Consider the following 110,272-nt stretch of genomic DNA (forward strand, 5'->3'; position numbering starts at 1 on the left):
TCACGGATCTTCTGGATGACTTCGAGGCGATGCAACTCTTTCTGCGACATGGTGATCATAAAGGACATGACGACTCCGACCGCTCATGGTCTCGACCAGGCTGAAGATCGTCATCCTTGCTCCCAACGTTGGCGTTGACCAGTGCGTCGAGAGGCGAGACTGTCGCATCTCTAACTGGCCCAACTGTCGCATTACTAAATAGCCCTTACAGCATTATGTCGCATAAGATAGATTATGGAACAATAGGATGCCCTTTTGATTACAATGGCATACCTTCGTCATCCATCTCATAGACCCACTCTTCTAAAATCGGCCTGCTCGAATTTGCATCTTGACGATCCAGCACATCGACGAGTTAACCTGCGGACATGCCCTCATAGAACAGCTGATCCCAGCCAACAGACTCTTTCGAAACCCGTGTCTCGGACGACGCGTGCTTGGCGACAACGTCAGGGTCAGACTGTTGAGCATTGACGGGGTTCGACGGAAAGCTCGCCGTTGCTACTCCTCAAGTGTCGGGATGACTTTCGATGGTCTTTGCAGCTCCGAGGCTGCAGCGGTTGCCGCTGCATCGGCGGGACCGCCGGAAACATGGACGGTCGGCGTTGCAAATTGGATGCCTTTTTCCGCGAATGTCTTCTTGAGCATGGCGAGCGCCTTTCGGCGGACGCCGAACTGCTCGCCGGGTTTCGTCATGAACTTCAGCCGAATCTGAACACCATAATCCGCCATCTGCTCGATCCCCTGCATTTTCAAGGGCTCGATGATGTTAGGCCCGAGTTCGGTATCCTCGAGAAGCTCAACGCCGATGCGTTTGATGGTCTTGCGGACCTCCTCAAGGTCGCTGTCATAATTCAGGGTGAGCGTGATGATGTCGATGACCCAGTCACGGCTGAGGTTTTGCACCGCTCCGAGTTCGCCGAAGGGAACGATGGTGACCGGACCGCGGTGATGGCGCAAGCGGATCGATCGCAGCGAGAAACCTTCGACCGTGCCTTTATATTTCGCCGCTTGGATGTATTCGCCGATGCGAAAGGCATCGTCGAACAGATAAAAGACGCCAGAGATGATGTCCTTGACGAGTGTTTGCGCACCGAAGCCGACGGCTATGCCGACGACGCCAGCGCCCGCCAGCAGTGGTCCGATCTGGATGCCAACGGCATCCAGGATCATCAGGAAGCCGACAGCGCCGATCGCCAGGAACAGCACGTTGCGAAGAATGGGAAGGAGAGTATTCAACCGCTGACGCCGGCGCGCATCGGCTCCGTCCTGATGTCCCCCCTGCTCGCTTCGCGACGCCACCGCCATCTGGCTGTCGATCAGCGTGCTTGCGAGCTTCCAGATAACGTCGGTCACCAGCAGCACGATAACAATGCGGATTCCTGCGCGGATCAAACGCGTGGTCACCGTTTCGGCTGCGGCAAGGTCGCTGAGATTGACATTCCACGCGCGGGCAATGAGCAGCGCGGCGACCACAATGAGGCCGTTCCGCAGCGTTTGCATGATGACAGCAGACCATCCGACGATAGCCGGATCTTCCACCGCCTGCTGGTCGCCGGATTGTATAATGCGACGAATGATATCATGAGCCACCGAAACGGTAAGCGGCAGAAGCGTGATGACAACCACTGTCCAGAATGCACCGCGGAGCCCGGATACCCATAACAGCCACGATAGCAGGATGCTCGCGCTGAAGCCGACACAGACCAGCCGGCTCACGGGCGGCCCGTCGGAACGAAAATGCCGCAGCCAGATCATGACGATCAATGCGATTGAAACGACACCAAGCCATGCTGCGGTAAAGAGATCGGCCATGATGGGTGAAGCCCGGATCGTCCCGATCACTTCGATGTTGGCCCAGCCAGCGGCCAGCACTGCGACGATTCCGAGGAGCCAGTAGTACCAGAACCAGGCAAGCGAGGTGACAAGCGTCAGAAGCCGCATATGCGGCAGGCGGGCGCCTGGCGCGATGACAATGCGGCCCACTAGCACGCCAAGGCGCACCATGAGCGCGGCTGACAGCAGAATGAGTGCGATATCGCGAAATACGGCAGGCCATGGAAAGAGGATAAACGCGCCGAGGCTTCCGATCAGGTAACCGACCAAGGCGAGAAGACCCATTGAAAGCCGGGCGGCGTGGAGCTTGATCCGCTGCCGGACAGTGTCGGCGGGTGCGTTCAGCACAAAATGGAGCAGCCCTCGCCCTGACCACCAGGCAAGGCGCTGGGCAACAAACCCGCCTGCGACGAAGAGTATGACCGCCAAGATCAGGCCGACAGGCTCGATACGATCATCCGTTTGGAAGACCCGGATCGCCGACTGGATCTGCCCTGGGAGGGTCGGAACGGCGTCGACAAGTGTGAGCAGCCTCTGGCGCAAATCCTGTAGTGACGTTGCAATCGATGTCGGTGCCGCCTCTTGCGAGACTACTACTGGCTGCGCCGGTTCCTGATTGCCAGGGACGATCCGATTCATCAGCGCTCGTCCGGAATCATCATTCGGCAATTCGATGATAACCCGGATTGGCGCCGAGGAATTGGTCGGCTCAGCCGCCGAGGCGGGGTTTGCACTCGCGAGCAGAAGCGTTGAAAGTACCAGCGTCAGGTATCCGCACACTCTGCGGAGGCGATGACGGTCATCGATGATGCGCATGTGGCCGTGGTCCCCGCGACGGTGTCGTCGCTTTTGCTGGGTTGGTCGAAACTTCGGACTTTGTGAAGCGTTGCACGACCAACGTCAATCGACGAACCGGTCTCGGGGACGCAGACTGCGAACCAAAGGCTAGAGCATGACGCCGAAAAGTGTGAGCGGTTTTCGGACGACATCATGCTCTGACTATATAATGTAGAACAGGATTCAGATTTTAGGCCGACCCGGCCTAAAATCATCCTGTTCTAGGCGGCGTCAAGACCGCAAGCTTCTGAAGGCCTCCCTGATCTCCTGACAGAAGAGTTCAGGCTCCTCCCAGGCAGCGAAGTGACCGCCCTATGCTCTAATCAAGCAGCTTCCGTATGGCCATGATCCCTTTTGCAGCATCCGACCAGGATTGACGCCAGATCAACACGCCGACGCTGAGGATGGTGGCAACAGCGAAAGGGATTGGCCCGAGAAACCAGAAAGCGGCCGCGAAGGTGAAGTAATAAGACCGGACGCCGACGCTGAACGATCGAAGTGCAGGGTTCAAAACCAGGGTCAGGGCGTTCGTCCAGCCGGCAATGTCCCTCTCCTCATCGCGGGATGGGCTCGCCCCGATCGCCGCCAGGCAGTAGTTGATCTGCCGGACCGCCCAGATGAAATCGGATAGTCCTCGCAGCAGGGTCGCCATGATCAGGAGGACCTTGCATTGGAAAAACCACGCCGGATCCTGGGCCGCAAACATCGTGATCAGGCCACCCGATCCATAGTTCGGCTCCATGAACAGCGCGCCGCTCAGCCCGACGATGACGATGAGATTGGCGGAGCCGAAGAAGGATGCCGAATTGATCGTGTGTCCGAGGATCGCGGCATCTCCGATGAAATTGTTGTCGCGCGTCAGAACCTCGCGCATCCAGGCCGCGCGAACGCGCACCATATCAACGGAAAGGCTATCGTTCCGTCGCGGCCACCCTGCTGCCATCAAAGGCTCGACCGCCACCCAGACGAGAAGGAAGAAAGCGATCGCCGCGACGTTGAGAAAATCCATGGTGCCCCCGAACTGAATCTGGATTTTCCTGAACAGTACTTCGAGCTGGTGGCAGCTCCAAGCGTCTATCGCCGCCCTGCCCTTCAGTTCATCAGCCTATATTCGGGTCTTCCAAGTCCCCTCGCGGACCGCCGCGAGGTAACGGGAGGTCGTCGAAACCCGAAGCCGAATTTGCTCGATCGCCTGCTGCGGCGTCACGGCCAGGAAACCGACATGGTCGCGTGGGCGCAGCTGGACGAAGGCGTCCAGATCCGAATCCACCACCGTGGCGATCTTGGGATATCCTCCGGTCGTCTGGTGGTCGGCCAGCAGAATGGTGGGAACACCGTCTCCGGCAACCTGCACCGAGCCCCGCACGATCGCTTCCGACGGCATGTCCAGCGCGACGCTTGGCGCAAGCGACGGACCTTGGAGGCGTACGCCCATGCGGTCATAAGCGTCGCTCAGGCGGAAAGGCGATGAAAGGAAATTCGACAAGGTTTCTTTCGAGAAGAATCGATCCTGCGGACCGACCACCACACGCAGCTCGGATCGCGGTCTTGCGATGACCGGACATATGATCGGACCATGTCGATCGTCTCGTACTTCCGGATCCGTTACGGTGATTGTCTGTCCGGCTGCAAGTCGCCCGCCGCCGAGGCCGGATAGACTGTGCGTCGACATGCTGCCCAGCCAGGTCTTCGCCTCGATATGACCGGCGAAGGCTAGATACGTCCAGCTTCCCCAGTATCCCGAACGGATCGCCAGCCGCTCCCCGGCCCTCAAGGTGGCGACCATCCATGCGCCGCGCTTGTCGCCGGCATGCTCTACGATGAAGCCTCCTCCGGCGACGGCGAATGTAACGTCCCCCGACAGGCAGTCGAGAACCATGCCGCCCATGGAGACTTCGATTGCCGGCTGACCTGCAGGATTGCCGACGGCGGCGTTGGCGGCGGCAAACGAGGTCCTGTCCATCGGACCGGAGGCCGGAACGCCATATCGCATCAATCCATGACGTCCTCCGTCCTGGACAGCGACGTGAGGACCCGCGAAGTTGATTGCAAGGACAGCTTCGCTCATGCGGGGCACCTCGCGTCGAATTCCGCCCTCGATATGCGGCGGAAACGCACCGCGTCGCCGACGTCGAAAAGGAACGGACGGTCGTTGGAAGCGGCGTCGAGGATCTTCGTCGGCGAGCGGCCGATGATCCACCAGCCGGTCGGCATGGTGAGCGTGCTCACCAGGCACTGCGGACCGGCGATCAGCACGCTTCCGGCGGCGATGCCGCGAACAGGCGCAGGCTTCCTCGGCTGCTGAATGGCTTTGGGCACGCCTGCAAGGTAAGCATATCCTGGAGCGAAGCCGTACATGAAGACGCTGTAGTCGCCGGAGAGATGGGCGGATATAAGTTCTTCCGGCGATAATCCGCATGCCTCGGCGACGGCGGCAAGATCGGGCGCAAGATCAGGATCGTAGCAGACTTCGACTTCACGCATCGCTCCGATCGTCTCTGGAACCTCAACCGCCAGAAGCTCGGCAATGGCCGCCTCCGTCGTCCGGTGATCGGCCACGAGCGGATCGAAGCATACGAGAATGCTGGCGTAGGCCGGAACGGCTTCGACGAATCCTGGAAAGGGTGCCGCCTTCAAGGCGGCATCCAGCTTGACGACCTGATCGTGGATCCGTTTATCGATGCTCGCGCCGAATTCGACGAGCACCGCGTGGCCGCCCACCGGATGGTAATTCGGAACGCTGCCGGACGCTGCGGATGGGTCCTGTGACAAATCAGTCGGCACCTTCGATCAGAATGAAATCCGCATCCGCGGCCCGCGCGCAGGTCCCGTAGGCGTCCGGATCGGTGACGGTAACCTCGGGGATAGGATGGCCTTTGGCCATCACCTGTTTTCCTTAGTCGGTTGGAGGAATGGTGCCACCTCGATGCCTGCCTTTTGCAATTCCTGGCGCACGTGGACGGCCATGGCGAGCGCTCCTGGGCTGTCCCCGTGAACGCAGATCGAGTGCGCATCGAGAGGGATCGGAACGCCGTCGACCGTCGGCATGAGGCCGCTGGACAGGTACTCGATCAATCTCGATGCTGCCTCCACGGGATCATCGATCATCGCTCCCGGCAAGTTGCGCGGAACGAGCCGGCCCGTGGAGAGGTAGCCACGGTCAGCAAAAATCTCGCTGAAGACGGTCATGCCGGCATCGCGGGCCGCATGCTCCAGCTCTGTCCCGGAAATCGCCAGTATGGCAAGTTCCGGCGAGACTGCTCGGGTGGCACGGATGATGGCGTCGGCGACCGGCCGTTCGTCGGCCGCCCAATTGGCGAGTGCGCCGTGCGCCTTGATGTAACGGACTCGGGCGCCCGCCAAAGCCGCAGCTCCCATCAGCGCACCTGTTTGCGTTGCGACAAGCTGCTCCACTTCCCGGATGCTTAAGGGGATCAGGCGTCGTCCGAAGCCCTCGCGATCTGCAAAGCCCGGATGGGCTCCGGCGACGACACCCCGCTCGCTTGCCAGGGCAAGCGTCTCCACCATGGTCGCCGGATCTCCGGCATGACCGCCACATGCAATGTTCGCACTGGTGACGACGTCAAGGATCGCCTTGTCGTCGCCCATGCGCCAGGGTCCAAACGCCTCCCCCAGATCAGAATTGAGATCGATTTTCGTCATGATTTCCGTCAACCCTTCGCGCCGGTCTTGTCAGCTTCGTCGCATTGTGGAACGTCGAAGCCGAGGTGGAGCACACCTTCGCCTTACTCGTCAAGAAACCGACGGCTGCTGGCTGCGCGCGGCGAGCTTATGTGGCGGTCTCGGGCCGTCTTTCGCGCGGGGCTTCGGTGGCAAACTTACCATTGATCCGGCACAGATCGAATCCATCAGGCGTGGGTTACTGCCAGGCGAAGAATCCTTAAATCGATTCCGATTTGAGGAATTATGCAGTAAGATCGGCGGCGAAATCGTCGAGCACGTCGTATTCTCTCAAGAGTCAGGTGACTTGATCGACCAGTAGCAGTGGCGCGCAGAATGTGGATGTGGAATGAACCTTGTCGACAGCATCGGCACGTCCGAATTTTCCGTTGCCGAAGAGCCTGGCATTTTCACCTGGGAATTGGCGACCGACAAGGTTTATGCGGATTCGGCGCTGGCAAACCTCTTTGGGCTTGATCCGGAACAGACCCTCACGGGGCTGCCGGTCATACGGTACCTCGACCGGATTCACCCGGACGACAAGCCATCTGTGGCCAAGGCGATTTCAGAATCGGTGATCACAGGAAATCCGTATCGCTGTGATTATCGTGTATTTGATCGAAGCGGGCAAATAGTAGCCGTGGCTGCCTTTGGCCGATGCTTCAGGGATGAAGCCGGAAACCCGTCGCAATATGCGGGCATCGTATTTCCGACGAATGATCACGCCCAGCAGGACGAATTATCTGCTCACTGCAGGGCGGCACTGAAAATTGCGCGGTCATCCGGCCTGCAGGCGACGGCCGATGCGCTTGAAGCGATTCTCAAGGAGCTTGCCAAGCCGATGCCATCGGACACCGTGCAGGTTCATTGATTCCTTCGGCGCACTGGTAGCTCTCAAAGCATGTCACGCTGAAGGGCGGCGTTGGCAATCAGGCTCTCACCTCCGTCACTGCCGTCTATCCTCCTGGATATGACCGGCAAATCCCGCAAGCAGGACGCCGAGCGGAAGACGCCGAACCAGCCTGGCTGCAATGAAGGTTGCGCCGATCGCCGCGGCAAGTTTCAGCCAGGGATAATCGCCAAGCTGGACATGAGCGCTTGCATCGACCGATACCGCCTTGGCTTTCAGCGCCGCTTCGGCATCCTCGCGCAGCACGCCTATGCGGGCATTCAGCAGCCTGACCTCATGCTGCAGGGCGTTCAGGCTCTCGTCGGCCTTCTCACGCGCCGTCTGCTCCGCTGTGTCGGCGAAGGGCGGATCACCTTCCGCGATCAGTTCGTCGGGGTCAGGCGCAAGGCCGTGGCGGTTGATGGATGATTGCATCGACATGTCCTCGAATAGTTGAGCGAGAAGAAATGAGGCCCGGCATTGCGGCCGGGCCTCGTGATATCAATGGTCGCGTCGGAAACCCTGGCTCTGATGAGATCCGCCTTGCGATTGGGTTTGGGACTGGCCTTGGGATTGGCGATTGGTTTCGTCCGATGACGGGGTGCCAGGGTCGGGCAAGGTATAGGCACGCACCTTGGCGCTTCCATGCGCGGTGTCCCGCATTGCCACCGGGCGCGCATCGTCGAATGCGCTCTCGGACACGGCGAGGTCTTCCGAGGCTTTGCCGCCATGCGCCGATCCGGCAAAACCGGTATTGGACGCGCCTTGCTGTCTGTCCTCCAACGACCAGAGATCCGCGCGCTCATCCATGTCGATGCTGCCCTCGTCGTCCAGAATATCGTGGACGGTCTCGTAGAGCGCGTCATCGACATCATTGACCTGAACGAGGAAACCGCCTCGCCGCAACCCTTCTGCATAGACCGCACGATCCTCGTCGGGGAAGAAGAAGTCTGCCAGCGCGTCGAAGAAGCCGCTGCGGTCTTCGCTCATCGCGCCGGTATTTTTTGCGCCCGCCTCATATCCGGGCATCAGCCTTATTCTCGCAACCGGCACGCCTGCGTCCTCAAGACGGGAGACGGCGGATTCGGCGTCCGATCGGTTGTCAAAAAATGCGGCAAGGCTGCTGCCGCCTGTCGGGCCTGAAAAGGCCGGGTTGGTATCATTGTAAATGCTGCCCATGGAACTGTCCTCTCGATGTCTGGATCCAGCCGCCAATCCGAAGTTTGGCCGAAGTCTGGTTTCCTGACTTGAAGAACCGGCGGCTGAGTTGAATGTTCCAGGGGAATGGCGATGCTCCGCCGTATCGCCTGCTGTTTCATCGCCGCCTGCCTTTTCGGCGCGCAGACTCGCAAATTACGCCGCTTGCGAAATCTCTCAGCGGTTGACGTCAAACCTTCGAGACGCTAGCACGGCTTTGACGCATTGGGGATAATTCATATGGACATGTTTACGGCAGCCGGTCTGACGGCTTTGCTGCAGGTCATTGCTATCGACCTCGTTCTCGCCGGCGACAACGCCGTGGTTATCGGTCTTGCCGCTGCCGGCCTCGAGGCGACGCAGCGCCGCAAGGCGATCATCGTCGGCATTGTGGCCGCGACCGTTCTGCGTATTCTCTTTGCCAGCGTCGCAGTCTATCTGCTGGCGATCGTCGGCCTGCTGCTGGCCGGCGGCCTGCTGCTGCTCTGGGTCTGCTGGAAGATGTGGCGTGAGCTTCGCGCCGGCCATGGCGAGAATCACGGAGCGGTGGGTGGCGAAGGCGCGCCGAAAAAGACCTTCTTCCAGGCGGCGACCCAGATCGTCATTGCCGACGTCTCGATGTCCCTCGACAACGTGCTGGCCGTTGCCGGTGCTGCGCGCGAACATCCGAGCGTGCTGGTCATCGGTCTTGCCCTGTCGATCGCGCTGATGGGTATTGCCGCAAACCTGATCGCCCGCCTGCTCTCCAACCATCGCTGGATCGCCTATGTCGGCCTGCTGATCATCCTCTATGTCTCGCTCGACATGATCCATCGCGGCGGCGTCGAACTGCTGCCCTACGTGCAAGCGAGCGGGTTCAAGCTTTAGAGCCTGACCTCGGTCTCAAAACTCATCTGGTCATACGCCGGCACCACATGGTCCGGCGTCTCAGCCATCACCACATCGTAGTCGAGCGGCGTGTGCATATGGGTGAGGATCGCCCGTTTGGGCTTCAGCCGGCCGATCCAGTCGAGCGACTGTTCCAGCGACAGATGGCTCGGATGGTAGGTATATTGCAGTGCGTCGATAATCAGCATGTCGAGATTTTGAAGCTTCTCGACGGTCTGCGGCGGGAAATCGCTGATATCGCTGCAATAAGCCACATCCCCGATGCGGAAGCCGAGCGAATGGATGTCGCCATGCTGCTGGATATGCGGATGGAAGGCGATCATTCCGCCGGGACCATGAATTTCGACGGGCGCGTCGAGGTTTTCGATGACGATCGGCAGCACGATCGGCGGGTAATTGCTGCCCGGCGGCGTTTCCAGGCAATAGCCGAAGGCTTCCCGCAATCTGTCCATGGTAAATTGGTCGGCAAAGATCGGCACCCGGCGGCGGGTATTATGAAAATAGCCGCGCAGATCGTCGATGCCATGAATATGATCCGCATGCGGATGGCTGTAGAGCACGGCATCGACATGGTCGGCCCCTGCCCTGATCATCTGCTCGCGAAAATCCGGCCCGGTGTCGATGACGACGGTGGTGACACCGCCATCGGGCGCGAATTGCTGCACCATGAAAGCAGCGCGCGTGCGCCGGTTCTTCGGATTGTCGGGATTGCAGGCGCCCCAGTCGCCGGTGATGCGCGGCACGCCCGGTGACGACGAACAGCCGAGAATGGTGAAACGCCGTCGGTAGAGCACGCCGCTAGATCCTCGGCATCTTCGAGAACAGCCGGAAAGCGTTCTCCGTCGTGATCCGCGCGACCTCTTCGGTGGCAAGGCCGATCGTATCGGCGAGCACCTCGGCCGTGTTGACGACATAGGACGGCTCGTTGCGCTTGCCGCGCCAGCGCTTCGGCGCGAGATAGGGCGCGTCCGTTTCCACAAGCAGCCGATCAAGCGGGATCGTCTTGGCGATCTCGCGCAGCTCGTCCGACTTCGGGAAGGTCAGGATGCCCGAGAAGGAGATATAGCCGCCGAGCGCGACGCCGGTCTTGGCAAGTTCCGGGCCTGCGGAGAAGCAGTGGAGAATGAAGGGGAAGGCCCCCTTCCCGCTTTCCTCGGTCAGTATCTCAGCCATGTCCTCGTCGGCGCTGCGGCTGTGGATGACGAGCGGCAGCTGGGTCTCGCGCGCCGCCGCGATATGGCGGCGAAAGCCGGTCTGCTGATCCTCAGGTTTCTGTGTGTCGTAGAAATAGTCGAGACCGGCCTCGCCGATCGCGACCACCTTCTCATGGGCATTGGCGAGCCGCACCAGCTCTTCCGTCTCAATATCCAGCTCTTCGTCGGCATTGTTCGGATGCGTGCCCACCGAGCAGAACACCGAAGGATATTTCTCTGTGATCGCAAGTAACCCGTCGAGCTTGCGCACCCGCGTCGAGATCGTCACCATCTGCGCCACACCGGCCTGATGGGCGCGCGCGACGATCTCGTCCCGCTCCGCCTCGAAGTCGGCGAAATCAAGATGGCAATGCGTATCGATCAGCACGGCCTCAAGCCTCCGGAGCCACGTAACGCGGGAAGACTGGCGTCGGCGCTTCGAGTGCCGTTCCGGCAACGAGACGGCCGGCTTGCCCAAGAGCGGCGAAGTCGCGCTTGTCGTCGGGGGCTGCGACCAGATCGAGCAGTTTGGCCGAAGATTCCGGCATGAAGGGCTGCAGCAGGATGGCGATCTGGCGCACGACTTCTGCAGTCACATAAAGCACCGTGCCCATGCGCTCGGGATCGGTCTTCTTCAGCGCCCACGGCGCCTGGCCGGCGAAATAACGGTCGGTCTCGGAAACGACCGAAATGATCGAGGCGAGCGCCCGGTGGATCTGCTGCTTGCCCATGTCCTCGCGGGTCGAAGCATGCAGCGCATCGACCTCAGCCAGCATAGCCTTGTCCTCGTCGCTGAGCGCCCCGTGTTCCGGGATCTTGCCGTCGCAATTCTTGACGATCATCGACAGCGAGCGGCTGGCGAGATTGCCGATACCGTTGGCGAGGTCCGAGTTGATGCGGGTGCCGATCGCTTCTTCGCTATAGCTGCCGTCCTGGCCGAAGGACACTTCGCGCAGGAAGAAGTAACGCACCTGGTCGAGGCCGAAATGGTTCACCAGGTTGACCGGATCGACGACGTTGCCAAGCGACTTCGACATTTTCTCGCCCTTGTTGAGCAGGAAGCCGTGGGCAAAAACCCGCTTCGGCAGCGGCAGCTTCGCCGACATCAGGAAGGCCGGCCAGTAGACGGCGTGAAAGCGAATGATGTCCTTGCCGATGATGTGCACGTCGGCCGGCCAGTATTTCGCCCGCGGGCCGTTCCTGTCCTCGATATAGCCTGTTGCGGTGATGTAGTTGGTCAGCGCATCGACCCAGACATACATGACATGGGCCGGATCGTTCGGCACCTTGATGCCCCAGTCGAAGGTCGTGCGCGAGACCGAGAGGTCCTTGAGGCCTGACTTGACGAAGGAGATCACTTCGTTGCGGCGCTCGGCTGGGCCGATGAAATCAGGGTTTTCTTCGTAATGGGCAAGCAGCTTCTCCTGATATTCGGAGAGCTTGAAGAAATAACTTGCCTCTTCCACCCACTCGACCGGCGTGCCCTGCGGCCCGTAGCGCACGCCGTCAGCGCGCAGTTCCGTCTCGTTTTCCTGGTAATAGGCCTCGTCGCGCACCGAATACCAGCCGGCATAGCTGTCCTTGTAGATGTCGCCATTGTCGGCCATCAGCTTCCAGATGTTCCGCGACGTCTCGTGATGACGCTCCTGCGTGGTGCGGATGAAGTCATCGTTCGAGGCGTTGAGCAGCGTCGCCATCGCCTGGAATTCGCCGGAGTTGCGGTCGGCAAGCGCTTGCGCAGTGATCCCCTCGGCGCGCGCCGTCTGCTGCATCTTCTGGCCATGTTCGTCGGTGCCCGTCAGGAAGAACACATCCTTGCCGTCCAGGCGCTGGTAGCGCGCCATCGCATCCGTCGCAATCAGCTCATAGGCATGGCCGATATGCGGCTTGCCGTTAGGGTAGGAAATCGCGGTGGTGATGTAGAAGGGTGTCTTGTCTGTCATGGCGGCCAATGTCCGGCTAACTCTATAAAAATGGTCAGCCGCTCTTAGCGCATGTCATCGTCAAGCGAAACCTCAACTTTCCAGTTGTCGATGATTTCCGGGACGATAGCGGCGTGAACTTGACTCAGCTTCTCGCCCAATCTACCGGTCATGAGAAAGAGGGCGGGACAAGAACGAAGTGCAAGTTTTCATCTACCGGAATGGTCGTGGCCGCGCGCCGGCGGGGGCGCCTGCTTGACATTCGAGCCGCTCTATTCGCTTTCCGGCCTGTTCGTCGGCGCCCTCGTCGGCATCACCGGCGTTGGCGGCGGTTCGCTGATGACGCCCCTTCTGGTGCTGCTCTTCGGCGTCCATCCCGCGACAGCCGTCGGCACCGATCTTCTTTATGCGGCGATCACCAAGACGGCAGGCACGGCCGTTCACGGCATGCATGGGCGCGTCAACTGGAAGATCGTCGGCAGCCTCGCAGCCGGCAGCCTGCCGGCCGCCCTGCTGATGCTCTGGCTGCTGGCCGGCGTCGATCGCAAAAGCATCGGCGTGACCAACACGATCACCACGGCACTCGGCTGGCTGCTCGTCATGACCGCGATCATGCTGGTCTTCCGTGGCCCGATCCTCGAATTGGCGCGGCGCGCCATCGGTGATCGCACGCCGCCGAAGCCGACGACCATCCTCGCCCTCACCGTCATTCTCGGATTCGTTCTCGGCGTCCTCGTCACCTTGACCTCGGTCGGCGCCGGCGCGCTGGGGGTGACGATCCTGCTGGTCCTCTATCCCCGGCTCGATGTGCGCGAGATCGTCGGTTCCGATATCGTTCATGCGGTACCGCTCACCTTGATCGGCGGCACGGGCTATTGGCTGATCGGCGAGATCGACTGGCCGATGCTGCTTGCCTTGTTGATCGGCTCTATCCCCGGCATCATCATCGGCAGCCTTCTGGCACCGAAGCTGCACGAACGCACCATCCGCATCGTCCTTGCCGCCACGCTTGCCGTCGTCGCACTGAAGCTGCTGACCGGCTGATCAAAGCGCTGTGCCGGAAAGTGTCAGCGGTGACGCGCTTTAAAGGCCCGGCTGCTTGATATCGGCAAGGATGCTGATGATCGTCTGCTTGCGGTCGAGATTGTAGCCATCGGAAATGGTGAGTCGTTCGGTGATCTCGGAATAGAGCCGCGCCAGCCTCTCCGCCGCGGCGATCTGCCCCTCGCCGGCCGCCGCGCGCGCCCGGTTCATGATGTCGTCGCCGACATGGCTGACGAAGAAATCGAAGATCGTGTCGCTTTCCCGGCCCGAAAGCGCGTCGGCCAGCCGATGCATCGCCTTGCGGGCCGTCGGCCCCTCGGCGGCAAGCATCTCGTCATAAGCGGCGATGATCTCGCCGCCGCCATAGTTCAGCAGTTTCAGCGCCTCGCCGACGCTGCCCTTGGCGGCCGAAAGCACTGCCCCGCCCTCGCCTGATATGCCGAGATGGGCAAGGGCGGCGACGAGCGCGTCATCGGCAAGTGGCGCCAGCTTCAGCGGCAAGCAACGCGAGCGGATCGTCGGCAGCAGCCGTCCTGGCGCATGCGACAGCACCAGGAACAGCGCCCGCTTCGGCGGTTCTTCCAGAATCTTCAGGATGGCGTTGGCCGCATTGCGGTTCATGTCGTCGGCAGGATCGATGATGACGATCCGCCAGTTGCCGGTGCCTGAGGTCTGCGAGAAGAACTTGCCGGCGCGGCGCACCTCGTCGACGGTGATCGCCGATTTCACCTTGCCGGTCTTTTCGTCCACCGGCCGGGCAAGGTGCAGCAGATTATGCGAGGCGCCCGACGCGATCTGCCGGCTGACGGGAGAGGCAGGATCCGGATCGCCGATCGTCTCCGGCGCTGTCTCGGGATCGGGATGCGAGAGCACGTGATTGGCAAAGCGGAAGGCGAGCGTCGCCTTGCCGATGCCTTCCGGCCCCTCGATCAGGATGGCGTGGTGGCCCTTGCCGGACCGATAGGACTGCGCAAGAAAGGCTTCCGCCTCCTTATGCCCGAACAGCCTGGTATTTTCCCCCGGCCAGATGGCACCGTCGAGCAGGCCGGGCCTGTCCTCACTCATGATGGGCCTCACTCATGATGGGCGGCTTCCGGCATTCGGGCATGGCCTGCCGGCGACAGCAGCTGCTTGATGATCGCCAGGATCTCGGCGGCGATCGCCTCCTCCGTCTGCATCGCGTTGACCACGTGGCAGCGCTCCGGCTCGCGGGCGGCGATATCGAGAAAGGCCTCGCGCCGTTTCTCGTGCGTTTCCAGCCGCTCCTTCTCGAAGCGATCGGGACCGTCGGCCGCGGCGCGCTTCTGCGCGCGCTCCAGCCCGACCTTGGCGGGGATGTCGAGGATCACGGTGCAATCCGGCATGACGCCGTTGATGGCGATGCGCTGCAGCGTCTCGATGAAATCGGGCTCGAGATTGCCGGTGATGCCCTGATAGACGCGGGAGGAATCCATGAAGCGGTCGCAGAGCACGACCTTGCCTGCGGCCAGGGCCGGCCGGATCACCTCTTCGACATGGTCGTTGCGCGCCGCCGCAAAGAGGATCGCCTCCATCCGCGTACCGAAGGCTTCGGCAGCCCCCGACAGCAGCACATGGCGCACGGCTTCGGCTCCCGGCGATCCGCCTGGTTCGCGCGTCATCAGCACGTCGTGACCTTCGCCCTTCAGCGCCTCGGCGAGGCGGCGGATCTGCGTGGATTTCCCAGCACCTTCCCCGCCTTCAAACGTAACGAACAATCCCGTACCGGATGACAATGACAACTTCCCGCATTCCAGGCGCCGCACGCGCCCCGCTCCTTCTATCTATCCGAAGATATCAGGGAGGAAAACCTTTCGCCGCGGCGACAGTTTCACCTTTCCCGGCAAATTGCATTGGAAACAGCTCGTCAGACGGGCGCGGGCTTGTCCCAGAGCCAGGAGAAGAACAGCGATTCGCCGAGTTCCAGCATGGCGTCGACCGCCCGGCTGCTGAGCGAGCCCTCGCCGACCGCCTGCACGGTATAAAGCGGCACTTCCCTGAGCAGCCGGCTGCCGGCGAAAATCCTCAGCGTGCCTGCCTGGGTATCCGGCGTGACCGGCGCCGTCAGCGGCCAGCGATAGATGATGCGCGCCGACAGACGATCGGGATTGCTGATCGGAATATAGACGCTGACCGGCGCCTTGGCGACGAGATCGACGGTGCGCGCCGTGCCACCATAGACGCTGGCGGCGCCGATCACTTCCTTCTCGCCGAAGATCTGCCGGTTCTCAAAGGCCGTCAGCCCCCATTCGAGTACGCGCTTGGCTTCCTCAGTTCGCTCCTTGTCGGAGGCGATGCCGGCAAGCGCCACAAACAGCCGCCTGCCGTCACGCTTAACCGAAGCGACGATCGAATAGCCCTCGCCCTCGGTAAAGCCCGTCGCCAGCCCATCGGCGCCGAGATCGAGCCCGAGCAACGGGTTGCGGTTGCGCTGGAAGATCTTGTTCCACTCAAAATCCGGCTGCGCGAAATAGGGATATAGGTTCGGATAGGTCTGCTGAAGGGCGGCGGCGAGCGTCACCATCTCGCGTGCCGTCACCTTGCTCTTGCCATCGGGAAGGCCGGTGGAATTGCCGAACTCCGCCTTCTCCATGCCGAGTTCGCGGGCGCGCCGCGTCATCGACACGGCAAATTGCTGCTCGCTTCCGGCCATGCCCTCGGCGAGGATGATGCAGCTGTCATTGGCGCCCTGGATGGCGACACCCTTGATCAGGTCCTCGACGCGCACGCGCGATTTCAGGCTGGCAAACATCGTTGCGGTCCGCGACGGTGCGCCGCCTGTCCGCCAGGCATATTCTGAAACGGGATATTCGGTATCGAACGTGATCTGGCCCTTCGTCACCGCCTCGAAGACCAGATCCATCGTCATCAGCTTGGCGAGCGAAGCCGGCGAAAAACTCTGGTCCTCGTTCTTGGCGAGAAGCACCGTGCCGGTGGCTGCCTCGATCATATAGGCCTGCGCCGCCTTGGTGGCGAAACCGGCGGCACCGCCATCGGCTGCAAAGGCTCCGGTGGCGAACGGCATCAGGCATGCAAGCAGGCGAAGCGCGGGCTTCAGCATCGCAATTTCCATTGATCGAGCGGCGTATTTCAGGAGGTTAGAACGCGGGGAAATCCGATGCAATTGCCAGTTCAGCGCGCGGCGAACTTTGCCTGCTGACGCTTGGCCGAGGCAAGGATGGACTCTTGGGTCAGCCCGTCATTGCGCACCATCACCGCGTCGAAGGCGAGATCGACGGTCACCGTCTTCACCTCTTCGTTCTGGTAGCCAAGCGCCAGCGAATTCTGGGGCCGCTCGTAGGGCATCGGACCGATCTCAGGCAGCACGACCATCTGGTCCATCGCCTGAGCGCCATTGTTGAAGGACGGCGCTGATGGCGCCACCAGAACATGGGCAGCCGGTGCCAGAGCGGGTGATGCGGCCGGTGCCGCATTGTAGCGCGCGCTCGGCGTCGAGCCGGCATAGGAGGTGGCCGACCTCGGCACCGGCACGTTGGCCGGCGTCTCGTAGCTTTCCGAACGCTGCAACTGGTCGCGGGTGATCTTGCGGCTGTTGGAGGCGACCATCACGCCGGTTGCGATCTGGCCTTCCGGGTTGACGCCGGGAATGCGGCTGCCCTTCGGCGCGTAGGAGGCCATCAGATAGGGCATGTCGTGCCCGTCCATGCGGGCGCGGCCGACATATTGCACGCGCACCTTGCCGGTGCCGCTGTGCTGCAGGTCCAGCATGTCGGCCGTCTTGTTGGAAAGATCGATTATGCGGCCTTCGTGATAGGGACCGCGATCGTTGACGCGCACGATGACCGAGGAACCACTTTCGAGATTGGTGACGCGCGCATAGCTCGGCAGCGGGAAGGTCGGATGCGCGGCGGAAAGATGCATCTGGTCATAAACTTCGCCGTTCGCCGTCAGGCGCCCGTGAAAGGCAGAACCATACCAGGAGGCGACGCCGACCTTGCTATAGGCGAAGTCTTCCTTCGGGTAATACCACTTGCCCTTCACCTCGTAGGGGTTGCCGACGATGTAGCGGCCGCCGCCCTTCGGGATATTGTTGCCGGTGGCGACCCGCGGGCTCGCCTTCACGCCATATTCGGATTCGGAGAAATATTCTTTGCCGTGGGCTTTTTTCTTCGGCACCGCCTGCGTCGTGCCGCAAGCCGCAACCGTCGCACACATCGCCGAGATCGCCAGCCACCGTGCTGCCGTTGCGAAAGACGCCGCCCCGTATTCCAGTTTCATGTGCCCCACGCCGCTCAAAGATCGTTATGGTTAAGGAACCTTGCCCCATCTTGGGCCAACAACGCCTTATTCCCGCCCGCCTAATGAGGCTTTAATCTTGCTAAGTTCGTGGCAATTTTACGAACAATTTCGCGGCGATAGCGACAATTCTAATAATTATGGTTTATAAATTACTAACGCGAACCCTCCCCGCCTGCCATTCCATCGCCGCAATAGGGCCAGAAATCAACGTGCCGATCCGGGGCATATGGTGAACATCTAGGCGCTTCCGAACGCTGCCAAAGCTCCATATTGAAACACGGCCTGCGCGTGCTTCACGAGCGGCACGGCATCCCGGTTGGTGCATAAGAATGGGTCAAATTTTCAAGTACTTGATCTTGCTGATGGTGATGACAGCCTCATCATCCGTCAACGCCGCGGCGGAGGGTCCCCGCCCATGGCGCAAGACGATGACCAATGATCCCTCCACGAATTTCTATCTCGCCAAGACCCTCAAAACCTTACTGAACGAGGCTGCCGAAACCTCAAAGTGCTGAGGCTGTCCGCCGATCGCCGGCAACCTGGGTAATGGCGTCGCCGATTGGATGTGATGCAACGCGGATCGCGTATTTGACGCTACGGCTGGGAACGAAATGGCCGCCGCGGGCTTTGAAGGTTAGACCTTTGGAGGATCACCATGAACGATGAAACCATTATGCAGCTCGACACGATCAGCCAGCAGTTGCACGCCAGATCTCGCGCGCTTACCCAGTTGGATAACGACAGCGACATCGCAATCCTGATGTCGGCGCTTGCCGCGACGATGGAGGCGGTCCGGTCTCTCTGTGAGGATATGAACCAGCTCAACGGTCCCAAGGGCCTTGGATCTGACGGACACTAAATCTCTTATGTCGCCGGCGCAATTCACAGAGAGCTTGCGCCGGGAACGATACGCGCGAAACGCTCATCTTCAACATCGATGGGAAGCGGTGGACCGCGCCTACGCTGCCGGTGGACGATATCGAATCGTCTTCGCCTTTTCCAAGGCTTCGATCGTATCCTCAACGCTGAGAAGGACGGTGGTCTCCATAGAGCTGAGCGCGCCTCCTGCGCCGATCGCAAGTGCGACGGCCGCCATCGATACGGTATCAGGCGCCTCCCACAAATTCCAACCATCATGCTCGCCGAAGGCATACCAGAACCCATGCAGCTTTCCGCCGACGGATTCAATGTAACTGCGCGCCGCCTCTCGGCGATCCTCGGGGTTTTCGATCATTCGCGCCCAGGTCTCGGGCGTGTAGCTGAAGCGTGTGAGATACATGGCCATGGTTTGCTTCCTCCGCCAGTACGGCACAGTAAACGCTAAAGCCGGGGAGAACGCGAGTCATTTCCAATATGCGGAACGGGCCTGCCCCGGCTCACGCTCGAATTTGTTCGCACGTCGCGCCAAGGATGCCGGCAAATGCTGCAGAGCAAGTTGACGCTGCTTTCAAAGCTGCTAGAAAGCCAGCCATTGAGTGATTGGGTAGCAAATCGGCAGCAACGGCCGGTTCACAGACATCAACAGAATGTTGGTGTCTCGACCTTTTCAATCAGATGGAAGAGTGTCCGAGTGGTTTAAGGAACCGGTCTTGAAAACCGGCGTGCGGGAAACCGTACCGTGGGTTCGAATCCCACCTCTTCCGCCACATCATATTGATTTTCTAGCATAAGTTCCGATTTCCGCCCGGAACTACACGCTTATCATAACGGCAGGTTCCATCTCAGTGGCATCGCCGCGATGTGGTAGGGCTTCCGTATTGCTGTCGCCCCGATGATCTACTGGACGGATCGGCATTGAAGCTGGAGCCCTCAGAGCGCGTGTCGTACACCTTGTCGTACCATAAGCGTTGTCTTGACGGGAGGTTCAGGCCAGTCATGCGCCACCAGCGGGAACTGAGGGCCCAGACTATATGGTAATGCGTCTCCTGAGTGTAATATGGCCGAACCTGCAGGAGGACGAGCATTGTCTCAGGCGTGGCGTGATCTGACCAATAGCGAACGTCAGCTCATTGAGCTGTTACTGGCAAAAGAGTTTCCTGGAGCGGAAGCTCTACGCAGCCAGTTGGAAACAGCGAGAGTGTCAGCTATCGACGCAGAAGGTAGCCTCCAGTTTAGGGTGTCCGGTCCACTCGCCAATGTACAACAGCGGGTTCCCACGGAGGGATATTACTTCGATACGGAAGGTGTGGATTATCGTCCTGCCGTGAATGTCCTTCTGCATGTCGTAGAGGGTAAGCTCCATGAGCTGGAAGTATATAAGGATGATGGGTCAGCAATTGAGACGTCGCTTGATGCAGTGGACATAAGCCGGTTCCATCTGCCGTGAGGGTTTTGATTCAAGGGACGAGAAGCGCCCGTATAGGCTTAGCTGAGCTTGGGCGCGGCCCTGTAATTCCACGGCAGAAGCTCGTCGATCCGGCTCTGCTTATGACCGTTGATGATAGCGGTGAGCGTGCTGGTCAGGTAGGCGAGCGGATCGACAGCATGCAGCTTGCAAGTTTCGATGAGCGAGGCGATGATCGCCCAGTTCTCCGCTCCAGCGTCATGTCAACGGAACCGACTATGATCTCGGGGCGACCGGTCTCTTTGGTCGGCGGCTCCGGAGCAGGCGGATCAACAATCACCGCTGCAAACTCCACCGCATCCTCAGGCCCTGCCGCACCATCGTGCGCCAAGTCGAAAGGCGGTTCGCCCGCAATCCATAGCGCTCGGCGACTTCATGCACCGCCGCGCCGGGTCGAAGGCTCTCCGAAACGATCCGCGCCTTCACCTCATTGGGCCTGTGCCGGTGAAACTCACGTCCAGACTTCCTGGTTGTGAGAACCTCCAACGTAGTCTCCATGGAGAAATTCCCTTCGCTCGTCCATGGAAAGGCGATCACAGATTAGGACGGACAGGACAATGTGGGCGCGGAGCACCGGTTATGTCGTACCGTGGTTACTGCGCCTCCATCATCTAGCCCTAAATCAGCACCCTCTAATCCTTGCGAAAATTCACGACGCGCATAAATTCAATCTATCAGATGGCTTTTGCTGGTGACCACGGATGTACTGGCACCGTGCTGACGCAATCAAAGAAGGGTCGGCGCGAGTATTCGCCCGGCCCTTTCTTTTTATCCAAGACCGTTCTGCGGCTACTGCCGATAATCCCCATCCCTGCCCTTAATCTCCTGGCAGCGCAGCTCGTGAGGCCGAAGGCGCACTGTGGCGCGCCAATGTTGGTGTCCGTGGCACTGCCGACTAAAAATCGAAATACACGGTCACACCTGACCGACGACGGTAGGGGTAATCGTCGCGATAGCCGTAATAGTCGCGGCTGCTGTAATAGTTGCGACTGCCGTAGTACCGCGGACGATAGCACGAGCCGTAATACCGGCAGTCGCGGTAAGCGTACCGCTGTTTCTTCCAGTGGCCATACGCATGCCCATTATCGTGGCGACGGTGTTTGATCTGCTCGACGTCGGGGGTGTGCATATGTGCTGCGTTCGGCACGACGATCGGCGCGGCGTTCAGCGGCAGGGCGAAAGAGGCAGACAAGATCATGGCTGCAAGTGAGGAAAAAAGCATGTTCATCGGCGCATCCTTTCAGGCTGCGATTTTGGGTTAATACGCATTAACCTGCGATGAACATCTGCGCGCTTCCAGAATAACACCAGCCGGCGCGCCGCTGGTATGGTCGCGGGTGGTGGTCATTCCTTCAGGACATTCTTGGCTCTATAGAGCGAAACGAAAGACTGCTGGATTATGCGCAGAGAGCAATCCACAAGCCCGACACCTTCGAATGCGTTCGCAAGTTCTGCTCCAAACACAAGAGGGGCTGGAAGGGACTGCAAAGCCCTAGTTCGTGAGGTGGCAGCCCCACTTGCGCATCTCGTAGCGCCTGAACCATATCTGCCAAGGTGAGCTTATTGCTGGCTGGCATGCGCTTCGAAAGCACTGCGGCTCATGGTCGTTGATCATGCCGACCGCGAGCATCCAGGCATGGACGGCCTTCCGATTGAGAGGGGATGAAGAGGCTCGATAAGCAGTCAGCCTTCGCAACGCGTCGCTCGAGAATCTCTGCATCCCCGCTTAGATCAGCCTGCGTTGCTCGGTACAGGCGTGTTGAGCAGCTGCTGCTCCCAGAGGTACGCGATGCCGCTACCAGCGGCATGCTGCTTGAGCACCTCCGTCAACTCTGCGGCGTGCTCGGTCCGGGCCCAGTCGCGCTGCCATTCGGAGGCCAGCGCCAGCCAGGTCATCATGTTCGCGCCAGCCGCGATCATGCGCTGGATGGCAACCTCGTGGGCTTCGACCGAAGTCCCGCCCGACGCGTCGGTGATGACAGTCACATCCCAGCCTTCGCCGAGCGCCTGGATCACCGGCATCGCGACGCAGATCTCGGTCCACAGGCCGGCGATGATCAGCTGCTTGCGGCCCGTCGCCTTGACCGCGTCCACGACCTTCCGATCCTCCCAGGTGTTGATGAACGTCCGGTCGATCACCTCCTGGCCCGGGAACACGTCGGTGATCTGCGGAAAGAGGAGCCCGCCCCGATCTGCGATCACGCTCGTCAGGATGGTGGGGACACCGAAGGCCTTGGCGACCTTCGCCAGGGCCGTCGAGTTGTTGACCACTGCCTGCGGATCGTGGCTGTTCAGGTTCGTGAGCTGGTATGGCTGGTGGTCGATCAGAACGAGTACCGAATCTTCGGGGCGAAGAAGCGAAGCAAGGCCATTACGAAAGGTCATTATTACTTCCTTTGCTGCCGCCCATGAGCGGCATTGGTTTTGCGGGAGACATGCGCCAGGGGCGACGTTGCCTGAAAGCAGTATTGCCGTTCCTACTCGAGATGCGGTAGCACCCTTTTATGGCAAGCTGTGTCGCGAAAAGGGGAACGCCAATGGACATCGAAGAACTGCAGACCTTCGTGGAAGTGGCTGATGCCGGGGGAGTTTCGCCGGCTGCGCTCCGGCTCGGCGTCTCCAAGTCAATCGTCAGTCGGCGGCTCTTCCGGCTTGAAGCGGAACTTGGTGTCCAGCTTCTTGCACGAACCACCCGGGGCGCCGCTCTCACGGAAGCAGGGGCCACGTTCCGAGATTATGCAGCGAGAGTCTGCGCCGAGATCGACGTGGCCAAGGAAACGATCTTACCCGCCGGTGACCTTCGCGGCCGCTTGCGAGTTGCCGTTCCACTTTCCTTCGGCGAGACTCACTTCGCTCCCATCCTCGCCGAAATGGCGCGCCGCCACCCCCAGCTCCAAATCCACACGTGCTACAGTGATCGCTTCGTCGATCTCATCACAGAGGGTTATGACTGTGCGATACGCGTTGGCTATCTTCAGGACTCCAACTTGATCGCAAGACGCGTCGGACCACTCTATGGGAAGCTCGTCGCGAGCCCGGACTATATCAAGGCGCATGGGTCGCCCGAGACGCCGGAGGAACTCGTCGCTCATGAGGCCCTCATGCAGGGCACCGAAGCCTGGCAACTCATGGATGGCGACAAGATTATCACGGTTCGTCCGCAGGGGCGCTTTAAAGCAGACAACGGCCCTGCACTAGTCGCCGCCGCGGCAGCAGGGCTCGGGATCGCTTACCTGCCCGATTGCCTTACCCATGAATTTATAATCTCCGGCGCGCTTGTGCCGGTCATGACGCATTATCCACCACCCCCGGCGGCTGCATATGTCATCCGCCCGCCAGGTCAGCATCCCGCACGGAAGATACGGGTCCTCACGGAATTGCTGATTGAGTATTGCGAGCCGGTTCCGCATCTTGCGCCTGCTCCTTTCCGTTGACGATGAGATGATATACAGGCTGCAGCAGGACGCGACCGCCATTAACTTAAGAATGGGGTCGGGCGGCAGATTGACGTCACGTCGCTGCCACGAGATCACGTGGCCGTCCTCTCGTCGGCGTCGCGAAGACGTCCAGAGATGACATCGCCGACAAGGGGAACGACTGTCACAGCAGCACCTCAACTCTTCGAGTTTCCAAATTTGAGATGCCCGGCGTCTTAAGCGGCCCAACAAGCGCGAGGCTCTTTTTATGATCGTTCAAGCTTGCATCAACGGCGCACGTCCGAGCGATTTCCATCCGCTCCTTCCCCTAACGATCGATGCCATGGTGCGCGATGCCGCGGCTTCGGTCGCTGCCGGCGCAGCGGAGCTCCACGTTCATGCGCGCGGAGCCGATGGCAAGGAGAGCCTTGCCGCCGTCGACGACACGGTCGCTGCGATTCGCCGCGTCTGTCCAGGAACGCTGATCGGCGTCTCCACCGGCGCCTGGATCGAAGGTGATCGGGAGAAAACGCGGGAAACCATCCGCCGCTGGTCCGTCCTGCCGGATTATGCGTCGGTGAACCTGTCGGAGGACGATGCGCCTGGCGTGATCCAGTTGCTCCGGCAGAAGGGTGTCGGCATTGAAGTCGGCCTGGCATCGGTCGCCGATGCGCAACGCTACATCAGCCGCGAAGATCATGACCGGGTCTTTCGCGTGCTCATCGAGCTCGATGACGAACAGGATCTGCAGCGCGCAAGCGATATCGCGGACGGCATCATCAAGGCGCTCAGGGATAGCCGGGTCAATCGACCCATTCTTCTGCACGGTTTCGATGACACCGTCTGGCCCTTCGTCAGGTTGGCGCGCGAGCGGCGCTACTCCACCCGTGTCGGACTGGAAGATGGCAAGCACCTCCCGGATGGGATGATTGCGAACGACAATGCTGCGCTGGTCACTGCGGCCGTTGCGATCTTCCGTGGCCACTCTATTTGATTCCGACCTGTCGGAGGCCAGGCGGCAGCCCGGATTCTCTTCGGCGCGCCATCGCTCCGGCATCGCCAAAGCGTAGAATGTTCCAAATACGGGTCAGCGATGCGGCCAAAGTGCACAAAAGTATGGAAGCGCGCCGAACGCGCGGTTCAATTATTCTCATTCCATGATACCAATGCGGCCTCGTGAAGCCGGATGCCCTGGTCGAAATCACGACCATCGCTCATATCGGCAGATAAGCGGGACGCGGCCGACCTCAGTCGATGATTCGCCGGGCAGCCCTCACGAGAAGTACGCGTATATCAGGACGCCAATAGAACCCCAGAAGATAAGCGGCGTCAGTATCATCCCCGCAACGATCATTTTAGTCATAGCAAAAACTCCGAACACCTCCGCACATGGCGCAGGAAGCTATCGCATTAACCGAGAGTCGCTATGGGCATGAAGTCCGGGATGGATCGGACCTTGGTCCGAGCTTCGCTCGCTCGGGCTAACCGAAAGCGTTCAGCCGGTCGATGAAGCCCCTTCTGAGCGTGGCGTTCACGGATCGAATGCAGGCGGCGGATGTGCCGCCATTTTGTTCGGCGATCGTCTTCAGGTCGGCGAGCTATCATAGCCGGAGGCGTTGCGGCGCTCGATCTCGGTCTCCATCTCGCGCCAGACAGCATCGCCCCGCTGGATGATCGCATTGAGCCGCGCGCGGCGGGCGCGGGCCTCTTCTGCCTCCTGCTTTTTTCGTTCTGTCGCCAGCCACTCGTTTTCCTTGCGCTCGCGGATATGGCGAATCTCGCCGGCATGGGTTTGCAGTTCCGCGACTGTGGGCGGGGCGGCGTCCGGTTTGCCTGCGGAGGCCGCGGCGGAGAAGCTGCGGGCGCTTTTCTGCAACTCGCTTGCCACATGCGGATCGCCCTCGATCAGACGGACGAGCATCATTGTCTTCTCGCTGTCGGGCAAGGCGGCGATCTTCTCGCTCGGCGATATGCTGATCCATCGTCGCTTGCCCGCCATATCCTCGGCCCATATTCATTGCTACCGAACTTTACCCTGCGAATTAGGCTGGATAATAAAATAGCAAGCCACTGAAAAAGCGAGCAGCGACGATGAAATTAGGCTGGCAACCACGGAAATGGCTCGAGAAAAAGAGCAAGCGCGGTAACCGCGGTTACCCCATGGGTACGATCGCCTTTTGTGGGCCCGACAACCGCCGCGCCAGCAAGGCCGCCGTCAGCATCATGCCGGCGCTGCATGCGGATCCGCTCGATCTGCGCCGATGGTTTGCCGAAACCGGCGATCTCAGGACGGACGAGACCGTTATCGCCGAAATCGCCGCATTCCTGCGCGAAAACGAAGTGAAATCGGTGGTGATGACGGAAGGAATCATCGGGTGCCCCCACGAGGAGGGAATCGACTATCCGGTCGGCGAGGCCTGCCCGGAGTGCTCATATTGGAAGGGGCGAAACCGCTGGACCGGCAAGCTCGAGTCCAGTTGATATCCGGGCATCTTGTGCTCGCACGTTCATACCAGGCGCCGATCATGCGCCTTCGGAATTGGTTCGGCGGCGGTAAGTCCCAGCCGCGATGGCGAGCGCGGCGATGATCAGCGCTGCTGCGAGGGCAAAGGTCATCCGCATGCCTGAGGTGACGGCCTCGGGATGCGCTGCTGTGATATCAGGTGTTCCCGAAGAGAACGCGAAGACGGCGCCCATCACGGATGCGCCGGTGATCAGCCCGAGATTTCGCGACAGATTGAGCATGCCGGAAATGACGCCCCGCTGGTCGGCGTGGACATCCGCCATCACGGCGGTGTTGTTGGCCGCCTGGAACAGTTGATAGCCGGGTGTCAGCATGGCAATTGCGGCGATGTAGCCTGATATCCCGGGGAGCACAGCCATGGCGATGGAGCCTGCTGCCATGGCGACGAGCCCTGCGACAACCACGAAGGACGCGTCCAGACGATCGACCAGGCGGCCGGCCGGGACACCGCTCAAGACGGAGATGACAGGGCCGATCGACATGACGATGCCGACGAGAGCCTGATTGAGCCCGAGCGCATGGGAGAGGTAGAATGGCGCCACCACCAGCGTCGCCATCATCACAGTCGAAACCAACATGTTCATCGCCAAGCTGGCAGTGAGAACGCGATTGCGGAACACTGTCACCTGGATCAGCGGCGATGCCGCTCTCGCCTCGGCGACGACGAACAAACCGGTGCCAAAGACGGCGGCCGAGAGCAGAGCGATATTCAGCAGTCCAAAGCGGCCGTGCCCGATTGTCATCGCCAGCGCATAGGCCGAAAGCGTCAGCGCAAGCAGCAGCGTGCCCGCCATGTCGAAGCCGGTTCGATCCGCCCTCACCCTGCCGGTATCGGCGGGTAGATGGCGATAGGCAAGAACGAAGGTCAGAATGCCGAGCGGCACGTTGACGAGGAAGATTGCCGGCCAGCCGAGCCCGGCGATCAGGAGGCCGCCGAGCGAAGGCCCAAGAGCGGTACCGATCGCCGACATCGTTCCGAGCAGCCCCATGGCGCTCCCTGTCTTCGCCTTCGGCACCGTTTCGCCGACAAAGGCCATGGTCAGAGCCATCATGATGGCCGCACCCAGGCCCTGCACAGCGCGCGCGGCAATCATCAGCCATAGTGTCGGCGCGACGCCGCAAAGGACCGAGGCCAGGGTGAAGAGCAGGATGCCGATGAGCAGCAGCCGGCGGCGGCCGGTGATGTCACCGAGCCGCCCGACGCTGACGATCAGAGTGGTGATGGCAAGGAGATAGGCGAGCACGATCCACTGGACGTCCCGAAAGGCGGCACTGAACGCCTGCGCCAGGCTCGGCAGGCCGACATTGGCGATGCTGGTGCCGAGCGACGGCAGCAACATCGATAGGGAAAGGCTGGCAAGCGCCCAGCGGGCAGAGGGTGGCTGTTCGGCGACTCTCTCGCCTTGCGCTGCAACGATCGATTTCACCGGTGAACTCCGTTTTCCCTTAGCTCCCCGAATGGAACTGATGAAAACCTAGTCCTCTGCTTGATATGGCGGAAGGCGCACGATTTGCACTTCATTCATGCGTTTGGCGCCACATCAGGATGAAACCGTGTTATACCTGATGGATGTCGACAGCCGATCTCAACCTGCTTGTTACCCTTGATGTGCTGCTTGCCGAAGGCAGCGTTGCGCGTGCGGCGCAAAGGCTGCGGCTCAGCCCGTCGGCGATGAGCCGGGCCTTAGCGCGATTGCGCGAAACGACCGGCGATCCGCTGCTGGTGCGCGCCGGCCGCAGCCTCGTCCCTACGCCCCGCGCGCTCGAACTGCGCGAGCGGGTCGCCCGGCTCGTCGAGGATGCGCAGGCGGTTTTGCGCCCTGCCGAGGCGCTTGATCTTCAACGCTTGGTCCGGACGTTCACGCTGCGCACCAGCGAAGGCTTTGCCGAGAGCTTCGGGCCTGATCTGATCGCTCGACTCGGCCGGCAAGCGCCCGGCGTGCGGCTGCGTTTCGTGCAGAAGCCGGACAAGGACAGCACCCCGCTTCGCGACGGGACCGTCGATCTGGAAACCGGCGTCGTCGGCGCGACGACCGGTCCGGAGGTGCGGGCGCAGGCCTTGTTTCGCGATCGTTTCATCGGTGTCGTGCGTCTGGGGCATCCACTTTGCGAGCGCGAAATAACGCCCTCCCGCTATGCGGCCAGCCAGCACATCTATGTCTCGCGTCGGGGGCTAGACAAAGGACCGATCGATGACGCCCTGAACGCGCTCGGGCTGGAACGGCAGATCGTCACCATCGTCAGCGGTTTTTCCACGGCGCTGGCGCTTGCCCGCACCTCCGATCTGATCGCCAGCGTGCCTGAACGGCATACCGGCGCCTTACGCCAGGGAATGCATAGTTTTCCCCTTCCCGTCCCGACGCCTGACATCACGGTCTCATTGCTCTGGCACCCCAGGATGGATGCCGATCCAGCGCATCGCTGGCTGCGCGGCTGCGTTCGGGACGCCTGCGCGGGGGGTGATTAAAGGCTCGCGCAGGATCTGAGGTCAGGTCGATTGATCCGTTCGCGTGGTTGACTATCCCGCGTCGCCATAATTTCCCGTCAGGATCACCAAGCGGGGACATCATGACCGACATCATTGTAAAGGACAGCAACGAAAGCCAGCTTCACGACGGCGATTCCGTAGCGCTCATCAAGGACCTCAAGGTCAAGGGATTCGCCTGACGGACAATCCGGGCGAGATCGAGTGTAGCACCAAGCAGGTCAAAGGCCTTGTGCTGAAAACCGAATTTTTGAAGAAGGCATAAAATTTCCCTCGCCCGCGATCCCGCGATCAGTCGGGTTTCACAGTACTTCCTCGGTGATCACCTCGAAACGGGAGAGCGTTGCCGGACCGAAGGCCGTCGACATGGCGACGTCGGTGGCGTCGCGGCCGGTCGCCATCAGGATCCGGCCGATCCGCGGCGTGTTGTGGCGGGCATCGACCGTATGCCAGTGACCGCCGAGAAACACCTCGAACCATGCGCTGAAATCCATCGGATTGGGATCGATCGGAACGCCGATATCGCCGAGATAGCCCGTGCAATATCGGGCCGGGATATTCATGCACCGGCAAAGCGCGATGGCGAGATGGGCAAAGTCGCGGCAGACGCCCGCCTTGTCAGTGAAGCCGCCATGCGCGGTCCTGAGGACGTCGGCCTTCAGGTAATCGAAGGTGATGTGGTCATGAACGAAATCGCAGATCGCCTGGACGCGCGCCCAGCCGAGCGGCGTCGACGAGAACCTGGCCCAGGCGAAATCCGCAAGCCTGTCGGTGTCGCAATAGCGACTGCCGAGCAGGAAGACCAGCACATCGTCGGGCAGGTCATTGATTGCGTGCTGGACAGCATCGTCGGGAACGATGTCGGGTTGGCCGCTGTCGTAGATCTCGAATTCCGTGGAGATCGTCGTCAGTCCCGGCGGGGCAACGATCCGGCTACAGGCATTGCCGAATACATCGGTATAGCCCCAGGCCTCGATCGGCCGGTCGAATGTCAGGATTTGGTCGCTGAGAAGATCGGCACGACGGGAGGGGTGAATATTGAGGACGAGCAGCATCGGCGTTGGCTGCATGCATTCGTAGCCCAGATGAAACCCGGCGCGTATCTTCATTGTGGCTTCCTTATCGCGTCTCTGCTTTGGCAGAGGTGAGTAGGGAACGCTGATCGCGCGGCCCGGTTCCCGCAAGCCCGGGACCGTCACCGCATGGCTAGCCATATGGCCTTGTGGTGACGTTCACCTGCACTGTCATGCTGTCGAAATCCTTCCCATCCCCGTCATAACTGCCGCTCAACGGGACTGCCTGGCGCGGATCGCGGGCAACGGCGACACGAATGAGATCGCGGTTGCCGACGATCCCGTTGGTCGGATCGAACTCCGTCCAGCCGGCGCCCGGAAGATAAATCTGGCACCATGCATGCGTGGAGCCGCCGCCGAGCACGGTGGAGCCGTCCCGGTCGGGAACATAGACATAACCCGTGACGAACCGTGCCGCGAGGCCGAGGACGCGCGCCGCCTCCATCATCAGAAGCGCGAAATCCCGGCAGGTGCCGGAACGAAGCTGTAAGGTCTGGACTGGCGTCTGCGTCCCATGTTCCTGGCGCCGCGCGTAGACGAAGCTTTCCCGAATGGCGTAACAGAGCGTCATCAGCAGGTGCCCGGTTTCGGTCGGACGCCCAAGGCGCACGAACTGGCGCGCCCAGCGTCCGACCTCGTCGTTTGGATCTGGATAATGGCGCTGCATCGCCGGCGTCAGATCGGCAATTTCATCCTTGTCGTAGGAGAATGGATAGGTCAGGGCCTCCTCGTCCACCTTAAGATCCAGAGCGACCTGGGGCGTATGATCGAGCGTGATCCAGGTTTCGAAACGAAGCTCGGACGCCGGCCTCGAAATATCGACGAGCGCCACGCAATTGCCGAAAACATCGTGGATCCAGCGCACATGATTTTCCTCAGGATAGATCGTCAACGACGCTTCGATCAGCCGCTGATCGAAACTGTCGCGCGGTCGGAACATCAAGCGATGCTCGCCGAATTCGACCTCCCTGGCGTAACGATAGGACGTGATGTGGCGGACGGAGAAAATCGTCATAGGCCGCCGTCCGGTAATCTGTTCACTTTGCTGCTCCAAGGCGGCGATGCCGCCTCTCCTCTGCGGAAGCGCCCTGCCGGCTTTCCCGCTCATCCCGATTTCTTGTCATATAAGCACGTTCGAAAGATTGCTATTGTATCTTCACCGATCGGCGGCGGGGCCGTCCAACCTAAGAGGATAACATGCATATCATCTGGGACGTTCTGACGCTTCTGCTGACAATCGGCTCGCTCTATGGCGGTCGCGAATACCGGATTATTCGCGCCCGTGCCCGCGCTCAAAACTGGGGTAACTTCTGACCCGACCCAGTACCATTGATTCGGTCCCGGCATCTCTGATTCGATTCCGAATCATGGTCGCATCGGATCGTTGCCGATCGCAGTTACGTCGAATGACGTAAAGCCACACGATTAAGGAAGTGCTTTATTAGTGGAGGCGGAGTCTATCCGTCCATTCTCCCTGTTATCCTAAGCCCGCCTCACCCCAGGCGGGCTTTTTTATTCCGTCGCCTGCATCACTTCTTGGCGCCGGCGGAAAGCACCCGATGTGTCGCGTTGTCCATTGCGTGGCTCGCTTCCTGTCCATCCTTCTTCAGCCCGTATGCGGTATTGCCGCAGCCCGAAAGAGTCAGCAGGCAGATGCAGGCGATGGCGATTGCAGTTTTTGACATCAAGTGTTTTCCCCGGATTGGATGGCGTTTCAGGGCATGATGCCAAAAGTGTCAGCCGTTTCGCACGACATCATGCTCTAACTCTTAATTTAGAACAGGATTTTAGGCTGACTGGGCCTAAAATCATCCTGTTCTAGGGAAGATGACGCATTCTTCGGCAAAATCAATCCGCAGGTAACAGGCGCGGACTGGCGGCATGGAACCCCGCGACGCCGCAGGCGTTAATGGGAGCTATCAAACCGGGGGTTAACGATATGGATTATCAGATTGCCTTCGCCGCAACGGTCGCAACGGCGTCTTTCCTCTTCTTCATGCTGATCGTTCACCGAACCTGATTGCCCGCCGGCCGCGTGATCACTGGAATAGCGCCGGCCATTTCCGGCCCGCTTGGCTGCGATCCGCAGAGATTGCATTTTCGGGTGCCGCTGCTTCTGCAGCCAATGTCGACGAGGCGTCGCAGACCGGAAGGCCTGGAGCGTAAAGATCGCAGATAATCGTCAGCTGACAGGGCAAGGCTGTAAAAAGAAACGTTTCGTCACCCGAAAGTATTACGGAAACAGTGAATGTATTTAATTTTAATTAATTGTCAGCTTTAACTATCTGTTAACAATATTGTTGCCCTCCGTCAGTTTCCGCTTATGCTTTACGCAAAAGGGGAGAGGAAAGATGTTTAGCAAAAGCTTGATTATGCCGTTCGGCTTCGCAATGCTCGCCATTGCCGGTCTCCTGTTCCAGATTGCTGCTCACGCTCTGCGCTCCCCGGTGACCTTGCTGCAGCCGTGAGTCACATAAGTTGCTGAACCCGCAAGCAATCTCAGTAACTGCGAGTGGAACTTCCCTTCATTTCGTGCATTCTGTGACTCGTTTTGCCAGGAGGGAGATAACCATGGAAGACGCAGGCGTGGGTTGGATTGCAGCTATCATTATCGGCGGTGTCGCTGGATGGCTGGCGGAAAAGGTCATGAGCAGCAGTATGGGCTTGCTCATGAACATATTGCTCGGCATCGTCGGCGCCATCGTCGCCAACTGGGTCCTGGGCCTGTTGCACATCCAGCCGCTTGCCGGTTGGCTGGGCTATCTGATCACCGGTTTCGTCGGTGCTTGCATCCTGATCGCAATCGGGCGCGTCATCCGCCGTTGAACCGGTCGCAATAACTGGCCTCTGTGGCTTTTGCTGTCTTCAGAAATATTGAAAGCCGGGCGTTCATGACGTCCGGCTTTTCTTCATCCTGAATTCCCGTTCAGCGGCGGCTGAGCATGCCGAACACGTAGGCAATGCCAGCCGTCACCGCGAGTGCCATGAGCGGTTCTTCGCGCACCTTGTCGCGCAGCCGTTCCGTCATCAGCGAAGCCTCGTCGGTCACGGCCGACTTCGCCCCCTGCCCCAGCGCCACTACGCTTTCCGTCAGGCGTGAAAGATCGTTGCGAAGGGCTGCGACCTGTGCCGACAGATCGTCTGCTGCTATGTCAGCCTTGACCCGCGCGGCGGTGGATTCGGCGGAAGCGGTTTTCAATTCTGCCATGGTCTGCTCCTGTTTCATGGGATGCCGCTTCAACGAAATGGCGGCCCGAAAGGTTCCGACGCAACCGATCTTTTGTTCGCCGCAAAGCCGCCGCGGCTGAGCGGCCGCCTTGTGCAGCTTTTCGCGCGACAAACCCTTCATTTCCTGTCGGGTTTGTTTTAAGGAACGTCGAATGTCCGCCCGCGCGCGGGTCAATGATACTGCGAGGTTTGCGTTTCTATGTTCCACATCCTGAGAAGAGCCGCTCAGACCTGGGTCGCCAAGCTGCTGATGCTTCTGCTGGTCGCGTCCTTCGGCATCTGGGGCGTCTCCCGGTCGCTGATCACGGGCAGTAACAGCACCACGGTCGTGACCGTCGGCGATCAGCATGTGGACGTCAACGAATTCCACCTCGCCTACCAGCGCCAGGTGGCAAGTGTGAGCCAGCAGTTCGGCACGCGCCTTACCCCCGAGCAGGCCCGCGCCTTCGGCATCGAGCAGCAGGTGCTCGCCCAACTCGTCGCCGGCGCCTCGCTCGACCAGCTCGCCGAAGACATGAACCTCGGCCTGTCGCAGGATCGCCTCGCCCAGCTGATCGCCGACGATCCGGCTTTCAAGGCCGTCAACGGCCAGTTCGACCGCGAACTCTTCGTCTCGCGTCTTCGCAATGCCGGCATCCGCCAGGACGATTACATCAAGGAGCGCAGCAAGGTCGCTGTCCGCAGCCAGGTGGTCGATGCTATCTCGAACGGCTTCACGGCGCCGAAGACGCTGGTCGACGCGCTGAAGCTCTATGGCGATGAAAGCCGCAGTATCGATTACCTGCTGCTCACCAACGCCAATATCGAGCCGATCAAGACGCCCGCCGACGACGCATTGGCGACCTGGTTCGAGGGTGTCAAGCAGCGCTACCGTGCGCCGGAATACCGCAAGCTCGTCTACCTCAAGCTGCAGCCCGCCGATATCGCCGATGCGGCGACCGTCACCGACGACCAGATCCACGAAGCCTTCGACAAGAGCAAGGACACCTATCGCACGCCGGAAAGCCGCACCATCGAGCAGCTGACCTTCGCCAGCAAGGATCTTGCCGCTGCCGCCGAAACGGCGCTGAAGAGCGGCACCAGCTTCGACCAGCTGGTTTCCGACCAGGGCAAGACGGCAAGCGATGTGCTGCTCGGCGAGTTCACCAAGGATAAGGTTCCAGACCAGGCCGTTGCCGATGCAGCCTTTGCGGTTTCGCGCGACGGCGGTACGACGCCTGTCGTCGACGGCTCCTTCGGCCCCGTCATCCTGCGCATCACCAATATCAAGCCCGAAACGACGAAGAATTTCGACGAGGTGAAGGAGGATATCCGCAAACAGCTGGCGCTTTCCAACGCCTCTCAAGAAGTGATCAACGTTCACGATCGCATCGAAGATCTGCGCGCGGGCGGTTCCACGCTCGAGGATATTGCCGGCCAGTTGAAGCTCACCGCCGTGGCCGTCGACGCCGTCGATATGACCGGCGCCGACAAGGACGGCAAGGAGGTCAAGGATCTCCCCGCCAAGCAGCAGTTGCTCGGCGAAGTCTTCAAGACCGAGGTCGGCGTCGATGCGCCGCCGCTCCCGATCGGCAATGACGGCTATGTCTGGTTCAACGTCCGCGAAATCACGCCGGACCGCGAGCGCCCGGTGGCCGAGGTGCGCGAAAAAGCCCTCGAGGACTGGACGGCGGAGCAGCAGAAGGCCGAACTCGCCAAAAAGGCCGCTGAATTGAAGGCCGAGGCGCAAAAGGGCAAGGCACTTGCCGATATCGCAACGCCACTCGGTATTGCCGTCGAAAGCAAGAGTGGCATCACCCGCTCCACCGATGATGCGGTCCTCGGCCGCGCCGGCGTCACCGCCGCCTTTTCCGGCCCGGTCGATACGGTCGCAAGTGCTGTCGGCGCCGATCCCTCGACGCAGATCCTGCTGAAGGTCACCGAGGTCAACACCCAGCCGACCGGCGATGTGCTGAACAACCGCGATGCCCAGATCACCGCCATGGCCAATGCCGCCGGCGACGATATTCTCGATCAGATGGTCAACCTGCTGCAGACGCAGTACGGCGCTCAGATCAACCAGACGCTCGCCGAACAGGCGACGGTCCGATAGGAGGCTTTATGACCGATCTGAAGCCGTTCCTGGCCAAGGCCGCAAGCCGCGAACCGCTGACGCGTGATGACGCCCGTGCGGCCTTCGACATCCTGATGTCGGGCCAGGCGACCCCCTCTCAGATCGGCGGCTTCCTGATGGCGCTGCGTGTGCGCGGCGAAACCGTCGACGAGATCGTCGGCGCCGTCACCGCGATGCGCTCGAAGATGCTGACCGTCGAGGCGCCGGCCGATGCGATCGACATCGTCGGCACCGGCGGCGATGCCAGCGGCACCTACAACATCTCGACGCTGGCAGCGCTGATCGTCGCCGGCGCCGGTGTTCCCGTCGCCAAGCACGGCAACCGGGCGCTGAGTTCGAAATCGGGCGCAGCCGACAATCTGGCCGCACTCGGCGTCAAGCTCGACGTCGGTCCCGAGATCATCTCCCGCTGCATTGCCGAAGCCGGCGTCGGCTTCATGTTCGCGCAGCTGCATCATTCCGCCATGCGCCATGTCGGCCCCTCAAGGGTCGAGCTCGGCACGCGGACGATCTTCAACCTTCTCGGGCCGCTCTCCAATCCGGCCGGCGTCCGTCGCCAGCTACTCGGCGTCTTCTCTCCGCAATGGTTGGTGCCGCTTGCCGAAGTCATGCGCGATCTCGGCTCCGAATGTGTCTGGGTGGTCCATGGCGACGGCCTCGACGAGATCACCACGACCGGCATTACAAAAGTCGCGGCACTGGAAGACGGCAAGATCCGCACCTTCGAACTCTCACCCGCCGATTTCGGCGTCAGCCCTTGCGTGCTTGCCGATATCAGGGGCGGTGACGGTGTCGCCAACGCCGCAGCGCTTCGCGAGGTGCTCGGCGGCGCCAGGAATGCCTATCGCGATATCTCGCTCGCCAATGCGGCCGCCTCGCTCGTCATCGCGGGCAAGGTCGCAACGATCCGTGACGGCATGACGCTGGCCGCGCAGTCGCTGGATAGCGGTTCCACCGCGCTCGCTCTCGACAAACTCATCGCCGTTTCCAACGATATCGATTAGGATTACCCGATGACCGATATCCTGAAAAAGATCGAACTCTACAAGCGCGAGGAGATCGCCGCTGCCAAGGCGGCAGTGTCGCTTGCCGATCTCAAGGCGATGCAGGCCGGCCAGTCCGCGCCGCGCGGCTTCCACAAGGCGCTCATTGCCAAGCATGATGCAGGCGGCTTCGGCCTGATCGCTGAGATCAAGAAGGCGAGCCCCTCGAAGGGTCTCATTCGCCCGGACTTCGATCCGCCGTCGCTGGCGAGAGCCTATGAGGCCGGCGGTGCCGCCTGCCTTTCGGTGCTGACCGACACGCCGAGCTTTCAGGGGGCGCCGGAATTTCTGACAGCCGCCCGTGCTGCCTGCGCGCTGCCGGCGCTGCGCAAGGATTTCATGTTCGAGACCTATCAGGTGCACGAGGCCCGCGCCTGGGGCGCCGATTGCATCCTGCTGATCATGGCCTCGCTGTCCGACGATGAAGCCGAACGTCTGCAGGACGAAGCCTTCGGCCTCGGCATGGACGTGCTGGTCGAGGTCCACGACGCCGAGGAGATGGAGCGGGCGCTGCAGCTTTCCTCCCCGCTCGTCGGCATCAATAACCGCAATCTGCGTACCTTCGAGGTCAGCCTGACGGTCAGCGAGGCACTTGCGCCCATGGTGCCTGACGACCGGCTGCTGGTCGGCGAAAGCGGCATCTTCACCCATGCCGATTGCAAGCGCTTGCAGGCCGTCGACATCAATACCTTCCTCGTCGGCGAGAGCCTGATGCGCAAGGACGACGTGGCGACCGCCACCCGCGCGCTACTCTTTGGCGAAGCCGCCATCGCGGCAGAATGATATGAGCGGCGCAAAGCCCGGTCTGACCCATATCGGTGCCTCCGGCGAGGCGCATATGGTCGATGTCTCCGACAAGGCCGAGACGGTGCGCATTGCCACTGCCGAGGGCCATGTGAAGATGGCGCCGGAAACGCTTGCTCTCATCGTCCAAGGCAACGCCAAGAAGGGCGATGTGATCGGCACGGCGCGCCTTGCCGGCATCATGGCGGCAAAACGCACCGCCGATCTCATCCCGCTCTGCCATCCGCTGATGCTGACGAAGGTCACGGTCGAGATCGAGGAAGATACCACCCTGCCCGGCCTGCGCGTTACGGCCACCGCCAAGCTGACCGGCAAGACCGGTGTGGAGATGGAGGCGCTGACAGCCGTCTCGGTCGCTTGTCTGACGATCTACGACATGGCCAAGGCGGCCGATAAGGCAATGGAGATCAGCGGCATCAGACTTCTTGAAAAGTCCGGCGGAAAGTCCGGCGATTTCCGTCATCCGGAGGCAAGATGAACCTTCTCCCGGTTGCCGAGGCTCTGAACCGCTTGCTCTCCAGCGCAAAGCCCATTGCTGCGTCCGAGACGCTGCCGCTTGCCGAGGCTGAGGGCCGCGTCCTGGCCGTCGATCTGACGGCCGGCCTGACCCAGCCGCCCTTCAATGCCTCCGCCATGGACGGCTATGCGCTACGCCGCGAAGACGCGCCGGAGCCGGGCGCCGTGCTGAAGGTCATCGGCATGTCTTCCGCCGGCCATGGCTTCGAGGGAAGCGTCAGCCGGGGTGAAGCCGTCCGCATCTTCACCGGCGCGCCTGTTCCGACAGGCGCCGATAGCGTCCTGCTGCAGGAGGATGCCGAGAAGATCGAGGGTGGCATCAGAACCAATTTCCCTGTGCGGCAGGGCCAGCATGTACGTCCCCGCGGCCAGGATTTCGCCGAAGGCGAAGCCGTGCTGCCGGCCGGCGCCGTGCTCGATTTCTCGCGGCTGACGGTCGCCGCCGGCATGAACCGGCCTGATGTCGAGGTGCGGCGGCGCCCGCTGATCGCCATCCTTGCAACCGGTGACGAATTGCTGCCGTCCGGAAGCACGCCCGGCCCGTGGCAGATCATCGCATCCAATACGTTTGGCATTGCAGCCCTTGCCCGCAAAGCTGGCGCCGATGTGCTCGATCTTGGCATCGTGCCTGACGACAAGGCCAAGATCACCGCGGCGATCGACACGGCGCGGGACGCCAAGGTCGATGTCATCGTCACGCTCGGCGGCGCTTCGGTCGGCGACCATGATCTGGTGCAGGCCACGTTGATCGAGGCCGGCATGCAACTCGATTTCTGGCGCATCGCTATGCGCCCGGGCAAACCGCTGATGGTCGGCAGCTTCGGCGAGACGCATGTGCTCGGCCTGCCCGGCAATCCGGTCTCCAGCCTCGTCTGTTCGCTGCTCTTCCTGGAACCGCTGATCCGCAAGCTCGCCTCCCTGCCGCCGGTGCAGCGCGAGGTAACGGTCGAGACGGCCGTCACACTGCGCGCCAACGACCACCGGCAGGACTATATCAGAGCGAAACTTTCGAAATCCGCTGCCGGCCGCTGGCTCGCCGAGCCTTTCGGCAAGCAGGATTCCTCGATGATGAAGGTCTTCGCCGAAGCCGACTGCCTTGTCATCCGCCCGCCGCATGCGCCAGAGCTGCCGGCAGGAGCGCCGTGCCCGGTCATGCTGTTGCGGCCGGACCTTCTGGCATAGGCCGTCATTTCAGCGGTCGCAGGAAAGCGTGAAGACGCCCGCCTGCGCAGACTTACCACCCGTGCCCGCGCCAAAATCCGCAACGGAGTGAGTGGCGATTCGGCTGAGTTCGCCTTGAGGAAGGTAGGCCCGCTCGGGATCGCCGATCAACACCTCGATACCGGCTGCCTCGCAACGCCGCAGGAAGGCCATTACCCGCGAGGCAAGCGAGGGATCGTAGAACAGGTCACCGACCACGAGGAGATCTGTCTCTGGCAGCGACCCCTCGATGATCTCGGCGGCGACGGCAATGACGCTCACGCCGTTGATCGCTGCGTTGAGCCTGATCGCGGCAATGGCATTGGCATCGATGTCGATCGCCGTCACCTTGGCTGCTCCGGCCTTCGCCGCGGCAATGGCGACGAGGCCGGAGCCGGCGCCGAGATCGAGGACACGGCGGCCCGCGACCGTTTCCGGCTGGTCGAGCAGATGGCGTGCAAGCACGGCGCCGCCGGCCCAGGGATAAGCCCAGTAAGGCGGCGGATCGGCCTCTCCACGACCTGCAAGTCGCCAGAGCCCACTTGCAGGCCCTGCCGTATGAAGGCGTATCTCAGGGATACAAGGAACGGGTGATATCGGCAGGTTGGCCTGGATGAAGGCGGCTGGAGCGGGTTGCGACATGTCCGGGCGTTTCATCGTCGTCTGCTCCTGTCGCTGAAGCTCAGTAGTTCTTCATGGCAAGATGCGGCATGCCACCGTCAAGAAATTCCGCGCCATAGGCAACGAAGCCGAAACGATCGTAGAGCGGCAGCTTGTCCGCCTGCGCCGTCAGATAGAAGCGGTTGTCGCGGGCAGCGCGGTGCAGTTCCATCGCCCGTCCGATCATTGCGGCTGCAATGCCTTGGCCGCGCCATTGGCTTGCAACCGCAACCCGGCCGATCTTCACATGTTCCTCGGCGTAATTGACTCGCAGCGTGCCGGAGACTTCGCCCGCCGTGATGGCGACAAGATGATGAGCGTTGAGATCGTCGGCATCGAATTCCTCGGCTTCGGGAACCTTCTGCTCATGCACGAAAACGGCGCGCCGCAGCCGGAAGGCCTCATTGCAGAGCGCACTGAAAACCGGAACGCTGAGAATCGCCGTTTCCACCGTCATCCTTGCCTCCCTCAGGGATACGACCCAAAGCCCTCCGCCAGACCAGCGAAGGGCTGCCGGCAAAATCAGCCGGGCTTCTTCTTTGAAAACTTGTTCTTCGGTGCGGCGCCGCCCTTGCCCTCATATTTGGGGCCTTCGGATTTGGGGCCTTCGAATTTCGGCTTGTCGAATTTCGGCTTGTCGGACCTCGGGCCACCGAAGGCGGGCTTGCCTGGCTTCTGGCTCCAGGGCTTGCTATCCCGTCTTTCCCCGCCGCTACTATCGGCGGCCGCATATCCGCCGCCCGGACCCTTGCCGAACTTGTTCTTCGGCCGCTCGCCGCGGAACGAATCGTCCGGCCGCTCGTCGCGGGATGGCTTGCCGGCATAGGGTTTTGACGCAGGCGCCCGGCTGAAATCCGGCGTGCCGGGAAGCCTGGTCACGCGGATGCCGCGTTCGAGCGCCTTGTTCGGACCGATCGCCGCCAGGAAGCTTTCGGCACTCGCCGCGGCGATCTCCACATAGGTTTCCTCGGGCTGCATCTTGATCGCGCCGATCTCGCGCTTCGTCACATTGCCGTTGCGGCAGAGCATCGGGATCAGCCAGCGCGGCTCGGCATTCTGCTTGCGCCCGACCGAGACGGAGAACCAGACGCTGGCGCCGAAATCATCGCGCGGTCCCTTCTGCGCCGGCTCGTATGGCTCGGCATTGTCACGGCGCTTGCGGCTGCGCTCGTCCTGCACGGTAACCTCGATGAGATCTTCCGGCGCCGAATGATTGGTGCGGTAAAGACGTAAGAAAGCGGCGGCGAGCTTTTCGGCGCCGTGGCTGGCGAGAAGCTGCTGTACCAGTCCCTGCTCTTCCTCCTGCGGCGTTTCGTTGAAGATCGGGTCGGCAAGCAGCCGCTCGTCGTCGCGCTCGCTCACTTCCTCGGCCGAAGGCGGTCGCGCCCAGGCAGCCGAAATACCGGCATTCTCGAGCAGGCGCTCTGCCTTGCGCCGTGCATTCAGCGGCACGATCATGGCGCTGATGCCCTTGCGTCCGGCCCGGCCGGTTCGGCCGCTGCGGTGCAGCAGCGTGTCCGGATTGGTCGGCAGGTCGGCATGGATGACCAGATCGAGCCCCGGCAGGTCAATGCCGCGGGCGGCAACGTCGGTCGCGATGCAGACACGGGCGCGCCCGTCGCGCATCGCCTGCAGCGCGTGGGTGCGCTCGTTCTGCGTCAGCTCGCCGGAAAGCGCCACGACGGCGAAATTGCGGTTGTTGAACCGCGCCGTCAGATGATTGACGGCAGCGCGCGTCGAGCAGAAGACGATGGCATTGGTCGCCTCGTAATAGCGCAGCACGTTGATGATCGCATTCTCGCGGTCGCTCGGGGCGACCATCAGCGCGCGATATTCGATGTCGATATGCTGCTTTTCCTCGGCCGCGGTGCTGATGCGCACGGCATTGCGCTGGTAGCTCTTGGCAAGCTTGGCGATCGCCGCCGGCACCGTTGCCGAAAACATCAGCGTCCGGCGTTCGTCCGGCGCCGCATCGAGGATAAATTCGAGATCCTCGCGAAAGCCGAGATCGAGCATCTCGTCAGCCTCGTCGAGCACGGCAGCCTTCAGTTCCGACATGTCGAGCGCCCTGCGGCGGATATGGTCGCAAAGCCGGCCGGGCGTACCGACGACGATATGGGCGCCGCGTTCGAGCGTGCGGCGCTCGCTACGGATGTCCATGCCGCCGACGCAGCTGGCGATCACCGCGCCGGTCATCTCAAAGAGCCATTCGAGCTCGCGCTTCACCTGCAGGGCAAGCTCGCGCGTCGGGGCGATGACGAGGGCGAGCGGCGCGCCGGCATTACCGAAGCGCTCCCTGCCTTCGAGCAGCGTCGGCGCCAGCGCCAGTCCGAAGGCAACGGTCTTGCCGGAACCGGTCTGAGCCGAGACCAGCGCGTCGGAAGCGGCGAGCGCCGGATCGAGCATCGCCTTCTGCACCGGGGTGAGTTCGGCGTAACCGCGCTTCTGCAACGCCTTGGCGATCGCCGGAACGACGCCGTTGAATTCTGTCATGGATTCGATCTTTCGGAGCTGTCAGGCGCGTTGCTGCGCCATGGCCGGAGCCAGCCGGCGGGGTATTTGCGCCGTTCCTAGCCCCTCCCGCGGCGATTGTCAAAGCGTACGGCTACGCCACAGCCAGGCGTCGATGCGGCTTGCCCGGCCGCGCAGCGCCGTTTCCAACGGTCCCTCCATCCGGCCGGACTGCGTGAGCACGCTATCGGGACCGGCGGCGCGGACGATTTCGGCGCTCAGCGCCAGCTCGACGCCATGGCGGGCGGCGACCTCCATCAGCCGGCTGCCGACATTGATGGTGTCGCCCGCCGCCGTGATTTGCTGCCGGTCGCCCGTGCCCAACCGCGAGGCGACGATCGGGCCGCAATGGGCGCCAACCTTGAAGCCGATCTTCTTCGGGGCAAAGCCCGCATGCGCTTGAAGCCAGGCTCGTGTGTGCTTGCATAGGCTGACCGCGCAGGCAGCGGCGCGGGCGGCATCGTCGTCGGCGGGTTCCGGCAGGCCGAACAGGATCATCGCGCCATCGCCCATGAAGCTCGTGATGGCGCCGCCGTGGGCGCGCGCCTCCTCGTCGACCAGTTCGAAGAAGCCGCTCAGCATCTCGCTGACCGCCACCGGCCCGACATTTTCGCTGAGGCCGGTGAAGCCCGAGAGATCGATGAAGATGACGGCAGCGTTCTGGCGCACCGGCGCGGCGAGGAAATTCGGATCGCGCGCCAGCCACTCGCCGAGCCCGGGCGCCTCGATGCGCTGCAGGAGTGCGCTCTGCTCGGCGAAATGACGGGCGCGGCCGCGGTCAAGCCAGAGCTCGGCCGCCCCGAAGATCAGCGCCGGCGGCAGCGCTGCGGCGATTGGCAGCGCCGCACTCAGCCAGTAGCCATGTGCATAGGCCAACAGATTGAGCATCGCCCAGACGATCAGCGTCAGCACGATGATGAGATAGCCTGCCGCACTCCGGCGCCAGGCGACCAGCGAAACGAGCACGATCGGCAGTCCGACGGCGGTGGCGACATCGATCATCCGCATCCTGCGGTCGCGCACCATGCCGTCACCGGTGACGAGATGGGTGATCGCCGTCGACATCACCTCGACGCCGGGCATGACAGGATCGAACGGCGTCGGGAAGACGTCGCCGCCGCCAGTCACCGTCGAACCGATGACGACGATGCGACCAGTGACCGCTTCCGCCGAAAGCTTGCCATCCAGCGCATCGGCGGCGCTGAAGGTGACGATGCTGCCATGCCCGCCATAAAAGGTCACCGGCAGGCGCTGGCCGATATCGGTGGGAATACGCAGCTTTCCGAGCATGATGGCATCGGGTTCGATCGTGGGATCGACGCCGAGCGCCACCGATGCGGCTCGCAGCGGAAAAGCCGGATCCAGCCGGTCGGCGGCACGCGAGATCAGCGGAATGAAACGCGGCGTGCCGGTCTGGTCGGTTGCGACATTGACGATGCCGACCGCAGCTGCCTCGGCAAAGCGGGGAAGCGGCAAGAGAAGCTGGTTTGCCTCAGGGATGGCGGCAAGCGGATCGCCGGCCACATCGGTGACCCGCTGGCTGTTTTGCGCGAAAGTGGCCGCAGCCGCAATCACGCTCGGCCCCTGGCGAAGGGCAGCAGTCAGTGCAGCATCACCCGCCTCCGGCCCCGGATCGACCAGCAGAATATCGATCGCCAAAGCCTTCGGCCTCAATGCGGTGATCGCGCCGGCGAGGCGCGCAAGTGTCGCCCGATCGAGCGGATAGCCGTGCGCCCGAGCGGTGCGGTCGTCGATCGCAACGATCGAGACGACGGGAGGCGGTGTCTTCGCCCCGACAATGGCGCTGCGGATATCGGCAAGCGAGGCCTCCATCCGGTCGAGAAGGCCGCTTCCGGCATTGAGATTGGTATAGCCGAGCGCTGCTCCCCAAAGACCGGCGAGCATCAGCGCGATCACGGTCAGCAGGCGATGGTTCATGGGATTTATTGGCCGAGCCGGGCAAGAAGGGCTGCAGCGCGCGGCGCCGGCCAGCGACGCACGACGAGAGGTTCGGTCCCGCCGCTGACGTCGACGCCCTCGCCGGGCGACAGCACCACTGCCTCGCCGGCCGGCCGGCGGACCGCGACGCTGCCCCTGACGACCAGCACAGAGGTCTTGCCGCCTGCGACATCGACAGCCCATTGGGTGCCGCGCACAGCCGCGATCGCCTGCGGCGTCACGACCTGGAAACCACCGGCGTGCTGGGTGTTATCGACATCGACGAGAATGGCCTTGCGGCGCAGCGATGCCGAATCGGGGCTGCCGTCACGGTTGCGGTCGACGAGGCTGTAGGCAGCGCCGGCCTCTGCCGTCACAGTGACGCCGCCTGGACAACTGAGCACCTGGCGGGCGCCGGCATCACGCGAGACCGTGCAGCCGGCAGACTGCGCAAAAGCCGACCCATGCGGAATGAGGCCGACAACGAGTATGGCGGCAAGCTGGCTGCGAAACGTCATATTCATGGAAAGTCCCCTTGACCGTGCGGACGGCTCTTTTCGAAAGCGTCCGCCAACCGTCTTCTTCCATGTGAAGCATGATAGCCGAATTCGGATATTTCCCTAGGTAAAAAAAGCTAACCGGCGCAACCGGAGGCGGAATTCTTAAGTCCTGGTGCCCGTTTCAGGCGCCGGTCCTGCATAACGAGCCCGCGGCCGGATCAATTCGCCGCTGTCGATCTGCTCCATCGCATGCGCCAGCCAACCCGCGGAACGGGCGAGCGAAAAGATGATGATCGGCGCCTCCCTCGGGAGGTCGAAGGCGGCGGCCATTGCGGCAAGCGCAAAATCGACGTTTACCTTCTCGCCGACCATCTCCTCGCCCACTTCACGGACCTCGGCAAATTGCGGCGGCAGGGGGAAGTGCGACAGCAGCGCTAAGGCCCTGACATCGCCATCGGGATAGAGCGGATGGCCGAAGGCCGAAAGGCGATTGCCCTGGGCAAGCGTACGGCGGATCGCCTGCTCCGCCCCAAGGGTGGAAGCGGTCTCGGTCAAGGCGTCGACGCCTTGCCAGGCGGCGCCATGCAGCGGCCCTGTCAGCGTCGCCAGACCGGACAGCACGGCGGCCGAAAGGGCCGCACCCGCCGATGCCGTGACCCGCGCCGCAAAAGTCGAGGCGTTGAGTTCGTGATCGGCAAGCAGCACCAGCGCGCGGCGCAGACAATCGGCGGCATCCGGCCGCTGCCAGCTTGTCGCAAGCCTGAGATGCAGCGGCTGGTCGAAAGGCCCCGGCGCCAGTGCATCGGCGATGGTGCGGAGAACGCCGCTTGCTTCGCGGCGAAGTGCTGCCTGCGAGCGGCCGAGCGACGTCAGATCCGATGTCACCCGCCCTGCCAGAGCCTGGAATGCCGCCTGAAGCGACGGATTGCCATGGCGGGTCTCGTTGCCACCAGAGAGTGTTTCCGCGCCGTTCCAGAGCAGTGTCGCCGTCTGCTCGAGCGTCGCGGCTTCCGCGAAACCGGCAGCATCCCTTCCGCGATAGAAAAGCCGTCCGCCGATGATGGTGGAGATTGCCGACGACAGAACCGGATCGCCCCACCGGATCGCCTCGGAGGCGACCGTTTCGGTCTTGCGGCGGCCGGCATGGCGTTCGGCAAGCCGCTGTACGTCGGTAGCTTGATAGAGGCTGCGGCGCGGGTCGGCGGGATCGGGCTTGGCGCGGATGCGTCCGCGGCTGACATTGGCATACAGCGTCTGTGGCTTGGTCTTCAGCGCCTGCAGCGCCTCCTCGGCGGTCAGCCACGACATCGGAGCCTCACATTGATCAATTGCGTCAAGATTGACGTCAACGACACTAGGTCGGATCATCCGGACCGTAAAGGAGAAACAACATGAAAAACGGCTTGGAAGATGTCATTGCTGCCGAAACGCAGCTTTCGGATGTCGATGGCGAAGCGGGACGACTGATCATCCGCGGCGTATCGCTGGATCACCTGGTTGCAGACGGCACCTATGAAGGCGTCGCCGCCCTATTGCTCGATGGGTTGATGGAAAAAAGCTTCGACGAAGCGGAATTGCGCGACTGGTTGGCGCAGGCGCGAATGAGGATTTTCGGCCATATCAAGGCCGCCGATGCCGCCCTGCTCGCTTTGCCTCCGGTCGATGCGATGCGGGCGTTGATCGCCCGCCTGCCCGACGGCGAGGATTTCGATACCGCTCTCAGCCTTCTGGCTGCGCCCGCAGTTTTCCTGCCGGCGATCCTTCGCAAGCAACGCGGCAAAAGACCGATCGCGCCCGACGCCTCGCTGCCGCAGGCGGCCGATATCCTGCGCATGCTGACCGGAAAATTGCCGACCAAGAAGCAGACAGCGGCACTCGACACCTATCTCGTGACGATATCGGACCATGGCCTCAATGCCTCGACCTTCGCATCGCGCGTCATTGCCTCGACGCAGGCCGGCCTCACCTCTTCCGTACTCGCGGCGGTCAGCGCACTAAAAGGGCCGCTGCATGGCGGCGCGCCCGGTCCAGTGCTCGACATGCTGGATGCGATCGGAACGGTGGAGAATGCTTACTCGTGGATCGAGGAAGCACTCGACCGCGGCGAAAGGCTGATGGGCTTCGGCCACCGCATCTATCGCGTCCGCGATCCGCGCGCCGATGCGCTGAAGGGCGCGCTGAAGCCGTTGATCTCAACGGGCCAGGTGAACAGCGCCCGCGGCGCTCTGGCGGAAGCCGTGGAGACCGCTGCATTGGCGATCCTGAAGGCGCGCAAGCCGAACCGGCCCCTCGACGTCAATGTCGAGTTTTATACCGCGCTGCTGCTGGAAGCGCTCGGCTTTCCCCGCGAGGCCTTCACCGGCGTCTTCGCGATCGGCCGCACCGTCGGATGGCTGGCGCATGCGCGCGAACAGGCGCTCGAAGGCAGGCTGATCCGCCCGCGCTCGGTCTATATCGGGCCGCTGCCGGCCGCTGCGTAAGCGCTGAATTCGCCAGCTGGGGGTATGTCGTCGCCGGCGATCGTCAACCGCCGACAAAGGCGGCGAGGTTGTCGAGTGTCGAGCGGCAGCCTTCTTCATTGTCTTCCAGGCGAATGCCGGAGGGGATGTTGTCGCAGACCATCGTCACATCGGTGCCTCCATCGGCGGGCGACAATGTCGTGCTGACCGTCATCTCGCCGGAAAAATCGTCCTCCTCGGAATCGAAGACCGTCGCCCAGACGATGTTCTCGTCAGGCACGAGCCGCGCAAAACGGCCCTGGAACGTGTCGATCTTGTCAGAGGTCTTGCCCGACTGCGACGCCTCGTCATCGGGATAGACGAGCGACATGCCGAAGGCGCCGCCTTCCCTGCCCTCGAAGGCATGGACGATGCCCTTCATCGTATCAGGCGGAAGCCAGGTGGCGACCGCCTCTGCATCGAGGAAGGCGCGGTAGATGCGCTCGCGCGGCGCCGCGATGAAGCGTGAGACGGTGGTGCTGCGTGAAGGGATCATGCCGGCAAGTTAGCGCAGGCATGGATATTATCCAGATCGCGCCTCAAACAACGCGATCTGGTTTGCATGCATCAGACGAGGCGGCTCTGTTCCGTCGCTGCTTCGATGAAGCTGGCAAACAGCGGATGCGGATCGAGCGGCCGGCTCTTCAGTTCCGGGTGGTACTGCACGCCGATGAACCACGGATGATCCGGATATTCGATCGTCTCCGGCAGCACGCCGTCCGGCGACATGCCGGAGAAGACGAGGCCGCAGTTCTCGAGCCGGTCCTTGTAGTCGATATTCACCTCGTAGCGGTGGCGGTGACGCTCGGAAATATCGGTGGAACCGTAGATATCCGAGATCTTCGTGCCCTTCTTCAGCGCCGCCTTGTAGGCGCCGAGGCGCATCGTGCCGCCGAGATCCCCGGCTGCCGTGCGCTTCTGCAACTCGTTGCCCTTGACCCATTCGGTCATCAGGCCGACCACCGGTTCTTTCGTCGCGCCAAACTCACTCGAGGAAGCACCGGACACGTCGGCGAGATTGCGCGCCGCCTCGATGACCGCCATCTGCATGCCGAAGCAGATGCCGAAATACGGCACCTTGCGCTCCCGGGCAAAGCGGGCAGCGTGGATCTTGCCTTCCGAACCGCGTTCGCCGAAACCGCCGGGCACGAGGATACCGTGCACCTTTTCGAGATAGGGCGCCGGATCTTCCTTTTCGAAGACCTCGGATTCGATCCATTCGAGGTTGACCTTGACGCGATTTGCGATGCCGCCGTGATGCAGCGCCTCGATCAGCGACTTATAGGCATCCTTGAGGCCGGTATATTTGCCGACGATCGCGATGGTCACCTCGCCCTCCGGCGTGCGGATGCGATTGCAGACCTCTTCCCATGGGTCGAGCCGCGGCTTTGGCGCCGGCTCGATGCCGAAGGCGGCGAGGACTTCGTCGTCCAGGCCTTCCTTGTGGTAGGCGATCGGCACGTCATAGATGTTGGCGACGTCGAGCGCCTGGATGACGGCGGACGGGCGAACGTTGCAGAATAGCGAGAGCTTGCGGCGTTCGGCTTCCGGAATTTCGCGGTCGGCGCGCACCAGCAGGATATCGGGATGAATGCCGAGCGCCTGCAGCTCCTTAACCGAATGCTGCGTCGGCTTGGTCTTGAGTTCGCCGGCCGCCGGAATGTAGGGCATCAGCGTCAGGTGGACGTAGACGGCGGTGCCGCGCGGCAGGTCGTTGCCGAGCTGGCGGATTGCCTCCATGAACGGCATCGCCTCGATGTCGCCGACCGTGCCGCCGATCTCGCAGATGACGAAGTCGTAATCGCCATTACCCTCGGTGACGAAATCCTTGATCTCGTTGGTAACATGCGGGATGACCTGCACCGTCGCGCCGAGATAATCGCCGCGCCGTTCCTTGTCGATGATGTTCTTGTAGATGCGGCCGGTGGTGATGTTGTCGGTCTTGGTCGCCGAACGCCCCGTGAAACGTTCGTAGTGGCCAAGATCGAGATCGGTTTCCGCGCCGTCGTCGGTGACGAAGACCTCGCCGTGCTGGGTCGGGCTCATCGTGCCCGGGTCCACGTTCAGATAGGGGTCGAGCTTGCGAAGCCGGACCCGATATCCACGGGCCTGCAGCAACGCTCCGAGAGCCGCGGCCGCAATTCCTTTTCCGAGAGAGGAAACCACGCCGCCAGTGATGAATACGTATCGCGCCATGGGAGTCACCGGATACCTTTTCAAAAACGATTCCACCAGCCCAAAAATTCTTTTCCAGAACTTTCGATGCGTGGCGCAGGAATCTGAACAAAAGAAAACCGGCAGACCCGAGGGCCTGCCGGCGGTTTATGTCGAAGACCGGCTTACTGTCCCGTCGGGACGCCGGAGGGCTGAGCCGGTGCCGGCGCGGCCGGAGCTGCGGGCGTTGCCGGGGCAGTCGTTGCCGGAGCAGTCGTTGAAGGCGCGGTGGCCGCCGGGGCCTGAGTTGCCGGAGTGCCAGTTGCCGGCGCCCCAGTTGCTGGAGCTTGAGCGGCGGGAGCCTGCGGTGCGGGCGTCGCTGCCCCGCTGCTCGGAACACCGTTGCCGGCTGGCTGATTTGCCGGAGCCTGCCCGCCGCCGAGCGAATCGAGAATGCCGTTGCCCTGGCCGCCTGTTGCCGGAATGCGGTCGAGAATGTCGCTCGGACGGCCCTCGTAACGCGTCAGGATGCCGAGGCCGAGCGAAGTCAGGAAAAACAGCGTCGCAAGGATCGCGGTGGTGCGCGTCAGTGCATTGGCCGTGCCGCGGGCCGACATGAAGCCGGAACCGCCGCCGATGCCGAGGCCGCCGCCTTCCGAGCGCTGAATGAGCACGACGCCGACAAGGGCGAGCACGATCATGAGATGGATGACAATCAATACGGTCTGCATGGGTCCAGTCCTGCCCGCCTCAAGACGGACAAAGTTAAGAATTCTGGCGGCTCTTTACATGAGGCTTTCATCTATTCCAAGCCCTTCGGCCAGGAATAAACTCGGGAATAAACCCAGCAATAAAAAATGTCTCAGGCGAGCAGCGCCTCATAGGCCCGGTAGATGGCAAGGAAGTCGGCCGCTTTCAAGCTCGCTCCGCCGATCAGCGCGCCGTCGACATTGGCAACGCCCATCAGCTCGTGGGCATTGGCCGGCTTGACCGAACCACCGTAGAGAAGGCGCATCTTGCGGCCGTCATCACCGAAGCGGGCCACAAGTTCTGCGCGCATGAAGGCATGGGCCTTTTCGACATCGGCTGATGTCGGCGTCACACCGGTGCCGATCGCCCAGATCGGCTCATAGGCGATGACCGTATTTTCGGCAGTCGCGCTATCGGGAACGGAGGCGGAAAGCTGGCGCTTGATGACGTCGAGCGCCTGGCCTGCCCGGCGCTCATCCGCCGTCTCGCCGATGCAGATGATCGCCGTCAGCCCGGCGGCGAAGGCTGCCTCCGCCTTGGCGCGCACCAGATGATCCGTTTCGGCATGATCGGTGCGCCGCTCGGAATGGCCGACGATGACATAGGTGCCGAAACAATCGGCAATCATCTCGGCCGAGATATCGCCGGTATGCGCACCTGATGGCTTCTGATGGCAGTCCTGAGCGCCGATCGCCAGCGGGCTGTCGGTGCACAGCGCCGTCGCCACATAGAGCAGCGTCGTCGGCGGGCAGATCAGCGCTTCGACCTTGTCGGCCAGCGCCGGGCGAACACCCTCGGCGATCGCTTTGATCTGATCCAGGGAGGCACGCATGCCATTCATTTTCCAATTTCCCGCCACAAGCGGGCGCACGTCAGGTGTCATGCCGGCCTTCCACAATCTGCATATGCCTTGGGCAATATCAAAAGCTTGCAGCAAAGAAAAGCATCATGCCCTTGACGTAAGGGGAATCTCTGCGATCCCGCGCATATTTCTGCCGAAAATCGTCCGCTACAGCGCCGCGCGTCTTACCGGACACGTCAGGGTAGCATTTTGAATCCATGCATCGGCCCGCTGCGCGCTAGCCGGCGAGAATCCAGTTCAACACCCTGCGCCAGTCGATCATCCGGATCGGCGTCCCGTGATTGCCGGTCTGAAACAGCGTGAAACGCGCCGGATACTTTGCCTTATGCAGGCTTTCGAACAGTGCCTGCTGGTCGGCGGCGGCATAGACCAGGTCGCGGCTGCCATGGGCGAACCAAAGCGGCAGCTTCGCCTTGTAGAGGGCGCTCCTGGTGAAATCGGGATCGGTCACGCCGCTCATGATCAGCATGCCCTTCAGCCGCTTGACGCTGTCGCTGTCACGCGCAATGCCCCAGCAGACCTGGGTGCCCATCGAGGCGCAGGAAAGGATGATCGGCCGGCCGGGTGATTGCGCGCTGGCATAGCGGATCAGGCCGGCGATCGCCGCAACGCCGCTGCTGTCGAAGCTTTTGACCGTCGGCGAATAATAAACGCCGCCATTGCCGGCGACGAGGTTCTTCAGCCGGTTGAAATTGCCGCCGAAGCTGTAGTCGTTGGCGCCGAGCCGCCGGTCACCGTCGCGCCCATGGATGAAAATCACCGTGAAGGCGGCATTTGCGGCTGGTCCCACCCTGGTGACATCGAGCTTGATGCCGTCGAGAGACAGCGTCTCGTCCGCTTGCGCCTTGCGGATGCCGAGCGCCACATATTTCTGCTGCACCCGCTTTTGCGGGATCTGGTCGCGGCCGTTGATATCGCGCATCTCGTCATAGTCGATGACCTCGAAGGCGCCATCATCGCCCGTCTGCAGCACGGCCTGCTTCGAAAACAGATCATCCTTGAAAGGCGGCAAGGCATCGGCTGCCTGCGCCGGGCCAACAGCGGACAGGATGGCCGCGGACAAGAAAAACGCCGCAATTGCGGTGAAGATGGTGCAATGACTTGTGGACATTCGCATTCGGATGGTTCCTGAAGCCTGGCGCCGCTTGCCATTCCGCGCCCGGCAACGCAAATCATTTGAGAAAAGCCCGCCAAAACAGGCGGTGTCGCGTATAGATGTGCTTTCTGGCAAAATCTGCCTGATTCGCAAACGTGGCATGAAATGCGGTGATTTTGGGTCGGCGGCGGATGCAAGCCCAGACCAGACCTAAGACAGGATGAAGATCTGAACGGCTCCATGGACGATAGCAACGACCTCTTTTCCGGAATGCCTCTCTCTGAAAAACGCGAGGAGGCGCAGAAGCCTGCGGCACTCGCCGAACGGCCGCCGGTGAAGGCTGCGCCCGCCGCCGCCGCCGCACCCCCTGCTGCCGGAGCCTCGGCGCGCCCGGCGCCCGCCGCCTCGAACTCGGATGATTACGGCGCCTCGTCGATCCGCGTCCTTGAAGGCCTTGAGCCGGTGCGCATGCGCCCCGGCATGTATATCGGCGGCACCGACGAAAAGGCGCTGCACCACCTCTTTGCCGAAGTCATCGACAATGCGATGGACGAGGCGGTCGCCGGGCACGCCAATTTCATCGAGGTCTATCTTGACCTCGAGGGTTATCTCACCGTCTCCGACAACGGCCGCGGCATTCCGGTCGAGAACCATCCGCAGGTGCCCGGCAAGTCGACGCTTGAAGTCATCATGACCAAGCTGCATGCCGGCGGCAAATTCGACGGCAAGGCCTATGAGACGTCGGGCGGCCTGCACGGCGTCGGCGTTTCGGTCGTCAACGCCCTCTCCGACGACCTCGAGGTCGAGGTGGCGCGAAACCGCAAGCTCTACCGCCAGCGCTTCTCCCGCGGCCTGCCGCGAGGAGGGCTCGAAGAGTTGGGCGACGTTCATAATCGTCGCGGCACCCGCGTGCGGTTCCATCCCGACCCCCAGATCTTTGGGGATCACATGAAGTTCGATGCCGCCCGCGTCTTTCGTATGGCGCGCTCGAAAGCCTATCTGTTCGGCGGCGTCGAAATCCGCTGGAGCTGCGAGGCGGGCGTGCTGCCCGAAGGTTCCGAGGTGCCTGACAAGGCCGTCTTCCACTTCCCCGGCGGCCTGAAGGACTATCTCCAGGCGACGATGGGCAAGGAGTTCACCGTCACCCGCGAGATTTTCGCTGGCAAGACGGAGAAGGTGAGCGGCCACGGCTCGATGGAATGGGCGATCACCTGGTATGGCGGCGATCCGCAGGTGCATTCCTATTGCAACACCATCCCGACGACCGAAGGCGGCACACATGAAGCGGGGCTGCGCATTGCGCTGACCAAGGGCCTGAAGGCCTATGCCGAGCTGACGCAGAACAAGCGCGCCGCGCAAATCACCACCGACGACGTGATGATCTCGGCCGTAGGCATGCTGTCGGTCTTCATCCGAGAGCCGGAATTCGTCGGCCAGACCAAGGACAGGCTTGCGACCGTCGAGGCGCAGCGCATCGTCGAGAACGTGCTGCGCGATCCCTTCGACCATTACCTTGCCGACAATCCGAACGAGTCGGCCAAGCTGCTCGACTGGGTGATCGAACGCGCCGAGGAGCGCCTGCGCCGCCGCAAGGAAAAGGAAGTCAACCGCAAGACGGCGGTGCGCAAATTGCGCCTGCCCGGCAAGCTCGCCGACTGCTCGCAGAACACCGCCGTAGGTGCCGAACTCTTCATCGTCGAGGGCGATTCGGCAGGCGGTTCGGCCAAGCAGGCGCGCAACCGCTCCAACCAGGCAATTCTGCCGCTGCGCGGCAAGATCCTCAACGTTGCCAGCGCCGGCCGCGAAAAACTTGGCGCCAACCAGCAGCTCGCTGATCTCGTCCAGGCTCTCGGCTGCGGCACGCGCTCGAAATACCGCGACGAAGACCTGCGCTACGAGCGCATCATCGTCATGACCGATGCCGACGTCGACGGCGCCCATATCGCCTCGCTGCTCATCACCTTCTTCTACCAGGAGATGCCGGAGCTGGTGCGCGGCGGCCATCTCTTCCTCGCCGTGCCGCCGCTTTACAAGATCACTCAAGGCTCGAAATCCGCCTATGCCCGCGACGACAATCATCGCGCCGAGTTGATGCAGACGGAATTCAAGGGCAAGGCCAAGGTCGAGATCAGCCGCTTCAAAGGTCTCGGCGAAATGATGCCCGCCCAGCTCAAGGAAACCACCATGGATCCGTCCAAGCGCACCCTGCTCAAGGTGCTGATCGACGAGGTGGATTTCGAAGGCACGCGCGCCGCCGTCGACGATCTGATGGGCACCAAGCCGGAAGCCCGCTTCCGCTTCATCCAGGATCGCGCAGCCTTCGCGGAGAACCTCGATATCTAGGGTATGCCATCGAGCGCGCCGAACGGGCGGATAGACACGGGTTCGGCGCGCCGCATTTTAGCATCCACGGTTTCACGGAACTGACGGAGAACCGTAACAACTCCGTCAAACAACCGGCGCATGAAGCGGTCGGCGCGTCTCCTCGGAGAGAGACCCTGCGCCGGTCGAACAGTTTTCAACTCCTTGCCGGATATTTGTCATGACCAAGCGTTTTCTCGCGGCCGCCGTTTTCCAAGGACGGCACCGATGTTCTCATTCTCGGCTCCGATAACAATTTTTCGACCAGCCAGAAGACGCAATTCTACGCCTTCAAGGTTCTCAGTCGTCCGCAGCAGTAAGACGCCCGGGTCTGCGGGCCAAATAGCGACGCTTTGTATACGCTTTCATGGTGCGGACCTTGAAACCGCCGGGTTGATGGCCCATAACCAGAGTACAAGAAAAAGAAGAGGCGCGCGTGGGTGTGTTCGACCGTCAGAAAAGCAATCATGAACCGCGATGGCTCGGATCGTCGGCGCAGACGCGCACGCCGCTGATTCCCTCCATTTCGGCGGCGCGCTGGCTGCTGGTCCTGGTCGTCGCTGCCGGCGTCTATTTCTTCTACGGCTTCCTCGTGCCGGTGCTCGCAGCCCTCGTCATCGGCTTCGCCAGCTGGCCGCTCTACCGCAAGCTTCTTGCTCGCGTCGGCGGCAATACGACGATCGCCGCGACCATCGCCATCATCATGATCATCACTTTCCTGGTTATTCCGATCGTGCTTGCGGTCACCTATACGACCGGCGAAGTTCGCACCTGGGTCGCCTGGGCGATCCATGCTAACCGCGCCGGTGCCCCGACGCCCAACTGGATCGTCGCATTGCCTTGGGCCGGCGCCTATCTCGATGAGGTCTGGACGAAATATATCGGCAGTCCCGGCGCTCTGGGCGATGTCATCCAGGCGGTCAGCGGCGCCAATATCGGCAACATCTACCGCGCTGTGCTGGCGGCCGGCGGCGGCGCCTTCCACCTACTGCTGACGCTGCTCTTCATGCTGATCGCGCTGTTCTTCGTCTATCGCGACGGTTTCTCCTTCTCCAAGCAGATCGATATGCTCGGCGAGCGCATCCTGCCAAACCGCTGGGAGCGCATTTCCCGCGTCGTGCCGGCGACGATCAGTTCCACCGTCATGGGCATGACGCTGATCGCGATCGGCGAAGGCATCGTGCTCGGCCTTGCCTACTGGATTGCCGGCGTGCCCTCGCCGGTGACGCTCGGCGTTTTGACGGGCGTGATGGCGCTGATACCGGGCGGTGCGCCGCTCTCCTTCACGCTGGTTTCCATCTATCTGCTGGCGAGCGGCTCGCATGTCGCCGGCATCGGTCTCTTCGTCTGGGGTACGGTCGAACTCTTCATCGTCGACAAGACGCTGCGGCCGAAACTCGTCGGTGGTCCGATCAAGCTGCCCTTCCTGCCGACCTTCTTCGGCCTCGTCGGCGGCGTCAAGACGATGGGTTTTCTCGGCCTCTTCATCGGTCCGGTGCTGATGGCGCTGATCGTCGCCATCTGGCGCGAATGGATCCACGAAGCGCGCAATGCCGACAAGAGCGAAACCGGACCGCAGATCATCATCGACGAACAGGCCCCGCCGCCGGTCCCCGGTTCGCCGAAAGCCATGCCGCGCGTCGCCGAAGGCTGAACATACCTTCGCAGACCGGCTATCCCAGCCGCTTTTCCATAAACAAGCTGAGCGGATCCGGCTGATAGCTGCCGAAAGGCTCGATTTGCCGATATCCGTATTTGCGGTAGAGCGCGATTGCCTCCGGCTGGTAGATACCCGTTTCGAGCCGGATCGCCGTCAGCCCCTTTTCCCCGGCGATTGATTCGAGCGCATTCATCAGGCCGTTGGCGATCCTCAGTCCCCTCGCCTCGGGATCGACGAACATACGCTTGATCTCCGCCGTGCCGTCGCCGGCCTCGACCAGCGCGCAGCAGCCGACGATCGCATCGCCGTTGCGCGCGACGAGGAAGCTCACCGAACGCTTCTCCAGCACGGAAAGGTCGACCAGATGGTTGCTTTCCGCGGGATAGAGCGATTGCGCATAGACATCGGAGAGATCGAGAAGGCGGATGACGCCCTCCTGGCGCGGCGGCTCAAGGGCGATGGTGACGGACATGCTGGCTCCCTTTGCTGGCGTGGGACTAAATTTTCCCCGACATGACGAAGAGTTAACGTCGTTGCCTTCATTCGGTTGGAATTGCGCCCTCTAACACGATGAAGTGCTCAATTAGTCAAGGAAGCAGAATATGCAAGCGGTGCTGATCGCGATGACCATTCTCGGCTGCGACGATTCCATCAGCCAGTGCAATTATGTCGCGACGGTCGATAAACGCTGGGAAACGGTTGCCGCCTGCGATGCCGAAGCCGAACGACGGCTGAAGACCTATTGAATGTCAATTTTCCCTCGGTGATAGCGGTGTGCGAGGCGCCGAAAGCCGTCGCCGAGCCACCGAAAGCGGCGCCAGTGCCTGCCGCTGCGCCCGAGGTCGTTGTGGCCGCGCCCGATGAACCCGCGGGGCGGATCGCCGGTTTTGCTGAAGGCATCGCCGGGCAGGTCCGCGCGCATCTGCCCTCGGGCAAAAGCGTCAGGGAAACACTCACCAAGCCGGTGCATTTTGTCTCCGCCAGCTATTCCTGGGTGGTGACGCGGCTCGCTGATTAGGCCGCCGCAAGCGACGCATAGACGCGGGCCGATTGTCGCTGCTCGGTGACACTCAGCTTTTCCACCATGTCGAGCAGTTCGCCGATCGCGCCATGCGCGTCGTGATGACGGAATTTTTCGAGAAGACGGCCGCAGACATTGCCGAGCACGCTCACCGGCGCTTTTCTGACGGCGTCGCGCCACAGCATCGTCGCCTCGACGAAGATGACGCTGATATCCCTAGGCAGGCCGGCGGACTCGTAAAGCGCACGCACGGCATGCATGCGCCCAGTTGCCAGGATCGAACGCACGCGGCGGTCGCTACACGCGGTCAGATCGACGATCGCACCGGCGAAGAAGTCCACCTTGCCGGCACAAAGCGCATGCATCAGGAAGGACGGCGTCAGTCGGCCGTTAAGGCGCAGATGCTGGACGAGGTCGGGTATTTCGCGTGGGGCAATGTCGCCGGCGATCGAGACGATGGCAGCCTCGGTTGCCTCGCGGCTGATGCGCTGGAGCCGCTGCAGGCCGATCGCCGCCTGTGCCAGCGGCAGGCCGACCAGCGCATTGCTGACATGCTCGGCCAGCAACTGGCGGGCATCGGCCGGAAGGTCGCTGCGGTCAAGAAGCAGGTTGCGGATATCGCAGCAGTCGCCGAGCCGTTCGGCGACGCGTTTCAGCGACAGGCTGGAGATCACCGCGCCGTCATTCTCGAGCAGGCAGAGCAGTTCTTCCTCGTCGCCGACCTCGGCAAGGGCCGCGGAAACCGGGCGCGTCACATGCGCCCTCGCCGCGATCAGCATGCGGGTGGCGCCGTTGCCGCGCGCGGCAAGGTCGACCAGATCGGCATCGCTCAAAAGCGGCGAACAGGTCACCGCGTGGCAGGCAACCTCGGGCTGGTCCTCGGCAAGCGAAAGGATCAGGCCGCGCGGCGCATCGGGCGACCAGGCGATCGCCTCGGCAAGCGCAAGCCGCACGCGCGGCGACGGATCGTCGAGAAGAAAGGTCATCGCCATTTCGGCCGCCGCCCGCTCGTCGGCGGACATTTCGGACTGCAGATAGGCGCGCCCGAGGGCGTTTGCAGCCCGGGCCCGGTCACCGGTCTTGGCCGTTTCGATCCAACGAAGGAAAGCTTCTATGATCACGCGACGCCCCAGCCCTTGAACGCGATTCCATCGCGCTCCATTCAATGCTGAGACCGTAGCGGCAAAAGGTTTAAGATTGGTTCACCATGTTTCTTAAGCCTTTGTACGCCTTGCCGGCTCGACTCATCCTTGATGTGGCTTCGGCCGGATCATCTCGAAAACATCGCTGCCTTCGCTGTAATCCATGTAGCCCATCCTGGCCAAAGGTCGGGCGATCGACATGTCGAGGCGGCCGTCCCTGACGATCGCTTCGTCGATGCGGATGCCGAGCACCTCGCCGAAGACCAGGACGTTTTCGGACGGTTCGCCCGATAGCGTCTTCGGCTCGATGATCTCGGTGACCTTGCATTCGAGCACCGCGAAAGCCTCGCCGACATAGGGCGCGTCGATCAAGTCGGCCTGCTTCGGCGTCAGGCCGGCGAAATCGAATTCGCTGTCGCCGTAGGGCAGCGCCGCCGAGGAAAGGTTCATCTTCTCGGCGAGATCGCGACTGACGAAATTGCAGGTGAAGACGCCGGTCTCGGCCGAATTGCGCTGGCTGTGCTTGCGTCCGGCGGAAGAAAACATCACCAGCTTCGGCCGGTCGGCAACGGCATTGAAAAATGAATAAGGCGCGAGATTGATCGAGCCGTCCCTGCCCTTGCTGCCGATCCAGCCGATCGGTCGCGGAGACACGATCGCCTTGAAAGGATCATGTGCGAGCCCGTGCCGGTTGCTGTCGGTGGTGTAGAACATCAATCGTCTCCGCCGACCCAGGTCACGGTATCGGCAAGCTCCGGCCGCGGCCGCTCGATTGCCGGAAATGTGGTCGAGCCGATATGGATGAAGCCTGCCACCTTTTCATCCGGCCCCACGCCGAGCAACGGATAGGCGCGCTCGTCATAGGCGAACCATTCCGTCAGCCAGTTGGCGACATAGCCGTTGGCGTTGGCGGCGAGAATGACATTGAAGCAAAGCGCGCCTGCCGACATCATCTGCTCCCATTCCGGGATCTTGATATGCGGCCCCGCCTTGCTGACGACGGCGACGACCACGGGCGCGCGGGTGAAACGGCTGCGCTCGACCTGGATCATCTCTTCGGAAAGATCGGGTTTTGAATGAAGTGCCAGCGTCAGAAGCTCCTCGCCGAGGCGGGCGCGCTGCTCTCCGCGATAGACGATGAAGCGCCAGGGCGCGATCTTGCCGTGATCGGGAACACGCGAGGCAAGACGCAGAATCTCCTCGATCTCGGCCTTCTCGGGGCCTGGTTCACACATCTGGAAAGCGGGGATGGAGCGGCGCACGGCGAGGTAGTCGATCAGCTTGATATCGGATTTCATACGGGAGAAGCTCTCATTTTTATGCTGCTGCAATGGGTAGGTCTTGAATTTGCCATCGCGTTGGTCTTGAAGTGACCTTTGCTATTTCAGAAGTCAATCGGTTCACGAAACAGATGTTTGGCATTTTGCCTTTTGCACGCATCGGCCTTGCCATTGCCCTGATGGTATTGATGCCCCTCGGCGCCGGCGCTCAGGATGCCTTCAAGAAATTCAAACAGCTTGAATCGACGCCGAAGATGCCGAAGCTCGATGCCTTCATCGCGCCCGGCACGGTGCCCGAAGGGGTCAAGCTGCGCGACGTCCCGATGGAAGCCAAGCTGACGGCGGACGGCACGCCGATTGAGGAAGGCCTCTCCTGGTATGTCTTCAGCCCGATCGCCGGATCCGACGGCAAGCTGCCGCTGATCGCCAGCGCCAAGGGCGGCCCCGCCGCCTTCCAGCTCGCTGCCGGCGATTATTTCGTCAACGTCTCCTTCGGCCGCGCCGGCGTCACCAAGAAACTGACCGTGCCTGCCGAAGGCGAGGTCGACAAGCAGGTGATGGTGCTCGATGCCGGCGGCCTGCTGCTCAATGCCGTCTCCGGCGCCGATGCCCGCATTCGCCCCGACCAGTTGAGCTTCTCGATCTATTCCTCGGACGTGCGCGACGACGGCGAGCGCGGCCTCGTCGTGGCCGATGTTTCGCCGAATACCGTCATCCGCCTCAATGCCGGCACCTATCACATCGTTTCCGAATATGGCAACGTCAACGCCGTGATCCGCGCCGACATCCAGGTCGAGGCCGGCAAGCTGACCGAGGCGACGATCCAGCATCGTGCCGCGCAGATCACCTTCAAGCTGGTCTCCGATGCCGGCGGCGAGGCGATTGCCGATACCGCATGGTCGATCCTGACGGCGGCCGGCGACAGCGTCGGCGAAAGTGTCAGCGCCTTTCCGACCATGGTTCTCGCCGAAGGCGGATATTCCGCCGTCGCCCGCAACAAGGACAAGATCTACCAGCGCGATTTCACCGTCGTCGCCGGCAGGAACACCGATGTCGAGGTTCTGATGAAGGACCAGCAGCCGCAGCCGCCGGTGGATGCTGCCCGCACGGTGCAACAAGTGCCAGTCGGCACGCCGCCGCCGCCAGGCGTCCAGCCGGCTCCGGTGGCGCCGCTACCCTCCTACGAACAGCTCGTGCCACAGCAGGGCGGTGACGACACCAGCCTCGATTGATTTTGTTGCGAGCGGTTTCTACTCAGCCGAGATGTTTGGGGAAAGGCGTACGGATCGAGGGCGCTTCAGATGCGCGTTCAATCATTGGCATCGGGAATTTTCTGGAGCATTGCAGCTCGCGGTGATCCGTTCTCGATCATGGCGGCAACATTGCGGCTCTAGATCAGACTTCCGACAGCGCCAATGCCTAGTGCTGTCGGATTCCGGTTATTTCAGGCGGCCTTGGCTTTTTTTGCTTCGGCCTTGCGACGAATGTCGGGCGGTGTCGCTTCGAGGGCAAGGCTCTCGACGGCGGCGTCAAGCCCCATCGAAACCTGTTCCTGGCTGCCGAGGCGACGGATGTTGACCGTGCGCTCTTCGGCTTCCTTCCTGCCGCAGACGATGATGACAGGAACCTTGGTGACCGAATGCTCGCGGACCTTGTAGTTGATCTTCTCGTTACGGAAGTCGGTCTCGACGTTGAGACCGGCCTCGCGCAGCGCCTCGGCCACTTCAAGCCCGTAGGCGTCGGCTTCCGAGGTGATCGTTGCGACCACCACCTGAAGCGGCGATACCCAGAGCGGCATGTGGCCGGCGAAGTTCTCGATCAGGATGCCGAGGAAGCGTTCCATCGAGCCGCAGATGGCGCGGTGGATCATCACCGGTTGCGTCTTTTCGGAGTTGCTGTCGATGTAGAAGGCGCCGAAGCGTTCTGGCAGGTTGAAGTCGACCTGCGTCGTCCCGCACTGCCATTCGCGGCCGATCGCATCCTTCAGCGTATATTCGAACTTCGGCCCGTAGAAAGCACCCTCGCCCGGCAGGATTCCGGTCTTGATGTTGTTGGACTGCTGCTGGATCGTCTCCAGCACGCCCATCATCATGCTCTCGGCGCGATCCCAGAGTTCGTCCGAACCGACGCGCTTGTCCGGCCGGGTCGAGAGCTTGATGGTGACTTCGTCGAAGCCGAAATCCTTGTAGACCGAAAGGATGAGATCGTTGATCTTCAGGCATTCGGCGGCCATCTGCTCGTCGGTGCAGAAGATATGCGCATCGTCCTGCGTGAAGCCGCGCACGCGCATCAGCCCGTGCAGCGCACCCGACGGTTCGTAGCGGTGGACATTGCCGAATTCGGCAAGCCGGATCGGCAGTTCGCGATAGGATTTCAGCCCGTGCTTGAAAATCTGGATATGGCCGGGGCAGTTCATCGGCTTCAGCGCGAAGACGCGGTCGTCGTCGGTGTCGTCGCCGGCGACCGTCACCTTGAACATGTTGTCGCGGTACCAGCCCCAGTGACCGGAGGTTTCCCACAGCGACTTGTCAAGCACCTGCGGCGCGTTGACTTCCTGATAATCACCGGCAAGCCGGCGGCGCATATAGGCGACCAGCGTCTGGAAGACGCGCCAGCCCTTGCCGTGCCAGAAGACGACGCCTGGGCCCTCTTCCTGGAAATGGAAGAGATCCATCTCGCGGCCGAGGCGGCGGTGATCGCGCTTTTCGGCTTCGGCAAGCATATGCAGGTAGTTGTCGAGCTCGGACTGCTCGGCGAAGGCCGTGCCGTAGATGCGGCTCAGCATCGGATTGTTGCTGTCGCCGCGCCAGTAGGCGCCGGCCACCTTCAAGAGCTTGAAGGCAGAACCGATCTGGCCAGTCGAGGCCATGTGCGGGCCGCGGCAGAGGTCGAACCAGTCGCCCTGGTAGTAGATCTTGAGATCCTGCCCTTCCGGGATCGCGTCGACGAGTTCGACCTTGTACTGCTCGCCCTTGTCGGCGAAGACCTGTTTTGCCTTCTCGCGCGACCAGACCTGTTTGGTGAAGGCGGCGTTGCGGGCGATGATCTCCTTCATCTTCTTTTCGATCTTCGGCAGATCGTCGAGTGTGAAGGGCTCGTTCTTGGCGAAGTCGTAATAGAAACCGTTTTCGATGACCGGCCCGATCGTCACCTGGGTGCCGGGCCACAGTTCCTGGACCGCCTCGGCCATGACATGCGCCGCGTCGTGGCGGATGAGTTCGAGCGCGCGGTCGTCATTGCGGGTGACGATCTCGATTCTGCCCGTCGTCACAGGATCGGAAAGGTCACGCACGGTGCCGTCGATAGCAACGGCCACTGCCTTCTTGGCGAGCGACTTGGAAATGGATTCAGCGACATCCCGGCCGGTTGCGCCGGCATCGTAGCCGCGCACGGAACCATCGGGAAATGTCAGGGAAATAGCTTGGGACATCGAAATTCTCCTTGTCCAGTCCCGCCAACGAATGCGGGTGGTTGAAACGAAAGCGCCTTCACGGAGCTGAATGCGCCGCCGCCTGATAGCCAGATTTCCTGCGTGAGTAAAGACGAAGCCGGGCTACATGATCATTTCAGTCAGCCCGCGCACGGTGTTCCAGTTGCGCATCGTGCCGACGCCGAGCCGCTTGGTCGTCAGTGCCGAAAGCAGCTTGGACTGGCTCGGCTTGCCGGCGAAATCGATCCAGAGATCGCCGCCGACGACGGCGATGCGCTGTCCCTCCGTCATCAGCGGTTTCAGCGCCTCCACCTTCTTGGGGTCGACCGGCAGGCGCATCACCCGGACGATGACTTGGTCACCATTGCCGTCCTTGAAGGGATTGGTGCTGCAAAGCGCCATCCAGGTGCAGTCGCTGCGCACGATGATATCGACATGTTTGCCGAACTTTTCTTCAAACCCCTCCTCCAGGGCTACTTCGAGTTCGTGCGGCCGCATCTCGTCGGCCTCGAAGACGAGATTGCCTGTGGCAACCAGCGTGCGCGGCTCGCGATAACCAAGCTCTTCGGCAAGTTTGCGCAAATCCTGCATGACGACGCGGCGGTCGGGCGTCAGGACAATGCTGTGCAGAAGGGCGATGAAGGTGCTCACGGCCGCCAGAACTCCTCTGCGCCGTCGGGCAAGGTCTTCAGCACTCTGTCGAATGCCGCGGCGTCGGCATGTTTTCGAACGGCTATCGCCACGTCTCGGATGGCTGTGTCGGGGGAAAAGTTATGGTCACCGCGCAGTGACTGCGCCTCCCGCGTCATCGCCGCGCGATCCTCGAAGGACCGTTTGGCCTCGTCGGGATTCCAGTCGGCGACGAAGATCGCGCGCAGCACGGGCGGCAGCACATCGGCAAACCGGAGGGCGTCTGCGACATCGAGGCGGCGGCGGAACGTTTGAAAGACCCCTTGGGTCATGGTGTAGACCACATTGCGGCTGTCGATCAGCGTATCGGCTTTGATATCATCGAGATAGTGGTCGAAGTCTTTCGATGCACGCCTGTATTCGCCGGGCATCGTCATGGCCGTCAGCCTCTCTTGCGTCCAAGGGCGAGATAACGCCACGGCGTCCACCAGCGGAAGCTGTCGCCGAGCATTTCCGGCACCTGGTCGAGGCCGCTGGTGCCGCCCGGGCCGCAACGGCCGACGCGAAACAGCGTCATCCAGCCGCCGGCCCAAAGGCCGTGGCGGGCGATCGACTCGTAGCCATATTCGGAGCACGTCGGGATATGGCGGCAGGAATTTCCGATGAAGCCGGACAGCGTCAGCTGGTAGAGGCGGATGAGCCCCATGCCGAGCAGACGATCGGGGGTCTTGCGGAACGGGCCGGCATAGTTGCGGGAGTAGCGCGCGGCCTTTTCGGGTCCGGCGGCGCCGCCATCATCCTCATCGTCAGCCTGCGGAGCACAGAACTCGCACATCTCCGTTATGCCTCGACAACTTCCGCCCGTTTCGCCTCGATCTGCCCGATCGCATCGACGACAGCATCGAAGGTCAGCATCGTCGAGGCATGGCGAGCCTTATAGTCCCGCACCGGCAGCAGATAACGCATATCTTCGAACCGTCCGTGGGGCCCCGCCCCATCCGCCTTCAACATGGCGAGCATGTCCTGGCGGGCCTGCCGCAATTCTTCCGATGTGGCGCCGACGACATGCCGGGCCATGATCGAGGACGAGGCTTGGCCGAGCGCGCAGGCCTTCACGTCATGGGCAAAACCCGTCACAGTGTCGCCATCCATCTTCAGCCAGATCCGCACCTTCGAGCCGCAGAGCTTGGAATAGGCCTGGGCGCTCGCATCGGCATCATCAAGCGTGCAGGTCAACGGAATATTGCCGGCGAATTCGAGGATTTTGCTGTTGTAGATATCGTCCATGCTGGATTTCCGCTCCAAAATCACTGCGGATCGGCCTCTGTGGGGGGCGTTATTGTCGTCAAAACAAAAAACACACCGTGTCGTGTGAGGATACTTACATACGATGGCCGTCTTCCTATATGTATGTCGTTCGAAGGCCATGAAAATGCAATGGCCTAGTGTAAGTTTGATTGGGAAACCGTGCCGGACGGGCTGAAACCGCCCTGAAAGCCCCGGAGCCTGCCAAAGGTGCATGAATTCCCGCATGGGATTGACCAGTGGCGATTCCGACAGATGGGTCCGCGGTGCGGGCCAGGAGACCATTGTTCATGGACGCCATCGTAAAGAATTTTCCGCAGACGAACCGCGACTCGGATCGCCCCTCCCAGCAGGAGGCGGAAGAAGCCGTTCGCGTTCTGCTGCGTTGGGCCGGTGACGACCCGACACGCGAAGGCCTGCTCGAAACGCCGGCCCGCGTCGTCAAATCGTACCGCGAACTTTTTTCCGGTTACGACATGGCGGCGGAAGACGTGCTCGGCCGCACCTTCGAGGAGGTCGCCGGTTACGACGACATGGTCCTCGTCAAGGATATTCCGTTCTACTCGCATTGCGAACACCACATGGTGCCGATCATCGGCAAGGCCCACGTTGCCTACATGCCGGATGGGCGTGTGCTCGGCCTGTCGAAGATTGCCCGTGTCGTCGAGATCTTTGGCCGCCGCCTGCAGACGCAGGAAACGATGACCGCGCAGATCGCCCGGGCCATCGACGATACGCTTAATCCGCGCGGTGTCGCCGTGTTGATCGAGGCCGAACATATGTGCATGGCGATGCGCGGCGTTCAGAAGCAGGGCTCGACCACATTGACGACGACGTTTACGGGAACGTTCAAGACTGAGCCGGCCGATCAGGCCCGTTTCATGACCATGGTGCGGAGCCGCTGATACCGGCTCCCTCAGGAGGGCCGCGATGAGTCAACTGATCTTCAATCAACCATCCGAGGACAAGTCGGCGTTGGAAGACGCCGGCGATTTCACGCCGCGCTTCGACGACCGTGGCCTGATTACCGCGATCGTCACCGACGCCGGCGACGGTGAGCTGCTGATGGTGGCGCATATGAATGCCCAGGCGCTGGCGCTGACCATCCAGACCGGCACGGCGCATTATTTCAGCCGTTCGCGCGGCAAGCTCTGGAAGAAGGGCGAGACCTCGGGTAATCTCCAGACGGTGAAGGAAATCCGCACCGATTGCGATCAGGACGCCATCTGGCTGAAGGTCGAGGTCGCCGGCCACGACGCCACCTGTCACACCGGCCGCCGCTCCTGCTTCTACCGGACGATCACGCTTCGAGACGGAAAGCCGATGCTTGATATCGTCGACGACGAGCTTCATTTCGATCCGCAGGATGTCTACGGAAAATAGCCTGAAATTCCCCGGCATTTGCTCCTTATTGCGCCAGAAACCGCTTCTATATACCATTTGGAAACTGATCGGGCACACTATCGAAAATCAAGTGTTCTGCTGGGAGGGGAGAGCGCCATGCTGAGCTGGAGTCTGCATCGTCAAAGCTCTGAAGGCGAGGGTTCCGGTTCCGGCATGTCGACCACGCTCGAGACGATCCCGCCTCCCCCGCCCCTGAAGAAAATCAAGATTGCGCTGGCACTCGGCGGCGGCGCCGCCCGCGGCTGGGCCCATATCGGCGTGCTGCGCGCCCTCGACGAGGCAAACGTCGAGATCGGCATGATTGCCGGCACCTCGATCGGCGCGCTGGTCGGTGGCTGTTATCTCGCCGGCAAACTCGATGAACTCGAAAGCTTCGCGCGCTCGCTGACGATGCGCCGCATCGCAAGTCTCCTCGATCTCACTATTGGCGGCAGTGGCCTGTTCGGCGGCATGCGGCTGACCAAGCGCATGCAGGAACATCTCGAAGGCCTGAACGTCGAGGATCTCGATCGGCCGTTCGTCGCGGTCGCGGCCGAAGTCAATACCGGCCATGAGGTCTGGATCGCCAATGGTTCGCTGATTACGGCGTTGCGCGCCTCCTATGCCCTGCCCGGCATTTTCGAGCCGGTGCGCAGCAATCACCGCACACTGGTCGACGGCGCGCTGGTCAATCCCGTCCCCGTCTCCGTCTGCCGCGCCTACGAGCAGCCGCTCGTCGTCGCCGTCAATCTCAATTACGATCTCTATGGCCGCTCGGCCGTCGTCCGGCACAATGCCAGCCTGTCGGCCCAGGAAGTACAGAAACAGGAAGAAGCGCCCTATGCGCGCCTCGGCATGACCGGCGTCATGGTGCAGGCCTTCAACATCATCCAGGACAGGATTGCCCGCGCCCGCCTTGCCGGCGACCCGCCTGATATTTCGCTGCAGCCGCGTCTCAGCTATATCGGCCTTTCCGAATTCCACCGGGCTGGCGAGGCGATCGAACGCGGCTACGAGGAAGCCAGAGCCAGGCTCCCTGAGATCAAGCGCATGCAGGAAGTCTACGCCAGCCACCCCTGATGCATGGCGTCCAAAAGCCTGCAGCGGTTTTGCGGCTACGACATCGGTCAAGTACGGCCGGCGAAAACCTCAGCCGGCGATATAGGCCTTGATTTCCTCAGCCTCACGCTCGACTTCGGCGATGCGCGATTTCACCACGTCGCCGATCGAGATGATGCCGGTAAGCTTGCCGTTGCTTTCCACCGGCACGTGACGGAAACGGCGGCTGGTCATCAGCTCCATCAGCTCGTTAACGGTCGTCTCCTCATGGCAGCGGTAGACCTTCGCGGTCATGACCTGGGCCAGCGGCTGGTCGAGGCCTTCCTTGCCGTGTTTGGCGATCGCATGCACGAGATCGCGCTCGGTGAACATCCCGGAAATCCGGTTCTCCATGCCGACGACGACGATGGCGCCGATCTTCTTCTTGCTGAGGATGGCGGCCGCCTCGGCGACGGTGGTGTTCGGCCCGGCAGTGACGACGTTCCTGCCCTTCAGGTCGAGGATTGCTTTGACTGAACTGGTCATTCGAACCTCCTATGTCCGTGAAACACTTGTCACAGGCATCCGCGGCGGTTTCTCCCCCCATCGCGGATATAGGTCGATCGTGCACTGCCCGGCTCAGGATTGCAACACATCCTTCTCCGTTCCGGCAGGTTCCATCACCGGTGGGCGCGGCGCCCGATCGAACAGCGAAAACAGCAGGAAGCCGAAGACGAAGCCGCCGATATGTGCGTCCCAGGCAATCGGCTGGTCGCTATCGCCGACGAGAGGGATGCCGACGGCGATCAGCGCATTGCCGACCAGCCAGAGCAGCATGAAGATGATGACGGTGCGGCTCTTCAGCGCCTCGACGATGGAAAGCCGGTGGTTGAGATGCGCCGGCGCCATCGGCCGCCGTTCGGCCGGAAAGGCGAATCGGCAGGCGGCGCCCATCAGCCCGGAGATGACGCCCGATGCGCCGATCAGCAGCGACACGTCCCCCCAGTTCAGGATCGCATGCAGGGCGGCTGATGCAATGGCGGAAAAGACCCAGAAGAGCACGAAGCGTAGCGTCCCGATGCGGCGCACGACCGGCGCGCCGAAGGCCATCAGCCAGAAGGCGTTGAAGAGGATATGCTGGACGCTGCCGTGCAGCAGCGAATAGGTGACCGGCGTCCAGAACAGCTCCGGTCCCTGCTGCGACAGCGGAATCACGTAACGGGCGGGAACGAAGCCGAAGGTGAAGAACAGCCAGTTCAGCCCATCGTCAGACAGCACGAGTTCCTGCACCGCATAAATCACGGCCAGCAGGCAAAGGCTGAAGAGCAGTGCCGGTGGAAGGTTGAAGATCGGTTCGCGCGGTGGCCGTCCCGGCGGCTGGACCTCGGGAGGTTCTAGCGCCTTATGCGGCTCGGCCGTCTGCTCATTCATCTGTGTTTTGCCTCGTTGAGGCCACAGCCATACAGGAGCGACTGTCAAAAAAAAAGCCGCCCGAAGTGCCGGGCGGCGGACCGGGAGCTCAAGGAAAGACCTTGGGCCCGGGCAGGTTGTGCTGAACTTCGAAAGTCGAAGCGATGCGGGACAGTGTCACGACAGGCACTGCATCTCAACCGAAACCATCTCTTAACCTTAACCGCCGTGATTTGGCATGAAATCCGCAAGGTAGAGTCTGTACGGGCAATGACTGCCCGAAAATGCTCCGGAATGGGACAGGTTGGTGTGAAATGCGTGTGCAAACGACCATCGAAATTTTTGACTACTGGAACCGTATCCGCGGCGCTGCCGATGCGCCGTTGAAATCACAGGTCGAACCCTCTGCCGTCCCGCACCTGCTCCAGAATCTGTTTATTCTTGAGAGGCGCGACGGCGGAGACATCGGTTTCCGGCTGGCCGGCACCCGAATCTGCGATCTGTTCGGGCGTGACCTGCGCGGCGAACGTTTTTCGTCTCTCTGGGGAAACGGTCAGCACACGGACATCGAACGCACGGCGATGGGCGTCATGGACCATGCCCTGCCGGCACTGTTTAACGCCACCGGCTATAGCACCGTCGGCCATCAGGCCTCCTTCGAGATTATCATGATGCCGCTGCGTTCGCCGGACGGCGCCTGCGACCGGCTGCTCGGTGCAATCGCGCCGACAGCGGCCGCGAGCTGGCTGGAGATCGTACCGCTCGAATTCCTGGCACTCGACCGCAGCCGCCTGCTGCCCGGAAAGTTCGCCAATGCAGCACCGGTCGAGCTGCGACCGATCAACAAGATCGTCGCTGGCAAAAGCATCCATTTCGGCCAGGTCATGCGCCGCATGGTGTCGCAGTTGCTGAGCGTGGAGGCGCGCTGAGGATCCCGTTTTAGGACATCGGATATACTCGTTTTCCGCTATGTCGGGACGGGGCGAAACAACCTTCTGTTAATGGATTGCAGGTAAAGATCGGTCTCTGCGATTTTCATGAAGAAGCCCTTTGATGCACTCGTTCCAGCCAGCTCAGACGCAACGACCTGCGCCGCGCCCTGAACAGGGCGTTTTCCAGCGCGTGCCCATCAACATGCAGGGCCGGCTGATGCTTGCGAACTACGAGGAATTCGAATGCATGGTGATCGACATGTCGCCTGGCGACATGTACGTCACCTGCCCCGGCCGGCCGCGCGCCAACGAACGCGTCGTCGCCTATATCGACCATCTCGGCCGCGTCGAAGGTTATGTCCAGACCATCGATGGCCGCGGCTTCACCATGTCGATCAACGCCACCGACCGGAAACGCGAGAAGCTCGCAGCGCAGCTCACCTGGCTTGCCAACAAGCACGAACTCGGCCTGCCTGAAGATCGGCGGCACGACCGTCTGACGCCACGCGACACGAAGACCGATCTGACGCTCGAGGACGGCACGCGTTATTTCTGCCGCATCATGGACCTTTCGCTGTCGGGCGCTGCCGTCGACGTCGAGATGCGCCCTTCGATCGGGACGGCCGTGCGCCTCGGCAACATGCGCGGTCGCGTCGTGCGCCACTTCGTCGAAGGTGTGGCAATCGAATTCCTGTCGATCCAGTCCCGCGAGACGCTGCGCGAATTCCTTTAACAGCTGCGGAAAATAGCGCTGCCTTGCCGGGGATTCCGCGGCGGGGCTCAATTTTCGACCGACCTCCACCGAACGCGATTTGCCAGCTCCGATGCACACCCGGTCAGGTCGTGTTGAAAAGCCTGCACCTCACGGCAAGAGATTTGGAAGCGGCAACGAATCTGGCTTTGGAAAGCAGGCGCGAAATCCTGTCGCAAGTCGTTCCACCCAGTCGGTAGACAACATTATGAGTGGAACAAGCTGCGACACCGATCGGCACCCAATGAAGTCGCCCAAAATTGTGCGGTGATTTTGCGTCCGGGAGTGCCCCGCGCTTGCCCGTCGTCCCTTGGTCAGCGCCACTTCGACCGCAGGCGCACCGATGTCAGCTCTCTATCCCGAAATCGAACCCTATGATCACGGCCTGCTCGATACGCGCGACGGCAATCTGATCTATTGGGAGGCCTGCGGCAATCCGGCGGGCCGCCCGGCACTGGTGCTGCATGGTGGCCCTGGCTCCGGCTGTTCGACCACGGCGCGGCGCTATTTCGATCCCGATGCCTACCGAATCATTCTTTTCGATCAGCGCCATTGCGGCCGCAGCCTGCCGAGCGCTGCGGATCCCGAAACCGATCTCTCCCTCAACACTACCTGGCATCTCGTCGCCGATATCGAACGGCTGCGGTCCTGGCTCGACATCGACACCTGGCTCCTCTTCGGCAATTCCTGGGGTTCGACGCTGGCGCTGGCCTATGCCGAAACCCATCCGGACCGCGTCGCGGCGATCGTCCTGTCAGGCGTGACCACCACCCGGCGCTCGGAAATCGACTGGCTCTATCGCGGCATGGCGCCGCTCTTTCCGGAAGAGTGGCACCGATTCCGCCAAGCGATTCCCGTAGGCACGCAGGGACGAGATGACGACATGGTTGCCGCCTATCATCGCCTCCTCAACGATCCGCACCCGGAGACGCGCCTCAAGGCAGCGCGCGACTGGCATGATTGGGAGGCGGCCTCGATTCTGCTCGCCGATCCCCAGGGCCCGCCGCGCCGCTGGGGCGATCCGGCCTACTTGCTGACGCGCGCCCGCATCATCACCCACTACTTCAGCAATGGCGCCTGGCTGGAGGATGCCCAACTTTTGAAGAATGCCACGCGGCTCACCGGCATCCCCGGTATCCTGCTGCAGGGAAGGTTCGACATCGAGGCGCCGCTCGTCACTGCCTGGGAACTCGCCCGCGCCTGGCCGCAAAGCGAGCTCAGCATCCTTGCGCACGCTGCCCATTCCATCGCAAATCCCAATATGAGCGCGGCGATTGTCGCCGCCACCGATCGATTTCGCGATTCTCCTCAAAAATAATTTCTGTGCCAGGATCGGCGATCCGAGCGATATTCCGCTTCTGAACCGGCCGCATCGGTCGATTTCGGCGGCGTCGACGGTCGACCGCACGTCGCCGGCCGGCTGCCGGAATTTAACCGACTCAACGAAAATCCTTAACATGCGGACGGCAACGCAACCCTTTCACGGGCGAAAGCCTTGTTGCGTGGATTACAATTTTAATCGAATTCGAGACAAATCCGCATCGAATTTTAGTCGCATTCAAGTTTGTTTTTAGCCAAGTTTTATCGGCATTTGAATCAACTAAGCCTTTAATTCTATTACGTAATTTTCCGTGAGATAAAAACGTCTGTGCCATTGTCACCTCGACTTACGGGGAGATGGCAATGACAACTGCGAATATCCTGAAAGGCGGCCTTCTGGCCGGAGCCATCATGATGGCAATGACGGGTTCGGGACAGGCAATGCCCGCCAGCATGGCCCTGGCAGGCAATGCCAGCCCGCCGATCGGCCATTACGAATTCTGCAAGGCGAATCCGACGGAATGTGTCGAAGTCGGCGGCGATGCCGGACCGGCCATTCTCAACGAGGATCGCTGGAAGGAAATTCTCAAGGTCAACTACACCGTCAACTCGACGATCCAGCCGATGACGGACGAGCAGATCTACGGTGTCGAGGAGCACTGGGCGTATCCGCGCACCGTCGGCGATTGCGAGGATTACGCCCTGCTGAAGCGCAAGATGCTGATCGACGACGGTTTCTCGCCGTCCGACACACTGATCACCGTCGTGCTGCAGCCGAATGGCGAAGGCCATGCCGTACTGACGGTTCGCACCGATCACGGCGACTTCATCCTCGACAACATGCGCAACAAGGTGCTGCTGTGGTCGGATACCGAATACACCTATCTGAAGCGTCAGTCCGCCGACGATCCGGCCCGCTGGTCGAAGCTTCAGGACGGCCGCGCTGTCGCGGTCGGTAGCGTCAAGTAAGAACAGCCTGCCGGCTAGAGCATGATGCCGAAAAGCGTGAGCGGTATTCGGACGACATCATGCTCCAACCATCCAATTAGAACAGGATTCAGATTTTTCGGCCGCCCGGCCTAAAATCATCCTGTTCTAGCCGCTGCAGCCTGCGGCCCGGTCAGTCCCCGCATCCCGTCCCCGACCGGTGCCGAAGAGCCGTTCCCGCTGTCCCGGGAACGGCTCGCCCTCTTTTAAAGCCTTACCTCACCAGCATCTTAGCGAATTGTTAACCTTGCCGGCTCGATCATAGCGATGAGATTCATCATCGGCACCGGCGGCTCATGTTCTTCCTGCGGCGGACCGAAACGCGAAGAACCGCCATGAGCCATGCCGCGCCCAGCGCACCCGACGAGCAGCCGCTTTTTTCCATGGGGTTTCTCCTCCGCACGATGGCGGCGATCGCTATCCTGGCGGTCCTGACAGTTGCCATCAGCATCGGCGGCCGTTGGTTCGGCCGGCACATCTCGCTTGCCGGCAACACCGACAGCACGGTTGAAATCATGCTGGCCATCGGCCGCGACGCCATGAAATTCCCCGAGAACGCCATCCGCTTTCCGAGTCAGAGGCATGAAGGCGCCGCCGAACGCGTCGATCTCTACCTCGCCTGGCCTGAGATGCAGGGTTACGGCAAGGAAAACCACCTTCGATTCGACGATGTCGCCCAATCCTCCGGGCTGATCTTCCTGCAGGTTACCCAGAGCACCATGTCGCGCGACATGTCCGGGCGGCTGGAACCGATCTATTCGCATCTGCTCGAAGGACCGGCCGAGCCCTTCCGCAACGGCCTGACGTTGCATCGTCTTCGCGCCGATGCGGGTTATGGCGACGAGGTACTGCTGACGGCGCCCGTCGAGGGCGGGCCGGATTACGTCGTGCGTTGCATTTTGCCTTCAGCCCCGGACAAGGCGGCGAGCGGAGATTGTCAGCGCGATATCAAGGTCGGCAGGGATCTCAGCGTTCTCTACCGCTTTTCGAGCAGCCATCTCGACGACTGGGAACATATTGATGCCGCTATCCGCACCTTTGTGGAAACGCGTCTTGTGAACCGTTCTGCGACAAGTCCCCAAAATGCTCCCCGGACAGCGAAATAAACGATTCATCATAAACGGATTGGTAACGCCCGGCCGGTAATTTTAGAAGACGAGCTGTGCGGCGGGGGGTGTGCGGTTCCTGCCAAAATCTGAAATGCCAAATAACTGAAATGCAAGAGAAGAGTGGAATAGTGTCAAGGTCAGTCTCCTCCGTATCATCGTCCCGATCCGGCAATTTTCTGGCAAAGCTGCTGGCGATCCTTTCGGTGGCCGTCACGATCGTCCTGGTCGATTCGGCGAATGCCGACGCGGAAGCGGCGAATTCGAAATATGCAGGCATCGTCGTCGACGCCAAGACCGGCAACGTTCTCTACAGCGAGAATGCCGACCGGCTGCAATACCCCGCCTCCCTGACCAAGATGATGACCATCTACATGACCTTCGAGGCATTGGAGCAGGGCCGCATCCGCCTCGATACGCCGGTCCCCTTCTCCGCTCATGCGGCAGCCCAGGCGCCGACCAAGCTCGGCGTCCGCGCCGGCGGCACGATCACCGTCGAGCAGGGCATTCTCGGTCTCGTCACCCTGTCGGCCAATGATGCCGCAACCGCGCTCGGCGAAATGCTGGGCGGCGGCAGCGAGGATCGTTTCGCCCAGCTGATGACCGCCAAGGCGCATGCGCTTGGCATGACGCGCACCACCTATCGCAACGCCAATGGCCTGCCGAATACGGCGCAGATGACGACGGCGCGCGACCAGGCTCGCCTCGGCATTGCCCTTCGCCAGCATTTCCCCCAATATTACGGCTATTTCTCCACCCGCGCCTTCAAGTTCGGCAGCCGCACGATCCGCAGCCACAACCGCCTGGTCGGTTCGGTGCGCGGCGTCGACGGCATCAAGACTGGTTACACGCGCGCCGCCGGTTTCAATCTGGTGAGCTCGGTACAGGTCGACGGCAAGTCGATCGTCGGCGTCGTGCTCGGCGGCGCCTCGACGCCCGCCCGCGATGCCCAGATGCGCAATCTGATCGCCACCTATCTGCCGAAGGCATCGAGCCGCGGCGGGTCGTCGGCGCTGATTGCCCAGGCAGCCCCTGCCCCGGCGATGATCGAGACACCCGCTCCGGTCCAGCCGCAGAAGGTCCAACAGAAAGCTCAGCCGCAAATGGCCCAACAGCAGGTCGCAAAGACGATCACCGCAGCGCAGCCGCCGGTTTCGGCCGCAGCCGCCGATCTCAGCCTGCCGCACAAAGGCCCGCTGCCGGATGCGCGTTATCAGGTCGCCGAGACCGAGGTCGCCTATGCCGAGACCGCTCAGTCGAAATCCGACAATCCGCTGATAGCCCAGCCGATGCCGGCGCCGACCAAAGTCAAGACCATGACCTTCAAGCAGCAGGCATCGGTCGCCGTGCCGACTGCGGCGCCCGCCTATATACCGCCGGAACAGGGCGATACCTCGATCGATGAGGTCACCACCGCCTCGACCACTCCCACTTCGCCCACTCCCACTTCGACCGGCGCCGCTTCAACCAGCGATGCTCCCAGCGGCTGGGTTGTGCAGGTCGGCGTCTCGCCGAACCGGCAGATGGCCATGGATCTCCTGGAGAGCGCCAAGAGTAAGGGCGGTAGAGCGCTGGCATCGGCGAAGCCCTTCGCGGTCGCCTACGCCGCTGGTGGTGATCAGCTTTACCGTGCCCGCTTTGGCGGCTTCGACGATCAGCGCGATGCCATCAATGCCTGCAAGGCCTTGAAGAAGGCCGGCATCAAGTGCTGGGCGGCTGCCCAATGAGCTATTCGATGCTGCCTGCAAGATGGCCGGCGGCATTGGTGACGGCCGGAATCGGTGTTTGCGTTTCCGGCCACCATTCTTGAACTCGATCAGTATTGCGTACGGGGAAAACAATGGCGATTAATGAGAACTTTCCAGGAATGCCTTCAGACCGCCGCATGGCGGCCAAGGGGCGCTCACCTCTGCATCCGCTGCACGAGGCGGCTTTGCGCCTTGCCGAGATTGGCCTGCAGCGACCGAAGGCGAAGTCTCCGAAGACCCGGGATCTCATCAATCTGCTGCTGTGCCATGGTGCGCGCGCCTGGCGCTATTCCCAACCCGAAGCCCGCATCCATCTGCATGTGACATCCCCCGACGGCAGCGCGCCGGTGCAGCTGCGCCTGCGCTGAACTGCGGAGTGCCGCGTGCCCGAATGGGGCACGCCGTCACCTTCAATCCATGCATAAACCTTTCCGGAAGTCGGCTTCGATTTTCGGGGTTTAGAGCAGACCAAGGTCCGTGAGTTCGCGGCGAAGATCAGCGGGCATTTCGGCAATGCCGGCGCCAAGGCTTGTCAGGTCGCGCGGCACGTCGTCCTCAGTGTAATAACGCCAGCCCTGGAAGGGACGTTTCGGCTGCACGGCCGTCTCGATGACCTCCGGGCCGAGCATCAGGCGGCAGCGCGAGATGCCCTCGCCGTCCGTGAAGGTCTCGATGTCGAGCAGCTTCTGCCTGGCCTGCACTTGCCCCTTGATCACCCAGTAGAGCGAGCCGCCATCAAGCAACTCCTCGATGCGTTTCGGCGCCATGCGCGTTGTATGCACCGAATGCGGCTCGAGGCCGGCGGCAATGGCGCGCAGCGAGCGTTCCGCCACCCATTCGCGCAGATCGTCGATCGAGTCGGCGCCGACGCAGAGTTTGATGAGATGCAATGCCATGCCGCCGTTGAAATCCTTTTGGCAGCGAGCGTCAAGCACCTCCAGCATAATTTTATTCTTAGGCCGGAATCGATCTAAGGATGAAATTATGCAGTATTTCAAAGTGTTACAGCGTCCTTTGCGCCTCTGAAAGGACGCATGGTGCTGTAACGTCAGGCGTCCAAAAACTCAGCATTCAACGACGTTGACCGCAAGTCCTCCAGTCGAGGTCTCTTTGTATTTCTCGCTCATGTCGTGGCCGGTCTGGCGCATCGTCTCGATACAGGCATCGAGCGGCACGAAATGCTGGCCGTCGCCCTTGACGGCAAGCGATGCCGCGGTGACCGCCTTGACCGCGCCGAGCGCGTTGCGCTCGATGCAGGGAACCTGCACCAGGCCCGCGACCGGATCGCAGGTCATGCCGAGATGATGTTCGAGCGCAATCTCGGCAGCGTTTTCGATCTGCTCCGGCGTGCCGCCCATGACGGCGGCAAGGCCCGCGGCGGCCATCGCCGCAGCCGAGCCGACCTCGCCCTGACAGCCGACCTCGGCGCCCGAGATCGAGGCATTGTGCTTGATGATGCCGCCGATGGCAGCAGCCGTCAGCAGGTAGTCGCGGATGCCGTTCTGGTCCCAGTCCTCGTGGAAGTGCTCATAGTAGCGGATCGTCGCCGGAATGACGCCGGCCGCCCCGTTGGTCGGCGCCGTGACGACGCGCCCGCCGGCTGCATTCTCCTCGTTGACGGCCATCGCATAGACGCTCAGCCAATCGTTGGCGAGCAGCGGATTGACGCGGTTGCTGCGCCACTCCTCCTCCAGCTTGTCGTGAATCCTGCGGGCGCGGCGCTTGACGTTAAGGCCGCCGGGCATGATGCCCTCGACCTTGAGGCCGCGCTCGATGCAGGACCGCATCGCCTCCCAGATGCGGTCGAGCCCCTGATCGAGCTCCTCGCGTGAGCGCTGGCTCTCCTCGTTCGCCCGCTTCATCTGCGCGATCGACAGACCGGAGCGCTCCGCCATTTCGAGCATCTGCTTGGCGGTGGAGAAGGGATAGGGTACGCGCGTGCCGCCGGCCGCGTTCTTCTTCGCCCGCATCTGTTCCAGCTCGGTGTCGGTGACGACGAAGCCGCCGCCGACCGAATAATAGATGCGCTTGACGAGCAGCCGGCCGTCCCTGTCATAGGCGGAAAAGACCATGCCGTTTGCATGGCCGGGCAATGGCTGTTTCTTGTCGAACACCAAGTCTGTTTTCGGCTGGAACTGATAGGCGGGATGTCCCTCCGGCGTAATGCGACCGGTGCGCTCCACCGTGTCGACGATGCCATCCATCCTGTCGGGATCGACGCTGTCAGGCGCCTCGCCCATCAATCCGAGAATGACAGCCCTGCCCGTGCCGTGGCCGATACCGGTATGGGCGAGCGAGCCGTGCAGGCTGACCTTGATGGCCGTGACCTGCGCGCCCGATGACGGGCGCGGCCATTCGTTCGACAGGATCAGCTCGAGGAATCGGTTGGCGGCCGACATCGGACCCATCGTGTGTGAACTCGACGGCCCGACACCGATCTTGAAGACATCGAATACCGAGAGAAACATGGGTGCGCCTTCTGAATATGAGCATGCAAGCTTAAGCGAGGCCGGTTTCGAATCCGTGCGGCGCACCGACATCGCATGGAGCCGGTGCGACATTCGGACTGCAGATAGAGCGCCGCGACTCCCATAGGACACGCGAGACGTTCTAGCACCTTGAGCTTGCGCATAATCCTTACCAAAAATCGAATCCGATTTTCGGGGTTATGCCGATATCGGCGTGGAACCCATTGGACAAAGCGTAGGAAAAGACTGGATCGCGATCTGAGCGTAAGCGCTGGGGTAATGAGGGCTATGCGGCAGAAGTAATGGTTGCCTTATCTTGACAGTCTGCACCGACTCCCAATGTCCTAGAGACGTCGATGCAACAGGACTGACGGAGGCATTATCCAGGCCGGCCGCACCGCTCCCACATAATTGGCGGAGGCCGGCTTGAATAGCGCCGGGCAAGTTGAACAACCTGTCCATTGTTAGACGACACCTTGCAAGATTGGGAGATTGGACACATGGCGCTCAAACGGATGGACAACGTGGGAATCGTCGTCGATGACCTCGAAGAGACGATTGATTTTTTTCGCGAGCTCGGCCTCGAGCTCGAAGGGCGGGCTGAGATTGAAGGAGAATGGGCTGGACGGGTCACTGGACTGGGCGATCAGCACGTCGAGATTGCCATGATGCGTACGCCGGATGGCCATAGCCGGCTCGAGATCTCCCGCTTCCTCACGCCGCCTGTCGTCGCGGATCACCGGAACGCGCCGGTCAACGCGCTCGGCTACCTCCGCGTCATGTTCGCCGTGGATGACATCGACGAGACGCTTGAGAGGCTCCGCAAGCGCGGCGCGCAGCTCGTCGGGGAAGTCGTGGACTATCAAGACACCTATCGGCTCTGCTATATCCGCGGGCCTGGAGGGCTTCTCATCGGACTCGCCCAAGAGCTTAGCTGAGCTATGCGCGAAGCTTCCCGTTGCGATCATCTTGAATGACCGTGCCGTCGCCTCCATCCGAGGGTTCGGCCGTCGCTGAGATTTGTCGTTGATCGGCCATGGCTGACGTTGCGCCGTTCACCAGGCGCTGTTCGATCTCCTGCAGGCCAAGAATTGCGCGGTCCATTTGGTCGGCCGGAGTTTCGCGCGAAACCAGACGCCAGCGATTGTCCTGCCATATCAGGACCAGCAGCCGCCGGCCTGGAACCTCTATCGTCTCGTGGATGAACCATGCCCCGACGACCGCAATGCAAAGTGTCATCACGATGAGCGCCGGTTCGGGCATCAAGGCATCAAAGGTCAAACGCGCCAAAAACATGATGAGGACATGGAAAAGGTAAAGCGAAAAGCTGATCTTCCCTAGAAACCGTACCGGTGCCGCTGCCAGGACATCTGCTGCGATCGGAGGTTGTCGAGCGACGAGCCCGACAATGACGGCAGCGGCCACCGCACTTTGCAGACCCCAAAATTCAGGGGAAAAGCCGGGCAGGATATGCCGGTAAGTGAAAAACACCGCCAGAAGGAAAAGCGTTAAAATGCCTGTGAGGGCAGATGGAATCCAGCTGTTCCAGTGGGAATGCATCATTCCGGCCAGTGCCCCGAAAAGAAAGTACGGGAGCTTGGAGGCGAGCAAGATTCCCGGGCCAGGCAATTCAACCAGGCCATCCACGACGACGACCACGGCGAGGCCCACGATCATGCCGCCATGGCGGTGCGGCTGAGCCAAGCAAAGCCACAGGACGGGAAAGAGCAGATAGAATTGGATCTCGGGTGGTATCGACCAGAAAACACCACTCGAGCCGAGAAGAAAGACATGACGGACAAAATCCGTGCCGCCAACGATCGGCTGAACAAAATCCAGATTTTGCATGCTCGACAGCATCGCTACGAGAACGACGGCTGCCAGATAAACCGGATAGATGCGGGCAAAGCGGCTCACAAGAAAATCCAGCACGTTTTCTCTCGTGACCGGCCGTGAGCCGTAGAGATGAGCCATCAGGAAGCCGCTGAGAGCAAAAAACAAACCGACAGCTTCGTCGCCCATCGTCACGAGATGCGGAGCTGTGATCGGAAAGATAAGGCCAATATGGGCTCCAACGACCAGAAGCGCAGCGACACCGCGCAGGCCATCGAGACTCGGGATGTAATCCGGCCGACTCATGGGGTCACTTTTGAATTTGGAGTTCAGGTTCAGCCCCGAAGAATTGGCCATCACGACTTTAAAACCGGTTAACGCGGCGCGCTGTTCGTGCACCTCTAGACTGGTGTGGCGCTAGCATGCATCGTCAGGACGGCAAATTGCTTTGGAAAACGGAACCACTTCTCCATGACAGCCACCAACCGCATCGCCCTCTCCAGCGACCACGCCGCCATTCAGCTCCGGCAGGCCATTGCCGGTCATATCGCGCGCGAGGCTGGATAGCGGTCGACATCGGACCGACAACGCCGGAGAGCACAGACTATTCTCAGCAAGGCCAAGCAGCGGCGCGTCTCGTCGCCTCCGGAGATTGCCGGTTTGGCATCATCCGATGCGGCACAGGCCAGGGCATCATCATGGCGGCGAACAAGGTAAAGGGCATCCGTTGCGGCGTCTGCGCAGACACATTCTCGGCTCGCATGATCCGCCAGCACAACGATGCCAACATGCTTTCGATTGGCGTGCGCGTGGTGGGCGAAGGACTGGCGCTCGATATCGTGGATGCATTCCTGACCGCTCGTTTCGAGGGCGGCCGACATGCGATGCGAGTGGGGATGATTGAGACGCGGGAGGGGTAGCGCCGTCCTTTTCTCCTTCTTTGGGTTCCATCCCTAATCCCCAGGCTGACGGATCGCATTGATCCATTTGGGTCCAGAAGATGCCGGTCGGCTGTCCGCGAAGCCTTGTCGTTTCCCGACGGCTCGATTATGCCGAATTGCCGCATAGCCAAAAGCTCGCGTAAAGCCGCCGAACTCGGCCAGGCGGGCATAATCCGGCTTGCGGCATAATGGCCGTGTTCATGCGGAGACTGAATCACTGATGACGACGGCGGATTATATCGCTCTGGCCTTCTTTGCCTTTGTCTGGATGGGCTATTCCTGGCTGCTGCACGGCCGCACCTTCTTCGGACGCACCAGCCTGACCCATGCGATGACCGAACGGCGCCGGGAATGGATCTACAATTCGCTGCGCCGCGACCTGAAGATGATCGACACGCAGATCATGGCCGGCCTGCAGAACGGCACCGCCTTCTTTGCCTCGACCTCGATCTTCGCGATCGGCAGCTGCTTTGCTTTGCTGGGCGCGACGGAGAAGGTCGACGCCGTCTTCGCCGACCTGCCCTTCGTCTTCCATGGCGGCCATGCCGTCTTCGAGATGAAGGTCGGTGGGCTGGCAGCACTTTTCGGCTATGCCTTCTTCAAATTCGGCTGGTCCTATCGGCTGTTCAACTACTGCACCATTCTCTTCGGCTCGATCCCGATGATGCGCGACAGCGAGCGCGACGTCATCGCCGCCGAGCGGGCAGCCGAACGCGTCATTCGCATGAACGTCATTGCCGGCAGCAATTTCAACGAGGGCCTCAGGGCGATCTTCCTGTCGATCGGCTATCTCGGCTGGTTCATCAACCCCTATGTCTTCATGATGACGACGGCGATCGTCATCTTCGTGCTGACGCGCCGGCAATTTTTCTCGCAAGCGCGACTGGCCATCATGGATGCCGGTCCGCCATCAAATCTCCACCTTTCTGCTATCCGCGATAGGCCGTCGAGCGGCGGAAATGATTTGCCCGAGGGACTTTGATGACATTGCCGGCAACGAAAGCCGATGCGGCGGTAAAACCGCCGCGCATCGGTCTATTGGATACGGCGCGCGGCGTCGCGCTGATCGCCATGGCGAGCTACCATTTCAGCTGGGACATGGAGTTCATGGGCTATCTCGCGCCGGGTACGGCCGAAACCGGCTGGCTGAAGATCTATGCGCGGGGGATCGCCACGACCTTTCTCTTCATTGTCGGCATCAGCCTGGTGCTATCGAGCACGCCCGAGATTCGCTGGCCCTCCTTCTGGAAGCGCTTCGGCATGATCGCCGCTGCAGCCGCGCTCATCTCGATCGCCACGCACATCGCGATGCCGAACGAGTGGATCTATTTCGGCATCCTGCATTGTATCGCGGTGCTCACGTTCATCGGCGTCGTTTTTTTGAGGCTGCCGCTCGCCTTCACGCTCGTCGCCACGGTCGCGCTCTTTGCCGCCTGGATCACCGATAATTTCGGGCCACCCGGCCTGCTTCGCTCATCCGTCTTCGATCCCAGATATCTCGCCTGGATCGGCCTTGCCGTGACGCCGGAACGCTCTAACGACTACGTCCCGCTGTTTCCCTGGGCAGTGCCCTTCTTCGCTGGATTGAGTATCGCCTCGATCGCCATCAAAACCGGGCTGCCGCAGCGGCTTGCCGCCATTGGCACCGGTTCCTGGTGGCCGGCAAGGCTCGGTCGCCACAGCCTTGCTTTCTATCTCATTCATCAGCCGGTGTTGATCGGCATCGCCTACGGGCTTTCCCTCGTCGTCCCGCCGCAGGCGCCGGATCCGCTCGCGGCTTACCTAAGGCAATGCAACGCCTCTTGCGTCATGCAGCAAGGCGAAGCGCTTTGCCGCGGCTTCTGCCAGTGCACGCTGGACAAATTGCAGGCCCAAGCCCTGTTCACGCCGCTGCAGGCGGGAGAGATCGATATTCGGAACGACGAGCGGGTCCAGACGATCGCCGCCGAATGCAGCGCCGAGGCACAATAGAGGTTGGCAATCCCGTAGCCGCTTTTCAGGTGGTGACGCCGATTTCGGCGAGGCGGCCGAGGCAGGTCTCTTCGATAGAGTCGAGTTCCGCCAGCGTGTCGTCGATATCCTTGCGCTTCTGGCGCAGGTCGTCGCGCTTCTCGTCGACGCGCTTCATCAGGAGTTTCAGCTGGCCGAGTTCGCCCGGCGGCTCCTTGTAGACCTGAATGATCTCGCGAATTTCGGCGATGGTGAAACCGATGCGCCGGCCGCGCAGGATTTCCCCGATGAGGCGCCGGTCGGCTTGCCGGAACAGACGGGTGCGCCCGCGCCGCTCCGGATGGATCAGTCCCTCGTCCTCGTAGAAGCGGAGCGTGCGCGTCGAGACCCCGAATTCGCGCGTCAGCTCCGTTATGCTATAATATTTGTTCACCGGCATGTGTTCCCCGTCGTCGGACAGACTATAATATTGACTTTTACGTAATAGTCAATTTTTGGCCGTTCAGATGCCGAACCACCAGGTGGCGATGCCGAGAAAGGCGAAGAAGCCGGTACAATCGGTCACCGTCGTCACGAAGACGGACGAGGCGATCGCCGGGTCGGCGCCCATCTTGTCGAGCAGCAGCGGCAGAAGGATGCCGGCAAGAGCGGCTGCCATCAGGTTGATGACCATCGCCGCTGCGATCACCGCACCGAGCTGGTAACTTTGGAACCAGGTCCCGGCGATGGCGCCCATGATCGTCGCGAAGACGATGCCGTTCAGGATGCCGACACCCGCCTCTCTGCGGATGATGCGGCCGGCGTTGTAGATATCGAGATCGCGGGTCGCGAGCGCGCGCACCGTCACCGTCATCGTCTGCGTGCCGGCATTGCCGCCCATCGAGGCGACGATCGGCATCAGCACGGCAAGCGCGATCATCTTCTCGATCGAGCCGTCAAACAGCCCGATGACGCTAGCCGACAGCATCGCCGTGCCGAGGTTGATCAAAAGCCACAGGAAGCGCGAACGCACTGTCGAGAGCACATTGTCCGACAGCTCTTCGTCGCCGACGCCGCCGAGGCGCTTGATGTCCTCGTCCGCCTCCTCGTGGATGACGTCGACGACGTCGTCGATGGTCAACACGCCGACCAGCCGGCCGTTCTCGTCGACGACGGCGGCCGAGAGAAGGTCGTACTGCTCGAAGAGCTGGGCAGCCTCCTCCTGATCCATCTCGGCCGGAACCGGATGGTTCGTCTCGCGCATGATCTGCTCGATCTTCGTCTGCCGCTTGGTGCGCAGGATCTGATCGAGATCGACGGCGCCGAGCAGCTTGAAGGTCGGATCGATGACGAAGATCTGCGAGAAGGAATAGGGCAGATCCTCCTCGTCGCGCATGTAGTCGATCGTCTGTCCCACAGTCCAGAATGGCGGCACGGCGACGAATTCCGTCTGCATGCGGCGCCCGGCCGAGCTTTCGGGATAGTCGAGCGCCCGTCGCAGCCGCACCCGCTCGGTGAACGGCAGCTGGGCGAGGATCTCTTCTCGATCCTCCTTGTCGAGGTCTTCGAGAATGTAGACGGCGTCGTCCGAATCGAGCTCGCCGATCGCGGCGGCGATCTGGTCGTTCGGCATCTGGTCGACGATCTCGCGGCGGATCGCCTCGTCGACTTCGGTCAGCGCCGTCATGTCGAAATCGTCGCCGAGCAGGCGCACCAGCGCCAGGCGCTGATCCGGCTGGATCGCCTCCAGCAGATCGCCTATTTCGGATTCGTGCAGCCGGGCGACGTTCTGGCGCAGGAACAGCGTGTCGCGATCGGCGATTGCGGCGCCGACAAGCGCCAGGAAATCGCCGCGGACATTGCCGTCCTCGTTGTAGATATCGGCTTCCTCGTCATCGGGACGCCTGCGAATGCGGTCTTCCCCGTCGGTCGTCGTCATCTGCCGCCCTCGCATCTGGTTCGAATTTCAACGACTGCCGCGCCGCATTCGCAAATGTTGGCCGAAAACACATTATCAACAAGCGGATAAGCGAATCCCGCGCGAGGCTCCCGCAGCCGGAATTCTTGACTCCTGCTAGCCCAAAGCACCCGTGTCGTAAAGCGGCAAACCGTGCTTCGTGATGACAGTGCCCGCGGCCGGCGGTAGTTTCCTCACCCGTCCAAGCAGAGGAAGCCTGCCCCATGCCCATCCGTCCGATTCTGCGCTATCCACATCCGGGCCTGAAGACTGCCTGCGCGCCGGTGACGGCCTTCGATTCCTCGCTCGCCACGCTTGCCGACGATCTGCTGGCGACGATGCGCACAGCCCCCGGCGTCGGCATCACCGCCGCCCATATCGGTGTCTTCAACCGTGTCACGGTGCTGGAACTCGACAAGGCCGACGGCGTGCGCCTCTACGTCAATCCTCATATCACCTGGTTTTCGAAGGAGACGGTGAGCCATACCGAAGGCAGCGTCTCCATGCCTGGCGCGACCGACGAGGTGACGCGCCCGCGAGCGATCCGCTTCCGCTATCAGGATGCCGAGGGCGCCGTGCACGAAGACGGTGCCGAAGATTTCCTTGCCATCTGCATCCAGCACGAAGTCGACCAGCTCGATGGCATTTTCTGGCTGCAGCGCCTCTCGCGGCTGAAGCGCGACCGTCTCGTGAAGAAATGGGAGAAGGCCCAGGGCTGACAATCACGGCTGACAAATCGCCATCCGCACCGAACCATTCGCCGCTGCCGGCGTTTTTCCAGTAAAAGCAACAAGGAGCGACTGCAATGGCAAGGATCGGTGACAAAACCCCGATTTCCCGGGAAAAGCCTGAGCTTTCCCGTGAAGAGGATTATCGCGACCTCGAAGAACGCAACCTCGATGACGGCTGGCCCTATGCCGATGGCAGCGGCGCCGGCACCGGCGGCCCGGATAATCGCCCTTACGGCGAGACTGCGGCCAATTTCGACAGCGATCCCAACGAGGGCTTCCGGATAGACGGCACGGATGAGGACGGCAACGAGAACCGCCTGAAGGATTCGCTGCGCGCCCATACGATCGACCGCGATGAAAGTGACGAACTGGAAGCGCGGGTGAACGACAATCTCGAAAACATCCCTGAGGTCGATATCGACAGCATCGAGGTTCATGCAGACGGTCACGTCATCACCCTGGAAGGGTCGGTGGAGACGATCGGCATCGCTCGCAAGGTCGAACTCGGCGCACTTTCGGTGGACGGCGTCCATCATGTCCGCAACAAACTGCGGCTGACCGGTGTCGACGCGCATATCCCGAACGAGGACTAACGTCACGCATACGGACAATCGGCGGAAGGCGCCAATGCCTCCCGCCCGCCTGTTACATTACCAAAATTTAACAATTTCAGATTGCAGCCAACGCGTCTTTAGAGGTACCATATTTTGTCGCTTTACTGAGGCGGCTCTTTGTAACGCGAACGTCAATTTCGTTGATAACACCGTGATTTCATGTGGACAGAAGGTCGCGGCTGCGTCGCCATATTATCACAAAATTGCCTGAATTGGGGCGCGAACTCGTGTTTGCCGAGGGTTAGTTTATGTTGTGGAATTCAACAGCAGATTGAGGAGATAGACCCATGCGCATCAAATTTGCCCTTGCCGCTTCCCTGTTCGCCGTCAGCCTTGCAGGCGCTGCCTTCGCCCAGCCGACCTATTCCAATGACTACACCAACGACAGCGACGGCTTCGCGCCGAACCCGACGTCGAAGCCGGCCCCGGTCCACTACAGCAGCCGCAAGGCCCCGGCCTATTCCAGCGACTATACCAATGACAGCGATGGCTTCGCACCGAACGCCATGGCAGCCCCTGCCGTCGACAAGACCGTAACGGCCAGCATCACGCCGCTGCCCCCATGCCACAGCATGATCGGCCCGAAGGGCTCCCACACCAAGGGTGCCGACAGCGGCGCCTCTCGCACCGAAGCATGCCGCGCGACGCACTGATCCGATAAAAGACCGGGATCCGATAAAGGAAAGGGATCCGATAAAGGGAAGGGATCCGACAAAAGAAAGGGCCGGAAACCGGCCCTTTCTTTTCAATCCATCTTTATGTCGTCTTAGAATACCAATGGAACGAGCCGGTAACGGGTCATGGCCATGAAAGCCTCGTAAGCAGGATCCTGCTTGAGCAGACGTTCTTCCGCCAGGAGGCGGAAACATTGTGCGGCCAGGGCCGCCGCATAGATGGCGAAATTCCAAAGGCTCGGATGGGCTAGGAAGAAGCCGATATGTGTCATCAGATACCCCGCATACATCGGGTGGCGGATAAATTTGTAAGGCCCGCCGATCTTGACGCCGCGATTGGCCGGCACCAGGCCGAAGCTTCGCCGCAATGTCAGCTTTGCCGATATCTGCAAGATGAAACCGAGCGCCATCACCGTCCCGCAGAATGCGAGCGGCGCTAGCGGCTGCGTCGCGGAGGGCGCGGCAAGCAGCGGGAGGATCGTGCCAATGGCGGTAACCGTCCAGTCGAAGAAGCGTAGCGACGCATTTCTCGTCGGCCGGCGGGTCAGGATGAGGAATGCGGCAGCTCCCTCCGAAACGATCAGCAGGCAATCGATGATCGCGCGATTGTCCTGCAACTGCGGCAGGACACGCATGACGATCCCTACGAAGAAATAACCGATGAGAACCTTCTCGATAATATCGAGAACGAAATACACATCGAGGAACGACCAGCTTGCCGCTGCTTTTTTTCTCATTGTCCTCGGGCTTCCATATTCACACTGCTGTGGTGTCCTATATATTTTCCACCGCTAATTATCGGTTAAAACGCTGGCTCAGATCTAACGGTGAAGCGATTGCCGAGCCTGACGGCAGAAAGACTCGAACGTCCAAGGGTTCCTCGACAGCGACCTCAGCGCTACGCGACCGCCAAAGCTTCGACGAAGCATTGTTCCCCTAGGAAAAGCCGAAACCAGCCTTTCTTTCCGATACAAATTGCCTTGGTCGCCGCGATCAGTCAGGTTTCGCCGGTCGTTTCGCCGAAAACCGCTTCGAAGGCGGTGCGCAGCCGGATATCGACGTCAGCCATCATCACCGGCAAGCCAAGATCGACGAGGCTGGTCACGCCATAGGCCGATATCCCACAGGGCACGATGCCGCCGAAATGATCGAGATCGGGATCGACGTTGAGCGACAGTCCGTGGAAGGTCACCCATTTCCGCAGCCTTATGCCGAGAGCGGCGATCTTGTCCTCGGCCATCGTCCCATCGGCCAGCAATGGCTTTTCCGGCCGGCGCACCCAGACTCCGACGCGATCTTCACGTCGCTCACCGCGCACATTCATCATGTCGAGCGTGCGGATGACGACATCTTCAAGGGCGGCAACGAAGGCGCGCACGTCCTGACGCCGCCTCTTCAGATCGAGCATGACATAAGCCACGCGCTGGCCGGGCCCATGATAGGTGTATTCACCGCCACGCCCAGTCGCAAAGACCGGAAACCGGTTCGGCTGGACGAGATCCCTCGCATTGGCGCTGGTGCCGGCGGTATAGAGCGGCGGATGTTCGACGAGCCAGACGAGTTCATCACCGCCATCTGATATCACCGCCGCCTCGCGCTCCATCGTCTCCACCGCCTCCTCATAGGGAACGAGGCCATCGGCGATGCGCCAACGGACCGGCCGCGTGCCGAGTTGGGGAAGCATGGAGAATTCGAGATCGGTGCGAAGCATGGCCATTCCTTGCCGCTCTCCCCGAAATGCCTGTGAAATAGGGGCGGCAGGACAGCTATATGGACCCGTTTCGAGGCCAATTCAAATGCTGTGACCGGTTTTCAAAAAAACTGTCATATCGCCCTTGTGCACCCCAGATGCTTTTGCTACATGCTGCCCCGCCGACGCAAATCGGCACCTACCACGATGCGGTCGTGGCGGAATTGGTAGACGCGCAGCGTTGAGGTCGCTGTGGGGCAACCCGTGGAAGTTCGAGTCTTCTCGACCGCACCATTTCCCTTCAGGGAAACGCTTTCTAAGCGAAGATTTCGTTTTCACCTCGAAGCCATTTGCGATTGCTCGGCTTGATTGCCCGGCCTTCTCATGGTTGATGGCGTCATCCTCGCAAGAATCAGCGGCCATGTCAGAGTCCCATCAAAATCCCCTGCAGGGCATGGCCATCATGTCCGGCGCCATGCTCATCCTGCCGACAATGGATGCGATCGCCAAATATATGGCGACCTTCGAGGCGATGTCGCCGGGTCAGGTCACCTTCTACCGATTCTTCTTCCAGATTGCCTGCACCCTGCCGATTCTTTTCGCCCTTTTCGGGCTGAAGGCGCTCTCGGCCAAACGGCCATGGATGAACCTGCTGCGCGGTGTGCTGCACGGTGCTGCGAGCCTGCTGTTCTTCGTCGCCGTCAAATACATGCCGCTCGCCGATGTCTTCGCCATCTATTTCGTCGAGCCCTTCATGCTGACGGTCCTGTCTGCGCTGTTTCTCGGCGACAAGGTCGGCTGGCGGCGCTGGATGGCGATCGTCGTCGGTTTCGCCGGCGCGATGATCGTCATTCAGCCAAGCTACGAAATTTTCGGCTTGAAGGCGCTGCTGCCGGTCGCCTGCGCCTTTCTGTTCTCGCTCTATCTCTTCCTCAACCGCGCCATCGGCGAGGCCGATTCGCCGCTGACCATGCAGACAATGGCCGGCATCGGCGGAACGGTCTTCATGGCCGCTGCCCTTCTCGTCGGCAGCAGTTCCGGCAATGCCGATTTTACCGTCTCCCTGCCCTCCTCCGTGCTCGGCCTTATCCTGCTTCTCGCCCTCGGCTCGATCTCGGGATATGCGCATCTGCTGGTGGTCCGGGCCTTCCGGCTCGCGCCGCTGTCGCTGCTTGCGCCGTTCCAGTACTTCGAGATCATCTCGGCGACCGTTCTCGGCTATGCGTTGTTCAACGATTTCCCGAGCTTTTCCAAATGGATCGGCATCTTCATCATCGTTGCGTCAGGCCTTTTCATCATCTGGCGCGAGCGGCTGCAGGCTCAATCGTTAAAATCTTCCTGACCCCGGGAATGTCGGGTTAACTCCTCTTCTTGAGGGATCGTCAATTCGCAGGCACTAAAACTGTCTCCGGTTTCATGACGAAGCCTGGAGTTAAAACATGAGCGAATTTCGTCTCGCTTTTCCGGCCTGTGTGGTGGCCGGCAAGCATCGGCTGACGGCCGAAGATATAGTACTGCTGCGCAAACATGCTTTCCCGGAGGGCATCCGGACATCCGACGATGTCGTGGCAATGTTGGCGCTCAACAATTCCTGCCCTGAAAAATGTGCCGCTTGGAACGCTTTTTTCGTGGAGCAGCTCGCCGGCTTCATCGTTCATTATACCTATCCTCAAGGCTCGCTTGATGAAATCAACGTTGCCTGGATCATGCGCATGTTTACGACCGATGGTGTCGTCAACTCGGCGCTGGAACTCGAGCTCATTCTTCACGTCATGGAGATCTCGGCCGATGTCCCGGGCGAGTTGAGAGCGCTCGCCCTCGATCAGCTCCGCCTGGCGATCACCGACAATATCGGTGGCTACAAGCTGTCGCGTGCCGTCGATCGCCGGGGCATCACCCGTCAGGACATCGATTTCGCGATGCGCATCTTTAGAAGCGTCGCCGAAGGCGGCGTTATCCCCGTCTCGTCGGTCGAATATGGCGTGCTCCAGCAGATCGAGCAGGCAACTCTGGCCTGCGCCAATCATCCGCACTGGGCGGGGATCGTGGCCGCCGTCAAGTTGCGCGACGATGCCGAGCCGCGGCGCAGCCGCTGGCTGCGCATCGTCGACGAGGAACCCGTCTCGGAAGCCGCTGTCGCCTGAGCTCCGCAAGCCTGATTGTGCGTTCCGGTGTTTTATGCGTAAAACTCCGGGATGCATTTCTGGGTGGAGTCTCGATGTTCAAGAAAATCCTGATCGCGAATCGCGGCGAAATCGCCTGCCGCGTGATCAAGACTGCGCGCCGCATGGGAATTCAGACCGTCGCGGTCTATTCGGATGCGGATCGGGACGCGCTGCATGTCGAGATGGCCGACGAGGCTGTTCGTATCGGCCCGGCCGCAGCGTCGGAGAGTTATCTGGCTGCCGAAGCGATCATCGCGGCCTGCAAGGCGACGGGCGCCGAGGCGGTGCATCCCGGCTACGGCTTCCTATCCGAACGCGCCTCCTTCTGCGCCGAACTGGAAAAACAGGGCATCGTCTTCATCGGCCCGAAGCCGAAGGCCATCATGGCGATGGGCGACAAGATCGAATCGAAGAAATTCGCCAATGCCGCCGGTGTATCCACAGTGCCCGGCCATCTTGGCATCATCGAGGATGCCGCCCAAGCGGAGGTTATTGCTGGCGGGATCGGTTATCCCGTCATGATCAAGGCGTCGGCTGGTGGCGGCGGCAAGGGCATGCGCATTGCGTGGAACCAGGCAGAAGTGCGCGACGGCTTCGAACGTGCCCGCTCCGAGGCGAAAAGCTCCTTCGGCGACGACCGCGTCTTCATCGAGAAGTTCGTCGTCGAACCCCGCCATATCGAGATCCAGGTGCTGGCCGACGCGCATGGCAACGTCGTCTATCTCGGCGAACGTGAATGCTCGATCCAGCGGCGAAACCAAAAGGTGGCGGAAGAGGCGCCCTCGCCCTTCCTCGACGAAAAGACCCGCAAGGCCATGGGCGAACAATCGGTGGCGCTGGCGAAGGCCGTCGACTACCAGAGCGCCGGCACCGTCGAATTCATCGTCGACCGGGACCGCAATTTCTATTTCCTCGAAATGAATACTCGCCTGCAGGTCGAACATCCCGTGACCGAACTCATCACAGGCATCGACCTTGTCGAGCAGATGATCCGGGTCGCAGCGGGAGAGCCTCTTCCCCTCGCCCAGAAGGACGTCAGGCTCGACGGCTGGGCGATCGAGAGCCGGCTCTATGCCGAAGATCCCTACCGCAACTTCTTGCCCTCGATCGGCCGCCTGACGCGTTACCGCCCGCCGGCGGAAGGCAGGACCGGCAATGTCGTCGTCCGCAACGATACGGGCGTCTTCGAGGGTGCCGAGATTTCGATGTATTACGATCCGATGATCGCCAAGCTCTGCATCTGGGCGCCGACACGGCTCGAGGCGATCGAAGCCATGGGCCGGGCGCTCGACGGCTTCGTCGTCGATGGTATCGAGCACAATGTTCCTTTCCTGTCGGCGCTGATGAAACATCCGCGCTGGCGCGAAGGCCGGCTGTCCACAGGCTTCATCGCCGAGGAATATCCCGATGGTTTTGCGCCGATGAAACCGGACCTGGCGGAAGAAGCCGTGCTTGCAGGCATTGCCCTCTCCGCCTCGCTGATCGAGGCGAACCGCCGCGAACGTTTCGCCGATCGTCTGCGCGCCGCATCGGGCGCGTTGCGCGAAGATTGGGTGGTCAAGATCGGTGACAAGTACGTCGCGGCACGATTGCTCGACGGTCTCGTCACCATCCCCTTCGATATGGACATCGCGATCGAGGGCGAGAACAACAACGTTGTCACCGATTGGAGACCGGGCGACCCGGTCTGGAGCGGCAAGGTCGGCGGTCGCGACATTACCGCGCAGATTCGCCCCGTTCCGAGCGGGTTGCGTATCGACTGGCAGGGGCTTTCGGTGATTGCCAAGGTCTTTTCGCCGCGTCATGCCGAACTCGACAAGCTGATGCCGGTAAAGCTGCCGCCCGATACCTCCAAGCTCCTGCTCTGCCCGATGCCCGGCCTCGTCGTCGCTATCACAGTTGCCGAGGGCCAGGAGGTCAAGGCCGGTGAGACGCTTGCGATCGTCGAAGCGATGAAAATGGAAAACGTGCTGCGCGCCGACCGCGATCTCGTCGTTTCGAAGATCAATGCCGCGGCCGGCGAAAGCCTGGCCGTCGATGCCGTGATCATGGAATTCGCCTGAGAGGATAAGCCAAATGGGCGGCTTTCAGCCTAGCTCACAGACTCTGCCAAGCCCAGCCCGATAAGCAGCTGGGAACCAATAAAATCAGCAGGAAGGACATCAAAATGGACGTTCGCGCCGCCGTTGCCGTTCAGGCAGGAACACCGCTGGAAGTGATGACCGTGCAGCTGGAAGGGCCGCGAGCCGGCGAAGTGCTGGTCGAGGTCAAGGCGACGGGCATCTGCCACACCGATGATTTCACTTTGTCGGGCGCCGATCCCGAAGGCCTCTTCCCGGCCATTCTCGGTCATGAGGGCGCCGGCATCGTCGTCGATGTCGGTCCCGGCGTCACTTCGGTGAAGAAGGGCGACCATGTCATTCCGCTCTACACCCCGGAATGCCGCGAGTGCTATTCCTGCCTTTCCCGCAAGACCAATCTCTGCACCGCGATCCGCGCGACCCAGGGGCAGGGCTTGATGCCGGACGGCACCTCGCGCTTTTCGATCGGCAAGGACAAGATCCACCACTATATGGGCTGCTCGACCTTTTCGAACTTCACCGTGCTGCCGGAGATCGCCCTTGCCAAGGTCAACCCGGACGCGCCGTTCGACAAGATCTGCTACATCGGCTGCGGCGTGACGACCGGCATCGGCGCGGTCATCAACACTGCCAAGGTCGAGATCGGCGCCACGGCGATCGTCTTCGGTCTCGGCGGCATCGGTCTCAACGTGCTGCAGGGCCTGCGTCTTGCCGGCGCCGACATGATCATCGGCGTCGATATCAACCCTGACCGCAAGGCCTGGGGCGAAAAGTTCGGCATGACCCACTTCGTCAATCCGAAGGAGGTCGGTGACGACATCGTGCCTTACCTCGTCAACCTGACCAAACGCAACGGCGACCTGATCGGCGGCGCCGACTACACCTTCGACTGCACCGGCAACACCAAGGTGATGCGCCAGGCACTGGAATCTTCCCATCGTGGCTGGGGCAAATCGATTATCATCGGCGTTGCCGGCGCCGGCCAGGAGATCTCCACCCGTCCGTTCCAGCTGGTCACCGGCCGCAACTGGATGGGCACCGCCTTCGGCGGCGCCCGCGGCCGCACCGACGTGCCGAAGATCGTCGAATGGTACATGCAAGGCAAGATCCAGATCGATCCGATGATCACCCACACCATGCCGCTCGAAGACATCAACAAGGGCTTCGAGCTGATGCATTCCGGCAAGAGCATCCGCGGCGTGGTGGTGTACTGAGCGATGTCGCAAGAACGAGTCGATCGGCACCGGCCTCGGCGCAAAATTCAGCGGCGATCGTTTCGAAATGGGTCCGGCCAGCGACGAGCACACGGCCATCTCCGTCGGCTACGTCTCGAAGGAGAATTTCGGCATCGCCATGTATTTCGAGCAGCCGGACGGCAGTTGGCAGGGTGTCTGGACCTATGGCGGCTCGGAAAAAGGTTTCGAGCGAAATCTGGACTCGTGAGTAAACCGCGCGTATCAGGCGTCGGCATTGGATCCGGAAGTTTTTAGGTCGGATCGACCTAAAAGCTAAATCCGGATCTAAATCAGAGAATTAGAGCATGATGTCTTCCGAAAACCGCTCACACTTTTCGGCATCCTGCTCTAAGTGAGGAAAGCAGCCCTTGATCTATGTTGACGCCGATGCCTGCCCGGTGAAGCCGGAAATCCTGAAGGTGGCCGAACGTCACGGCCTTGAAGTCACCTTCGTTGCCAATTCCGGTCTGCGCCCCTCGCGCGATCCTATGATCCACAATGTCATCGTCTCCAACGCCTTCGACGCCGCCGACAACTGGATCGCCGAACGCACCGGCACGGGCGATGTCGTTGTGACGGCAGATGTGCCGCTCGCCGTGCGCTGTGTCGCCACCGGCGCCTTCGTCAGCGGCCCAAGCGGGCGCGTTTTCGACGAGACCAATATCGGCATGGCGAGCGCCATGCGCGATCTCGGCGCGCACCTGCGCGAAACCGGCGAGAGCAAGGGTTACAACGCCGCCTTCAGCCCGAAAGACCGCTCACGCTTCCTCGAAACCTTCGATCGACTCTGCCGCCGCGCCAAAAGCCTTGCCGCCGAGGCTGGCGGGCAGCAGTAATGCAGCAGCGCGCGGCGCTGTAGGCCGCAAGAAACGGCTGGCATGGCAGCTGTGCCGATTCCGATCTTGAACACCGCCGCTTCCTCACGCATATAGGCTTCATCGCAGACGACTGCGGCATCCTCCAGGATGCAACTGTCGCGGGGACGGCCTCGCTCTTGAACAAGGAGAGTCGCATGGCCTGGTTTCTGCTTTTTCTCGCTGGTCTTTTTGAATGTGGTTGGGCGATCGGCCTTAAATATACCGATGGCTTCACCCGGCCGCTGCCGACGGCGCTGACCGTCATATCGATGGTGATCAGCATCGTGCTGCTCGGCTTGGCGGTGAAGCATCTGCCAATCGGCACCGCCTATGCGGTCTGGACTGGCATCGGCACGGTCGGCACCGTATGTCTCGGCATTTGGCTGCTTGGTGATGAGGCAAGTGTCTCCCGTCTTGCCTGCATCGCGCTGATCGTCGGCGGCATCGCCGGTCTGAAGCTTACCGCCTGATGTGAGGTTGAGGGGCGTCGCCGACGCCCCTCAGTCTCTCGTTCAGGCTGTCTTGCGATTATCCACGGCAAAAGCGCCGGGACCCGAGAAGAACAGGTAGAGGAAAACGAAGCAGAACAGGATCGCGGCATCGCCCTGGTTGACGGCTGGGAAGAAGCTGTTCGGGGCATGCGCCATGAAATAGGCGACAGCCATTTCGCCGGCGAGGAGGAAGGCGACAGGACGCGTCAGCAGGCCGACGAGAATGAGGATACCGCCGATAAGCTCAAGAAGGGCGGCGAAAAGCATCAGCGGCGGCAACGGGCCGGCCATCTGCGCAGCCGGGAAAGCGAAAAGCTTCATCGTGCCGTGTTCGATGAACAGCAGCGCGGTGATGATTCTGAGAGCGGCCAGCCCATAGGGGCGATAGGCAGAAAGACGCTCGAAAGTTGACATTAAACCTCTCCTTTAAAACAGTAAGAGTCGAGCGTTAGCCTGTCCTCGGCAAGGATTGAACACACGGATCGCTGACGGCCGTTCACATTTTCGACAGTGGCTAAACACCTGACCGAACACTTTTATTCGGCCAGCCGTCAAAGCGGAATGTTGTCGTGTTTCTTCCAAGGATTGGCGAGATCCTTGTTCCGCAGCATCTTCAGACCGCGCGCCAGCCGCCGGCGGGTCGAGTGCGGCATGATCACCTCATCGACATAGCCGCGCTCGGCGGCAACGAAGGGCGAGAGGAACCGGTCCTCGTACATTTTCGTGTGCGCAGCGATCTTCTCGGGATCGGCAATATCCTTGCGGAAGATGATCTCGACAGCACCCCTGGCGCCCATCACGGCGATCTGCGCCGTCGGCCAGGCATAGTTGAGGTCGCCGCGCAGATGCTTTGACGCCATCACGTCATAGGCGCCGCCGAAGGCCTTGCGGGTGATGACGGTGAGCTTCGGCACCGTCGCCTCGGCATAGGCAAAGAGCAGCTTGGCGCCGTGCTTGATGAGGCCGCCATATTCCTGCGCCGTCCCCGGCAGGAAGCCCGGCACGTCGACGAAGGTGACGATCGGAATGTTGAAGCAGTCGCAGAAGCGCACGAAACGGGCCGCCTTGCGCGAGGCGTCGCTGTCGAGAACGCCGGCCAGCACCATCGGCTGGTTGGCGACGAAACCGACGGTGGAGCCTTCGACGCGGCCGAAGCCGCAGACAATGTTTTTGGCAAAGCTCGTCTGGATCTCGAAGAAATCCCCCTCGTCCGCCACCTTCCGGATCAGTTCCTTGATGTCGTAAGGCTTGTTGGAGCTCGCCGGCACCAGCGTATCGAGAGACATGTCGACCTCGGTCACCGACTGGTAACATTCGACCTCGGGCAGCGGCGCGGTATTCGAAAGCGGCAGGAAATCGATCAGCCGGCGCACCTGCAGCAAGGTTTCGACATCATTGTCGTAGGCGCCGTCGGCAATCGACGAGCGCACCGTATGCACGATAGCGCCCCCGAGTTCTTCCGCCGTCACCGTCTCGTTGGTGACGGTTTTCACCACATCGGGACCGGTAACGAACATGTAGGAGGTGTCCCGCACCATGAAGATGAAATCGGTCATGGCAGGCGAATAGACATCGCCGCCGGCGCAGGGACCCATGATCACCGAGATCTGCGGTATGACGCCGGAGGCGAGCACATTGCGCTGGAATACCTCGGCATAACCGCCGAGAGCCGCCACGCCCTCCTGGATACGGGCGCCGCCCGCATCATAGATACCGACGATCGGCGCGCGGTTCTTCAGCGCCATGTCCTGCACCTTCATGATCTTCTCGGCATGCGCTTCCGATAGCGAGCCGCCGAAGACGGTGAAGTCCTTGGCGAAGACGAACACCGTGCGGCCGTTGACCGTGCCCCAGCCGGTGACGACGCCGTCGCCGGCAATACGGCTCTTATCCATGCCGAAATCGGTGGAGCGGTGTTCGACGAACATGTCGAACTCCTCAAACGAGCCTTCGTCGAGGAAGAGATCGATACGCTCGCGCGCCGTCAGCTTGCCGCGCTTGTGCTGGGCGTCGATGCGCGCCTCGCCGCCGCCAAGGCGGGCAATGCCGCGGCGCCGTTCCAGTTCCTCGAGAATTTCCTTCATGCGATCTCCCTCGCCGCTGCGGGCGGCAATCCGGCGGTTAGAGCGTCGCGCTAATGAGCGCGCCCGCTGAGCGAGAAAACCGAGCGTATCCTTGCAGCGGCGTCCTCAGCCAGGATCTCGTCGGCAAGCTTGGGATCGGCAGCGATGCTGGTGACGTCGAAGGCGCTGACTGCGATGACCGAGCCGTCCTCCACCGAGGCCGCGTCGATGCTGATCTTGACGACGTTGCGGTCCTTCTGGAAGCCGAGGCCTTTCTGGATGGAAACCACGCGGATCGTCAGCACCACCCGCGGCAGCACGGTGTCGCGCACGGTGGCGTTGATTGCGGCGTTGACGCGATCGTTGATGCCGGAAAGCAGCTCGGCCGGCATGTTCGGGCCGGAGAGAACGACGGCACTGCGCACATCATAGACCGGCGCCGCCGGCTTGGTGACCGAGAGGCTGCCGCAGGCCGTAAGCGCGACACAGACGAGTGTGGCCCGGCAAAAACACGACCTCAGCCAATTCATTACAAAAATCCCGCACCACCCCGTTGGAGTCGCAGACTTCGTCATAATGCATTGGAAGGCAATATGTTTCAGGCGCTTAGGGCGAAAAAAACATCCGCCGCGGCCTTGAACTCGGCAAAGCGCTTGACCCGCCGTTGCTCGGCTTCCTCGTCGCTGCCCCAATGCTCGATCGTCCAGTCCTCGTCGAGATGGGCAAGCGACCAAGCCTCCTCCACCGTCACCCGGCCCTCGGCGAAGGCGAGCGCCAGGATCGCCGAGCCGGTCAGCGTGGTGACTGTGTGGAGCGCTGCAAGGGCCATCGGGCTATCATATCTGGCGAGCGTGACGGCGAAGGCGGCCGTCGCCTCGCGCGGCTGCTCATGAGGCATCACCCCTTCGACGAGGATGAACCGGGCGCCGAGATCATTCGCCGCCCAGTCGATCACAGGATCCCAGCGCTCGGCCTGGCGCTCGACCAGCAGTTCCGGCTCCTCGGCGCGGTAGCAGATGAGATCGCTGGAGGAAAAGCGCAGGATATCTTCGAAGATCGCCTGCGCATTGGCGGCAACGCCGTCGAGTGCGGTGTTGACGAGCCGCGTCACCGGCATGCTTACAGGATTGATCTCCTCGCCCTGCGCCTGCCATTCGGCAGCGACAAGCCGCGCGAGCGCCTCGGTCGGCACGGCGAGAACCTGCCGCGCCGGCGTGCGCACCATCTTGCCGTCGAGCGTAATCGCAAAACCGCCCTCGTGCTCGGTAACGGCGACATCGGTATAGAAACGCTTCGGCAGCGGCTTCTTCATCTGGATCTGCGCGCGGCGGATGGGATCGGGATGGCTCAGGCCTTCGGAAAGGTCGTTCAGCAAATCGCGCATGGGCTCACCTCAGGAAAAATGACGCAATATCTCGTTCGGATGGTAGGCGATCGCATTAGCGCCGTTGGCGATCAGCTCATCCACGCTGGCATAGCCCCAGGCAACGCCGATCGCCTTGGCGCCGGCAGCCTTTGCCATCTGCATATCGTAAACCGCATCGCCGATGACAATGGTGTCGGCAGCATTCATGCCGGTTTCATCGCAGCATTCCGTCACCATGGCCGGATGCGGTTTGGAGGGGCAATCGTCGGCGGTACGTGCAACGACGAAATGCTTGTCGAAACCATGCGTCTCCATCACCAGCTTGAGCCCGCGGCGGGATTTACCCGTGACCGCGCCGATCAGCAGGTCGTCGCGCCCGATGATCGCGTCGATCATTTCGCCGATGCCGGGAAACAGCGGCTCTTTGTAATCGAGATCCTGACGCACGATCGAGAACAGCGATTTGTAATGCGCCGTCATGTCGACGTCTTCCTGCTCCACATGCGGCCTGCCCAGCATGCGGGCAATCGCAATATCGAGGGACAGGCCGATAATGGCCTTGGTGTCTTCAAAGCGCGGTTCCGGCTTGCCGAACTTATCGAAGGTCCTGCGCATGGTTTCGTGGATCAGACCGGCGCTATCGACCAGTGTGCCGTCGCAATCAAAAAGCGCCAGTTTCATTCGGCGTCCCTTTCGGCACCGGCAAGGTCGAGGCCGAGAAGGTTCCAGGTCTGCACCATATGTGACGGCAACGGCGCAGTGACGCGCAGGCGCCCGCCGGAGGGGTGCGGGATGTCGATGCGACGTGCGTGCAGATGCAGCTTCTTCTGCACGCCGCCTGGAAAATCCCAATTCGGATCCTCGTCGAAATATTTCGGGTCGCCGATGATCGGATGGCCGATATGCAGCGCGTGCACACGCAACTGATGCGTACGGCCGGTATAGGGCTCCATCTCCAGCCAGGCGAGATTCTGGGCGGCGGTCTCCAGGACGCGGTAGAAGGAAACGGCGTGATCTGCTCCGTCCTCGCCGTGTTTGGCGATCCGCATGCGGTCGCCGTCGACCGTCGGCTCCTTGACGAGCCAGGTCGAGATCTTGTCCTCGTGCTTGCGCGGCACTCCCTTGACCAGCGCCCAGTAGGTCTTCTTGGTATCGCGCTCGCGGAAGGCCGCCGTCAATTTCTGCGCCGCACCGCGGGTGCGGGCGATGACGAGAACACCCGATGTGTCGCGGTCGAGACGGTGAACAAGCCGCGGCTTCTCGCCCTTCGGGCTGGTCCAGGCTTCGAGCATCTGGTCGATATGCCTGGCCACACCCGAGCCACCCTGCACCGCAAGACCAGGGGGCTTGTTGAGTACGATCACTTTTTCGTCCTCGTGCAGCACCATGCGCGACAAGAGTTGGAAATCCGTCGAATGTTTGAGATCTTTGCCGGCGATCGGTCCGGATTTCAGCTTCGCATCGACATCCATCGGCGGCACGCGCACCGTCTGGCCGGGCTGCACGCGCGCATCCGATTTGACACGTCCGCCATCGACGCGCACCTGGCCGGAGCGCAATAGCTTCTGCAGCGGACCGAAGCCGAGCCCCGGAAAGTGCACCTTGAACCAGCGATCGAGCCGCATGCCCGCTTCGTCGGGTTCAATCTTGATATGTTCTATGCCAGCCATAAGAAATCTTTCGGAAATTGCAGCGCAGGCCGAGCCGGCGTTCTTGCCGCAGCCTTTAGAGCATTTTCACGCAAAACGGAAACCGGAATCGAAATCAGGCCAAAGCGCGCGTGACGGCGAGCCCCGCGATGACGGCCACCATCGAAAATCCGACGCTCGCAGCGATATAAATACCCCCGGCGACAGTCTCGCCGCGCTCGAACAGCGAGATGGCGTCCAGCGAGAAGGCCGAGAAGGTGGTGAAGCCGCCAAGGAAGCCGGTGATCAACAGGAGGCGCAATTCCACCGAGGCGTTGAACTTGCGCGCGATCAGCTCGGCGAAGACGCCGATGACGAAGCAGCCGACGACATTGACGGCAAGCGTGCCCCAGGGGAATGCCGGCCCCATCAGTTTCAGCGCCCACCGGCCGACATAATACCTGAGAACGGAACCGATAGCGCCGCCGAAGGCGACAAGGAGAGCCTGGATCATGAGCCGGATTTACCGCGTTGCGAAAGTGATTCCAATCAAGCTCATATGAATTCTTACCATTTTGTAAAATGCCAATGATTTTCTTATGAGGGCACCAAGATCATGCCGATACGGTGACTGGCATGACCCAGCTCCTGTCCGTATCGGCCAATACCGCTGCCATTGCTTTCGATTCGCTGCGAATTCCGCAGCGTGTCGCGACGAGCACTGCGGCGCGCGACGCACGGCGCGTTGCCGACCGGCAGTTGAAGGCCGAAGGCACTGAGGAAATAGACGAGCCCTCCAGCATCATCCAGTCGACCGAAGTGGCACTCGACCTGATGGCCAAGGGCAACCGCCAACCGCAGGCCGGCCTGAAACAGGCGCTGCGATCCTACGAAGACTTCTGAGGCGACTGCCTTCCAAACGACAGACCGCGACTGCGTTTCACAGTCGCGGTCTTTTCTTGTTTAACCGGTCTGCTCTCACCTGCCCTGGGCGGAGAGCACCTGGAGGACCAGGTCGACCTTGCCGGCCTTTTCGAAGGTCAGCGTCACAGGCACCATGTCGCCCTGCTTGAACGGCGTCTTCACCTTCTGGAACATCAGATGCAGGTTGCCGGGCACAAGCTTGATCGTCTCGCCCGCGGCGATGGCGATACCGTCCTTCAACTGGCGCATCCGCATGACGTTATCCTTGGTCTCCATCTGGTGGATCTGAACCTCGCCTGATAAAGGCGACGTCACGGACAGCAAGCGATCGTCCGTCTTGCCGTTGTTTTTCACCGTGAAAAAGCCGCCGCCGACCGGCTGGCCGGGAAGCATTGCCTTGGCGAACCCGCCGGAGATTTCGAGATCGCCGACCTTGACCGTTTCGCCAGCCGGTGTAGCAGCGCCCGTCGTCCCGCTCATGTTCATACCGGACATGTCCATGCCGGCCATATCGTCATGATCGTGACCGTGGTCTTCGCCGGCCACGACCTTCAAGAGCGGCGCCGGGCTTTTCAGCCCATGCGCATCGCCGCCTTCTTTTGCCACCTGGTCCCAGGCCGTGACCATATCGCCGCACATCTGCGTCACTGGAAAGGCGAGCGAGGTGCCGGCCTCGAGGCCTGATACTTTACCCTGGATGATGAAAGTGTCGTAGAAATCGTCGGAGAGATTGCCGTTCTTCCAGCGCACTTCGATCGCGCCCTTGTTCACCTTGTCGCCGTGATTGTCATAGGTCTTCTGATAGTCGCCCTTGATCACCTCGAGCTCCCAGCCGGCCTTCGGTTGCGGTTTGGCGAAGACGAAGCCTTCCGGCAGCTTGACCCGCACTTCCGTGGTCGCCTTGCCGTCGCAGCCGTGCGGCACCTGCAGCGTAGCGAGAATGGTGCTGTCCTGCGTCGCTTGCTTGTCGAGGAAGCTCACATGGGCCTCGGCGTCGGCAAAGGCGCTTGCGGAAAGAAGGGCGGCAAGCCCAAGCGTTTTGCCAAATGTCTTGATGGTCTTCATCGGATATCTCCTCGCCGGCCGCGGATTTTTCTCGGGCGGACCGGCATGCTGAATCATAGGCGGTGGAGGAAGATCAGACGAGAATGGGAGGCGCGCGCGAATTCGGCCGCCAGACGGCGCTTGCGCCTGAAACGGCTGATGTTTCGATCGGCGCGTTGATCAGCGAAGCGAGTTCGCGCTCGAGCCAGGAGTCCGCATCCGGCGTCGGCAGGATGGTGGAGGCCGACAGCCGGCAGGCTTCGCAATTAGGCTTGAAGGCGATGGTCTTGCCGTCGGCATCCTTCACGGTGACGCAGAGCGAGGCGAAGGTGCCGTCGGGCAGCACATAGGCCGCGGCATCGTAGCCTTCGGCGGCGACAGCCTGCGGCGCCTGATGGGCAAGGCCGAGCAAAAGCAGGCTCAATGCGCAAAGCATGCGCAGGAAGAGCGTCGCTTTCAGTCCGGTCTGCCGCATGAGATCCCCTTCAACAGAAGGCCGCGATAGCCGGTTTTAGCACGGAATGCAAAAGCAGATTTGCCTGAGATCAACGCTTGCTGGGAATAAGGCGACAAAAATTTGCCCGGTCACGACATTTGGTCTTGCCAAGTGCTGCACCCACCGGATAATTGCGCCAACCTTGTTGGGAGAAGCCGGTGCGTTTTTTGCCGGTGCCGAAGGAGCAACCGCCCCGGAAACTCTCAGGCAAAAGGACCAGCAAGGGGCAGACGGAACTCTGGAGAGAAGCGTTCTCGAAACGCTCGCCGAAGGGATAACAATCTCAGGCAAAGGGACAGAGGGGGCTCAGGAGAGAAGTGCGCAGCCGCGCCTTCAGATTTGAGCCCGCGCCTTCGTGAGAAGGCGCAAACCCCGGAGGCGTCTTTTGGACGATACTGCTGCCCTGAAGAAAACCCCGCTGCATGCCCTGCATCTTTCGCTCGGCGCCCGCATGGTGCCGTTCGCGGGCTACGACATGCCGGTGCAATATCCCGGCGGTGTGATGAAGGAACATCTTCACACCCGAGCCGAAGCCGGCCTCTTCGATGTCTCCCATATGGGCCAGGTCATCGTGAAGGCGAAGTCGGGCAGCTATGAGGATGCAGCGCTGGCGCTCGAAAGCCTGGTGCCGGTCGATATCCTTGGCCTTGCCGAAGGCCGCCAGCGCTACGGCTTCTTCACCGACGATACCGGCGGCATTCTCGACGACCTGATGATCAGCCATCTCGACGACCACCTCTTCGTCGTCGTCAACGCCGCCTGCAAGGAGGCCGATCTCGCCCATCTGCAGACCCATATCGGCGACCAGTGCGACATCACGCTTCTCGATCGCGCCCTGATCGCGCTGCAGGGGCCGCGTGCGGTTGCGGTTCTTGCCGAACTCTGGGCCGACGTCGCGGCGATGAAATTCATGGACGTGCGCCACTGCCGCCTGCACGACGTTTCCTGTCTTGTTTCCCGCTCCGGCTATAGCGGCGAGGACGGCTTCGAGATCTCGATTCCATCAGACAAGGCCGAAGATGTCACCATGCGGTTGCTCGAACATCCCGACGTCCAGGCGATTGGCCTCGGCGCCCGCGATTCGCTGCGCCTCGAAGCCGGTCTCTGCCTCTATGGCAACGATATCGACACGACCACCTCGCCGGTCGAGGCGGCACTCGAATGGGCCATGCAGAAGGCAAGGCGTGGCAACGGTGCGCGCGCCGGCGGCTTCCCGGGCTCCGGCCGCATCCTGTCCGAACTCGAAAACGGCGCCGCGCGCCGCCGCGTCGGCCTGAAGCCTGAAGGCAAGGCGCCGGTGCGCGGCCATGCCAAGCTCTATGCCGATGCCGAGGGCAAGGTCGAAATCGGCGAAGTCACCTCAGGCGGCTTCGGTCCCAGCGTCGAAGGCCCCGTCGCCATGGGGTACGTGCCGGTCTCCCACGCTGCGCCAGGCACGCTCGTCTACGCCGAGGTGCGCGGCAAATATCTGCCGATCACCGTCAGCGCCCTGCCCTTCGTCACACCGACCTACAAACGCTAAACCTTTTCCAGAGAGGACGAACAATGCTGAAATTTACCGAAGAACACGAATGGCTGAAGATCGAAGGCGGCGTTGCGACGGTCGGCATCACCAACTATGCCGTCGATCAACTCGGCGACCTGGTTTTTGTCGAGCTGCCGGAAGTCGGCGCGACCTTCTCCAAGAACGGCAATGCCGCGACCGTTGAATCCGTCAAGGCTGCTTCCGACGTCTATTGTCCGCTTGATGGCGAGATCACCGAGGTCAATCCGGCCATCGTTGCAGATCCGTCGCTGGTCAATTCCGATCCTCAGGGCGCCGGCTGGTTTTTCAAGCTGAAGCTTGCAAATGCTGCCGACGCCGATGGCCTGCTCGACGAGGCGGCCTACAAGGAGCTCACTGCGTAATGACGACGCCGACAGAATTCCAGTTCACCGACTATCAGCCCTACGATTTCGCCAATCGCCGTCATATCGGCCCCTCGCCGGCCGAGATGACCGACATGCTGAAGGTGATCGGCTATAACAGCCTCGACGGCCTGATCGACGCGACGTTGCCGCCCTCGATCCGCCAGAAGGAGCCGCTCGTCTGGGGCGCGCCAATGACCGAGCGCGAGGCGCTCGACAAGCTGCGCGAGACCGCTAACAAAAACAAGGTGCTGGTCTCGCTGATCGGCCAGGGTTACTACGGCACCATCACGCCGCCGGTCATCCAGCGCAACATCCTGGAAAACCCCGCCTGGTACACCGCCTATACGCCTTATCAGCCGGAGATCAGCCAGGGCCGCCTCGAAGCGCTCCTGAACTACCAGACGATGATCTGCGACTTGACCGGCTTGGACGTCGCCAACGCCTCGCTGCTCGACGAGGCAACCGCCGCCGCCGAAGGCATGGCGATCGCCGAGCGCGTCGCCAAGTCGAAAGCGAAGGCGTTCTTCGTCGATGCAGACTGCCATCCACAGACCATCGCCCTCATCCGCACCCGCGCCGAGCCGCTCGGCTGGAGCGTCATCGTCGGCAATCCCTTCACCGATCTCGATCCCGTCGACGTCTTCGGCGCGATCTTCCAGTATCCCGGCACGCACGGTCACGTGCATGATTTCACCGGCCTGATCTCGCGCCTGCACCAGACCGGCGCCATCGCCGTGGTCGCCGCCGATATTCTGGCGCTGACGCTGCTGAAATCGCCCGGCGAAATGGGTGCCGATATCGCCGTCGGCTCCTCGCAGCGCTTCGGTGTCCCGGTCGGCTACGGCGGCCCACATGCAGCCTATATGTCGGTCAAGGATACCATCAAGCGCTCCATGCCCGGCCGCCTCGTCGGCGTTTCCGTCGATGCCCGCGGCAATCGCGCCTATCGCCTGTCGCTGCAGACCCGCGAACAGCATATCCGCCGCGAGAAAGCGACGTCGAACATCTGCACCGCCCAGGTGCTGCTGGCCGTCATGGCCTCCATGTACGCCGTCTTCCACGGCCCGAAGGGCATCAAGGCGATCGCCCAGCAGGTGCACCAGAAGGCCGTGCTGATGGCCAAGGGCCTGGAAAAGCTCGGCTATAAGGTCGAACCGGACACCTTCTTCGACACGATCACCGTCGATGTCGGCCATATGCAGGGCCTCATCCTGCGCGCCGCCGTCGCCGAAGGCGTCAATCTGCGCAAGGTCGGCGAAACCAAAATCGGCATGAGCCTAGACGAACGCACCCGGCCGGCGACGCTCGAAGCCGTCTGGCGCGCCTTCGGCGGCAATTTCACTATCGCCGATTTCGAGCCTTCTTATCGCCTGCCGAAGGGCCTGCTCAGAACCAGCGATTACCTCACCCATCCGATCTTTCACATGAACCGCGCCGAAAGCGAGATGACGCGTTACATCCGCCGGCTTTCCGACCGGGATCTGGCGCTCGACCGCTCGATGATCCCGCTCGGCTCCTGCACGATGAAACTCAATGCGACGGCGGAAATGCTGCCGATCACCTGGCCGGAATTTTCCGACATCCATCCCTTCGTGCCGGCCGACCAGGCGCTCGGTTATCGCGAGATGATCGACGACCTGATCGAAAAGCTCTGCGCCATCACCGGCTACGACGCCTTCTCCATGCAGCCGAACTCGGGTGCGCAAGGCGAATATGCCGGCCTGCTGACGATCCGCAACTATCACCTCGCCAATGGCGATACCCATCGCGACGTCTGCCTGATTCCCACCTCGGCGCATGGCACCAACCCGGCTTCGGCCCAGATGGTCGGCATGAAGGTCGTCGTCGTCAAGGTGCGCGAGAATGGCGATATCGATCTCGACGATTTCCGCGCCAAGGCGGAGCAGCACGCCGAGAACCTCGCCTGCTGCATGATCACCTATCCCTCGACGCACGGCGTCTTCGAGGAGACGGTCAGGGAGATCTGCGATCTGGTGCATGAGCATGGCGGCCAGGTCTATCTCGACGGTGCCAACATGAATGCCATGGTCGGCCTGTCCCGCCCCGGTGACATCGGCTCCGACGTCAGCCACCTGAACCTACACAAGACCTTCTGCATCCCGCATGGCGGCGGCGGACCTGGCATGGGCCCGATCGGCGTCAAGGCGCATCTGGCCCCCTACCTGCCCGGCCATCCCGAAACCGACGGTCGTTCGGGTGCGGTTTCAGCCGCCGCCTTCGGCTCCGCCTCGATTCTGCCGATCTCCTGGAGCTATTGCCTGATGATGGGCGGCGAAGGCCTGACGCAGGCGACCAAGGTGGCGATCCTCAACGCCAACTACATCGCCGCCCGGTTGAAGGGCGCTTATGACGTGCTCTACAAGTCGGAGACCGGCCGCGTCGCGCATGAATGCATCATCGACACCCGTCCGCTGGTCGATAGCGCAGGCGTCACGGTCGACGACGTCGCCAAGCGCCTGATCGACTGCGGCTTCCATGCCCCGACCATGAGCTGGCCGGTATCAGGCACGCTGATGATTGAGCCGACGGAAAGCGAGACCAAGGCCGAACTTGACCGTTTCTGCGAGGCGATGCTGGCGATCCGCGAGGAAGCCCGCGCCATCGAGGATGGCCGCATGGACAAGGTGAACAACCCGCTGAAGAACGCCCCGCACACTGTGGAAGATCTCGTCGGCGATTGGGACCGCCCCTATAGCCGCGAACAGGCCTGCTTCCCGCCCGGCGCCTTCCGCGTCGACAAATACTGGTCGCCGGTCAACCGCGTCGACAATGTCTATGGCGACCGCAACCTGATCTGCACCTGCCCGCCGGTGGAAAGCTACGCCGAGGCGGCTGAGTAGCGGTCAAGCCCGGTGAAGCGAAGAGCCGAGCAACCCGAGCCCCTTCCATCATGGGAGGGGCTTTTCTATTCCGATAGAAATGTGCGGCTAACCTTGCTCTTTAAGCGTCTATCGAAGTTCCGTTCGTCTGCGAGGGTAATTTCTGGAATAACACGCTACGCCCCGCGTAGCTCAACGTAAGAGCAGCTGTCTGGTTAGCAGCCCGATCCAGGTTCAATTCCTCGGCAGGGCACCAGTTTCCCAATTCCCCTGCTCTCTATCAGCGTCGAAGCGTGCCGATTTACGGTCTAGAAGCGCTCGCCGACCATATCCTCGCTTTTGGCCCACAATGCGCTGGCCGTCTCGGGGTCGAGCGCGTAGGTGCGCACGCCTTCGGAAATCGGGCTGATCTCCGCATCCGTCACTTCGGAGACGTGGCAATTCTCGCAATATCTGCCGCCGACCGCGTCTGCCGGGGCGACGAAACCTGCCCAGACCGAGGTAGCCGCACCCTGAGGAATCGTCTTCCACTGGAAGCGCGGCTTGCCCTCGGCGGCGAGTGCTGCGTTGATCTGCGCTATCATGCCTTCAATCATGTCACGGTCGAGATGACGGTCGAGCTCGGTCTGGATGCCGCCGGGATGCAGTGCCGTTGCACGGATGCCGCGCTCCTTGAGGCGCCGGTCGAGTTCCACCGTGAACAGGATATTTGCAGTTTTCGACTGGGCATAGGCCGCCCAGGGCTCATAGGTCTTGTACTCGAAATTAAGGTCGTGGAGGCTGAAAGGTGCCATGCGATGGCCCGAGGATGCGACGATCACCACTCGGCCGCCCGATTTGACGAGCGGTGCGATGCGGTTGACCAGCACGAAATGACCGAGATGATTGGTGCCGAACTGCGTTTCGAAGCCATCGGCGGTGCGGCCGAAGGGAGCGGCCATTACGCCGGCATTGGCAATGACGACATCGAAGGGGCGGCCATCCGAAATGAGCGCATCGGCGCAGGCGCGCACGCTTGCCAGAGAGGCAAGATCAAGCTCGACGATATCCAGGCTGCCGCCATTGGCCGCACCGGCGCGCACGACTTCTGTTGCCGCCCTCGCCTTTGCAAGGTCACGTGCCGTACCTGTCACCTGCGCTCCATGGGCTGCCATCACACGCGCGGTTTCCACGCCGAGGCCGGCCGAAACACCCGTCACCAGAACGCGCTTGCCCTTGAGATCGACGCCGGCGAGCACTTCATCGGTGGTTGATGTCGCGCCAAAAAGTCCACTCATGATTATCTCCTTGATCATGGACGCACCACTCCAGGCAGGTGGACCATTGCCCGCCGGCCTCAAATGAAATAAAAGGAGGGTGCCTCCAGATAAATGTGGAGGGTACCTCCGCTTATCAAGGGGACTTCTCGGAAATGGCCGAAAAAAGTGACGAGCCCACCGTCCGAAAGCCGCGTGCGGATGCCGAACGCAATCGTCTTCTGCTGATGGAAACGGCAAAGACCGTCTTTGCCGACAAGGGTTCCAGCGCCAGCCTGGAGGAAATCGCCCGCATCGCCGGCGTCGGTATCGGCACACTCTATCGCAATTTTCCGACGCGCGACGCACTGGTTTCCGCCATCTACCGCAACGAGACGGCGCAGCTTGCCGCTGCCGCCAAAAGCCTTGCCGAGACACATCCGCCTGTCGAAGCACTTCGCCTGTGGCTGGTGCAGTTCGTCGACTATGTCGTAACGAAACACGGCATGTCCGAGGTGCTGAATTCTTTGGTCGGCGGCACCTCCGAGCTCTATGCCGATTCTGCCGATTTGATCATAGGTGCCGTCAATCTGCTGGTGGATCACGCAGTCGCCACCGGTGAAATCCGTCTGGCGATGGACCCGCTCGATATCTTGCGCGCGCTGGCGGGCGGCGCGAGCATCAGCTGTGGCCCCGCCTGGCGGGAGGCGGCAAGGCAACTCATCGATATTCTGATTGCGGGCATGAGAGCCAGTCGCTGAGGCTCTCGTACCATTGCGGCACGGCTGTCTCAGATGGAGCTGCGCGAGAATGGCGACATCGACATGGAGGATTTCCGCGCACACGGTGGAAGACCTCGTCGGCGAGTGGGATCGCCCCTATAGCCGCGCCGAGACGGCTGAGTAGCAACGTTAGGCAAACCTCCTTCCCCAGGTTGGGAGGGGCTACATGCTTTTGGCGCGCAAGGATCAAATTTAACCTTTCTTAGCAAGTCTCTGTTAGCAATTCAGAAAGGCGGCTTCCATCAACATGGATCACCGTCGATCCCTTGTTTTGCGTGCAGGTTCTTATGCGTCCCTCGGCAGTGCCAGCAATCCTCCTCGCCGCCCTGATTCTGTCGGGATGCGCTGCCAGTTCTGGCGCCGAAGATGTGCTGGGCAATGTGCCATCGCCGGAAACGACCAATGCCATCGCGCAGCCGGGCGGCCCGATCCCTGCCGCCGCCGTGGGCGATGTTGCGCCGCAGGCGAGCCCGCCACAGCAGGCGTTGAGCTGGGCAGGGCAAGTTCCCGAGCCGCAGGCGCTCGTGCCCGCAGACAGGCCGGTCGGGATGCCGCTGCCGACGGAGAAGCCCGTCGCCCTGCTGATGCCGGCCAATCCGGCGGGCAATGCAATGCCCGATGTCGGCACGAGATCGCCGACACGTGGGCAAATTTACGGCCACCGCTTCCGCGATGCCAAGCCCATCAACTTCGGCTCCACCTCGCCGAGAAAGCTTGCCGTGCACGGCGTCGATGTCTCGCGCTGGCAGGGCGAGATCGACTGGGAGACGTTGCGGGGGCAAGGCGCCAATTTCGTCTACATCAAGGCCACGGACGGCGGCGACCATATTGATCCGATGTTCAAGAAGAACTGGCGCCGGGCCAAGGAAGCCGGCCTGAAACACGGCGCCTATCACTTCTTCTATTGGTGCCGGACAGCCGGTGAGCAGGCCGACTGGTTCATCCGCAACGTGCCAAGGGAAGCCAACGCTCTTCCGCCTGTGATCGACGTCGAATGGAACGGCGAATCGAGCTGCAAGAGGCGCATCTCTCCTGCACGTGTCCGGGAAAAGATGCAGGTCTTCATGGACAAGCTGGAGCGCTATTACGGCCAACGCCCGATCATCTACACGGCGCCGGACTTCTACCGCGACAATTTGAAGGGCCAACTGCTCGACTACCCCTTCTGGCTGCGCTCTGTGGCCGCCCACCCTTCCAAGGTCTACCCCGGCCGCAAGTGGCTGTTCTGGCAGTATTCCGGCTCCGGCCTTTCCGAGGGCGTCGACGGCAAGATCGACCTCAACGTGTTCAACGGCAACGAAAACGATTGGCACGACTGGGTGGCGACGCGATA

At 61.5% G+C, this 110,272-nt stretch carries 114 protein-coding genes, 2 tRNA genes, 3 pseudogenes and 2 riboswitches (1 of these 121 cut by a window edge); of the genes and pseudogenes, 55 read left to right on the forward strand and 64 right to left on the reverse strand.

Going from position 1 to position 110,272, the window contains the following annotated elements:
- Positions 1-501: 501 nt before the first annotated feature.
- The 5 genes from HFO99_RS17005 to HFO99_RS17025 form a co-directional block, all read right to left on the reverse strand.
- Positions 502-2,652, reverse strand: a complete 2,151-nt coding sequence (locus HFO99_RS17005; RefSeq protein ID WP_222362367.1) for a mechanosensitive ion channel domain-containing protein — start codon at positions 2,650-2,652, stop codon at positions 502-504.
- Between the two features lie 340 nt (positions 2,653-2,992).
- Complete coding sequence (locus HFO99_RS17010) at positions 2,993-3,682, reverse strand: DUF599 domain-containing protein (RefSeq protein WP_222335159.1); 690 nt, start codon at positions 3,680-3,682, stop codon at positions 2,993-2,995.
- Positions 3,683-3,778: 96 nt separating this feature from the next.
- Positions 3,779-4,750: a biotin-dependent carboxyltransferase family protein gene (locus tag HFO99_RS17015; RefSeq protein WP_222362369.1), complete on the reverse strand. Its 972-nt coding sequence runs from the start codon at positions 4,748-4,750 to the stop codon at positions 3,779-3,781.
- A complete protein-coding gene (locus HFO99_RS17020; protein WP_222362371.1) occupies positions 4,738-5,445 on the reverse strand; it encodes a 5-oxoprolinase subunit B family protein in 708 nt (235 codons plus the stop codon). The genes HFO99_RS17015 and HFO99_RS17020 overlap by 13 nt, the downstream gene beginning before the upstream one ends.
- Positions 5,446-5,556: 111 nt before the next feature.
- A complete protein-coding gene (locus tag HFO99_RS17025) occupies positions 5,557-6,336 on the reverse strand; it encodes a LamB/YcsF family protein (protein WP_222362373.1) in 780 nt (259 codons plus the stop codon).
- Positions 6,337-6,703: 367 nt separating this feature from the next.
- Here HFO99_RS17025 and HFO99_RS17030 point away from each other — a divergent pair, with 367 nt between their 5' ends.
- Positions 6,704-7,225 carry a PAS domain-containing protein gene (locus HFO99_RS17030; protein ID WP_222335169.1) on the forward strand — a complete coding sequence of 174 codons (522 nt, stop codon included), beginning with the start codon at positions 6,704-6,706 and terminating at the stop codon, positions 7,223-7,225.
- 75 nt (positions 7,226-7,300) lie between these two features.
- Here HFO99_RS17030 and HFO99_RS17035 read toward each other — a convergent pair whose 3' ends face one another.
- Positions 7,301-7,678: a hypothetical protein gene (locus HFO99_RS17035; RefSeq protein WP_222362375.1), complete on the reverse strand. Its 378-nt coding sequence runs from the start codon at positions 7,676-7,678 to the stop codon at positions 7,301-7,303.
- A gap of 66 nt (positions 7,679-7,744) precedes the next feature.
- A complete protein-coding gene (locus HFO99_RS17040; protein WP_222011722.1) occupies positions 7,745-8,422 on the reverse strand; it encodes a hypothetical protein in 678 nt (225 codons plus the stop codon).
- Between the two features lie 258 nt (positions 8,423-8,680).
- On the opposite strand from HFO99_RS17040, the gene HFO99_RS17045 reads away from it, so the two are divergent.
- A complete protein-coding gene (locus HFO99_RS17045; RefSeq protein WP_020049989.1) occupies positions 8,681-9,307 on the forward strand; it encodes a TerC family protein in 627 nt (208 codons plus the stop codon).
- On the opposite strand, the gene HFO99_RS17050 is transcribed toward HFO99_RS17045, so the two are convergent.
- The 3 genes from HFO99_RS17050 to metG are packed head-to-tail and all read right to left on the reverse strand — an operon-like array spanning position 9,304 to position 12,464.
- Positions 9,304-10,122, reverse strand: a complete 819-nt coding sequence (locus HFO99_RS17050; RefSeq protein ID WP_222001971.1) for an MBL fold metallo-hydrolase — start codon at positions 10,120-10,122, stop codon at positions 9,304-9,306. The genes HFO99_RS17045 and HFO99_RS17050 overlap by 4 nt on opposite strands.
- Before the next feature lie 4 nt (positions 10,123-10,126).
- Positions 10,127-10,909, reverse strand: a complete 783-nt coding sequence (locus HFO99_RS17055; RefSeq protein WP_222362377.1) for a TatD family hydrolase — start codon at positions 10,907-10,909, stop codon at positions 10,127-10,129.
- 4 nt (positions 10,910-10,913) lie between these two features.
- Positions 10,914-12,464 carry a methionine--tRNA ligase gene (gene metG / locus HFO99_RS17060; protein ID WP_020049992.1) on the reverse strand — a complete coding sequence of 517 codons (1,551 nt, stop codon included), beginning with the start codon at positions 12,462-12,464 and terminating at the stop codon, positions 10,914-10,916.
- Positions 12,465-12,698: 234 nt separating this feature from the next.
- Between metG and HFO99_RS17065 the strand changes: the two genes are divergently transcribed.
- On the forward strand, positions 12,699-13,487 hold the full coding sequence (locus HFO99_RS17065) for a sulfite exporter TauE/SafE family protein (RefSeq protein WP_163880048.1): 789 nt from the start codon (positions 12,699-12,701) through the stop codon (positions 13,485-13,487).
- Between the two features lie 39 nt (positions 13,488-13,526).
- Here HFO99_RS17065 and HFO99_RS17070 read toward each other — a convergent pair whose 3' ends face one another.
- The 4 genes from HFO99_RS17070 to HFO99_RS17085 form a co-directional block, all read right to left on the reverse strand.
- Positions 13,527-14,552: a DNA polymerase III subunit delta' gene (locus tag HFO99_RS17070; RefSeq protein WP_222362379.1), complete on the reverse strand. Its 1,026-nt coding sequence runs from the start codon at positions 14,550-14,552 to the stop codon at positions 13,527-13,529.
- An 8-nt stretch (positions 14,553-14,560) separates the two neighbouring features.
- Positions 14,561-15,241, reverse strand: coding sequence for a dTMP kinase (gene tmk, locus HFO99_RS17075; protein WP_168322575.1), 681 nt, complete (start codon positions 15,239-15,241; stop codon positions 14,561-14,563).
- Between the two features lie 131 nt (positions 15,242-15,372).
- Positions 15,373-16,566 (reverse strand): D-alanyl-D-alanine carboxypeptidase family protein, encoded by a 1,194-nt coding sequence (locus HFO99_RS17080; protein ID WP_222362381.1) that lies wholly within the window; start codon positions 16,564-16,566, stop codon positions 15,373-15,375.
- Positions 16,567-16,637: 71 nt separating this feature from the next.
- Entirely contained in the window at positions 16,638-17,744 is a 1,107-nt protein-coding gene (locus tag HFO99_RS17085) for a septal ring lytic transglycosylase RlpA family protein (RefSeq protein WP_222362383.1), read from the reverse strand.
- Positions 17,745-18,094: 350 nt separating this feature from the next.
- Here HFO99_RS17085 and HFO99_RS17090 point away from each other — a divergent pair, with 350 nt between their 5' ends.
- Positions 18,095-18,280 (forward strand): hypothetical protein, encoded by a 186-nt coding sequence (locus HFO99_RS17090; protein ID WP_261323195.1) that lies wholly within the window; start codon positions 18,095-18,097, stop codon positions 18,278-18,280.
- Between the two features lie 140 nt (positions 18,281-18,420).
- Positions 18,421-18,624: a hypothetical protein gene (locus HFO99_RS17095; RefSeq protein ID WP_222362385.1), complete on the forward strand. Its 204-nt coding sequence runs from the start codon at positions 18,421-18,423 to the stop codon at positions 18,622-18,624.
- 99 nt (positions 18,625-18,723) lie between these two features.
- Here the strand turns inward: HFO99_RS17095 and HFO99_RS17100 are convergent, their stop codons facing one another.
- Complete coding sequence (locus HFO99_RS17100; protein WP_222362387.1) at positions 18,724-19,050, reverse strand: GYD domain-containing protein; 327 nt, start codon at positions 19,048-19,050, stop codon at positions 18,724-18,726.
- A 271-nt stretch (positions 19,051-19,321) separates the two neighbouring features.
- Between HFO99_RS17100 and HFO99_RS17105 the strand changes: the two genes are divergently transcribed.
- Together HFO99_RS17105 and HFO99_RS17110 are read left to right on the forward strand one after the other, a co-directional pair.
- Positions 19,322-19,411, forward strand: a tRNA-Ser gene (locus HFO99_RS17105).
- 290 nt (positions 19,412-19,701) lie between these two features.
- The gene (locus HFO99_RS17110; RefSeq protein ID WP_261323196.1) at positions 19,702-20,091 is read left to right on the forward strand and encodes a DUF6984 family protein; all 390 of its coding nucleotides are present in this window, start codon (positions 19,702-19,704) and stop codon (positions 20,089-20,091) included.
- A gap of 38 nt (positions 20,092-20,129) precedes the next feature.
- On the opposite strand, the pseudogene HFO99_RS17115 reads toward HFO99_RS17110, so the two are convergent.
- The 4 genes and pseudogenes from HFO99_RS17115 to HFO99_RS17130 form a co-directional block, all read right to left on the reverse strand.
- Positions 20,130-20,312, reverse strand: a pseudogene (locus tag HFO99_RS17115) (transposase domain-containing protein); the annotation flags it as partial.
- Positions 20,313-20,385: 73 nt separating this feature from the next.
- Entirely contained in the window at positions 20,386-20,607 is a 222-nt protein-coding gene (locus HFO99_RS17120; protein WP_222362389.1) for a transposase, read from the reverse strand.
- Between the two features lie 397 nt (positions 20,608-21,004).
- Positions 21,005-21,337 carry a hypothetical protein gene (locus HFO99_RS17125; protein ID WP_222251359.1) on the reverse strand — a complete coding sequence of 111 codons (333 nt, stop codon included), beginning with the start codon at positions 21,335-21,337 and terminating at the stop codon, positions 21,005-21,007.
- A gap of 503 nt (positions 21,338-21,840) precedes the next feature.
- Entirely contained in the window at positions 21,841-22,494 is a 654-nt protein-coding gene (locus HFO99_RS17130) for a hydrolase (protein ID WP_222335138.1), read from the reverse strand.
- Positions 22,495-22,646: 152 nt separating this feature from the next.
- Here HFO99_RS17130 and HFO99_RS17135 point away from each other — a divergent pair, with 152 nt between their 5' ends.
- A complete protein-coding gene (locus HFO99_RS17135; RefSeq protein WP_222362391.1) occupies positions 22,647-23,543 on the forward strand; it encodes a LysR family transcriptional regulator in 897 nt (298 codons plus the stop codon).
- Between the two features lie 250 nt (positions 23,544-23,793).
- Complete coding sequence (locus tag HFO99_RS17140) at positions 23,794-24,519, forward strand: 3-keto-5-aminohexanoate cleavage protein (protein WP_222362393.1); 726 nt, start codon at positions 23,794-23,796, stop codon at positions 24,517-24,519.
- A gap of 591 nt (positions 24,520-25,110) precedes the next feature.
- Here the strand turns inward: HFO99_RS17140 and HFO99_RS17145 are convergent.
- Entirely contained in the window at positions 25,111-25,524 is a 414-nt protein-coding gene (locus HFO99_RS17145; protein WP_261323197.1) for a hypothetical protein, read from the reverse strand.
- A 161-nt stretch (positions 25,525-25,685) separates the two neighbouring features.
- Here HFO99_RS17145 and HFO99_RS17150 point away from each other — a divergent pair, with 161 nt between their 5' ends.
- Positions 25,686-26,006: a hypothetical protein gene (locus tag HFO99_RS17150; RefSeq protein ID WP_261323198.1), complete on the forward strand. Its 321-nt coding sequence runs from the start codon at positions 25,686-25,688 to the stop codon at positions 26,004-26,006.
- A gap of 42 nt (positions 26,007-26,048) precedes the next feature.
- Here HFO99_RS17150 and HFO99_RS17155 read toward each other — a convergent pair whose 3' ends face one another.
- Complete coding sequence (locus HFO99_RS17155; RefSeq protein ID WP_222362397.1) at positions 26,049-27,476, reverse strand: MFS transporter; 1,428 nt, start codon at positions 27,474-27,476, stop codon at positions 26,049-26,051.
- Positions 27,477-27,619: 143 nt separating this feature from the next.
- Here HFO99_RS17155 and HFO99_RS17160 point away from each other — a divergent pair, with 143 nt between their 5' ends.
- Entirely contained in the window at positions 27,620-28,516 is an 897-nt protein-coding gene (locus HFO99_RS17160; protein ID WP_222362399.1) for a LysR family transcriptional regulator, read from the forward strand.
- An 82-nt stretch (positions 28,517-28,598) separates the two neighbouring features.
- Positions 28,599-28,799 (forward strand): PhnA domain-containing protein, encoded by a 201-nt coding sequence (locus HFO99_RS17165; RefSeq protein WP_409994937.1) that lies wholly within the window; start codon positions 28,599-28,601, stop codon positions 28,797-28,799.
- 37 nt (positions 28,800-28,836) lie between these two features.
- Here the strand turns inward: HFO99_RS17165 and HFO99_RS17170 are convergent, their stop codons facing one another.
- From HFO99_RS17170 to HFO99_RS17180, 3 genes are all read right to left on the reverse strand, one after another.
- Positions 28,837-29,643 carry a transglutaminase-like domain-containing protein gene (locus tag HFO99_RS17170; RefSeq protein WP_222251365.1) on the reverse strand — a complete coding sequence of 269 codons (807 nt, stop codon included), beginning with the start codon at positions 29,641-29,643 and terminating at the stop codon, positions 28,837-28,839.
- A 97-nt stretch (positions 29,644-29,740) separates the two neighbouring features.
- Positions 29,741-30,622: a transglutaminase family protein gene (locus tag HFO99_RS17175; RefSeq protein ID WP_222362760.1), complete on the reverse strand. Its 882-nt coding sequence runs from the start codon at positions 30,620-30,622 to the stop codon at positions 29,741-29,743.
- 514 nt (positions 30,623-31,136) lie between these two features.
- Positions 31,137-31,292, reverse strand: coding sequence for an entericidin (locus HFO99_RS17180; RefSeq protein ID WP_222251366.1), 156 nt, complete (start codon positions 31,290-31,292; stop codon positions 31,137-31,139).
- Positions 31,293-32,178: 886 nt separating this feature from the next.
- On the opposite strand from HFO99_RS17180, the gene HFO99_RS17185 reads away from it, so the two are divergent.
- Positions 32,179-32,433, forward strand: a complete 255-nt coding sequence (locus tag HFO99_RS17185) for a GlsB/YeaQ/YmgE family stress response membrane protein (RefSeq protein ID WP_222335130.1) — start codon at positions 32,179-32,181, stop codon at positions 32,431-32,433.
- A gap of 100 nt (positions 32,434-32,533) precedes the next feature.
- On the opposite strand, the gene HFO99_RS17190 is transcribed toward HFO99_RS17185, so the two are convergent.
- The gene (locus HFO99_RS17190; protein ID WP_026154158.1) at positions 32,534-32,815 is read right to left on the reverse strand and encodes a hypothetical protein; all 282 of its coding nucleotides are present in this window, start codon (positions 32,813-32,815) and stop codon (positions 32,534-32,536) included.
- A gap of 219 nt (positions 32,816-33,034) precedes the next feature.
- On the opposite strand from HFO99_RS17190, the gene HFO99_RS17195 reads away from it, so the two are divergent.
- Genes HFO99_RS17195 through glp form a run of 5 tightly spaced genes read left to right on the forward strand, consistent with a single transcriptional unit; the run spans position 33,035 to position 38,493 of the window.
- Positions 33,035-34,927, forward strand: a complete 1,893-nt coding sequence (locus tag HFO99_RS17195) for a peptidylprolyl isomerase (protein WP_222362401.1) — start codon at positions 33,035-33,037, stop codon at positions 34,925-34,927.
- A gap of 8 nt (positions 34,928-34,935) precedes the next feature.
- Entirely contained in the window at positions 34,936-35,952 is a 1,017-nt protein-coding gene (gene trpD / locus HFO99_RS17200) for an anthranilate phosphoribosyltransferase (protein ID WP_222362403.1), read from the forward strand.
- Positions 35,953-35,961: 9 nt separating this feature from the next.
- On the forward strand, positions 35,962-36,774 hold the full coding sequence (trpC, locus tag HFO99_RS17205) for an indole-3-glycerol phosphate synthase TrpC (RefSeq protein WP_222362405.1): 813 nt from the start codon (positions 35,962-35,964) through the stop codon (positions 36,772-36,774).
- Between the two features lies 1 nt (position 36,775).
- Positions 36,776-37,273 (forward strand): cyclic pyranopterin monophosphate synthase MoaC, encoded by a 498-nt coding sequence (gene moaC, locus HFO99_RS17210; RefSeq protein ID WP_222362407.1) that lies wholly within the window; start codon positions 36,776-36,778, stop codon positions 37,271-37,273.
- Positions 37,270-38,493, forward strand: coding sequence for a gephyrin-like molybdotransferase Glp (gene glp / locus HFO99_RS17215; protein WP_222362409.1), 1,224 nt, complete (start codon positions 37,270-37,272; stop codon positions 38,491-38,493). Before moaC ends, glp begins: the two co-directional genes overlap by 4 nt.
- A 9-nt stretch (positions 38,494-38,502) precedes the next feature.
- Here the strand turns inward: glp and HFO99_RS17220 are convergent, their stop codons facing one another.
- The 6 genes from HFO99_RS17220 to HFO99_RS17245 form a co-directional block, all read right to left on the reverse strand.
- A complete protein-coding gene (locus HFO99_RS17220; RefSeq protein WP_222310465.1) occupies positions 38,503-39,168 on the reverse strand; it encodes a class I SAM-dependent methyltransferase in 666 nt (221 codons plus the stop codon).
- Between the two features lie 25 nt (positions 39,169-39,193).
- Entirely contained in the window at positions 39,194-39,628 is a 435-nt protein-coding gene (locus HFO99_RS17225; protein WP_222310464.1) for a GNAT family N-acetyltransferase, read from the reverse strand.
- Positions 39,629-39,693: 65 nt separating this feature from the next.
- A complete protein-coding gene (locus HFO99_RS17230; RefSeq protein WP_222362411.1) occupies positions 39,694-41,664 on the reverse strand; it encodes a DEAD/DEAH box helicase in 1,971 nt (656 codons plus the stop codon).
- A 99-nt stretch (positions 41,665-41,763) separates the two neighbouring features.
- Positions 41,764-43,620: a CHASE2 domain-containing protein gene (locus tag HFO99_RS17235; RefSeq protein WP_222362413.1), complete on the reverse strand. Its 1,857-nt coding sequence runs from the start codon at positions 43,618-43,620 to the stop codon at positions 41,764-41,766.
- Positions 43,621-43,625: 5 nt separating this feature from the next.
- Entirely contained in the window at positions 43,626-44,144 is a 519-nt protein-coding gene (locus HFO99_RS17240) for a FecR domain-containing protein (RefSeq protein ID WP_064247177.1), read from the reverse strand.
- A 138-nt stretch (positions 44,145-44,282) separates the two neighbouring features.
- On the reverse strand, positions 44,283-45,428 hold the full coding sequence (locus tag HFO99_RS17245; protein ID WP_222362415.1) for a citrate synthase: 1,146 nt from the start codon (positions 45,426-45,428) through the stop codon (positions 44,283-44,285).
- An 83-nt stretch (positions 45,429-45,511) separates the two neighbouring features.
- On the opposite strand from HFO99_RS17245, the gene HFO99_RS17250 reads away from it, so the two are divergent.
- Positions 45,512-46,600 (forward strand): citrate synthase/methylcitrate synthase, encoded by a 1,089-nt coding sequence (locus HFO99_RS17250; RefSeq protein WP_222335122.1) that lies wholly within the window; start codon positions 45,512-45,514, stop codon positions 46,598-46,600.
- 43 nt (positions 46,601-46,643) lie between these two features.
- On the opposite strand, the gene HFO99_RS17255 is transcribed toward HFO99_RS17250, so the two are convergent.
- From HFO99_RS17255 to tpiA, 4 genes are all read right to left on the reverse strand, one after another.
- Positions 46,644-47,114, reverse strand: a complete 471-nt coding sequence (locus HFO99_RS17255; RefSeq protein ID WP_222362417.1) for an SRPBCC family protein — start codon at positions 47,112-47,114, stop codon at positions 46,644-46,646.
- Between the two features lie 71 nt (positions 47,115-47,185).
- Positions 47,186-48,814 carry a CTP synthase gene (locus HFO99_RS17260; RefSeq protein ID WP_064247173.1) on the reverse strand — a complete coding sequence of 543 codons (1,629 nt, stop codon included), beginning with the start codon at positions 48,812-48,814 and terminating at the stop codon, positions 47,186-47,188.
- 143 nt (positions 48,815-48,957) lie between these two features.
- The gene (gene secG, locus HFO99_RS17265) at positions 48,958-49,503 is read right to left on the reverse strand and encodes a preprotein translocase subunit SecG (RefSeq protein ID WP_017964389.1); all 546 of its coding nucleotides are present in this window, start codon (positions 49,501-49,503) and stop codon (positions 48,958-48,960) included.
- Positions 49,504-49,634: 131 nt separating this feature from the next.
- Positions 49,635-50,405 carry a triose-phosphate isomerase gene (gene tpiA, locus HFO99_RS17270; protein WP_222335120.1) on the reverse strand — a complete coding sequence of 257 codons (771 nt, stop codon included), beginning with the start codon at positions 50,403-50,405 and terminating at the stop codon, positions 49,635-49,637.
- Between tpiA and HFO99_RS17275 the strand changes: the two genes are divergently transcribed.
- Positions 50,353-50,577 (forward strand): hypothetical protein, encoded by a 225-nt coding sequence (locus tag HFO99_RS17275; protein ID WP_222335170.1) that lies wholly within the window; start codon positions 50,353-50,355, stop codon positions 50,575-50,577. The genes tpiA and HFO99_RS17275 overlap by 53 nt on opposite strands.
- A 24-nt stretch (positions 50,578-50,601) precedes the next feature.
- Here HFO99_RS17275 and HFO99_RS17280 read toward each other — a convergent pair whose 3' ends face one another.
- On the reverse strand, positions 50,602-51,501 hold the full coding sequence (locus tag HFO99_RS17280) for an alpha/beta hydrolase (protein ID WP_222362419.1): 900 nt from the start codon (positions 51,499-51,501) through the stop codon (positions 50,602-50,604).
- 219 nt (positions 51,502-51,720) lie between these two features.
- On the opposite strand from HFO99_RS17280, the gene parE reads away from it, so the two are divergent.
- Together parE and HFO99_RS17290 are read left to right on the forward strand one after the other, a co-directional pair.
- Positions 51,721-53,823, forward strand: a complete 2,103-nt coding sequence (parE, locus tag HFO99_RS17285; RefSeq protein ID WP_222362421.1) for a DNA topoisomerase IV subunit B — start codon at positions 51,721-51,723, stop codon at positions 53,821-53,823.
- 454 nt (positions 53,824-54,277) lie between these two features.
- The gene (locus HFO99_RS17290; protein WP_222251383.1) at positions 54,278-55,495 is read left to right on the forward strand and encodes an AI-2E family transporter; all 1,218 of its coding nucleotides are present in this window, start codon (positions 54,278-54,280) and stop codon (positions 55,493-55,495) included.
- Positions 55,496-55,514: 19 nt separating this feature from the next.
- On the opposite strand, the gene HFO99_RS17295 is transcribed toward HFO99_RS17290, so the two are convergent.
- On the reverse strand, positions 55,515-55,973 hold the full coding sequence (locus tag HFO99_RS17295; protein WP_222362423.1) for a GNAT family N-acetyltransferase: 459 nt from the start codon (positions 55,971-55,973) through the stop codon (positions 55,515-55,517).
- Between the two features lie 130 nt (positions 55,974-56,103).
- Between HFO99_RS17295 and HFO99_RS17300 the strand changes: the two are divergent.
- Positions 56,104-56,519 (forward strand): annotated as a pseudogene (locus tag HFO99_RS17300) (hypothetical protein).
- Here the strand turns inward: HFO99_RS17300 and HFO99_RS17305 are convergent.
- The 3 genes from HFO99_RS17305 to HFO99_RS17315 form a co-directional block, all read right to left on the reverse strand.
- Positions 56,516-57,643, reverse strand: a complete 1,128-nt coding sequence (locus tag HFO99_RS17305; RefSeq protein ID WP_222362425.1) for a DUF2336 domain-containing protein — start codon at positions 57,641-57,643, stop codon at positions 56,516-56,518. The pseudogene HFO99_RS17300 and the gene HFO99_RS17305 sit on opposite strands and share 4 nt — an antisense overlap.
- 123 nt (positions 57,644-57,766) lie before the next feature.
- Positions 57,767-58,378 carry a flavin reductase family protein gene (locus tag HFO99_RS17310; RefSeq protein ID WP_222362427.1) on the reverse strand — a complete coding sequence of 204 codons (612 nt, stop codon included), beginning with the start codon at positions 58,376-58,378 and terminating at the stop codon, positions 57,767-57,769.
- Positions 58,378-58,962: a nitroreductase gene (locus tag HFO99_RS17315; RefSeq protein ID WP_222310451.1), complete on the reverse strand. Its 585-nt coding sequence runs from the start codon at positions 58,960-58,962 to the stop codon at positions 58,378-58,380. Before HFO99_RS17315 ends, HFO99_RS17310 begins: the two co-directional genes overlap by 1 nt.
- Positions 58,963-59,075: 113 nt before the next feature.
- Between HFO99_RS17315 and HFO99_RS17320 the strand changes: the two genes are divergently transcribed.
- The gene (locus tag HFO99_RS17320) at positions 59,076-60,176 is read left to right on the forward strand and encodes a hypothetical protein (protein WP_222362429.1); all 1,101 of its coding nucleotides are present in this window, start codon (positions 59,076-59,078) and stop codon (positions 60,174-60,176) included.
- A gap of 212 nt (positions 60,177-60,388) precedes the next feature.
- On the opposite strand, the gene thrS is transcribed toward HFO99_RS17320, so the two are convergent.
- The 5 genes from thrS to HFO99_RS17345 all read right to left on the reverse strand — a co-directional run bounded on the left by thrS (position 60,389) and on the right by HFO99_RS17345 (position 64,291).
- Positions 60,389-62,374, reverse strand: a complete 1,986-nt coding sequence (thrS, locus tag HFO99_RS17325) for a threonine--tRNA ligase (RefSeq protein ID WP_222362438.1) — start codon at positions 62,372-62,374, stop codon at positions 60,389-60,391.
- Positions 62,375-62,497: 123 nt separating this feature from the next.
- Positions 62,498-63,025 carry a DUF1697 domain-containing protein gene (locus HFO99_RS17330; protein ID WP_222362439.1) on the reverse strand — a complete coding sequence of 176 codons (528 nt, stop codon included), beginning with the start codon at positions 63,023-63,025 and terminating at the stop codon, positions 62,498-62,500.
- Entirely contained in the window at positions 63,022-63,450 is a 429-nt protein-coding gene (locus HFO99_RS17335; RefSeq protein ID WP_222251583.1) for a DUF2267 domain-containing protein, read from the reverse strand. The genes HFO99_RS17330 and HFO99_RS17335 overlap by 4 nt, the downstream gene beginning before the upstream one ends.
- Entirely contained in the window at positions 63,447-63,839 is a 393-nt protein-coding gene (gene yidD / locus HFO99_RS17340; RefSeq protein WP_222362441.1) for a membrane protein insertion efficiency factor YidD, read from the reverse strand. The genes HFO99_RS17335 and yidD overlap by 4 nt, the downstream gene beginning before the upstream one ends.
- A gap of 5 nt (positions 63,840-63,844) precedes the next feature.
- Positions 63,845-64,291, reverse strand: a complete 447-nt coding sequence (locus HFO99_RS17345; RefSeq protein WP_222362443.1) for an iron-sulfur cluster assembly scaffold protein — start codon at positions 64,289-64,291, stop codon at positions 63,845-63,847.
- 308 nt (positions 64,292-64,599) lie between these two features.
- Between HFO99_RS17345 and folE the strand changes: the two genes are divergently transcribed.
- From folE to HFO99_RS17360, 3 genes are all read left to right on the forward strand, one after another.
- The gene (gene folE, locus HFO99_RS17350; protein ID WP_222362445.1) at positions 64,600-65,214 is read left to right on the forward strand and encodes a GTP cyclohydrolase I FolE; all 615 of its coding nucleotides are present in this window, start codon (positions 64,600-64,602) and stop codon (positions 65,212-65,214) included.
- Positions 65,215-65,239: 25 nt separating this feature from the next.
- Positions 65,240-65,692 carry a phosphoribosyl-AMP cyclohydrolase gene (gene hisI, locus HFO99_RS17355; protein ID WP_017964406.1) on the forward strand — a complete coding sequence of 151 codons (453 nt, stop codon included), beginning with the start codon at positions 65,240-65,242 and terminating at the stop codon, positions 65,690-65,692.
- Positions 65,693-65,809: 117 nt separating this feature from the next.
- Complete coding sequence (locus tag HFO99_RS17360) at positions 65,810-66,772, forward strand: patatin-like phospholipase family protein (RefSeq protein ID WP_222308817.1); 963 nt, start codon at positions 65,810-65,812, stop codon at positions 66,770-66,772.
- A 69-nt stretch (positions 66,773-66,841) separates the two neighbouring features.
- Here the strand turns inward: HFO99_RS17360 and HFO99_RS17365 are convergent, their stop codons facing one another.
- Positions 66,842-67,276 (reverse strand): CBS domain-containing protein, encoded by a 435-nt coding sequence (locus HFO99_RS17365; protein ID WP_222362447.1) that lies wholly within the window; start codon positions 67,274-67,276, stop codon positions 66,842-66,844.
- A gap of 93 nt (positions 67,277-67,369) precedes the next feature.
- Positions 67,370-68,161: a rhomboid family intramembrane serine protease gene (locus HFO99_RS17370; RefSeq protein WP_222362449.1), complete on the reverse strand. Its 792-nt coding sequence runs from the start codon at positions 68,159-68,161 to the stop codon at positions 67,370-67,372.
- A 263-nt stretch (positions 68,162-68,424) separates the two neighbouring features.
- Here HFO99_RS17370 and HFO99_RS17375 point away from each other — a divergent pair, with 263 nt between their 5' ends.
- The 7 genes from HFO99_RS17375 to HFO99_RS17405 all read left to right on the forward strand — a co-directional run bounded on the left by HFO99_RS17375 (position 68,425) and on the right by HFO99_RS17405 (position 75,352).
- Positions 68,425-69,069: a PAS domain-containing protein gene (locus HFO99_RS17375; protein ID WP_222308814.1), complete on the forward strand. Its 645-nt coding sequence runs from the start codon at positions 68,425-68,427 to the stop codon at positions 69,067-69,069.
- Between the two features lie 124 nt (positions 69,070-69,193).
- Positions 69,194-69,805, forward strand: coding sequence for a PilZ domain-containing protein (locus HFO99_RS17380; RefSeq protein WP_222362451.1), 612 nt, complete (start codon positions 69,194-69,196; stop codon positions 69,803-69,805).
- 361 nt (positions 69,806-70,166) lie between these two features.
- Complete coding sequence (gene pip / locus HFO99_RS17385; protein WP_222362453.1) at positions 70,167-71,141, forward strand: prolyl aminopeptidase; 975 nt, start codon at positions 70,167-70,169, stop codon at positions 71,139-71,141.
- Between the two features lie 365 nt (positions 71,142-71,506).
- Positions 71,507-72,112, forward strand: coding sequence for a transglutaminase-like cysteine peptidase (locus HFO99_RS17390; protein WP_222251401.1), 606 nt, complete (start codon positions 71,507-71,509; stop codon positions 72,110-72,112).
- A 314-nt stretch (positions 72,113-72,426) separates the two neighbouring features.
- Complete coding sequence (locus HFO99_RS17395; protein WP_222362455.1) at positions 72,427-73,236, forward strand: hypothetical protein; 810 nt, start codon at positions 72,427-72,429, stop codon at positions 73,234-73,236.
- Between the two features lie 110 nt (positions 73,237-73,346).
- Positions 73,347-74,963 (forward strand): D-alanyl-D-alanine carboxypeptidase, encoded by a 1,617-nt coding sequence (locus HFO99_RS17400; protein WP_222362457.1) that lies wholly within the window; start codon positions 73,347-73,349, stop codon positions 74,961-74,963.
- A gap of 113 nt (positions 74,964-75,076) precedes the next feature.
- The gene (locus HFO99_RS17405; protein ID WP_222251404.1) at positions 75,077-75,352 is read left to right on the forward strand and encodes a hypothetical protein; all 276 of its coding nucleotides are present in this window, start codon (positions 75,077-75,079) and stop codon (positions 75,350-75,352) included.
- Between the two features lie 90 nt (positions 75,353-75,442).
- Here the strand turns inward: HFO99_RS17405 and HFO99_RS17410 are convergent, their stop codons facing one another.
- Both HFO99_RS17410 and HFO99_RS17415 read right to left on the reverse strand, forming a co-directional pair.
- Positions 75,443-75,880: a DUF1489 family protein gene (locus tag HFO99_RS17410; RefSeq protein ID WP_131716953.1), complete on the reverse strand. Its 438-nt coding sequence runs from the start codon at positions 75,878-75,880 to the stop codon at positions 75,443-75,445.
- A 168-nt stretch (positions 75,881-76,048) separates the two neighbouring features.
- The gene (locus HFO99_RS17415; RefSeq protein WP_222362460.1) at positions 76,049-77,452 is read right to left on the reverse strand and encodes an L-serine ammonia-lyase; all 1,404 of its coding nucleotides are present in this window, start codon (positions 77,450-77,452) and stop codon (positions 76,049-76,051) included.
- A 500-nt stretch (positions 77,453-77,952) separates the two neighbouring features.
- Between HFO99_RS17415 and HFO99_RS17420 the strand changes: the two genes are divergently transcribed.
- On the forward strand, positions 77,953-78,390 hold the full coding sequence (locus HFO99_RS17420; RefSeq protein WP_222251406.1) for a VOC family protein: 438 nt from the start codon (positions 77,953-77,955) through the stop codon (positions 78,388-78,390).
- Between the two features lies 1 nt (position 78,391).
- Here HFO99_RS17420 and HFO99_RS17425 read toward each other — a convergent pair whose 3' ends face one another.
- Positions 78,392-79,591 carry an acyltransferase family protein gene (locus HFO99_RS17425; RefSeq protein ID WP_222362766.1) on the reverse strand — a complete coding sequence of 400 codons (1,200 nt, stop codon included), beginning with the start codon at positions 79,589-79,591 and terminating at the stop codon, positions 78,392-78,394.
- 165 nt (positions 79,592-79,756) lie between these two features.
- On the opposite strand from HFO99_RS17425, the pseudogene rpiB reads away from it, so the two are divergent.
- From rpiB to HFO99_RS17440, 3 genes and pseudogenes are all read left to right on the forward strand, one after another.
- A pseudogene (gene rpiB, locus HFO99_RS17430) lies at positions 79,757-80,205 on the forward strand (ribose 5-phosphate isomerase B).
- Between the two features lie 241 nt (positions 80,206-80,446).
- Positions 80,447-81,208 (forward strand): DUF599 domain-containing protein, encoded by a 762-nt coding sequence (locus HFO99_RS17435; protein WP_222251407.1) that lies wholly within the window; start codon positions 80,447-80,449, stop codon positions 81,206-81,208.
- Positions 81,208-82,197 carry a heparan-alpha-glucosaminide N-acetyltransferase gene (locus HFO99_RS17440; protein WP_222335099.1) on the forward strand — a complete coding sequence of 330 codons (990 nt, stop codon included), beginning with the start codon at positions 81,208-81,210 and terminating at the stop codon, positions 82,195-82,197. The genes HFO99_RS17435 and HFO99_RS17440 overlap by 1 nt, the downstream gene beginning before the upstream one ends.
- A gap of 25 nt (positions 82,198-82,222) precedes the next feature.
- Here the strand turns inward: HFO99_RS17440 and HFO99_RS17445 are convergent, their stop codons facing one another.
- Positions 82,223-82,615, reverse strand: coding sequence for a MerR family transcriptional regulator (locus tag HFO99_RS17445; RefSeq protein ID WP_018072195.1), 393 nt, complete (start codon positions 82,613-82,615; stop codon positions 82,223-82,225).
- 63 nt (positions 82,616-82,678) lie between these two features.
- On the reverse strand, positions 82,679-84,094 hold the full coding sequence (mgtE, locus tag HFO99_RS17450) for a magnesium transporter (RefSeq protein WP_222362462.1): 1,416 nt from the start codon (positions 84,092-84,094) through the stop codon (positions 82,679-82,681).
- 242 nt (positions 84,095-84,336) lie between these two features.
- On the opposite strand from mgtE, the gene HFO99_RS17455 reads away from it, so the two are divergent.
- The 3 genes from HFO99_RS17455 (at position 84,337) to HFO99_RS17465 (ending at position 86,110) form a co-directional block, all read left to right on the forward strand.
- Positions 84,337-84,831, forward strand: coding sequence for a peptide deformylase (locus HFO99_RS17455; protein WP_222362463.1), 495 nt, complete (start codon positions 84,337-84,339; stop codon positions 84,829-84,831).
- A gap of 86 nt (positions 84,832-84,917) precedes the next feature.
- Positions 84,918-85,436, forward strand: coding sequence for a BON domain-containing protein (locus tag HFO99_RS17460; protein ID WP_222362465.1), 519 nt, complete (start codon positions 84,918-84,920; stop codon positions 85,434-85,436).
- Positions 85,437-85,744: 308 nt separating this feature from the next.
- Complete coding sequence (locus HFO99_RS17465) at positions 85,745-86,110, forward strand: hypothetical protein (RefSeq protein WP_222362467.1); 366 nt, start codon at positions 85,745-85,747, stop codon at positions 86,108-86,110.
- Positions 86,111-86,223: 113 nt separating this feature from the next.
- Here HFO99_RS17465 and HFO99_RS17470 read toward each other — a convergent pair whose 3' ends face one another.
- Positions 86,224-86,868 carry a methyltransferase family protein gene (locus HFO99_RS17470; protein WP_222362469.1) on the reverse strand — a complete coding sequence of 215 codons (645 nt, stop codon included), beginning with the start codon at positions 86,866-86,868 and terminating at the stop codon, positions 86,224-86,226.
- Between the two features lie 260 nt (positions 86,869-87,128).
- Positions 87,129-87,848: a lipoyl(octanoyl) transferase LipB gene (gene lipB, locus HFO99_RS17475; protein WP_222362471.1), complete on the reverse strand. Its 720-nt coding sequence runs from the start codon at positions 87,846-87,848 to the stop codon at positions 87,129-87,131.
- A 182-nt stretch (positions 87,849-88,030) separates the two neighbouring features.
- Between lipB and HFO99_RS17480 the strand changes: the two genes are divergently transcribed.
- The 8 genes from HFO99_RS17480 to sugE all read left to right on the forward strand — a co-directional run bounded on the left by HFO99_RS17480 (position 88,031) and on the right by sugE (position 94,629).
- Positions 88,031-88,115 (forward strand) — tRNA-Leu (locus HFO99_RS17480).
- A gap of 97 nt (positions 88,116-88,212) precedes the next feature.
- Positions 88,213-89,163 carry a DMT family transporter gene (locus HFO99_RS17485; RefSeq protein ID WP_222362473.1) on the forward strand — a complete coding sequence of 317 codons (951 nt, stop codon included), beginning with the start codon at positions 88,213-88,215 and terminating at the stop codon, positions 89,161-89,163.
- 97 nt (positions 89,164-89,260) lie between these two features.
- Complete coding sequence (locus tag HFO99_RS17490) at positions 89,261-89,965, forward strand: hypothetical protein (RefSeq protein ID WP_222362475.1); 705 nt, start codon at positions 89,261-89,263, stop codon at positions 89,963-89,965.
- Positions 89,966-90,039: 74 nt separating this feature from the next.
- A complete protein-coding gene (locus HFO99_RS17495; protein ID WP_222362477.1) occupies positions 90,040-92,049 on the forward strand; it encodes an acetyl/propionyl/methylcrotonyl-CoA carboxylase subunit alpha in 2,010 nt (669 codons plus the stop codon).
- Between the two features lie 104 nt (positions 92,050-92,153).
- Positions 92,154-93,281 carry an S-(hydroxymethyl)glutathione dehydrogenase/class III alcohol dehydrogenase gene (locus HFO99_RS17500; protein ID WP_222362479.1) on the forward strand — a complete coding sequence of 376 codons (1,128 nt, stop codon included), beginning with the start codon at positions 92,154-92,156 and terminating at the stop codon, positions 93,279-93,281.
- Between the two features lie 67 nt (positions 93,282-93,348).
- Entirely contained in the window at positions 93,349-93,510 is a 162-nt protein-coding gene (locus tag HFO99_RS17505; RefSeq protein ID WP_261323201.1) for a hypothetical protein, read from the forward strand.
- 160 nt (positions 93,511-93,670) lie between these two features.
- Positions 93,671-94,138, forward strand: coding sequence for a YaiI/YqxD family protein (locus HFO99_RS17510; RefSeq protein WP_222362481.1), 468 nt, complete (start codon positions 93,671-93,673; stop codon positions 94,136-94,138).
- A 176-nt stretch (positions 94,139-94,314) separates the two neighbouring features.
- Positions 94,315-94,629 (forward strand): quaternary ammonium compound efflux SMR transporter SugE, encoded by a 315-nt coding sequence (sugE, locus tag HFO99_RS17515; protein ID WP_222362488.1) that lies wholly within the window; start codon positions 94,315-94,317, stop codon positions 94,627-94,629.
- Positions 94,630-94,671: 42 nt separating this feature from the next.
- Here the strand turns inward: sugE and HFO99_RS17520 are convergent, their stop codons facing one another.
- The 7 genes from HFO99_RS17520 to crcB form a co-directional block, all read right to left on the reverse strand.
- Positions 94,672-95,064 (reverse strand): DoxX family protein, encoded by a 393-nt coding sequence (locus tag HFO99_RS17520; RefSeq protein ID WP_018242146.1) that lies wholly within the window; start codon positions 95,062-95,064, stop codon positions 94,672-94,674.
- A 137-nt stretch (positions 95,065-95,201) separates the two neighbouring features.
- Positions 95,202-96,734, reverse strand: a complete 1,533-nt coding sequence (locus tag HFO99_RS17525; RefSeq protein WP_222362489.1) for an acyl-CoA carboxylase subunit beta — start codon at positions 96,732-96,734, stop codon at positions 95,202-95,204.
- A 50-nt stretch (positions 96,735-96,784) separates the two neighbouring features.
- Positions 96,785-97,243 carry a hypothetical protein gene (locus HFO99_RS17530; protein WP_012757579.1) on the reverse strand — a complete coding sequence of 153 codons (459 nt, stop codon included), beginning with the start codon at positions 97,241-97,243 and terminating at the stop codon, positions 96,785-96,787.
- 68 nt (positions 97,244-97,311) lie between these two features.
- Positions 97,312-98,097, reverse strand: a complete 786-nt coding sequence (locus HFO99_RS17535; RefSeq protein ID WP_222362490.1) for an ATP12 family chaperone protein — start codon at positions 98,095-98,097, stop codon at positions 97,312-97,314.
- 9 nt (positions 98,098-98,106) lie between these two features.
- Complete coding sequence (locus tag HFO99_RS17540; RefSeq protein ID WP_222362496.1) at positions 98,107-98,760, reverse strand: HAD-IA family hydrolase; 654 nt, start codon at positions 98,758-98,760, stop codon at positions 98,107-98,109.
- Positions 98,757-99,749 carry an RluA family pseudouridine synthase gene (locus tag HFO99_RS17545; RefSeq protein WP_222362498.1) on the reverse strand — a complete coding sequence of 331 codons (993 nt, stop codon included), beginning with the start codon at positions 99,747-99,749 and terminating at the stop codon, positions 98,757-98,759. Before HFO99_RS17545 ends, HFO99_RS17540 begins: the two co-directional genes overlap by 4 nt.
- 94 nt (positions 99,750-99,843) lie before the next feature.
- Positions 99,844-100,221, reverse strand: coding sequence for a fluoride efflux transporter CrcB (gene crcB / locus HFO99_RS17550; protein ID WP_222362500.1), 378 nt, complete (start codon positions 100,219-100,221; stop codon positions 99,844-99,846).
- A 122-nt stretch (positions 100,222-100,343) separates the two neighbouring features.
- Between crcB and HFO99_RS17555 the strand changes: the two genes are divergently transcribed.
- On the forward strand, positions 100,344-100,610 hold the full coding sequence (locus tag HFO99_RS17555) for a hypothetical protein (RefSeq protein WP_222251424.1): 267 nt from the start codon (positions 100,344-100,346) through the stop codon (positions 100,608-100,610).
- Positions 100,611-100,685: 75 nt separating this feature from the next.
- Here HFO99_RS17555 and HFO99_RS17560 read toward each other — a convergent pair whose 3' ends face one another.
- Together HFO99_RS17560 and HFO99_RS17565 are read right to left on the reverse strand one after the other, a co-directional pair.
- Positions 100,686-101,696, reverse strand: a complete 1,011-nt coding sequence (locus HFO99_RS17560) for a DUF1775 domain-containing protein (protein WP_222362502.1) — start codon at positions 101,694-101,696, stop codon at positions 100,686-100,688.
- A 73-nt stretch (positions 101,697-101,769) separates the two neighbouring features.
- Complete coding sequence (locus tag HFO99_RS17565; protein ID WP_222362504.1) at positions 101,770-102,150, reverse strand: hypothetical protein; 381 nt, start codon at positions 102,148-102,150, stop codon at positions 101,770-101,772.
- A 157-nt stretch (positions 102,151-102,307) separates the two neighbouring features.
- Positions 102,308-102,396: riboswitch (glycine riboswitch) on the forward strand.
- Between the two features lie 3 nt (positions 102,397-102,399).
- Positions 102,400-102,480, forward strand: a riboswitch (glycine riboswitch).
- Between the two features lie 76 nt (positions 102,481-102,556).
- On the opposite strand from HFO99_RS17565, the gene gcvT reads away from it, so the two are divergent.
- Genes gcvT through gcvP form a run of 3 tightly spaced genes read left to right on the forward strand, consistent with a single transcriptional unit; the run spans position 102,557 to position 106,943 of the window.
- Positions 102,557-103,693, forward strand: a complete 1,137-nt coding sequence (gene gcvT, locus HFO99_RS17570; protein ID WP_222362507.1) for a glycine cleavage system aminomethyltransferase GcvT — start codon at positions 102,557-102,559, stop codon at positions 103,691-103,693.
- A 23-nt stretch (positions 103,694-103,716) separates the two neighbouring features.
- A complete protein-coding gene (gcvH, locus tag HFO99_RS17575) occupies positions 103,717-104,079 on the forward strand; it encodes a glycine cleavage system protein GcvH (protein ID WP_017964444.1) in 363 nt (120 codons plus the stop codon).
- On the forward strand, positions 104,079-106,943 hold the full coding sequence (gcvP, locus tag HFO99_RS17580) for an aminomethyl-transferring glycine dehydrogenase (protein ID WP_222362509.1): 2,865 nt from the start codon (positions 104,079-104,081) through the stop codon (positions 106,941-106,943). Before gcvH ends, gcvP begins: the two co-directional genes overlap by 1 nt.
- 287 nt (positions 106,944-107,230) lie before the next feature.
- Here the strand turns inward: gcvP and HFO99_RS17585 are convergent, their stop codons facing one another.
- Positions 107,231-108,199, reverse strand: a complete 969-nt coding sequence (locus HFO99_RS17585; RefSeq protein ID WP_222362511.1) for an SDR family NAD(P)-dependent oxidoreductase — start codon at positions 108,197-108,199, stop codon at positions 107,231-107,233.
- Between the two features lie 95 nt (positions 108,200-108,294).
- Between HFO99_RS17585 and HFO99_RS17590 the strand changes: the two genes are divergently transcribed.
- Entirely contained in the window at positions 108,295-108,918 is a 624-nt protein-coding gene (locus HFO99_RS17590; RefSeq protein WP_222362517.1) for a TetR/AcrR family transcriptional regulator, read from the forward strand.
- 308 nt (positions 108,919-109,226) lie between these two features.
- On the forward strand, positions 109,227-110,272 hold the 5' portion of the coding sequence (locus HFO99_RS17595) for a GH25 family lysozyme (protein WP_222362518.1). It continues 1 nt past the right edge of the window; 1,046 of the gene's 1,047 nt are visible here — the first part of the coding sequence; its start codon is at positions 109,227-109,229; the stop codon is cut by the window's right edge — 2 of its three bases fall inside, at positions 110,271-110,272.

The sequence above is a fragment of the Rhizobium leguminosarum genome, from assembly GCF_019798305.1.
Taxonomy (GTDB): domain Bacteria; phylum Pseudomonadota; class Alphaproteobacteria; order Rhizobiales; family Rhizobiaceae; genus Rhizobium; species Rhizobium leguminosarum_U.

What these genes read in the sequence shown, in the direction of transcription:
- HFO99_RS17005 (WP_222362367.1), bottom strand. Translation starts at nt 2,652, where the DNA reads ATGCGCATCATCGATGACCGTCATCGCCTCCGCAGAGTGTGCGGATAC.
- HFO99_RS17010 (WP_222335159.1), bottom strand. Translation starts at nt 3,682, where the DNA reads ATGGATTTTCTCAACGTCGCGGCGATCGCTTTCTTCCTTCTCGTCTGG.
- HFO99_RS17025 (WP_222362373.1), bottom strand. Translation starts at nt 6,336, where the DNA reads ATGACGAAAATCGATCTCAATTCTGATCTGGGGGAGGCGTTTGGACCC.
- HFO99_RS17030 (WP_222335169.1), top strand. Translation starts at nt 6,704, where the DNA reads ATGAACCTTGTCGACAGCATCGGCACGTCCGAATTTTCCGTTGCCGAA.
- HFO99_RS17035 (WP_222362375.1), bottom strand. Translation starts at nt 7,678, where the DNA reads ATGCAATCATCCATCAACCGCCACGGCCTTGCGCCTGACCCCGACGAA.
- HFO99_RS17040 (WP_222011722.1), bottom strand. Translation starts at nt 8,422, where the DNA reads ATGGGCAGCATTTACAATGATACCAACCCGGCCTTTTCAGGCCCGACA.
- HFO99_RS17045 (WP_020049989.1), top strand. Translation starts at nt 8,681, where the DNA reads ATGGACATGTTTACGGCAGCCGGTCTGACGGCTTTGCTGCAGGTCATT.
- metG (WP_020049992.1), bottom strand. Translation starts at nt 12,464, where the DNA reads ATGACAGACAAGACACCCTTCTACATCACCACCGCGATTTCCTACCCT.
- HFO99_RS17070 (WP_222362379.1), bottom strand. Translation starts at nt 14,552, where the DNA reads ATGAGTGAGGACAGGCCCGGCCTGCTCGACGGTGCCATCTGGCCGGGG.
- HFO99_RS17080 (WP_222362381.1), bottom strand. Translation starts at nt 16,566, where the DNA reads ATGCTGAAGCCCGCGCTTCGCCTGCTTGCATGCCTGATGCCGTTCGCC.
- HFO99_RS17085 (WP_222362383.1), bottom strand. Translation starts at nt 17,744, where the DNA reads ATGAAACTGGAATACGGGGCGGCGTCTTTCGCAACGGCAGCACGGTGG.
- HFO99_RS17090 (WP_261323195.1), top strand. Translation starts at nt 18,095, where the DNA reads ATGGGTCAAATTTTCAAGTACTTGATCTTGCTGATGGTGATGACAGCC.
- HFO99_RS17095 (WP_222362385.1), top strand. Translation starts at nt 18,421, where the DNA reads ATGAACGATGAAACCATTATGCAGCTCGACACGATCAGCCAGCAGTTG.
- HFO99_RS17100 (WP_222362387.1), bottom strand. Translation starts at nt 19,050, where the DNA reads ATGGCCATGTATCTCACACGCTTCAGCTACACGCCCGAGACCTGGGCG.
- HFO99_RS17110 (WP_261323196.1), top strand. Translation starts at nt 19,702, where the DNA reads ATGGCCGAACCTGCAGGAGGACGAGCATTGTCTCAGGCGTGGCGTGAT.
- HFO99_RS17120 (WP_222362389.1), bottom strand. Translation starts at nt 20,607, where the DNA reads ATGGAGACTACGTTGGAGGTTCTCACAACCAGGAAGTCTGGACGTGAG.
- HFO99_RS17125 (WP_222251359.1), bottom strand. Translation starts at nt 21,337, where the DNA reads ATGAACATGCTTTTTTCCTCACTTGCAGCCATGATCTTGTCTGCCTCT.
- HFO99_RS17130 (WP_222335138.1), bottom strand. Translation starts at nt 22,494, where the DNA reads ATGACCTTTCGTAATGGCCTTGCTTCGCTTCTTCGCCCCGAAGATTCG.
- HFO99_RS17135 (WP_222362391.1), top strand. Translation starts at nt 22,647, where the DNA reads ATGGACATCGAAGAACTGCAGACCTTCGTGGAAGTGGCTGATGCCGGG.
- HFO99_RS17140 (WP_222362393.1), top strand. Translation starts at nt 23,794, where the DNA reads ATGATCGTTCAAGCTTGCATCAACGGCGCACGTCCGAGCGATTTCCAT.
- HFO99_RS17145 (WP_261323197.1), bottom strand. Translation starts at nt 25,524, where the DNA reads ATGGCGGGCAAGCGACGATGGATCAGCATATCGCCGAGCGAGAAGATC.
- HFO99_RS17150 (WP_261323198.1), top strand. Translation starts at nt 25,686, where the DNA reads ATGGGTACGATCGCCTTTTGTGGGCCCGACAACCGCCGCGCCAGCAAG.
- HFO99_RS17160 (WP_222362399.1), top strand. Translation starts at nt 27,620, where the DNA reads ATGTCGACAGCCGATCTCAACCTGCTTGTTACCCTTGATGTGCTGCTT.
- HFO99_RS17170 (WP_222251365.1), bottom strand. Translation starts at nt 29,643, where the DNA reads ATGAAGATACGCGCCGGGTTTCATCTGGGCTACGAATGCATGCAGCCA.
- HFO99_RS17175 (WP_222362760.1), bottom strand. Translation starts at nt 30,622, where the DNA reads ATGACGATTTTCTCCGTCCGCCACATCACGTCCTATCGTTACGCCAGG.
- HFO99_RS17180 (WP_222251366.1), bottom strand. Translation starts at nt 31,292, where the DNA reads ATGTCAAAAACTGCAATCGCCATCGCCTGCATCTGCCTGCTGACTCTT.
- HFO99_RS17185 (WP_222335130.1), top strand. Translation starts at nt 32,179, where the DNA reads ATGGAAGACGCAGGCGTGGGTTGGATTGCAGCTATCATTATCGGCGGT.
- HFO99_RS17190 (WP_026154158.1), bottom strand. Translation starts at nt 32,815, where the DNA reads ATGGCAGAATTGAAAACCGCTTCCGCCGAATCCACCGCCGCGCGGGTC.
- HFO99_RS17195 (WP_222362401.1), top strand. Translation starts at nt 33,035, where the DNA reads ATGTTCCACATCCTGAGAAGAGCCGCTCAGACCTGGGTCGCCAAGCTG.
- trpD (WP_222362403.1), top strand. Translation starts at nt 34,936, where the DNA reads ATGACCGATCTGAAGCCGTTCCTGGCCAAGGCCGCAAGCCGCGAACCG.
- trpC (WP_222362405.1), top strand. Translation starts at nt 35,962, where the DNA reads ATGACCGATATCCTGAAAAAGATCGAACTCTACAAGCGCGAGGAGATC.
- moaC (WP_222362407.1), top strand. Translation starts at nt 36,776, where the DNA reads ATGAGCGGCGCAAAGCCCGGTCTGACCCATATCGGTGCCTCCGGCGAG.
- glp (WP_222362409.1), top strand. Translation starts at nt 37,270, where the DNA reads ATGAACCTTCTCCCGGTTGCCGAGGCTCTGAACCGCTTGCTCTCCAGC.
- HFO99_RS17220 (WP_222310465.1), bottom strand. Translation starts at nt 39,168, where the DNA reads ATGAAACGCCCGGACATGTCGCAACCCGCTCCAGCCGCCTTCATCCAG.
- HFO99_RS17225 (WP_222310464.1), bottom strand. Translation starts at nt 39,628, where the DNA reads ATGACGGTGGAAACGGCGATTCTCAGCGTTCCGGTTTTCAGTGCGCTC.
- HFO99_RS17230 (WP_222362411.1), bottom strand. Translation starts at nt 41,664, where the DNA reads ATGACAGAATTCAACGGCGTCGTTCCGGCGATCGCCAAGGCGTTGCAG.
- HFO99_RS17235 (WP_222362413.1), bottom strand. Translation starts at nt 43,620, where the DNA reads ATGAACCATCGCCTGCTGACCGTGATCGCGCTGATGCTCGCCGGTCTT.
- HFO99_RS17240 (WP_064247177.1), bottom strand. Translation starts at nt 44,144, where the DNA reads ATGAATATGACGTTTCGCAGCCAGCTTGCCGCCATACTCGTTGTCGGC.
- HFO99_RS17245 (WP_222362415.1), bottom strand. Translation starts at nt 45,428, where the DNA reads ATGTCGTGGCTGACCGCCGAGGAGGCGCTGCAGGCGCTGAAGACCAAG.
- HFO99_RS17250 (WP_222335122.1), top strand. Translation starts at nt 45,512, where the DNA reads ATGAAAAACGGCTTGGAAGATGTCATTGCTGCCGAAACGCAGCTTTCG.
- HFO99_RS17255 (WP_222362417.1), bottom strand. Translation starts at nt 47,114, where the DNA reads ATGATCCCTTCACGCAGCACCACCGTCTCACGCTTCATCGCGGCGCCG.
- HFO99_RS17260 (WP_064247173.1), bottom strand. Translation starts at nt 48,814, where the DNA reads ATGGCGCGATACGTATTCATCACTGGCGGCGTGGTTTCCTCTCTCGGA.
- secG (WP_017964389.1), bottom strand. Translation starts at nt 49,503, where the DNA reads ATGCAGACCGTATTGATTGTCATCCATCTCATGATCGTGCTCGCCCTT.
- HFO99_RS17275 (WP_222335170.1), top strand. Translation starts at nt 50,353, where the DNA reads ATGCCATTCATTTTCCAATTTCCCGCCACAAGCGGGCGCACGTCAGGT.
- tpiA (WP_222335120.1), bottom strand. Translation starts at nt 50,405, where the DNA reads ATGACACCTGACGTGCGCCCGCTTGTGGCGGGAAATTGGAAAATGAAT.
- HFO99_RS17280 (WP_222362419.1), bottom strand. Translation starts at nt 51,501, where the DNA reads ATGCGAATGTCCACAAGTCATTGCACCATCTTCACCGCAATTGCGGCG.
- parE (WP_222362421.1), top strand. Translation starts at nt 51,721, where the DNA reads ATGGACGATAGCAACGACCTCTTTTCCGGAATGCCTCTCTCTGAAAAA.
- HFO99_RS17295 (WP_222362423.1), bottom strand. Translation starts at nt 55,973, where the DNA reads ATGTCCGTCACCATCGCCCTTGAGCCGCCGCGCCAGGAGGGCGTCATC.
- HFO99_RS17310 (WP_222362427.1), bottom strand. Translation starts at nt 58,378, where the DNA reads ATGTTCTACACCACCGACAGCAACCGGCACGGGCTCGCACATGATCCT.
- HFO99_RS17315 (WP_222310451.1), bottom strand. Translation starts at nt 58,962, where the DNA reads ATGAAATCCGATATCAAGCTGATCGACTACCTCGCCGTGCGCCGCTCC.
- HFO99_RS17320 (WP_222362429.1), top strand. Translation starts at nt 59,076, where the DNA reads ATGTTTGGCATTTTGCCTTTTGCACGCATCGGCCTTGCCATTGCCCTG.
- thrS (WP_222362438.1), bottom strand. Translation starts at nt 62,374, where the DNA reads ATGTCCCAAGCTATTTCCCTGACATTTCCCGATGGTTCCGTGCGCGGC.
- yidD (WP_222362441.1), bottom strand. Translation starts at nt 63,839, where the DNA reads ATGTGCGAGTTCTGTGCTCCGCAGGCTGACGATGAGGATGATGGCGGC.
- HFO99_RS17345 (WP_222362443.1), bottom strand. Translation starts at nt 64,291, where the DNA reads ATGGACGATATCTACAACAGCAAAATCCTCGAATTCGCCGGCAATATT.
- folE (WP_222362445.1), top strand. Translation starts at nt 64,600, where the DNA reads ATGGACGCCATCGTAAAGAATTTTCCGCAGACGAACCGCGACTCGGAT.
- hisI (WP_017964406.1), top strand. Translation starts at nt 65,240, where the DNA reads ATGAGTCAACTGATCTTCAATCAACCATCCGAGGACAAGTCGGCGTTG.
- HFO99_RS17360 (WP_222308817.1), top strand. Translation starts at nt 65,810, where the DNA reads ATGCTGAGCTGGAGTCTGCATCGTCAAAGCTCTGAAGGCGAGGGTTCC.
- HFO99_RS17365 (WP_222362447.1), bottom strand. Translation starts at nt 67,276, where the DNA reads ATGACCAGTTCAGTCAAAGCAATCCTCGACCTGAAGGGCAGGAACGTC.
- HFO99_RS17370 (WP_222362449.1), bottom strand. Translation starts at nt 68,161, where the DNA reads ATGAATGAGCAGACGGCCGAGCCGCATAAGGCGCTAGAACCTCCCGAG.
- HFO99_RS17375 (WP_222308814.1), top strand. Translation starts at nt 68,425, where the DNA reads ATGCTCCGGAATGGGACAGGTTGGTGTGAAATGCGTGTGCAAACGACC.
- HFO99_RS17380 (WP_222362451.1), top strand. Translation starts at nt 69,194, where the DNA reads ATGCACTCGTTCCAGCCAGCTCAGACGCAACGACCTGCGCCGCGCCCT.
- pip (WP_222362453.1), top strand. Translation starts at nt 70,167, where the DNA reads ATGTCAGCTCTCTATCCCGAAATCGAACCCTATGATCACGGCCTGCTC.
- HFO99_RS17390 (WP_222251401.1), top strand. Translation starts at nt 71,507, where the DNA reads ATGACAACTGCGAATATCCTGAAAGGCGGCCTTCTGGCCGGAGCCATC.
- HFO99_RS17395 (WP_222362455.1), top strand. Translation starts at nt 72,427, where the DNA reads ATGTTCTTCCTGCGGCGGACCGAAACGCGAAGAACCGCCATGAGCCAT.
- HFO99_RS17400 (WP_222362457.1), top strand. Translation starts at nt 73,347, where the DNA reads ATGCAAGAGAAGAGTGGAATAGTGTCAAGGTCAGTCTCCTCCGTATCA.
- HFO99_RS17405 (WP_222251404.1), top strand. Translation starts at nt 75,077, where the DNA reads ATGGCGATTAATGAGAACTTTCCAGGAATGCCTTCAGACCGCCGCATG.
- HFO99_RS17410 (WP_131716953.1), bottom strand. Translation starts at nt 75,880, where the DNA reads ATGGCATTGCATCTCATCAAACTCTGCGTCGGCGCCGACTCGATCGAC.
- HFO99_RS17415 (WP_222362460.1), bottom strand. Translation starts at nt 77,452, where the DNA reads ATGTTTCTCTCGGTATTCGATGTCTTCAAGATCGGTGTCGGGCCGTCG.
- HFO99_RS17420 (WP_222251406.1), top strand. Translation starts at nt 77,953, where the DNA reads ATGGCGCTCAAACGGATGGACAACGTGGGAATCGTCGTCGATGACCTC.
- HFO99_RS17425 (WP_222362766.1), bottom strand. Translation starts at nt 79,591, where the DNA reads ATGAGTCGGCCGGATTACATCCCGAGTCTCGATGGCCTGCGCGGTGTC.
- HFO99_RS17435 (WP_222251407.1), top strand. Translation starts at nt 80,447, where the DNA reads ATGACGACGGCGGATTATATCGCTCTGGCCTTCTTTGCCTTTGTCTGG.
- HFO99_RS17440 (WP_222335099.1), top strand. Translation starts at nt 81,208, where the DNA reads ATGACATTGCCGGCAACGAAAGCCGATGCGGCGGTAAAACCGCCGCGC.
- HFO99_RS17445 (WP_018072195.1), bottom strand. Translation starts at nt 82,615, where the DNA reads ATGCCGGTGAACAAATATTATAGCATAACGGAGCTGACGCGCGAATTC.
- mgtE (WP_222362462.1), bottom strand. Translation starts at nt 84,094, where the DNA reads ATGACGACGACCGACGGGGAAGACCGCATTCGCAGGCGTCCCGATGAC.
- HFO99_RS17455 (WP_222362463.1), top strand. Translation starts at nt 84,337, where the DNA reads ATGCCCATCCGTCCGATTCTGCGCTATCCACATCCGGGCCTGAAGACT.
- HFO99_RS17460 (WP_222362465.1), top strand. Translation starts at nt 84,918, where the DNA reads ATGGCAAGGATCGGTGACAAAACCCCGATTTCCCGGGAAAAGCCTGAG.
- HFO99_RS17465 (WP_222362467.1), top strand. Translation starts at nt 85,745, where the DNA reads ATGCGCATCAAATTTGCCCTTGCCGCTTCCCTGTTCGCCGTCAGCCTT.
- HFO99_RS17470 (WP_222362469.1), bottom strand. Translation starts at nt 86,868, where the DNA reads ATGAGAAAAAAAGCAGCGGCAAGCTGGTCGTTCCTCGATGTGTATTTC.
- lipB (WP_222362471.1), bottom strand. Translation starts at nt 87,848, where the DNA reads ATGGCCATGCTTCGCACCGATCTCGAATTCTCCATGCTTCCCCAACTC.
- HFO99_RS17485 (WP_222362473.1), top strand. Translation starts at nt 88,213, where the DNA reads ATGGCGTCATCCTCGCAAGAATCAGCGGCCATGTCAGAGTCCCATCAA.
- HFO99_RS17490 (WP_222362475.1), top strand. Translation starts at nt 89,261, where the DNA reads ATGAGCGAATTTCGTCTCGCTTTTCCGGCCTGTGTGGTGGCCGGCAAG.
- HFO99_RS17495 (WP_222362477.1), top strand. Translation starts at nt 90,040, where the DNA reads ATGTTCAAGAAAATCCTGATCGCGAATCGCGGCGAAATCGCCTGCCGC.
- HFO99_RS17500 (WP_222362479.1), top strand. Translation starts at nt 92,154, where the DNA reads ATGGACGTTCGCGCCGCCGTTGCCGTTCAGGCAGGAACACCGCTGGAA.
- HFO99_RS17505 (WP_261323201.1), top strand. Translation starts at nt 93,349, where the DNA reads ATGGGTCCGGCCAGCGACGAGCACACGGCCATCTCCGTCGGCTACGTC.
- sugE (WP_222362488.1), top strand. Translation starts at nt 94,315, where the DNA reads ATGGCCTGGTTTCTGCTTTTTCTCGCTGGTCTTTTTGAATGTGGTTGG.
- HFO99_RS17520 (WP_018242146.1), bottom strand. Translation starts at nt 95,064, where the DNA reads ATGTCAACTTTCGAGCGTCTTTCTGCCTATCGCCCCTATGGGCTGGCC.
- HFO99_RS17525 (WP_222362489.1), bottom strand. Translation starts at nt 96,734, where the DNA reads ATGAAGGAAATTCTCGAGGAACTGGAACGGCGCCGCGGCATTGCCCGC.
- HFO99_RS17530 (WP_012757579.1), bottom strand. Translation starts at nt 97,243, where the DNA reads ATGAATTGGCTGAGGTCGTGTTTTTGCCGGGCCACACTCGTCTGTGTC.
- HFO99_RS17535 (WP_222362490.1), bottom strand. Translation starts at nt 98,097, where the DNA reads ATGCGCGATTTGCTGAACGACCTTTCCGAAGGCCTGAGCCATCCCGAT.
- HFO99_RS17540 (WP_222362496.1), bottom strand. Translation starts at nt 98,760, where the DNA reads ATGAAACTGGCGCTTTTTGATTGCGACGGCACACTGGTCGATAGCGCC.
- HFO99_RS17545 (WP_222362498.1), bottom strand. Translation starts at nt 99,749, where the DNA reads ATGGCTGGCATAGAACATATCAAGATTGAACCCGACGAAGCGGGCATG.
- crcB (WP_222362500.1), bottom strand. Translation starts at nt 100,221, where the DNA reads ATGATCCAGGCTCTCCTTGTCGCCTTCGGCGGCGCTATCGGTTCCGTT.
- HFO99_RS17555 (WP_222251424.1), top strand. Translation starts at nt 100,344, where the DNA reads ATGACCCAGCTCCTGTCCGTATCGGCCAATACCGCTGCCATTGCTTTC.
- HFO99_RS17560 (WP_222362502.1), bottom strand. Translation starts at nt 101,696, where the DNA reads ATGAAGACCATCAAGACATTTGGCAAAACGCTTGGGCTTGCCGCCCTT.
- HFO99_RS17565 (WP_222362504.1), bottom strand. Translation starts at nt 102,150, where the DNA reads ATGCGGCAGACCGGACTGAAAGCGACGCTCTTCCTGCGCATGCTTTGC.
- gcvH (WP_017964444.1), top strand. Translation starts at nt 103,717, where the DNA reads ATGCTGAAATTTACCGAAGAACACGAATGGCTGAAGATCGAAGGCGGC.
- gcvP (WP_222362509.1), top strand. Translation starts at nt 104,079, where the DNA reads ATGACGACGCCGACAGAATTCCAGTTCACCGACTATCAGCCCTACGAT.
- HFO99_RS17585 (WP_222362511.1), bottom strand. Translation starts at nt 108,199, where the DNA reads ATGAGTGGACTTTTTGGCGCGACATCAACCACCGATGAAGTGCTCGCC.